Origin of the sequence: Amycolatopsis pithecellobii (genome assembly GCF_009707865.1) — a bacterium.
GTDB lineage: Bacteria > Actinomycetota > Actinomycetes > Mycobacteriales > Pseudonocardiaceae > Amycolatopsis_E > Amycolatopsis_E pithecellobii.
The window spans coordinates 1-111,308 of sequence record NZ_WMBA01000020.1 but is presented as its reverse complement, the minus strand read 5'-3'; the positions used below and the strand labels follow the sequence as shown (position 1 = coordinate 111,308).

At 68.4% G+C, this 111,308-nt stretch carries 108 protein-coding genes and 1 pseudogene; 71 read left to right on the top strand and 38 right to left on the bottom strand.

Annotated features, from left to right (window positions below; translation table 11 throughout):
• Window positions 1-75: 75 nt before the first annotated feature.
• The gene (lexA, locus tag GKO32_RS15645) at window positions 76-735 is read left to right on the top strand and encodes a transcriptional repressor LexA (protein ID WP_312867980.1); all 660 of its coding nucleotides are present in this window, start codon (window positions 76-78) and stop codon (window positions 733-735) included.
• Between the two features lie 165 nt (window positions 736-900).
• Here the strand turns inward: lexA and GKO32_RS15640 are convergent, their stop codons facing one another.
• The 7 genes from GKO32_RS15640 to GKO32_RS15610 form a co-directional block, all read right to left on the bottom strand.
• Window positions 901-2,247: a tetratricopeptide repeat protein gene (locus GKO32_RS15640; RefSeq protein WP_154757574.1), complete on the bottom strand. Its 1,347-nt coding sequence runs from the start codon at window positions 2,245-2,247 to the stop codon at window positions 901-903.
• Entirely contained in the window at window positions 2,244-3,185 is a 942-nt protein-coding gene (locus GKO32_RS15635; protein ID WP_154757573.1) for a helix-turn-helix domain-containing protein, read from the bottom strand. The genes GKO32_RS15640 and GKO32_RS15635 overlap by 4 nt, the downstream gene beginning before the upstream one ends.
• Window positions 3,186-3,361: 176 nt before the next feature.
• The gene (locus GKO32_RS15630) at window positions 3,362-5,329 is read right to left on the bottom strand and encodes a tetratricopeptide repeat protein (RefSeq protein ID WP_154757572.1); all 1,968 of its coding nucleotides are present in this window, start codon (window positions 5,327-5,329) and stop codon (window positions 3,362-3,364) included.
• A 244-nt stretch (window positions 5,330-5,573) separates the two neighbouring features.
• A complete protein-coding gene (locus tag GKO32_RS15625; RefSeq protein WP_154757571.1) occupies window positions 5,574-6,635 on the bottom strand; it encodes an IniB N-terminal domain-containing protein in 1,062 nt (353 codons plus the stop codon).
• A 178-nt stretch (window positions 6,636-6,813) separates the two neighbouring features.
• Window positions 6,814-7,443 (bottom strand): helix-turn-helix transcriptional regulator, encoded by a 630-nt coding sequence (locus tag GKO32_RS40175; protein WP_312867979.1) that lies wholly within the window; start codon window positions 7,441-7,443, stop codon window positions 6,814-6,816.
• Window positions 7,444-7,471: 28 nt separating this feature from the next.
• On the bottom strand, window positions 7,472-8,278 hold the full coding sequence (locus GKO32_RS15615; protein ID WP_154757570.1) for an SAM-dependent methyltransferase: 807 nt from the start codon (window positions 8,276-8,278) through the stop codon (window positions 7,472-7,474).
• A complete protein-coding gene (locus tag GKO32_RS15610; RefSeq protein ID WP_166459572.1) occupies window positions 8,278-9,408 on the bottom strand; it encodes a helix-turn-helix domain-containing protein in 1,131 nt (376 codons plus the stop codon). The genes GKO32_RS15615 and GKO32_RS15610 overlap by 1 nt, the downstream gene beginning before the upstream one ends.
• Between GKO32_RS15610 and GKO32_RS15605 the strand changes: the two genes are divergently transcribed.
• A complete protein-coding gene (locus GKO32_RS15605) occupies window positions 9,365-10,705 on the top strand; it encodes a sensor histidine kinase (RefSeq protein ID WP_166459571.1) in 1,341 nt (446 codons plus the stop codon). The genes GKO32_RS15610 and GKO32_RS15605 overlap by 44 nt on opposite strands.
• Window positions 10,706-10,722: 17 nt before the next feature.
• On the opposite strand, the gene GKO32_RS15600 is transcribed toward GKO32_RS15605, so the two are convergent.
• Together GKO32_RS15600 and GKO32_RS15595 are read right to left on the bottom strand one after the other, a co-directional pair.
• Entirely contained in the window at window positions 10,723-11,595 is an 873-nt protein-coding gene (locus GKO32_RS15600) for an SAM-dependent methyltransferase (RefSeq protein WP_376765963.1), read from the bottom strand.
• A 76-nt stretch (window positions 11,596-11,671) separates the two neighbouring features.
• Window positions 11,672-12,337 carry a helix-turn-helix transcriptional regulator gene (locus GKO32_RS15595; protein ID WP_246243809.1) on the bottom strand — a complete coding sequence of 222 codons (666 nt, stop codon included), beginning with the start codon at window positions 12,335-12,337 and terminating at the stop codon, window positions 11,672-11,674.
• A 90-nt stretch (window positions 12,338-12,427) separates the two neighbouring features.
• On the opposite strand from GKO32_RS15595, the gene GKO32_RS15590 reads away from it, so the two are divergent.
• Window positions 12,428-14,812, top strand: a complete 2,385-nt coding sequence (locus GKO32_RS15590; protein ID WP_312867978.1) for an ATP-binding protein — start codon at window positions 12,428-12,430, stop codon at window positions 14,810-14,812.
• 145 nt (window positions 14,813-14,957) lie between these two features.
• Here GKO32_RS15590 and GKO32_RS15585 read toward each other — a convergent pair whose 3' ends face one another.
• Window positions 14,958-15,830, bottom strand: coding sequence for a hypothetical protein (locus GKO32_RS15585; protein WP_246243807.1), 873 nt, complete (start codon window positions 15,828-15,830; stop codon window positions 14,958-14,960).
• A gap of 136 nt (window positions 15,831-15,966) precedes the next feature.
• Here GKO32_RS15585 and GKO32_RS15580 point away from each other — a divergent pair, with 136 nt between their 5' ends.
• The gene (locus GKO32_RS15580) at window positions 15,967-16,743 is read left to right on the top strand and encodes a crotonase/enoyl-CoA hydratase family protein (RefSeq protein WP_154757566.1); all 777 of its coding nucleotides are present in this window, start codon (window positions 15,967-15,969) and stop codon (window positions 16,741-16,743) included.
• Between the two features lie 263 nt (window positions 16,744-17,006).
• On the top strand, window positions 17,007-17,615 hold the full coding sequence (locus GKO32_RS15575; protein WP_446680216.1) for an Rv1733c family protein: 609 nt from the start codon (window positions 17,007-17,009) through the stop codon (window positions 17,613-17,615).
• Window positions 17,616-17,618: 3 nt separating this feature from the next.
• On the opposite strand, the gene GKO32_RS15570 is transcribed toward GKO32_RS15575, so the two are convergent.
• Both GKO32_RS15570 and GKO32_RS15565 read right to left on the bottom strand, forming a co-directional pair.
• On the bottom strand, window positions 17,619-18,245 hold the full coding sequence (locus GKO32_RS15570; protein WP_154757565.1) for an alpha-ketoglutarate-dependent dioxygenase AlkB: 627 nt from the start codon (window positions 18,243-18,245) through the stop codon (window positions 17,619-17,621).
• 95 nt (window positions 18,246-18,340) lie between these two features.
• The gene (locus GKO32_RS15565) at window positions 18,341-19,060 is read right to left on the bottom strand and encodes an IclR family transcriptional regulator (RefSeq protein ID WP_312867976.1); all 720 of its coding nucleotides are present in this window, start codon (window positions 19,058-19,060) and stop codon (window positions 18,341-18,343) included.
• A gap of 129 nt (window positions 19,061-19,189) precedes the next feature.
• On the opposite strand from GKO32_RS15565, the gene leuC reads away from it, so the two are divergent.
• The 3 genes from leuC to GKO32_RS15550 all read left to right on the top strand — a co-directional run bounded on the left by leuC (window position 19,190) and on the right by GKO32_RS15550 (window position 22,028).
• Entirely contained in the window at window positions 19,190-20,602 is a 1,413-nt protein-coding gene (gene leuC / locus GKO32_RS15560) for a 3-isopropylmalate dehydratase large subunit (RefSeq protein ID WP_154757564.1), read from the top strand.
• Between the two features lie 19 nt (window positions 20,603-20,621).
• Window positions 20,622-21,224 carry a 3-isopropylmalate dehydratase small subunit gene (leuD, locus tag GKO32_RS15555; RefSeq protein ID WP_154757563.1) on the top strand — a complete coding sequence of 201 codons (603 nt, stop codon included), beginning with the start codon at window positions 20,622-20,624 and terminating at the stop codon, window positions 21,222-21,224.
• 216 nt (window positions 21,225-21,440) lie between these two features.
• The gene (locus tag GKO32_RS15550; RefSeq protein ID WP_154757562.1) at window positions 21,441-22,028 is read left to right on the top strand and encodes an HU family DNA-binding protein; all 588 of its coding nucleotides are present in this window, start codon (window positions 21,441-21,443) and stop codon (window positions 22,026-22,028) included.
• Window positions 22,029-22,314: 286 nt separating this feature from the next.
• Here the strand turns inward: GKO32_RS15550 and GKO32_RS15545 are convergent, their stop codons facing one another.
• The 3 genes from GKO32_RS15545 to cofC form a co-directional block, all read right to left on the bottom strand.
• A complete protein-coding gene (locus tag GKO32_RS15545) occupies window positions 22,315-23,238 on the bottom strand; it encodes an NUDIX hydrolase (protein ID WP_312867983.1) in 924 nt (307 codons plus the stop codon).
• Window positions 23,239-23,240: 2 nt separating this feature from the next.
• On the bottom strand, window positions 23,241-25,409 hold the full coding sequence (locus GKO32_RS15540) for an RNA degradosome polyphosphate kinase (protein ID WP_312867982.1): 2,169 nt from the start codon (window positions 25,407-25,409) through the stop codon (window positions 23,241-23,243).
• A 233-nt stretch (window positions 25,410-25,642) separates the two neighbouring features.
• On the bottom strand, window positions 25,643-26,272 hold the full coding sequence (cofC, locus tag GKO32_RS15535) for a 2-phospho-L-lactate guanylyltransferase (RefSeq protein WP_154757597.1): 630 nt from the start codon (window positions 26,270-26,272) through the stop codon (window positions 25,643-25,645).
• Window positions 26,273-26,330: 58 nt separating this feature from the next.
• Here cofC and GKO32_RS15530 point away from each other — a divergent pair, with 58 nt between their 5' ends.
• The 3 genes from GKO32_RS15530 (at window position 26,331) to GKO32_RS15520 (ending at window position 28,768) form a co-directional block, all read left to right on the top strand.
• Complete coding sequence (locus GKO32_RS15530) at window positions 26,331-27,038, top strand: lysophospholipid acyltransferase family protein (RefSeq protein WP_154757561.1); 708 nt, start codon at window positions 26,331-26,333, stop codon at window positions 27,036-27,038.
• The gene (locus GKO32_RS15525; protein WP_154757560.1) at window positions 27,038-28,048 is read left to right on the top strand and encodes an NAD(P)H-dependent glycerol-3-phosphate dehydrogenase; all 1,011 of its coding nucleotides are present in this window, start codon (window positions 27,038-27,040) and stop codon (window positions 28,046-28,048) included. Before GKO32_RS15530 ends, GKO32_RS15525 begins: the two co-directional genes overlap by 1 nt.
• A 252-nt stretch (window positions 28,049-28,300) precedes the next feature.
• Window positions 28,301-28,768: a cysteine dioxygenase gene (locus GKO32_RS15520; protein ID WP_154757559.1), complete on the top strand. Its 468-nt coding sequence runs from the start codon at window positions 28,301-28,303 to the stop codon at window positions 28,766-28,768.
• Here the strand turns inward: GKO32_RS15520 and GKO32_RS15515 are convergent.
• Window positions 28,746-29,393, bottom strand: a complete 648-nt coding sequence (locus GKO32_RS15515) for a pyridoxamine 5'-phosphate oxidase family protein (protein WP_154757558.1) — start codon at window positions 29,391-29,393, stop codon at window positions 28,746-28,748. The two genes, GKO32_RS15520 and GKO32_RS15515, sit on opposite strands and share 23 nt — an antisense overlap.
• Window positions 29,394-29,465: 72 nt before the next feature.
• Between GKO32_RS15515 and pdxR the strand changes: the two genes are divergently transcribed.
• Together pdxR and GKO32_RS15505 are read left to right on the top strand one after the other, a co-directional pair.
• Window positions 29,466-30,836, top strand: coding sequence for a MocR-like pyridoxine biosynthesis transcription factor PdxR (gene pdxR / locus GKO32_RS15510; RefSeq protein WP_312867975.1), 1,371 nt, complete (start codon window positions 29,466-29,468; stop codon window positions 30,834-30,836).
• Window positions 30,837-30,872: 36 nt separating this feature from the next.
• Complete coding sequence (locus GKO32_RS15505; protein WP_154757556.1) at window positions 30,873-31,961, top strand: D-alanine--D-alanine ligase family protein; 1,089 nt, start codon at window positions 30,873-30,875, stop codon at window positions 31,959-31,961.
• A gap of 206 nt (window positions 31,962-32,167) precedes the next feature.
• On the opposite strand, the gene GKO32_RS15500 is transcribed toward GKO32_RS15505, so the two are convergent.
• Complete coding sequence (locus tag GKO32_RS15500) at window positions 32,168-32,704, bottom strand: DUF3515 domain-containing protein (RefSeq protein WP_312867974.1); 537 nt, start codon at window positions 32,702-32,704, stop codon at window positions 32,168-32,170.
• A 1-nt stretch (window position 32,705) separates the two neighbouring features.
• Window positions 32,706-32,939, bottom strand: a complete 234-nt coding sequence (locus GKO32_RS15495; RefSeq protein WP_312867981.1) for an Lrp/AsnC family transcriptional regulator — start codon at window positions 32,937-32,939, stop codon at window positions 32,706-32,708.
• A 116-nt stretch (window positions 32,940-33,055) separates the two neighbouring features.
• Between GKO32_RS15495 and GKO32_RS15490 the strand changes: the two genes are divergently transcribed.
• The 6 genes from GKO32_RS15490 (at window position 33,056) to GKO32_RS39815 (ending at window position 36,220) form a co-directional block, all read left to right on the top strand.
• Entirely contained in the window at window positions 33,056-34,024 is a 969-nt protein-coding gene (locus GKO32_RS15490; RefSeq protein ID WP_312867973.1) for a thiamine-phosphate kinase, read from the top strand.
• Window positions 34,025-34,041: 17 nt separating this feature from the next.
• A complete protein-coding gene (locus GKO32_RS15485) occupies window positions 34,042-34,566 on the top strand; it encodes a GNAT family N-acetyltransferase (protein WP_312867972.1) in 525 nt (174 codons plus the stop codon).
• Window positions 34,544-35,065 (top strand): gamma carbonic anhydrase family protein, encoded by a 522-nt coding sequence (locus GKO32_RS15480; RefSeq protein ID WP_312867971.1) that lies wholly within the window; start codon window positions 34,544-34,546, stop codon window positions 35,063-35,065. Before GKO32_RS15485 ends, GKO32_RS15480 begins: the two co-directional genes overlap by 23 nt.
• Before the next feature lie 20 nt (window positions 35,066-35,085).
• Complete coding sequence (locus tag GKO32_RS15475) at window positions 35,086-35,763, top strand: uracil-DNA glycosylase (RefSeq protein ID WP_312867970.1); 678 nt, start codon at window positions 35,086-35,088, stop codon at window positions 35,761-35,763.
• A gap of 81 nt (window positions 35,764-35,844) precedes the next feature.
• On the top strand, window positions 35,845-36,069 hold the full coding sequence (gene vapB / locus GKO32_RS15470; protein ID WP_312867969.1) for a type II toxin-antitoxin system VapB family antitoxin: 225 nt from the start codon (window positions 35,845-35,847) through the stop codon (window positions 36,067-36,069).
• A gap of 22 nt (window positions 36,070-36,091) precedes the next feature.
• On the top strand, window positions 36,092-36,220 hold the full coding sequence (locus GKO32_RS39815; RefSeq protein WP_281353856.1) for a PIN domain-containing protein: 129 nt from the start codon (window positions 36,092-36,094) through the stop codon (window positions 36,218-36,220).
• A gap of 84 nt (window positions 36,221-36,304) precedes the next feature.
• On the opposite strand, the gene rpmB is transcribed toward GKO32_RS39815, so the two are convergent.
• Window positions 36,305-36,496, bottom strand: coding sequence for a 50S ribosomal protein L28 (gene rpmB / locus GKO32_RS15460; protein WP_145938227.1), 192 nt, complete (start codon window positions 36,494-36,496; stop codon window positions 36,305-36,307).
• 240 nt (window positions 36,497-36,736) lie between these two features.
• Here rpmB and GKO32_RS15455 point away from each other — a divergent pair, with 240 nt between their 5' ends.
• The 5 genes from GKO32_RS15455 (at window position 36,737) to GKO32_RS15435 (ending at window position 46,314) form a co-directional block, all read left to right on the top strand.
• Window positions 36,737-38,311, top strand: a complete 1,575-nt coding sequence (locus GKO32_RS15455; protein ID WP_312867968.1) for a fatty acid kinase ATP-binding subunit FakA — start codon at window positions 36,737-36,739, stop codon at window positions 38,309-38,311.
• A gap of 2 nt (window positions 38,312-38,313) precedes the next feature.
• Window positions 38,314-40,482 (top strand): ATP-dependent DNA helicase RecG, encoded by a 2,169-nt coding sequence (recG, locus tag GKO32_RS15450; RefSeq protein ID WP_154757552.1) that lies wholly within the window; start codon window positions 38,314-38,316, stop codon window positions 40,480-40,482.
• A 58-nt stretch (window positions 40,483-40,540) separates the two neighbouring features.
• Window positions 40,541-41,467: a S8 family peptidase gene (locus GKO32_RS15445; protein WP_154757591.1), complete on the top strand. Its 927-nt coding sequence runs from the start codon at window positions 40,541-40,543 to the stop codon at window positions 41,465-41,467.
• Between the two features lie 96 nt (window positions 41,468-41,563).
• Window positions 41,564-44,938 carry a pyruvate carboxylase gene (locus tag GKO32_RS15440; RefSeq protein WP_154757551.1) on the top strand — a complete coding sequence of 1,125 codons (3,375 nt, stop codon included), beginning with the start codon at window positions 41,564-41,566 and terminating at the stop codon, window positions 44,936-44,938.
• Window positions 44,939-45,015: 77 nt separating this feature from the next.
• Window positions 45,016-46,314, top strand: a complete 1,299-nt coding sequence (locus GKO32_RS15435) for an SAM-dependent methyltransferase (RefSeq protein WP_154757550.1) — start codon at window positions 45,016-45,018, stop codon at window positions 46,312-46,314.
• A 61-nt stretch (window positions 46,315-46,375) separates the two neighbouring features.
• On the opposite strand, the gene GKO32_RS15430 is transcribed toward GKO32_RS15435, so the two are convergent.
• Together GKO32_RS15430 and GKO32_RS15425 are read right to left on the bottom strand one after the other, a co-directional pair.
• Window positions 46,376-47,350, bottom strand: coding sequence for an LLM class flavin-dependent oxidoreductase (locus GKO32_RS15430; RefSeq protein WP_154757549.1), 975 nt, complete (start codon window positions 47,348-47,350; stop codon window positions 46,376-46,378).
• A complete protein-coding gene (locus GKO32_RS15425; protein ID WP_312867967.1) occupies window positions 47,341-49,458 on the bottom strand; it encodes a HelD family protein in 2,118 nt (705 codons plus the stop codon). The genes GKO32_RS15430 and GKO32_RS15425 overlap by 10 nt, the downstream gene beginning before the upstream one ends.
• Before the next feature lie 120 nt (window positions 49,459-49,578).
• Between GKO32_RS15425 and rsmD the strand changes: the two genes are divergently transcribed.
• The 7 genes from rsmD (at window position 49,579) to rnc (ending at window position 53,680) form a co-directional block, all read left to right on the top strand.
• On the top strand, window positions 49,579-50,151 hold the full coding sequence (gene rsmD, locus GKO32_RS15420; RefSeq protein WP_312867965.1) for a 16S rRNA (guanine(966)-N(2))-methyltransferase RsmD: 573 nt from the start codon (window positions 49,579-49,581) through the stop codon (window positions 50,149-50,151).
• A 21-nt stretch (window positions 50,152-50,172) separates the two neighbouring features.
• Window positions 50,173-50,664: a pantetheine-phosphate adenylyltransferase gene (coaD, locus tag GKO32_RS15415; RefSeq protein WP_154757547.1), complete on the top strand. Its 492-nt coding sequence runs from the start codon at window positions 50,173-50,175 to the stop codon at window positions 50,662-50,664.
• 55 nt (window positions 50,665-50,719) lie between these two features.
• Entirely contained in the window at window positions 50,720-51,142 is a 423-nt protein-coding gene (locus tag GKO32_RS15410; RefSeq protein WP_154757546.1) for a guanyl-specific ribonuclease, read from the top strand.
• Window positions 51,143-51,312: 170 nt separating this feature from the next.
• Window positions 51,313-52,032 carry a F0F1 ATP synthase subunit B gene (locus GKO32_RS15405; RefSeq protein WP_312867964.1) on the top strand — a complete coding sequence of 240 codons (720 nt, stop codon included), beginning with the start codon at window positions 51,313-51,315 and terminating at the stop codon, window positions 52,030-52,032.
• A 55-nt stretch (window positions 52,033-52,087) separates the two neighbouring features.
• Window positions 52,088-52,675, top strand: coding sequence for a YceD family protein (locus GKO32_RS15400; RefSeq protein WP_154757544.1), 588 nt, complete (start codon window positions 52,088-52,090; stop codon window positions 52,673-52,675).
• 73 nt (window positions 52,676-52,748) lie between these two features.
• Window positions 52,749-52,931 (top strand): 50S ribosomal protein L32, encoded by a 183-nt coding sequence (gene rpmF / locus GKO32_RS15395; protein WP_312867963.1) that lies wholly within the window; start codon window positions 52,749-52,751, stop codon window positions 52,929-52,931.
• A gap of 11 nt (window positions 52,932-52,942) precedes the next feature.
• Window positions 52,943-53,680, top strand: coding sequence for a ribonuclease III (rnc, locus tag GKO32_RS15390; protein WP_154757543.1), 738 nt, complete (start codon window positions 52,943-52,945; stop codon window positions 53,678-53,680).
• Here rnc and GKO32_RS15385 read toward each other — a convergent pair.
• On the bottom strand, window positions 53,677-54,246 hold the full coding sequence (locus GKO32_RS15385; protein WP_166459570.1) for a Uma2 family endonuclease: 570 nt from the start codon (window positions 54,244-54,246) through the stop codon (window positions 53,677-53,679). The two genes, rnc and GKO32_RS15385, sit on opposite strands and share 4 nt — an antisense overlap.
• 51 nt (window positions 54,247-54,297) lie before the next feature.
• Here GKO32_RS15385 and mutM point away from each other — a divergent pair, with 51 nt between their 5' ends.
• On the top strand, window positions 54,298-55,152 hold the full coding sequence (mutM, locus tag GKO32_RS15380) for a bifunctional DNA-formamidopyrimidine glycosylase/DNA-(apurinic or apyrimidinic site) lyase (protein ID WP_312867962.1): 855 nt from the start codon (window positions 54,298-54,300) through the stop codon (window positions 55,150-55,152).
• Window positions 55,153-55,212: 60 nt separating this feature from the next.
• Here the strand turns inward: mutM and GKO32_RS15375 are convergent, their stop codons facing one another.
• Window positions 55,213-55,734 carry a YflT domain-containing protein gene (locus tag GKO32_RS15375; RefSeq protein WP_154757541.1) on the bottom strand — a complete coding sequence of 174 codons (522 nt, stop codon included), beginning with the start codon at window positions 55,732-55,734 and terminating at the stop codon, window positions 55,213-55,215.
• 90 nt (window positions 55,735-55,824) lie between these two features.
• Complete coding sequence (asnB, locus tag GKO32_RS15370; RefSeq protein WP_154757540.1) at window positions 55,825-57,663, bottom strand: asparagine synthase (glutamine-hydrolyzing); 1,839 nt, start codon at window positions 57,661-57,663, stop codon at window positions 55,825-55,827.
• A gap of 350 nt (window positions 57,664-58,013) precedes the next feature.
• Between asnB and kdpF the strand changes: the two genes are divergently transcribed.
• The 10 genes from kdpF to smc all read left to right on the top strand — a co-directional run bounded on the left by kdpF (window position 58,014) and on the right by smc (window position 70,764).
• Window positions 58,014-58,115, top strand: coding sequence for a K(+)-transporting ATPase subunit F (gene kdpF / locus GKO32_RS39065; RefSeq protein ID WP_312867961.1), 102 nt, complete (start codon window positions 58,014-58,016; stop codon window positions 58,113-58,115).
• Between the two features lies 1 nt (window position 58,116).
• Complete coding sequence (kdpA, locus tag GKO32_RS15360; protein ID WP_154757539.1) at window positions 58,117-59,763, top strand: potassium-transporting ATPase subunit KdpA; 1,647 nt, start codon at window positions 58,117-58,119, stop codon at window positions 59,761-59,763.
• Entirely contained in the window at window positions 59,760-61,814 is a 2,055-nt protein-coding gene (gene kdpB, locus GKO32_RS15355) for a potassium-transporting ATPase subunit KdpB (protein ID WP_154757538.1), read from the top strand. Before kdpA ends, kdpB begins: the two co-directional genes overlap by 4 nt.
• Window positions 61,815-61,820: 6 nt before the next feature.
• On the top strand, window positions 61,821-62,393 hold the full coding sequence (locus GKO32_RS15350; protein WP_154757537.1) for a potassium-transporting ATPase subunit C: 573 nt from the start codon (window positions 61,821-61,823) through the stop codon (window positions 62,391-62,393).
• 4 nt (window positions 62,394-62,397) lie between these two features.
• Window positions 62,398-64,962, top strand: a complete 2,565-nt coding sequence (locus GKO32_RS15345) for a sensor histidine kinase (RefSeq protein WP_376765962.1) — start codon at window positions 62,398-62,400, stop codon at window positions 64,960-64,962.
• Window positions 64,959-65,660 (top strand): response regulator, encoded by a 702-nt coding sequence (locus GKO32_RS15340; RefSeq protein ID WP_246243799.1) that lies wholly within the window; start codon window positions 64,959-64,961, stop codon window positions 65,658-65,660. Before GKO32_RS15345 ends, GKO32_RS15340 begins: the two co-directional genes overlap by 4 nt.
• Window positions 65,661-65,936: 276 nt before the next feature.
• Entirely contained in the window at window positions 65,937-66,167 is a 231-nt protein-coding gene (locus tag GKO32_RS15335) for a hypothetical protein (protein WP_312867960.1), read from the top strand.
• Entirely contained in the window at window positions 66,168-66,491 is a 324-nt protein-coding gene (locus tag GKO32_RS15330; protein WP_154757535.1) for a hypothetical protein, read from the top strand.
• A 237-nt stretch (window positions 66,492-66,728) separates the two neighbouring features.
• Window positions 66,729-67,025, top strand: coding sequence for an acylphosphatase (locus GKO32_RS15325; RefSeq protein ID WP_154757534.1), 297 nt, complete (start codon window positions 66,729-66,731; stop codon window positions 67,023-67,025).
• A 133-nt stretch (window positions 67,026-67,158) separates the two neighbouring features.
• Window positions 67,159-70,764: a chromosome segregation protein SMC gene (gene smc / locus GKO32_RS15320; protein WP_312867959.1), complete on the top strand. Its 3,606-nt coding sequence runs from the start codon at window positions 67,159-67,161 to the stop codon at window positions 70,762-70,764.
• 1 nt (window position 70,765) lies between these two features.
• Here smc and GKO32_RS15315 read toward each other — a convergent pair whose 3' ends face one another.
• Window positions 70,766-71,164 carry a DUF6292 family protein gene (locus tag GKO32_RS15315; protein ID WP_154757533.1) on the bottom strand — a complete coding sequence of 133 codons (399 nt, stop codon included), beginning with the start codon at window positions 71,162-71,164 and terminating at the stop codon, window positions 70,766-70,768.
• A gap of 271 nt (window positions 71,165-71,435) precedes the next feature.
• On the opposite strand from GKO32_RS15315, the gene GKO32_RS15310 reads away from it, so the two are divergent.
• Both GKO32_RS15310 and GKO32_RS15305 read left to right on the top strand, forming a co-directional pair.
• On the top strand, window positions 71,436-72,464 hold the full coding sequence (locus GKO32_RS15310; RefSeq protein WP_312867958.1) for a fatty acid desaturase family protein: 1,029 nt from the start codon (window positions 71,436-71,438) through the stop codon (window positions 72,462-72,464).
• A 9-nt stretch (window positions 72,465-72,473) separates the two neighbouring features.
• Window positions 72,474-72,614: a hypothetical protein gene (locus tag GKO32_RS15305; protein ID WP_154757531.1), complete on the top strand. Its 141-nt coding sequence runs from the start codon at window positions 72,474-72,476 to the stop codon at window positions 72,612-72,614.
• Here the strand turns inward: GKO32_RS15305 and GKO32_RS15300 are convergent.
• From GKO32_RS15300 to GKO32_RS15290, 3 genes are read right to left on the bottom strand one after another with little or no spacing between them, the layout of a single operon-like run.
• Window positions 72,607-73,206, bottom strand: coding sequence for a maleylpyruvate isomerase N-terminal domain-containing protein (locus GKO32_RS15300; protein WP_154757530.1), 600 nt, complete (start codon window positions 73,204-73,206; stop codon window positions 72,607-72,609). The two genes, GKO32_RS15305 and GKO32_RS15300, sit on opposite strands and share 8 nt — an antisense overlap.
• Window positions 73,207-74,748: a sodium:solute symporter gene (locus GKO32_RS15295; RefSeq protein ID WP_154757529.1), complete on the bottom strand. Its 1,542-nt coding sequence runs from the start codon at window positions 74,746-74,748 to the stop codon at window positions 73,207-73,209.
• 9 nt (window positions 74,749-74,757) lie between these two features.
• Window positions 74,758-75,915: an anhydro-N-acetylmuramic acid kinase gene (locus GKO32_RS15290; protein WP_154757528.1), complete on the bottom strand. Its 1,158-nt coding sequence runs from the start codon at window positions 75,913-75,915 to the stop codon at window positions 74,758-74,760.
• Between the two features lie 99 nt (window positions 75,916-76,014).
• Between GKO32_RS15290 and ftsY the strand changes: the two genes are divergently transcribed.
• Complete coding sequence (gene ftsY, locus GKO32_RS15285) at window positions 76,015-77,322, top strand: signal recognition particle-docking protein FtsY (protein WP_312867957.1); 1,308 nt, start codon at window positions 76,015-76,017, stop codon at window positions 77,320-77,322.
• A 17-nt stretch (window positions 77,323-77,339) separates the two neighbouring features.
• Here ftsY and GKO32_RS15280 read toward each other — a convergent pair whose 3' ends face one another.
• Window positions 77,340-78,116, bottom strand: coding sequence for an IclR family transcriptional regulator (locus GKO32_RS15280; protein WP_312867956.1), 777 nt, complete (start codon window positions 78,114-78,116; stop codon window positions 77,340-77,342).
• Between the two features lie 87 nt (window positions 78,117-78,203).
• On the opposite strand from GKO32_RS15280, the gene aceB reads away from it, so the two are divergent.
• Window positions 78,204-79,778: a malate synthase A gene (gene aceB, locus GKO32_RS15275; RefSeq protein WP_154757527.1), complete on the top strand. Its 1,575-nt coding sequence runs from the start codon at window positions 78,204-78,206 to the stop codon at window positions 79,776-79,778.
• A gap of 36 nt (window positions 79,779-79,814) precedes the next feature.
• On the opposite strand, the gene GKO32_RS15270 is transcribed toward aceB, so the two are convergent.
• Complete coding sequence (locus GKO32_RS15270; protein WP_154757526.1) at window positions 79,815-81,254, bottom strand: PucR family transcriptional regulator; 1,440 nt, start codon at window positions 81,252-81,254, stop codon at window positions 79,815-79,817.
• Window positions 81,255-81,323: 69 nt separating this feature from the next.
• Here GKO32_RS15270 and GKO32_RS15265 point away from each other — a divergent pair, with 69 nt between their 5' ends.
• The 3 genes from GKO32_RS15265 to GKO32_RS15255 all read left to right on the top strand — a co-directional run bounded on the left by GKO32_RS15265 (window position 81,324) and on the right by GKO32_RS15255 (window position 83,244).
• The gene (locus tag GKO32_RS15265) at window positions 81,324-81,659 is read left to right on the top strand and encodes an ArsR/SmtB family transcription factor (protein WP_312867955.1); all 336 of its coding nucleotides are present in this window, start codon (window positions 81,324-81,326) and stop codon (window positions 81,657-81,659) included.
• On the top strand, window positions 81,659-82,255 hold the full coding sequence (locus GKO32_RS15260; protein ID WP_154757525.1) for an SRPBCC family protein: 597 nt from the start codon (window positions 81,659-81,661) through the stop codon (window positions 82,253-82,255). The genes GKO32_RS15265 and GKO32_RS15260 overlap by 1 nt, the downstream gene beginning before the upstream one ends.
• Window positions 82,256-82,353: 98 nt before the next feature.
• Window positions 82,354-83,244, top strand: a complete 891-nt coding sequence (locus GKO32_RS15255) for an FAD binding domain-containing protein (RefSeq protein WP_312867954.1) — start codon at window positions 82,354-82,356, stop codon at window positions 83,242-83,244.
• Here GKO32_RS15255 and GKO32_RS15250 read toward each other — a convergent pair.
• Window positions 83,218-84,255, bottom strand: a pseudogene (locus tag GKO32_RS15250) (IS110 family RNA-guided transposase); the annotation flags it as partial. The gene GKO32_RS15255 and the pseudogene GKO32_RS15250 overlap by 27 nt on opposite strands.
• Before the next feature lie 197 nt (window positions 84,256-84,452).
• On the opposite strand from GKO32_RS15250, the gene GKO32_RS15245 reads away from it, so the two are divergent.
• The 3 genes from GKO32_RS15245 to GKO32_RS15235 are packed head-to-tail and all read left to right on the top strand — an operon-like array spanning window position 84,453 to window position 88,482.
• The gene (locus GKO32_RS15245) at window positions 84,453-84,911 is read left to right on the top strand and encodes a (2Fe-2S)-binding protein (protein ID WP_154757523.1); all 459 of its coding nucleotides are present in this window, start codon (window positions 84,453-84,455) and stop codon (window positions 84,909-84,911) included.
• Window positions 84,908-86,239 (top strand): 8-oxoguanine deaminase, encoded by a 1,332-nt coding sequence (locus GKO32_RS15240; protein WP_154757522.1) that lies wholly within the window; start codon window positions 84,908-84,910, stop codon window positions 86,237-86,239. The genes GKO32_RS15245 and GKO32_RS15240 overlap by 4 nt, the downstream gene beginning before the upstream one ends.
• Window positions 86,236-88,482 (top strand): xanthine dehydrogenase family protein molybdopterin-binding subunit, encoded by a 2,247-nt coding sequence (locus GKO32_RS15235; RefSeq protein WP_154757521.1) that lies wholly within the window; start codon window positions 86,236-86,238, stop codon window positions 88,480-88,482. Before GKO32_RS15240 ends, GKO32_RS15235 begins: the two co-directional genes overlap by 4 nt.
• A gap of 4 nt (window positions 88,483-88,486) precedes the next feature.
• On the opposite strand, the gene pucL is transcribed toward GKO32_RS15235, so the two are convergent.
• From pucL to GKO32_RS15220, 3 genes are read right to left on the bottom strand one after another with little or no spacing between them, the layout of a single operon-like run.
• Window positions 88,487-89,359, bottom strand: a complete 873-nt coding sequence (gene pucL / locus GKO32_RS15230; RefSeq protein WP_312867953.1) for a factor-independent urate hydroxylase — start codon at window positions 89,357-89,359, stop codon at window positions 88,487-88,489.
• A 6-nt stretch (window positions 89,360-89,365) separates the two neighbouring features.
• Complete coding sequence (uraH, locus tag GKO32_RS15225; RefSeq protein ID WP_154757520.1) at window positions 89,366-89,680, bottom strand: hydroxyisourate hydrolase; 315 nt, start codon at window positions 89,678-89,680, stop codon at window positions 89,366-89,368.
• Window positions 89,677-90,138: a 2-oxo-4-hydroxy-4-carboxy-5-ureidoimidazoline decarboxylase gene (locus GKO32_RS15220; protein ID WP_154757519.1), complete on the bottom strand. Its 462-nt coding sequence runs from the start codon at window positions 90,136-90,138 to the stop codon at window positions 89,677-89,679. The genes uraH and GKO32_RS15220 overlap by 4 nt, the downstream gene beginning before the upstream one ends.
• A gap of 52 nt (window positions 90,139-90,190) precedes the next feature.
• Between GKO32_RS15220 and GKO32_RS15215 the strand changes: the two genes are divergently transcribed.
• Genes GKO32_RS15215 through alc form a run of 4 tightly spaced genes read left to right on the top strand, consistent with a single transcriptional unit; the run spans window position 90,191 to window position 94,160 of the window.
• The gene (locus GKO32_RS15215; protein WP_312867952.1) at window positions 90,191-90,976 is read left to right on the top strand and encodes a hydroxypyruvate isomerase family protein; all 786 of its coding nucleotides are present in this window, start codon (window positions 90,191-90,193) and stop codon (window positions 90,974-90,976) included.
• On the top strand, window positions 90,973-91,836 hold the full coding sequence (locus tag GKO32_RS15210) for an NAD(P)-dependent oxidoreductase (RefSeq protein ID WP_154757517.1): 864 nt from the start codon (window positions 90,973-90,975) through the stop codon (window positions 91,834-91,836). The genes GKO32_RS15215 and GKO32_RS15210 overlap by 4 nt, the downstream gene beginning before the upstream one ends.
• 3 nt (window positions 91,837-91,839) lie before the next feature.
• Window positions 91,840-93,159, top strand: coding sequence for an allantoinase AllB (allB, locus tag GKO32_RS15205; RefSeq protein ID WP_154757516.1), 1,320 nt, complete (start codon window positions 91,840-91,842; stop codon window positions 93,157-93,159).
• On the top strand, window positions 93,156-94,160 hold the full coding sequence (gene alc / locus GKO32_RS15200) for an allantoicase (protein ID WP_312867951.1): 1,005 nt from the start codon (window positions 93,156-93,158) through the stop codon (window positions 94,158-94,160). Before allB ends, alc begins: the two co-directional genes overlap by 4 nt.
• Window positions 94,161-94,178: 18 nt before the next feature.
• On the opposite strand, the gene GKO32_RS15195 is transcribed toward alc, so the two are convergent.
• The 4 genes from GKO32_RS15195 to GKO32_RS15180 form a co-directional block, all read right to left on the bottom strand.
• On the bottom strand, window positions 94,179-94,961 hold the full coding sequence (locus tag GKO32_RS15195; protein ID WP_154757515.1) for an MBL fold metallo-hydrolase: 783 nt from the start codon (window positions 94,959-94,961) through the stop codon (window positions 94,179-94,181).
• A 40-nt stretch (window positions 94,962-95,001) separates the two neighbouring features.
• A complete protein-coding gene (locus GKO32_RS15190) occupies window positions 95,002-95,529 on the bottom strand; it encodes a CoA-binding protein (RefSeq protein ID WP_154757514.1) in 528 nt (175 codons plus the stop codon).
• A complete protein-coding gene (locus tag GKO32_RS15185; RefSeq protein WP_312867950.1) occupies window positions 95,526-96,815 on the bottom strand; it encodes an O-acetylhomoserine aminocarboxypropyltransferase/cysteine synthase family protein in 1,290 nt (429 codons plus the stop codon). The genes GKO32_RS15190 and GKO32_RS15185 overlap by 4 nt, the downstream gene beginning before the upstream one ends.
• 66 nt (window positions 96,816-96,881) lie before the next feature.
• A complete protein-coding gene (locus GKO32_RS15180) occupies window positions 96,882-97,715 on the bottom strand; it encodes a putative RNA methyltransferase (RefSeq protein WP_154757512.1) in 834 nt (277 codons plus the stop codon).
• A gap of 229 nt (window positions 97,716-97,944) precedes the next feature.
• Between GKO32_RS15180 and GKO32_RS15175 the strand changes: the two genes are divergently transcribed.
• The 15 genes from GKO32_RS15175 to GKO32_RS15105 all read left to right on the top strand — a co-directional run bounded on the left by GKO32_RS15175 (window position 97,945) and on the right by GKO32_RS15105 (window position 111,286).
• Window positions 97,945-99,339, top strand: a complete 1,395-nt coding sequence (locus tag GKO32_RS15175) for an ammonium transporter (RefSeq protein WP_312867949.1) — start codon at window positions 97,945-97,947, stop codon at window positions 99,337-99,339.
• Entirely contained in the window at window positions 99,336-99,674 is a 339-nt protein-coding gene (locus GKO32_RS15170) for a P-II family nitrogen regulator (protein WP_091513500.1), read from the top strand. The genes GKO32_RS15175 and GKO32_RS15170 overlap by 4 nt, the downstream gene beginning before the upstream one ends.
• A gap of 6 nt (window positions 99,675-99,680) precedes the next feature.
• Entirely contained in the window at window positions 99,681-101,996 is a 2,316-nt protein-coding gene (locus GKO32_RS15165) for a [protein-PII] uridylyltransferase (protein ID WP_154757511.1), read from the top strand.
• A gap of 375 nt (window positions 101,997-102,371) precedes the next feature.
• Window positions 102,372-103,898, top strand: a complete 1,527-nt coding sequence (gene ffh, locus GKO32_RS15160; protein ID WP_312867948.1) for a signal recognition particle protein — start codon at window positions 102,372-102,374, stop codon at window positions 103,896-103,898.
• Entirely contained in the window at window positions 103,898-104,962 is a 1,065-nt protein-coding gene (locus GKO32_RS15155) for an amidohydrolase family protein (RefSeq protein WP_154757510.1), read from the top strand. Before ffh ends, GKO32_RS15155 begins: the two co-directional genes overlap by 1 nt.
• A 217-nt stretch (window positions 104,963-105,179) precedes the next feature.
• Complete coding sequence (locus GKO32_RS15150) at window positions 105,180-105,956, top strand: CPBP family intramembrane glutamic endopeptidase (RefSeq protein ID WP_312867947.1); 777 nt, start codon at window positions 105,180-105,182, stop codon at window positions 105,954-105,956.
• 165 nt (window positions 105,957-106,121) lie between these two features.
• Window positions 106,122-106,556 carry a 30S ribosomal protein S16 gene (gene rpsP, locus GKO32_RS15145; protein ID WP_312867946.1) on the top strand — a complete coding sequence of 145 codons (435 nt, stop codon included), beginning with the start codon at window positions 106,122-106,124 and terminating at the stop codon, window positions 106,554-106,556.
• The gene (locus tag GKO32_RS15140; protein ID WP_020671256.1) at window positions 106,553-106,792 is read left to right on the top strand and encodes an RNA-binding protein; all 240 of its coding nucleotides are present in this window, start codon (window positions 106,553-106,555) and stop codon (window positions 106,790-106,792) included. Before rpsP ends, GKO32_RS15140 begins: the two co-directional genes overlap by 4 nt.
• A gap of 8 nt (window positions 106,793-106,800) precedes the next feature.
• Window positions 106,801-107,337 (top strand): ribosome maturation factor RimM, encoded by a 537-nt coding sequence (rimM, locus tag GKO32_RS15135; protein WP_312867945.1) that lies wholly within the window; start codon window positions 106,801-106,803, stop codon window positions 107,335-107,337.
• A gap of 91 nt (window positions 107,338-107,428) precedes the next feature.
• The gene (gene trmD, locus GKO32_RS15130) at window positions 107,429-108,184 is read left to right on the top strand and encodes a tRNA (guanosine(37)-N1)-methyltransferase TrmD (protein WP_154757508.1); all 756 of its coding nucleotides are present in this window, start codon (window positions 107,429-107,431) and stop codon (window positions 108,182-108,184) included.
• Window positions 108,185-108,327: 143 nt separating this feature from the next.
• Window positions 108,328-108,687, top strand: a complete 360-nt coding sequence (gene rplS, locus GKO32_RS15125; RefSeq protein WP_154757507.1) for a 50S ribosomal protein L19 — start codon at window positions 108,328-108,330, stop codon at window positions 108,685-108,687.
• A 24-nt stretch (window positions 108,688-108,711) separates the two neighbouring features.
• Window positions 108,712-109,635: a signal peptidase I gene (gene lepB / locus GKO32_RS15120; protein WP_312867944.1), complete on the top strand. Its 924-nt coding sequence runs from the start codon at window positions 108,712-108,714 to the stop codon at window positions 109,633-109,635.
• A gap of 78 nt (window positions 109,636-109,713) precedes the next feature.
• Window positions 109,714-110,466, top strand: coding sequence for a ribonuclease HII (locus GKO32_RS15115; RefSeq protein WP_154757575.1), 753 nt, complete (start codon window positions 109,714-109,716; stop codon window positions 110,464-110,466).
• Window positions 110,463-110,786, top strand: coding sequence for a DUF2469 domain-containing protein (locus tag GKO32_RS15110; protein ID WP_027946358.1), 324 nt, complete (start codon window positions 110,463-110,465; stop codon window positions 110,784-110,786). Before GKO32_RS15115 ends, GKO32_RS15110 begins: the two co-directional genes overlap by 4 nt.
• A 122-nt stretch (window positions 110,787-110,908) precedes the next feature.
• A complete protein-coding gene (locus GKO32_RS15105) occupies window positions 110,909-111,286 on the top strand; it encodes a YraN family protein (protein ID WP_154757506.1) in 378 nt (125 codons plus the stop codon).
• Window positions 111,287-111,308 lie beyond the last annotated feature (22 nt).

Below are 111,308 nucleotides of genomic sequence, written 5' to 3'. Positions count from 1 at the left end.
CTCGGAGACGTGTATAAGAGACAGCCCCCTTCACTCCATCTCGAACGCGGCGGGCGGGCCCTCTACCATTCCCCGGTGACCACCTACGACGATCTTGACGCGTTCGAGCACCTCGACACCTCGGCCTTGCCGCCCCGGCAGCAGCGGATCCTGGTGGCCATCCGCGACTGGGTGGTCCGTTACGGCTACCCGCCCAACACGCGCCAGCTCGGCGACGCGGTCGGTCTGCGGTCCTCCTCCTCGGTGTCGAAGCATCTCGCCGCGTTGGAGGAGAAGGGATTCCTGCGCCGCAGCGCGACGATGTCCCGGCCGATCGACGTCCGGATGTTCCTGTCACCCCCGGCCCGGGAGCAGGCCGGGGACTCGGTGGCCGTGCCCGTGGTCGGTGACATCGCCGCCGGCGCACCGATTTCGGCCGAGGAGCATGTGGACGATCTGCTGACTCTGCCGCGTGAGCTCACCGGCCGGGGCACGGTCTTCGGGCTGCGGGTGCGTGGGGACTCGATGATCGACGCCGCGATCTGTGACGGTGACATCGTTGTGGTGAAACAACAATCGGAAGCCCATTCCGGCCAGATCGTCGCGGCGATGCTCGACGGCGAGGCCACCGTCAAGGTGTTCCGCCGCCGCAACGGGCACGTGTATCTCGAACCACGCAACCCCGCCTACGACGTCATCGACGGCGACGAAGCCGTCGTGCTCGGCACGGTCGTGTCGGTACTGCGCAGCGTCTGAGGACCGTCGCAATGGGGTGGGTAGACGTTGACCACCACTACCTTCTCCGGAGGAGCGTCCTTTTCGGACGGAGTCGAGCCGGTCGCCGTGGCCAGGCACACCAGTGCCGTGGCCACGGCGGCTCGGATGCGAATGCGTGGACGTAACGAAGCTTTCTCACTCACATCAAGAGAATTGCACCCGCGTGATCAGCGGGAAAGACGTGTCACCAGTACTGTTCAGGAAACTTTCCACCGAGTCCGCAATGGACTCGACCTCCGCCACGGCCTCGTCGTCGTGAAGATCAGCGAAGATCGACCGTGCTGCCGCGAAAGCGTCGCGCGCTTCGGCTTCCAATCCCAGCGCCCTTAACGCGACGCCGCAATGCAACTGGCTTTCCGCCTCACCCCAACGTTCCACACTGCGGGCGCGAAGCTCCCGTGCTTCGTTGAAATGAATGAGCGCTCGCGCCGCCGCTTCCTTGCGCAGGTGCAGCAGACCGAGATCGCGGTGGATAAGGCTCTGCAGGGTGAAAACGTTGGTCCGGTAGGACTGGTTGAGCGCCTCCACGGCCACGTTGAGCGCATCGTCCGCACGCCCCATACGGTCCAAAGTGGCCGCTGTGCTGGCCAGCACGATGGCTGTCCCGAACGGCCAGCCGACCGCCTTGAAATGCCGCAGCGGTCCGGCCAACACGAGGAGGGCTTCGTCATGCTGCCCTTGGGCGCTCAGGCTTTCGCCCATGGCGTGGCCGGTCCAGGCCCGCCCCCAGCCATCGTGACCGATTTCCTGCTGCAGCCGCATCGCCTCGCGCAGGAGCACGAGCGCGTCGCGGTCGCGCCGGAGTTCGTGGAGTGTCCAACCGAGACCGTGCAAGCTCCTGGCGATCGCCAGCGGATCATCGGCCTTCCGGGCGATTTCCGTGCCCAGCTCGAACAACTCGAGGTAGGCGCGCCACTGTTTGTGGAGGTAGAAGTACGGCAGGCAGTGGACGGCCAGTTTCCAGCCGTCTTCGTCACCGTGCTGCGCGGCGCTTCTCGTCAACGCGAACACCGACGCGAGTTCGATGTCCACCCAGGACAGTGGATTCAGGACGGCGAAGCCCGGTAGATCACGTGTGTCGCGATCCGGTGCCAGCGCGGGACCAGCCCAACCCGGTGCGATCAGGTCACCGACGGCGGCGACCGTTTCGGCATACCACGCCAACAACTGCCGCCGTGCGGTGTCCAGTTCGCCGGGGTCGTCTTCGATCATCGCCCGGTCCGCCGCATAGGAGTGCAGCACGTTGTGCAGCTCGACCCGGCCGTCGGGCGTGGTCTCGATCAGATGGTACGCACGCAACGTTTCGAGTGTGGCCCGTGTCTGGACAAGATCAGCGCCCGTCAACGCCGCGATCGCTTCCGGGCCCAATGTCCGGCACGGCTGGATGCCCAGTAGCCGGAAGGTACGCGCGTCCTCTTTGGACAGTGCACCGTAGCTGAGCCGGAGCACGGCTCGCAGGTGCGGCGGCTGCTCGGTCACGATCACGGTCACTCGCCCTCCTGCTCCATTCTGCGGACCAGCTCGCGAATCGTCAGCCCCGGGTCGGCGGCCAGTCGTTTCCCGGCGAGCACAAGGAAAAGCGGGTTGTAGCCACATCGCTCGGCGAGCAGGTCGGCTCCCTTCGGATCGAGCATGACCCGCATTTCACCGGCCACATGGGCAAGCAGGGTTCTCGCCTCGGCCGGGGCCAATGGCCCGAGTTCGATCACCGTGACGTCGGACAGATCGGGAACCGGCTCGCTGGTACTGGCCACGAGCAAGCTGCGCGCGCCGGGATTCAAGGCCGTGATCCATTCGACCGGCGCACCGTTGAGTACACACAGGACTGCTTTTTCCGTGATGATGCGGTTCACCAGCCGGAGCAGCTTTTCCGCGGAGGGGAGCCCGTTCTCCTGTGCCAGGTCGGCCAGGGCCCGCTCCGGGATGCCCAGATCCTTCAACCCGCCGACGAGCACCAGTTCCCGCGGCAGGAGATTCTCCGGGTCGTCCAGATCGAGGTACACCGACCCGCCGGGAAAGTGGCCTCTCTGCAGGTGGTGCACTTCGGTGACGAACGCCGTCTTCCCGATACCACGGTCACCCGTAACGAAAATCTTCCTTCGCTGCGCATCCGCCATGTCCAGCAGGTTCAACTCGGGGCCACGGCCGACAAGGCAGCTGCCATTCTTCGGCTGGGCCGGCGGGGCGACCGCATACTGGGCCAGGTTTCGGTCTTCTTGCACGACCTGCCAGAGCGTGCCGCCGGTTTTCAGGAACCGGTCGAAATTCTTGGCAACGTCATCCGACGGCAATTGCTGACCGTTGATCAGCTTCGATACATACGCGGTGGAATAGCCTGTTTCCTTGGCCAAGCGGACCTGGGTCAGCTTGTATCTCTTCAAGAGCCTGCGAAGTTCCGCGCAGAACCGGCTCTCGGACTGGTCGGTCATTCAGCCTCATCGGATGGTCGGCGGGACATGACGGGCAGCGCTACGCCCCCTTACGCAGCGTGCAAGTTGCTGATAGCCGCCACCTGTTAGGCGCTTTACTTCACCTGTAGGGACTAGTGTTTCATTATTCTAGCCCACCCAAGGTAAGACTCGTCCAATCGCGCCCCACCGCGCCCCTAGGACTCCCGGCCGTCGGCGGGCTTTCGGCTCACGTCCAGGTTCGTCAGTGCCGCGTCGACGACGAGGGTCTGTGGGTCGTGCAGCTCGGTGAAGATCCGTCGCGACTGCTGGAGGGCGTCCCGCGCCTCGGCGTGTTTCCCGGTTCCGGCGAGGACCTCGGCGAGGCTCAGCAGGCTGTCCGCTTCACCCCAGTGTTCGCCCGTCGCGCGGCGCAGTTCGATGGCCTTCGTGAAGTGCACGGCCGCCGCGTGTGGTTCGTTGTTTCGTTGGTGCAGCAAGGCAAGCTGATGGTGCGACCGGCCTTCCAGCGGCCAGATCCGGAGTTCACCGGAAATCGCCAGCGCCTCCCGCGCCGCCTCGAAAGCGAGGGCGGGCCAGCCCTCCTTCTCCAGCGTCGCGGCCTTGCTGGCGAGGGCGATGGCGGTGCCGAACCGCCAGCCGGACTGGCGGAAATGCCCGAGCGCGTCGTCGAGCCGTTCGCGGGCGTCCGGGTAAAACCCTAGTGCGGTAAGGACTTCGCCGTGCATGTGTGCGGTGAGCGCGCTACCGCGGGCGTCATCGATGCCCTCGTGCAGTTTCCTCGCTTCCCGCAAGTGCGGCAACGCTTCCTCGTCCCGGTTCAGCTCGTGCAGCACCCAGCTGAACGCGTGCAAGCTCCGTGCGCGTGCCACGGCACTTCCGGAGGCGTCGGCGATTTTCACCGCGGTGCCGGCAAAATCAAGGCAAGACTGCCACCGTTTGGTCAAATACAGGTACGGCAGGTACAGCACGGGCAGTTGCCACGCCTGGGAAATCTCCGTTTTCGTGGCGTGTAGCAGCGCCACCGCGGCCGGGAATTCGTTGTCCAGCCAGGAAAGCGGCGCGCGGTAGTCGGTCCCGGAGAACTCCGGCAACGTCAGCCCGGTCGTGTCGATCTTCATCGCCGCCCCGGCCCAGTCCGGCGCGAGCGCGTCACTCGCGACGTAGGTCATCGCGGCGTACCACCGCAGCAACCGGCGCCGCGCGGCGGCGAGTTCGGGCTCGCTCGGGTATTCGCCGACCGGGCCGGCCGTCCGGTACCGCTTGCCCGTACGCTCCACGAGCCCGCACCGCACGAGCTCGTCGACGGCGTCCTTTGTGGAGGGAACGCCGAGATCGGTCAACGCGGTGATGGCGAACAGGTGCAGCGCGCCGCACGGCTGGCTGCCGAGTAACCGGAAGGTCTTCGCGGCTTCCGGGGACAGCGTGCGATAGCCGGCGTCCATGGCAACCGAAACCCCCGCGTCGATCGGCCTGCGTACCCGCGTGGTCGCACCACCGGCGTCGAGCTCCTCCGCGAGCCGGGCCATGGTCAGGTTTTCGCGCGCGGCCAGTTGATCACCGGCCAGGCGCAGCGGGAGAGGCAGCCGGGCGCACAGGTGGATGACCCGCTGGGTCGCTTCGGGATCGCCGGCGACCCGGTCCGCGCCGGCGACTGTGCTCAGCAGCCGCTGGCACTCCTCGATACTCAGCGGGCCGAGCGCGAGCGTGGTACCCGCGAAGCCGGGGAGCGCGTCGCGGCTGGTGACGACGATGCCGTTGCCCGGCCCGGGTCGCAGGGCGTGGACCTGCGCGGCCGAGACGGCGTTGTCGAGGACGACCAGGATGCGCCTGTTCTCCGTGACGAGCCGGAACAGACCGGGGAGTTCGGCGGGCGCGGTCGACGTGTGCGAAACGCCGAGCCGCCGCAGGAAACCCGCCAGTATTGCTTCGGTGTGGCCGGCTGTGCCGTTCAGATCGGCGTAGAGGCAGCCGCCGGGGAAGCGGTGTTCGGCCCGTGTTGCCCACCAGCTGATCAGCGCGGTCTTCCCGGCACCGCGAGGTCCGGTGACAGCGACGGTTTCGGTGCCGGCGAGCTCATCAAGGAGCCGGGCTTCGCGAGTGCGCCCGACGAGAAGCCGGACGGGGTCAGGCAGCATGGCCGGCCACTGCCGCTCGAGTTCCATCGCGCGCCACCCGGGGGTTCCTGTGCGGCGACGGAGCTCAGTGTGGTCACAGGCTGTATCGGACCACCACCTGTTGGCCGCGCCGTGTCAGCGGATCAGGTAAGTGTGTTTCGACCCATGAAACCACATGTCGCGCTAGGACGCGGCCGATTGCGGTAATGGACGGCGGCAGGCTCCTGAAAGTGTTTTCGTGACCTCCCCCCGGGGGCCGGGTCCCCGCCGGCGGCGAGGACCCGGCCGGGACTCAGTGACCGAGCGGGAGATCGGTGTGCAGCAGGTTGCCGCTGAGGTCGCCGGTGTCCGGCAGCGCGGCGTGCGCCGTGTCGAGCAGCCCGCCGTGGGTGACCGAGCCGGTCACCGAGGTCGCGTGCGAAACGGTGTCCTCGACGGTGTCCGGCACGTTCGGCACGGCGGCGGCCGCGGGCAGGTGCGGCAGTTCGGCGGCCAGGTGCACCGGCAGGTCGGCAGGCAGGTGGACCGGCGCCGTCACGTGCGGCAGGACCGAGGTCGCCTGGGCCGCGACGGCGGGCACCGAGGTCAGGTGGCCGGCGACGTCGGCGCCCGTCGCGGCGACGGTCTCACCGAGACCCGCGCCGGCGCCGGCGATGTGGTCACCGGCGAACGCCGTCACACCCGTGACGCCCGAGCCCGCGAGGTCCACGCCCTGGTCGACGTAGCCGGTGGCGGTGCTGCTCACCGGGGAGGCGTCGGAGAACACGTCGGAGTCCAGCGTGCTGCCCAGGTCTCCGACCGAGTCGAAGCTCGGCGCGGACAGCGGCAGGCTGCCGACGCCGACACCGTAGGCGCCCGCCGACGAGCTGAGGCCGACACCGAGCGTGCCCGCGCTGGCGGCCACGGCACCGGTCACATCACCCACCGGAGTGGCGGCCGCCAGGCTCGTGGCGAGTCCGTCGGCGGTGGCGCCGAAGCTGCTCGACACGGCGGTCGCCTCGGTGACGCCGGAGACGGACCCGAGCGCGAAGTCGCTCGTCGAGGCGGCGGTGGCGGGCACCTCCTGCGCGACGGTGGCGACGACCTCGAGGTGCGCGAGCGCGCTGTTGAGGTCGTTCACGCCGAGGGCATCGGTGGGCAGCGAAGCGAGCCCGTTCTCGACCGCGTCCGCGACGGGGGCCGGCACATGCTCGGCGACCAGCGAGGTCACCTCGGAGACGTCGGCGCCGGTGATGTCGGTGAGGCCGGCCTCGGACAGCACCGCGGTCGGGTTCGCGAGGAACGCCGAGCCGAACGCGTGGTCGGTGACCAGGTTGAGCACCAGGCTGTGCAGGGTGTGGATCGGATGGGACAACGGATACTCCGCAATCTAGGGGGAGGGGACTCGCGCGCGGCGGACAATCCGCCACACGACGCGGTCGAACCTAGAGATCAACTTGCGGGGGCACATCGGGGATGGGTCCCGATCTCTACGCAGAGTTGCCCGCGTCCTCTTTAGGGGATTAGGGGCCTCACCCTATCGAGCGATCCCGTCAGCGGCGACATTCGGCGAGGTCGGTGTACAGCGAAGCGCGCGAGATGCCCAGCCGTGCCGCGACCCGGGGAGCCGCGCCCCGGACGGCGAACACGCCGCGCTCGTCCAGGGTTTTCAGCAAGCGCAAGCGTTCCCGGCGGCTCAGGCTGTCCACAGGTTTGGCCAGCGCCAGCTCCTCCGCGCGGACGACCGCGTCGACGACCTCGTCGAAGTTGTCGGCGAAGGTCGTCGGCGGGATGTTCGCCGGAGCGAGCCCCGCCAGGTCCGACAGCAGATCGCCGGCCTGCCGCAACGCCGTCACGTCGAGGTTCACGCACAGCGCGCCGAACACGTTTCCGTCGGCGTCGCGCAACGGCAGCGTCGAGGACTTCACCGTCCGCCCCGCCTCGGTGCGCGTGACGTAGTTGAGCTCCGGGCTCGCGTCCTCGCCGCGCGCGAGCATGCGCAGTCCGATCTCGCTCATCGCACCACCGACATGCCGCCCGGTCACCTCGCCCGCGACCGCGACCACCGACCGGGTGCCGAGCCGGTAATCGTGCAGCACCACTTCGCAGGAGCGGCCGAAGGTCGCCGCCAGGCCGGGAATGAGGTCCTTTACCGCGTCGAGGATCGCGTCCGCCGTGTCCACCCGGTCAGTCTAGATGTCAGACAATTTGTCAACCGGGAAGGCGGCCCACGGCGCAGAGCCCGACCTGACGCGGCGCGTCCTCCTCGTCCGGCACATAGTCCGGATCCTCGGGACGCCAGTCCGGCAACGGCACGAGCCCCGGTTCGATGAGCTCCAGCCCGGCGAAGAACTCGCCGATCTGCGCGCGATCGCGGATCGCGAGCTTTTCCGCGACCGTCTCGTTGTAGACCCGGCGCGTCTCCTGCTGCAACGCGCCCGTCCGCCCTTCGGCCGGCGCGAGATGACTCAACGCCAGGTAGCTGCCGGGCGCGAGCGGCTCGAGATAGCGGCGCACGACGCGCACCGCCTCCGCGTCGTCGGGAACGAAGTGCAGCACCGAGATCATCAGCACCGCCACCGGCTGCGAGAAGTCCAGTAGTTCACGCACTTCCGGCGCGCGGAGCACGGAGTCCGGGTCACGCAGGTCCGCCCGCAACGCCGTCGCGAACTCGTTGCCGGCCAGCAATTCCCGGCCGAGCTCGACCGCCTCGGCGTCGTAGTCCACGTACACGACCCGCGCGGCGGGGACCTCGGCCTGCGCGATCTGGTGCACGTTTCCCACGGTCGGGATGCCCGAACCCAGATCCAGGAACTGCCGCACTCCGGCGCCGATCAGGTACTGCACCATGCGGCGCAGCAACTCCCGGTTGTAGCGGGCGCCGACCGCGGCCATCGGGAACGCGCGCAACATCTGCGCGGCCACTTCACGATCGACCACGTAGTTGTGCGTGCCACCCAGCAGGTAGTCGTACACCCGCGCCGCTGCGGCGACACCGGGCTCGGCAGTTTCGGGCATCAGTCGTCTCCTGTGTCGTTTCCGGACCCCTCGTCAAGGGGCCACCGTTCGCGGAAACCGCGCCGGACCTCCCGCAGGAAGCGCCGGGTCGAATCGGGACTCAGCGCACCGACGGTCGCGTTGAGCCAGAGTTCCTCATATGACTGGATATTGTCGTCGGGATAAAGGCGTCCGCCCACCACGGTGAACGCGAAATCGAGGTGACGGCGGAATTCGCCGATGACGCCCGGCGCGGTCAGCCGCAGCAACGCGAACCGCTCCGGCGTGGTGTTCGTCGGCAGGCCGGGCGGTGGGTCGAATGGCGCCAGTTGCAGGGTGACGTTGGGCAGTTCCGACAGCCGCAGCAGGCGGTCGATCTGCTCGACCATCACCAGTGCATTCCCGCGGATCCGGCGCACGCATGATTCACTGAGTACCACATAGACTTCCGCCGGTTCTTCCCGGAACAGCACGCGTTGCCGGTCGCGAATGGCGGCCAGATTTTGTTCGGCCGGTGACCGCACGCGCAGATACGATTCACACTGCAATAGATCGGGAATCTCTTCGACGGCGACGAGGCGAATGAGCCGGGCGTCCTCCTCAAGATCGACGTACTGGCGGAACGACTCCGGATGCGTGGCGCGCGGCCCGCGCCAGCGGCCACGCTGGGAAGTGCCGCTGTTGAGCCGCAGCGCCAGTTCGAGCGCCACGCCATTCGTTGTGCCGTAAACCTTCAACAGTGCATGCAGATCGTCCTTGGTGATTCCGCCGTCGCCGTTTTCCAGGCGGGTGATCTTGTTCTGTACGCTTCGCGGCGAGGTGCCTGGCCAAATGATCCCGCCGACCTCTTCCTGGGTAAGGCCCCGTTGCTCGCGTAGATGCCGTAGCAACGCGGCGAGTTGAAACCTGCGACCGGTCGGGGTTCGTGCCACCGGAGGGACTGTCACGCGGAAAACTTTCGAGCTGATGAAGTAGCGGGACCGAATTGTAGACAGCGGTACCTGGCGAAATCCAGCGTCCATTGGAGTAGCCAGGGCCGTCGACGCGATTTCGGCGGTACCATCAACCGTGCTCTCCCGAGCGTGGCCCCGGACTCTGCGCTGGCGAGTGTACGCGATTGTCGGCGGTTTGCTCGTGCTGCTCGCGGTCACGGCCGTGGCGACCACGGTGTCCCGGCTCTACGCCACCTCCGTCGGCAATCATGTCCGGGATTCGTTACGGCCGGCGCAACAGTCCGCCGCCGCGCTCAGCAAGGACTATGTCGACATGGAGACCGGGGTCCGGGGTTTCATCCTGACCCACGACGACCGGTTCCTCGGCCCGTACGAGTCCGGCCGGAGCGACGTCGTCAGCCGGGACCGGGGCCTGCGTGAACTGCTGTCGTTCGACGGGCCTTCGCTGCGGTTGCTGGGCGGCGTCGACGCAGCCGCGCAGGCCTGGGAGCAGCAGTCGATCATGCCGGGCATCGCGGGCGTCCGCGACGGCACCCTCGACGTCGCGGCGAACGCGGAAACGGGCCGGGAAGCGTTCGACGTGGTGCGGGCCCGGGTGGCGGACTTGCAGTCGCGTATCGACGAGCTGACCGCGACCGGGCTGGGGGAATCAACCGCCGCGACCAACACGGCCAACACCATCACGATCACGTGCGCCGTGCTCGCGCTCATCCTCGGCGCGATCATTGTGCTGCTGTTGCGAAATTCGCTGGACGCGCCGCTGCGGCGCCTGGTCGGGCAGGTCCGGCAAGTCTCCGACGGCGAGCTCGACCGCGGCGTCGACGCCGGCGGCCCCGCGGAGATCGCGGAACTCGGGCGGGCGGTGGAGGTCATGCGGGTGCGCATCCTCAGCGAGATCGACCGCGCCACAGAGGTTTCCCAACAGCTCGTGCGGCTCGAGGAGACCGACCGCATCGCCCGCGAACTCGGCGACACAGTGCTCAAACGGCTGTTCGCGATCGGCCTGGACCTGCAGTCCGCGGCCGGACGGTTCCCGGCCGCGCGCGGCGTTTTCACCAGCGCGGTCGGCGACCTCGATCAGGCCATCAACCAGCTGCGCTCGTCGCTGTACGGACACACCTCGGACCTGGGCGGGCAAGCATTGGGGCTGTCTGTGCAGACCCTGGTCAGCGATCTGGAAACAGAGCTCGGGGTGGTGCCCGAGCTGGTGCTGACCGGTGACCTCGACGGCCGGCTTCCCGACGAAGTCGTGGCCGAAGTGCTGGGTGTGCTGACCGATGCGATGGGGGTCTTGCTGACCCCGGGCGTGCGCGAGCTCGTGGAGATCGGGCTGGCCAGGGACGACGGGATGATCCGGCTACGGGTCACCGGGCCCGAGCCGGAATCCGTCGAGCCGCTGGAGGCGCTCGGGGAGCGGGCGCGGTTGCACCACGGCGACGCCCGGACAAGGGCCACGGACGGCCGTGTCGTGCTGGAGTGGTGGGTGCCGGTGTGACGGTTTCCTGTGCGGGATCAGGGTTTGCGCGCGACGATGCCCGCGATGCACCGGGCGGCTTTGCTCAGCGGCGTCAGCCGCGGACCGTCGGGCCACCATTCGTCGCACACCACGAGGTCCGGCCCCGTGGTCGCGTTCGGTTTGATGATCTCCAGTCCCGGCAGCATCGCGAGAATCTCTTCCTTGGTGCGGAAGCGGCCCGCGCCCATCGGGCCGTGCACCAGGATGTTCTCGATGCGCTTGGCGAGCTCGGTCAGCTCGGGTACCTGAGGGTCGTAGAAATGTGAGAACACCACGTAGGAACCGGGCGCGAGAGCGTCGATGTACTGCCGCATGACCTCGGGCCCGCCGTCACCTTCGAAGTGGTGCAAGGTGCCCACGTGCAGCAGCACCACGGGTTCGGTGAAGTCGATGTGCTTGCGGACGATCTCGTGTGCCAGCACGGCGGGCGGGGCGAAGATGTCCGCCTCGGCCATGTGGACGTTCTCGTTCTCCTCCAGCAGCGCGCGCCCGTGCGTGAGCACCACCGGGTCGTTGTCCACGTAGATGACGCGCGTGTCCGGATTGCCGCGCTGGACGATTTGGTGGGTGTTCTCCGCGGTGGGCAGGCCCGAACCGCAGTCGAGGTACTGCTCGATCTGGCTCTGCGCCGCGAGAAAACGGCAGGCGCGGTTGAGGAAACCGCGGTTGCCCCTGGCGATGTCCACGGCTTCGGGGACCGCCTCGTTGATCTTCCGCATCACGGCACGGTCCACGTCGTAATGGTCCTTGCCGCCGAGGAATCCGTCATAGATCCTCGCGATGCTGGGCCTGGTCGGGTCCACTCCGACGGGGACCTGGCTGGGTGACTGAGTGGCCGGTGCACCGGACATCGCTGCCTCGCAGAACATTGGTCGGATTGACCCACTGAGAGTAGTGCGCCATGTCGCGACCGTAAACGCCGACGTCTGCTGTGGTGCGCTCCGGTCAGATCAGGCCGTGTCGCAGTGCGTAGGACACCGCGTGTGTTCGGTTGCGCAGCCCCAGCCTGCTGGTGAGCTTGTGCAGGATGTTCTTCACGGTGCGTTCGGAATAGGCCATCTCCGCGGCGATCTCCGCTGTGTCCTGCCCATCGGCGAGCAGGCGCAACACCGTCGCTTCCCGGCTGGACAACCCCGTCGGGGTGAGGTCGTTCGGGACCAGCACGTCGCGGTGCAGCCGCACGAGCCCTTGCAGCATCTGCCCCAGTTGTTCCGGCGGCAGGTGCCCTCGCCCGTGATGCGCGTCGCTGATCGCGGTGCACAGCCGTTCGGTGGTGGCTTCCTTGCGCGGCACGAAAACCACGAGCCCGCTCTCGATCGCGGCCCACAGTTCGCCCGGCTGCGGCGGGTCCGAGATCAGCACCAGGCGTGCCTGCCCGGCCGAGTCGCCGATCAGGTACGGCAGCGCGCGGATGTTGTCGGTGATGGCGACCAGCACGCTGGCCTGGCTGTTGTCGACGAGCCGGATGCCAGGCTGGCCACGCAGCGCACTGACCAGGCCGGTACGCAGCAGGGGCTCGGCCGCCAGCACGCCGACGGAGATGGGGGAAGTGGCTGCGCCCAGCGGTTGTTTGATACCCGCTTCCTCCATACGGGCGATACTGATTGACATGGCGCCAGGAAACCGCGAAAGCTCTCTTCCTGCCAGGAAGAAGGACCAGCAGTTTTTCCGGAGCGTTAGTTCTGCCGGTTTAATATCTGTGTGAGCGAGACGACCCCCGACGAGCCCGCCTTCGGCGAACTGCTGTTGCGCCTGCGCCGCAACGCCGGTCTGACGCAGGCTGAGCTGGCCGAATTCTCGGGTTTGAGCGTGCGTGCGCTGAGCGATCTCGAGCGCGGCCGGGCTCGCGCCGCCCAGCGACGATCCACCGAGGCGCTCGCCGACGCACTCGGCCTGACCGGCGAGGTTCGTACCTTGTTCTTCGGCCTCTCCCAGCACGGCAGGCTCCGCGGCGCGCGTCCCACGCCCGTGGCGACCGCAGCGACGGTACTGCCCACAGCCGTGCCGGGTCTCGTCGGGCGTGCCGCGGAACTGGACCGGCTGCGGGCCGCGGCGATCGCCGCCACGGATATTCCGGGTGGCGTGGTCGTTTCCATCGTCGGGCATCCCGGCGTCGGCAAGACCGCGCTCGCCGCCACCGCCGCGCACGAGCTTCGCGACCTGTTCCCCGACGGCTGCTTCTCCATCGACCTGCGTGGTATGGATGACCAACCGGTCACCGCGCAGGCCGCGCTCGACATCCTGTTGCGGGCGCTGGGAGTACCGGTCCAGCAGATCCCGGTCACCGTCGCCGAGCAGACCAGCCTGTTCCGGAGGTTGCTCGCCGACCGCCGCACGATGATCCTGCTCGACAACGCTGCCGACGAGACGCAGTTGCGCCCGCTGCTGGCCAGAACCACCGGCTGCCTCACCGTGATCACCTGCCGGCGCGCGCTCGCGGGACTCGAGTCGGGACGCTGGATCTGGCTCACCGAGCTCAGCCGCACCGACGCCGCGTCCCTGATCGGCACGATCATCGGCGCCGACCGGATCCGCGCGGAGCCGGAGGCCGCGGCGGAACTGGCGGAGCTGTGCGGAAATCTGCCACTCGCGGTGCGGATCGCCGGTAACCGGCTGGCCAGCAGGCCGAACTGGTCGATCAGCCACCTGGTGTCCCTGCTACGCGACGAGGGCACGCGCCTGGCCGCGCTGTCCGCCGGGGATCTGCGAGTGCGTTCGGCCTTCGAGATGTCACACCGGCGCCTGAGCGACGACGCGCGGGTCGTGTTCCGGCGGGTAGCCCTGCTGCCCGGTCCCGATTTCGGCGCCGAAATGGCCGCTGTGGCAACGAATCTGCCCGACGCTCAGGTGCGGCAGTACATCGACGAACTGGTCGACGCGAACCTCTTGCAGACTTCGGCGGACGACGGCCGGTATTCCTACCACGATCTCATCCGGTTGTTCGCGGCCGAACGGCTCGCGGTGGAGGAGAGTCCTACCGAGCAGTCGCGGCTGCGGTGCCGGGTAGTGGGTCATCTGGTGGACAACGCCGTTGTCGCCGCCGGCTGGGCCCATCCCGAGGCGATGGTCGTGCCCGGCGCGTTCAGCTCCCGCGAGCAGGCATTCGACTGGCTGGAACGGGAGGCGTGGGGATGGCTTGCCGCGCAACGGCTTGCGGCACGGCACGGCGATCATCACCGCGTGATCCGGCTTGCCGAGGCGATGGAATGGTTCTCGCAACTGCGCCGGCAACACCCGTGGGACGAGGTTTTCGGGCTGGGCCTGACCGCCGCGCGTGACTTGGGGGACCGGCACGCCGAGGCGAAGCTGCTCAACTTCACCGGCTGGGCGCAGCGCGCCTGCCGGCAGGACGCGGAAGCCGCGCTGGTGTCGCATGAGAAAGCGCTTTCTCTCGCTCGCGCGATCGGCGACGAGCAGCAGGAAACGTTGGCACTGGGCCACCTCGGTGCGGTGCTCAGGTCACTCGGCCGCCCCGGCGAGGCGCTCGGGTATGCCCGAATGGCCGCGTCGTCGGCGAAGCTGAGATTCTGGGCCTGGCAAGGCTTCGTGCGCAACGAGTTCGGGCAGGCGCTCAGCGCGGCCGGGCGGATCGAGGAAGCACTCGCCGTGCACCGTGAGGTCCTCGCCGACACGGAATTGTGCCGTGCGGAAGCCAATCCGAACACCTACCTGTACTTTCGCGCGCTGACCTTCGGCTTCATCGGGACCGATCTCGGGCTGACCGGGGACTGGCCGGGCGCGGCCGCGGCGTATCACACCGCACGCACGCTGCTCGGCGAAACCGGTGACGCGCTCGCTGCCGCGGAAGCTGCGTACAGCGAAGGAAAGGCGTGGCGCGCTGCGGGGGATTACCAGCGGGCGATCGAGAGTCTGCAGACCGCGTTGGGCGCCTTCACCGGGCCGGTCACCCGCTGGGAGCGTGCGCGAACGCTCGCCGAACTGGCCGCGGTACTGGAACTGGACGGTGACGGGGCGGCCGCCCGTGATCACCGCTATGACGCGCTTGTCCTTTGTGGACAGCTGGACTCGGAGGCTGCCGAGCGGCTGTCCGCCGAACTCGCCGTCGTCACGACCCCGGCTTATTGAGAACCAAGGCGGTACGCATACTGGCCCGGTTATGTGCCCGACGCGTTGCGTGCCGGTGTGCTCGATCTTCACCGCGAGAAACCCGGGTAGCTCGCGGCCGGTGAGCTCAGCGACGCGATGGTCTGTCTGGACCGTAGGGCGCGAGCTACTCGGCTTCGGTCGCGCGCTTTTCCGCTGCCTTGGCGCTGCGCCTCGCCGCGGTGACGGTCTTGCGGGCTTCGGTGACCTCGGCACGCGCTTCCCGTTCAGCCGCAATGGCATCGTTCAGCCTGGCCCGTAACCCGGCGACGGTGGCGGAAGCGTCCTCGGCCCGCAGCTCCGCCTCGGACAACGCGTGTTCGGCTTCCTCCTGTGCCTTCGCCGCGGACTTCGCTTCCTGCTCGGCCCGCGCACGCGCCGCCTTCCGGCGCTGTTGTTCGCGTGCCTCCTGTTCATGCGTTGCCGTCCGTCGTGACCCCGCCGTCTCCGCCTCACGTCGGGGAGCCTCACGCCGTTGCGGCGCCGATTCCTTCCGTGGCAACGGTTTCGCCGGCAGGATCGCCGCGGTGAGCCATTGTTCCGGCGAGCCCGGCGCCAGGCTTGCGCTCAATCGCGCCGCCCGCAACGCTTCCAGCGCCTGTTCGTCGGCGACCGCGGCCTCGAACGTGTCCGTGATCTGCCGCCCGGTGAGGTCACTGAACGCGTATCCCGCCTTGCGCGCCAGCCACTGCGCCCGCTTGTTCAGCTTTTCGATCAGCTCATGACGCCGCCGCGACAGCGCCCGCAAGTCCTCGCCCGCCAGTCGCTGGTGCGCCAGCCGCAACGCCTCACCGAGTTCGGCGAGCTGGTCGATTTCCTCCGGATTGTTCCGGCTGACCTGATTCACCAGCCATGCCGCGACAGTCGGCTTGCGCAGCCCGGCGATCCGGTCCACCAGCACGCGGTCCGGCCGCGCCTGCTTGGCCCGTTCATCGCGGAGCGCGGTGAAATCCTCGCGTTTCGCCGCGTACAGCTCGTCCGACACCACCTCGAAGTCCATCGCGCCCAGTGTGAACGACGATCGCCCGGACCGCCTGGCCACTCACCCAGGTGACCTCGGCCGCCGAGCCGAAATCGGTGCCGGATATCAATGAACGGTAACGAAAGAATTGCGAAAAGGAGTTAGTCTCAAGGGTATGAGCGAAGCGGTACGCATCGAACGGCGAGGTCCGGTGTGCACGGTGATTCTGCACCGGCCCGAGGCCCGCAATGCAGTCGACGGCCCGACGGCGGCGGCACTGGTGCGTGCCTTCGGGGAATTCGACGCCGATCCCGATGCGGCGGTCGCGGTGTTGTGGGGCGAGGGCGGCACGTTCTGCGCCGGCGCCGACCTCAAAGCCGTCGGCACCGACCGCATGAACCGGCTGGCGCCCGACGGGCCCGGCCCGATGGGGCCCACCCGGATGCGCCTCGGCAAACCGGTGATCGCGGCCGTTGCCGGACACGCGGTCGCCGGTGGTCTCGAACTGGCCTTGTGGTGTGACCTGCGGGTCGTCGCCGAGGACGCGATCTTCGGCGTGTTCTGCCGGCGCTGGGGCGTCCCGCTGATCGACGGCGGCACCGTCCGGCTGCCCCGGCTCATCGGCACGAGCCAGGCCATGGACCTGATCCTCACCGGGCGCCCGGTGGAGGCGGCCGAGGCGTTGCGGATGGGGCTGGCGAACCGTGTCGTGCCTCCGGGGCAGGAGCGCGCCGCGGCCGAGGAGCTGGCCGCCGAGATCGCCCGGTTCCCGCAGACCTGCCTGCGCCAGGACAGGCTGTCGGCGCTCGAACAGCAGGGGCGCACCGAAACGGAGGCAATGGCTGGGGAATGGCGCCACGGAATGATTTCCTTCGAAGCAGATGCGGCCGCGGGCGCGAGTCGTTTCGCGGGCGGCGCCGGTCGTGGTGGTTCCTTTTCCGATATTGAATAGACTGTACGTTCGAATTGTTCGCCCGACGAATGTCACTTTCCGTCACCGCTGAGCGGCATACTTTCGGACGATGTCGCCGCGACCGGTACCCGTGCCAGCATGAGGGCCGAGGATTGATCTTCCCGCGCGGGCACGGGTGAACCGGATTGTGACGGGCCGCTCAAAGCGGTGTCGGTCTCGTTTGCGAGCCATTCACCGCGCGCGCGAGCATACTGGGTAGAGCAAAGAGCTCGCTATGAAACTGGGAAAGGGGGACTTCGACCGTGAACGGACCATTCGGGCAGCTGGCTCGATTCTGGCGCCGTATCCACCTTGGTCGTAATCCGCTGGCAAGACGCTCCGACCGAGTCGAAGCTGCGATGCTGATGGTGGTTGCCGTGGGATTGTTGGCAGCCATTCCACTTGCGGTAATACTCGGTTCCGGCACCTATCACAGCCAGGCCGCCATTTCGGCCCAGCAGCAGTCCTCACGCCACCTCGTCACCGCCACCCTCGTCGAGAACGCGCCGTCACCGGTGACCGGGATCGACAGTGCTTACCTCAATGCCGATGGCAGCACGACCGGTGTGCACGCCCGCTGGGCCGTGCCCGGGGGCGGGCAGCAGATCGGCCTCGTCAGTGCCAACCCCGGTGCCACCGCCGGCACGCAGGTTCCGGTGTGGCTCGGCGAAGCAGGCGCCCCCGTCCCGCCGCCGTTGACGCCGACCGACGCCGTGACGACGAGCGTGCTCACCGCCGTGTTCTCGTGGCTGCTGGCCGCGTTGGTACTCGTCGGCGTGTACCTGGCCACCCGGCTGATCCTGGACCGTCGTCGCGCCGTTCATTGGGACCGCGAGTGGTTGTACGCCGGGGATCGCTGGGCCCGCTTCTGAGTTTCAGCGGACTCCGTGCGGGCGGAACTGGATGCTGATGCGCGGCCCGACCGGTTTGCCGGTCTTGGGTATCGCGTGTTCCCAGGTGCGCTGGCACGAGCCGCCCATCACGATCAGATCGCCGGGACCGAGCGCCTGGCGGATCGCCGGACCGCCGCCGCGGGGCCGCAGCAGCAGGCTCCGCGGCGCGCCGACGGACAGGATCGCGACCATCGTGTCCTCCCGTGAGCCGCGGCCGATCGTGTCGCCATGCCAGGCCACACTGTCCCGGCCGTCGCGATACAGGCACAGGCCGGCCGTGCGGAACGGCTCGCCGAGTTCGCCCGCGTAATACCGGCTGAGCGCCTCGCGTGCTTCGGCGAGCACCGGGTCGGGCAGCTCGTCGTCCTCGTCATAGAAACAGAGCAGCCGCGGCACGTCGACCATGCGGTCGTACATCCGGCGCCGTTCGGCATGCCACGGCACGTGATCCCGCAGGCGCTCGAACACCGTGTCCGCACCGGCGAGCCAGCCGGGCAGGACATCGATCCAGGCGCCGTCGCTCAGCGGTGTCCGCCGGATCCCGCGCAGCGGCCGGAGGAATGCGTTCTCGGTCGCCCCGAACAGCGAGCCCTGCAGTCCCATGGTCATGCCGCGAGTCTATACACTGTTCGAACATTTGTTTGAAGATCAAATTCGTCGCGAAGAGTGGGCAACGTCCGCGGTGAACTCGGGCTCCATTGTGGTCACAGGCGTTCCTGGAGCGCCTCCGCCGCGGCCAGCAGGTCGGCGGCCCAGCGGGCACCCGGTTTCCGGCCGATCCGTTCGACCGGGCCGGAAACCGACACCGCCGCGACGACCTGCCCGGCGGAATCCCTTACCGGCGCGGAAACACTGGCCACGCCAGGCTCGCGCTCGGCGACGCTTTGTGCCCAGCCGCGGCGGCGCACCTCGAGCAGGGTCCGTTCGCCGAACACCGCGTCCGCCAGGATTGCGCGCTGCGTATGCGAATCCGCCCATGCGGCGAGGACCTTCGCCCCGGAACCCGCCGTCATCGGCAGACGCGAGCCGATCGGCACGGTGTCCCGCAGCCCGCTGGTGGGCTCGGAAGTCGCGACACAGATCCGCTGCACCCCGTCCCGCCGGTACAGCTGAACGCTTTCCCCGGTGATGTCGCGCAGCTTCGGCAGGATCGCCCCCGCCGCGTCGAGCAGCGGATCCGTGGTGCCACCGGCGAGTTCGGCGAGTGCGGTGCCCGGCCGCCAGCGCCCGTCAGGGCCGCGGCGCAGCAACCGGTGGACTTCGAGGCCGACGGCGAGCCGGTGCGCGGTCGCGCGCGGCAATCCGGTGCGGCTGCACAGTTCCGCGAGTCCGCACGGATCTTCGGCGACGGCTTGCAGTACGGCGACTGCCTTGTCGAGAACACCGATACCGCTGTGCTGGCTGGAAGGGCTATGCTGTCCCACGAAGCGATACTAGCTTCCCGCAGTATGGGAAGTCCACAATCTGGGAAACATCGAAGCCGGCCGTGGCTCGAAGTACCGGCCGCCGACCGACTTTCTTTGCTCCCAACGACCTCATTGGGAGGAGCGCAGATGACCGAGACACGGCCCCGCACGCTGGCCGAGAAGGTCTGGGATGCGCACGTGGTGCGCAAGGGTGAAGGCGCGGAGCCCGACCTGCTCTACATCGATCTGCATCTGGTGCACGAAGTCACCAGCCCGCAGGCATTCGACGGTCTGCGGCTGGCCGGCCGCAAGGTCCGCAGGCCGGATCTGACCATCGCCACCGAGGACCACAACGTCCCCACCGTCGACATCGAGCTGCCCATCGCCGACCCGGTGTCCAAGACCCAGGTCGACACGCTTCGCCGTAACTGCAAGGAGTTCGGCATCCGGCTGCACCCGATGGGCGACGCCGAGCAGGGCATCGTGCACGTCATCGGCCCGCAGCTCGGCCTGACCCAGCCGGGAATGACCGTGGTGTGCGGGGACAGTCACACCTCTACGCACGGTGCGTTCGGCGCGATGGCCTTCGGTATCGGCACTTCCGAAGTCGAGCACGTGCTGGCCACACAGACCCTGCCGCTGCGTCCATTCAAGACGATGGCGATCAATGTCAACGGGTCGCTGCGGCCCGGTGTCACAGCGAAGGACATCATCCTCGCGGTCATCGCGAAGATCGGCACCGGCGGCGGCCAGGGTTACGTCCTGGAATACCGAGGTGACGCGCTGGCTGCCTTGTCCATGGAAGCCAGGATGACCATCTGCAACATGTCCATCGAGGCGGGCGCGCGGGCGGGCATGATCGCTCCGGACGAGACGACCTACGCCTATCTCAAGGATCGCGCGCACGCGCCGAAGGGTGCCGACTGGGACGCGGCCGTCGCGAACTGGAGCGAGCTGCGCACCGATGAGGGCGCCCAGTTCGATGCCGAAGTGCATCTCGACGCGGACAGCCTGACTCCGTTCGTCACCTGGGGAACCAACCCCGGTCAAGGACTTCCGCTGGGTGAGAGGGTGCCGGACCCGGAGGCGATCGCGGACGAGAACGAGCGCACCGCCGCGGAGAAGGCGCTGTCCTATATGGACCTCAAGCCGGGCACCCCGCTGCGGGAGATCAACGTGGACACCGTGTTCCTCGGCTCGTGCACCAACGGCCGGATCGAGGACCTGCGCGCGGCCGCGAGCGTGCTGGCCGGGCGCAAGGTGGCCGACAGCGTGCGGATGCTCGTGGTTCCCGGATCGATGCGGGTACGTCAGGCGGCCGAAGCCGAGGGACTGCACAAGGTCTTCCTCGACGCGGGCGCGGAGTGGCGGCAGGCGGGTTGTTCGATGTGCCTTGGCATGAACCCGGACCAGCTGTCCCCCGGCGAGCGCAGCGCATCGACGTCCAACCGTAACTTCGAGGGGCGCCAGGGCAAGGGCGGGCGCACGCACCTCGTCTCGCCGCTCGTCGCGGCCGCCACGGCGGTGCGCGGCACGTTGTCCAGCCCCGAAGACCTCTGACGCGAAGGAGCCCACCACCATGGAGCCGTTCAAGACTCACACCGGCGTCGGGGTCCCGCTGCGCCGGTCCAACGTGGACACTGACCAGATCATCCCCGCTGTGTACTTGAAGCGGGTCAGCCGTACCGGATTCGAGGACGGACTGTTCGCGGCTTGGCGCGGTGACGAGACTTTCATCCTGAATCAGGAGCCCTTCCGGGCAGGCAGCGTGCTGGTCGCGGGTCCGGACTTCGGCACCGGTTCCTCGCGCGAACACGCTGTCTGGGCATTGCAGGACTACGGGTTCCGGGTCGTGATCTCCGCGCGGTTCGGCGACATCTTCCGTGGCAACGCGGGCAAGGGCGGGTTGCTGGCCGCCCAGTGCGAGCAGTCGGATGTCGAGCAACTGTGGAAGATCCTGGAGAACGAGGCAGGCACGGAGGTCACGGTCGACCTCGAGGAGAAGACCGTGCGCGCCAAGGACTTCGTGGCCCCCTTCGAGATCGACGACTACACCCGCTGGCGGTTGCTCGAGGGTCTGGATGACATCGCTCTCACCTTGCGCCACGCCGAAGAGATCGACACCTTCGAGTCGCAGCGTCCCAACTGGAAGCCGGTGACCATCGGCCAGACCACCGCGTAGACACAGATTCCCTGCTCAGCAAGGGAATAGAGAACTCGCCACACGGCGCCGGACGGCGCGCGGAAGGCCCCCAAGGGGTCGCTCGGAGGGCGGAAAGCAGGCCCCGAGCCAAGAAAATTCCGCGCGCCGTTTGGAATTTCCGGGTGATTGGTAATACCGTGTGCGCAAGTCGGCCGATGTGGCCGTGTGACAAGAGTTCTTTCATGGAGGACTGGAATGGCCAACAAGGCCCAGCTGATCGAGGCGCTCTCCGAGCGTTTGGGCGACAAGAAGGTTGCGTCCGAAGCGGTCGACGGTCTCGTCGACATCATCATCCGGACGGTCAACAAGGGTGAGAAGGTCAACATCACCGGCTTCGGTGTGTTCGAGAAGCGCGCCCGTGCCGCGCGCACCGCACGCAACCCGCGCACCGGTGAGACCGTCCGCGTCAAGAAGACGAACGTGCCCGCCTTCCGTGCCGGTACCACGTTCAAGGACGTCATCAGCGGTGCGAAGAAGCTGCCGAAGGCCACGGCGGTCAAGCGCAGCACCAGCACCGGCACCGGCACCACCAGCCGCGGCACCACGGCGACGCGTAGCACCGCCACGCGGACCACCGCCTCGCGTAGCACCGCGACCCGGCCCGCCGCCACGCGCAGCACCGCCACGCGCACGACGCGCGCCGCCGCCGCGACCAAGGCCGCGCCGAAGACCACGGCCAAGAAGGCGACCGCTGCCAAGGCTGCGCCGAAGACCGCGGCGAAGGCGGCTCCGAAGGCCGCCGCGAAGAAGACCACCACGGCTTCGCGCGCCAAGAAGAAGTAGCAGAAGCCCGTTCACTCGAACGGTTCCCGGCAGGGCCCCCGCGAGCACCATCGCGGGGGCCCTGCCGTGTTTTGCCTGTGTGGTGGAGTTTGCGGGCCTTGCCGCCCCAAACTCCATTGCGGCCCGGCAATAGCGGCAGTCCGGATCTTTTTACCAATCGGACCAGAAGTAAGGCCGACCCTGAGCTGTGCGTAACCGTTGCCACGCAAGCGCCAATGTGGGCATCGCGCATCGCCGGCCCGAAAGTCGGGAAAGCTTTTCCCCGCGGGTCATGAATCGAAGTTCCTCAGGAGTGTGTCGGCGCGGGATCCGGCAATGCGGTGGGGTAGTAGTCCGCCGCCGCGAGATGGGGGCCGCCATTCGATTCGCCGACGTGGAATGACAGCACCCACACCGACCCTTTCTTGCTCGGCGCCATACCGCCCTTGCCCGCCGGTAATGCCAGCCCCGCCTGACCGGCCAGCGTCGAGACCACATCCGGGATCACGCCGCCCTGGCTGCACACCACCGGACTCCCGCCCGCGGCCACGATCGCGAGCAGCCGCGCCAGCCCACGGTCGGGGTCCTCCCAGTAGCCTTCCTCCGCCAGCAACGGTTCCTGGCCGACCCCGGCCCGGAGGTCGTCGCCGATGCCCTGCACCGTCTGCACGCACCGCACCAGCGGCGCGGCGAACACACGGTCCACTCCGAACAGTGGCGCGAACTCCCGCACCGCCTGTGCCTGCCGCATCCCGGCGGGCGAAAGCGGCCGCAGCAAGTCCTCTCCCGTCCACTCGTCGCGCTTGCCCGCCTTCGCATGCCGAACCAGCAGAACGGTGCTCAGCAGCGACGGTAGCGCCGTGAACGCCCGCAGCACGTCGACATCCGTGTCGTAGCTGAGCGCGGAAGCGGCGTCCTCGACCGGCAACCAGCGCAGCGAGTCGACCTCGTGGTTGGGCGTGAACGAACCGTCGATCGCCGCTGCGCTGTAGTACTCCACGACCTTGTCCCCGGCGGCCACGTGGTACCGCACGGTGCGCAGCCGGCGGCCGAGGATCGCGCGATATCCCGTCTCCTCGTGGATTTCCCGCACCGCGGTGGCGGGCAGTGTCTCACCGGGATCGAGCTTTCCCTTGGGCAGCGACCAGTCGTCGTAGCGCGGCCGGTGCGCGAGGCAGATTTCGACCCCGTGCACACCCCTGCGCCACAACACGGCGCCCGCGGCGGCGATCGTCACCCGTTGGCTCCGTGCTTTTTCAACAGCTCGACCTGATGGTCGCGGACATTCGAACCCTCGGCGGGAAACGGTGACCACTCGCCGGTGGACGTCAGCACCCAGCACCGGGTCGCCGGGTCGAGCGCGGAGTCGAGCACCTGATCCAGTTGCGCGGTCAGCTTCGGATCCTTCACCGAAACCAGCGCCTCGATCCGGCGGTCGAGGTTGCGGTGCATCATGTCCGCGCTGCCGATCCAGTGCGAACCACCGGCCCGGAAGTGAAAGATCCGCGAGTGCTCCAGGAACCGGCCCAGGATCGAGCGCACGGTGATGTTGTCGCTCAGCCCGGGAACACCGGGCTTGAGCCCGCAGATCCCGCGCACCACAACCTGTACCGGTACGCCTTGCTGGGATGCGCGGTACAACGCGTCGATGACCTGCTCGTCCACCAGCGAGTTGCACTTGATCCGGATGCCGGCCGGCTTGCCCGCGTGCGCGTGCTCGATCTCCTCACCGATGAGCCGCAGGATGCCGCGGCGGATTCCGTTGGGAGACGTGAGAATGTTGCGGTAGGTCTCCTGGCGCGAGTAGCCGGTGAGCACGTTGAACAGATCCGTCAGGTCCGCGCCGATCGCCGGATCCGCTGTCAAGAGCCCGAGATCCTCGTACAGCCGCGCGGTTTTCGGGTTGTAGTTGCCGGTGCCGATGTGGCAGTAGCGGCGCAGCATCGATCCTTCCTGCCGCACCACCAGTGACACCTTGCAGTGCGTTTTCAGCCCGACGAGCCCGTACACGACGTGCACGCCGGCACGTTCCAGCGTGCGGGCCCAGGTGATGTTGGCTTCCTCGTCGAAGCGCGCCTTGATCTCCACGAGTGCCACCACCTGCTTCCCGGCTTCGGCCGCGTCGATGAGCGCGTTGACGATCGGGGAGTCACCGGAAGTGCGGTACAGCGTCTGCTTGATCGCCAGCACGCGGTCGTCCGCGGCGGCCTGCTCGATGAACCGTTGCACGCTCGTGGAGAACGAGTCGTACGGGTGGTGCACCAGGACATCGCCTTCGCGCAACGTGGCGAACACGCTTTTCGGCGTCTCACGTTCCGCGAACGCCGGGTGGGTGGCCGGGACGAAAGGGCGGTCCTTGAGTTCCTTCCGGTCCAAACTGGACAGCTGGTGCAGGCACGTCAGATCCAGCAGCCCCGGCACCTCGACCACGTCGTTGGGGTCCACTTCCAGTTCCCGCAGCAGCAGGTCCAGCATGTGCTCGCTCATGTCGGGGGTGACCTCGAGGCGCACCGGCGGTCCGAACCGCCGCTGGGCCAGCTCACGTTCGAGTGCCTGCAACAGGTCCTCGTCGCGATCCTCCTCGACCTCGAAATCGGCGTTGCGGGTCACCCGGAACACGTGGTGCTCGGTGACTTCCATACCGGTGAACAGTTCGCTCAGATGCGCGGCGATGAGTTCTTCCAGCGGCAGGAAGGTCGCGACGCGGTCGTCCCGGCTGGGGGCGACCCGGATCAGCCGCGGCACGTTGTTCGGCACCTTCACCCGCGCGAACCGCTCCGTGCCCTCTTCCGGGTCCCGCACCGTGACCGCGAGGTTCAGCGACAGCCCCGAGATGTACGGGAACGGGTGCGCGGGATCCACGGCGAGCGGGGTGAGCACCGGGAAGATCTGTTCGCTGAAATAGTTCGACAGCCGCAGCTGGTCGGCCGCCTCGAGCTCGGTCCAGCCGACGATGTGGATCTCCTGCTCGGCCAGTTCGGGCCGGATGTGTTCCTCGAAGGCCAGTGTGTGCCGCTCGACGAGATCCTGGTTGCGCTTGGCGATGTAGGCCAGCTGCTCGCGCGGGGTGAGCCCGTCGGCGCTGCGCACCGGAAGACCGGTCTCGTCGCGACGTTTCAGCCCGGCCACCCGGACCATGTAGAACTCGTCCAAATTGGACGCGAAGATGGCGAGGAACTTCGCGCGCTCCAGCAACGGCTGCGATTCGTCCTCGGCGAGCGCGAGCACCCGCGCGTTGAAGTCCTGCCAGGAGAGCTCGCGGTTGAAGTAGCGATCGTCGGGAAGGGACTCGACGGAAGCGGTGGGCAGGGGCGCCGTCACTGCGGGCGGCGCCGAGGGCACGGCACGGAACTGCACGTGCCTGCTCTGGTCCGTGGCGGGTGCGGTCGTTTCCGTGGTGATCTCGTCGCTGCTCACACGTGCATTGTTCCTCACTTCGGGCGAATTTGCCCCTGCGCCGATGGCCGCATTCAGCAGGTCACCGGTGACACGGACAGTACGGTGCCGTTTGTTACCAATCCGACGGCAGCCACGGCGGACATGGGTGTCTACGAGTAGGCCGACCGCGGACCGTCTCCGCCTACTTTCGGTCGGATTGGTAATCCTCAGCAGTTGACCCAATGGACCCGGGAAGTTCACCCGGTGCTCCCTTCGTAGAGCAGCGCGCCGGTGCGCTTGCCGAGCCCGAGCGCCTCGGCGTGCGCCAGGTCCGCGGCGGTGTCCACATCGCGGCGCAGGCCCGGCGCGGCAAGTCCGAGCGCGACCGCCCCGGTGCCGGCGTGCGCGACGGCTGACCCCGGCCCGAACCGGGGGAGCAGGGGCCCGCCTGGTGCGGACAGCAGCAGTGTCGTCCCGGTGCCTTCCCAGTCCGCGGCGAACGCGCGGCGCCCCGCGGCTTCGGTGATCGCGCCGGCCAGGTCCTCGGGGCGCAATGCGGGAAGGTCGGCCTGCAGCGCGCCGAGTACGGCGTCCGGGTCGTCGGCGCGCAGCAGCGCTTCGCCGCGGCGCAATGCCGCGTTGAGATCCGCGGCTCCGTCCTCACTGACGATTTCCGCGCCGACGTCCGCCAGCGCCGCCACGGCACCGGGATCGGTGGCGACGACGAGCACACGGCGGGCGAGGGCGGCCGCGGCGGCGACGGTGTCCGAGGCCAGTGCCAGCACCAGCGCGGGATGCAGGGCGTCGTCGACCGCACCGCGCAGCCTGGACTTTCCCAGCCGCGGCGGTTTCATCGGCACGATCAGGTCCACCGGCACAGTCTCCATCTTCACTCAACCCGCACCCTAGGATCAGCGGGTACCAGCCGATACCACAGGAGGAGCCTTGGCCGAGCGTGAGAAGGGTGGGTTCTGGGTCGGATTCGCCGCGGCCTTTTTGTACCCCGTGACGTATTTGGCCCGGCGGGTCTATCTCGGCGGCGAGCGCATTCCTCGCGAAGGTGGCGCGCTGCTGGTGATGAACCATGTGTCGCACATGGACCCGGCGGTGGACGCGGTGTTCGTGCACCGGCAGGGCCGGGTGCCGCGGTTCCTCGGCAAGTCCAGCCTCGCTTCGACGCCGATCTTCGGCAAGATCTTCGTCGGCGCGGGCAGCATTCCGGTTTACCGAGGGTCGAGCAGTGCCGGGGACAGCTTGCGTGCCGCGCGCCAGGCGCTGCAGGACGGGAAGGTCGTCGTGATCTATCCCGAGGGCACGATCACGAAGGATCCGCAGGGCTGGCCGAAACGCTCGTTCACCGGCGTCGCGCGGCTCGCGCTCGACACCGACGTCCCGGTCATCCCGGCCGCGCGCTGGGGCACGAGCCAGATCCTGGACTTCTACAACAAGAAGCTACGGCCGTTCCCGCGTAAGACGGTCACGCATTCCGTCGGTGAGCCGGTGGACCTGACGGCGTACCGGGAGAAGGAGCGGACCACCGCGGTGTTGCGGGAGGTGACCGAGTTGCTGATGGGTGAGGTGACCGAGTTGCTCGCCGATATCCGCGGCGAACGGCCACCGGTGGGGAAGCCGGAGCCGGCGGACGGCCAGTGATGGACGTCCAGCGCGTCACGGTGCTCGGCTCGGGGTCGTGGGGGACGGCGTTCGCGAAGGTCCTCGCCGACGCCGGCCGGGACGTCACGATGTGGGCCCGGCGGCGGGAGATCGCCGCGGAGATCCGGGATTCCCGCGGGAACACCGGTTATCTCCCCGGTGTGCGGTTGCCGGAGAATCTGACCGCGACCGAGGACGCGGCGGAGGCGCTCGACGGCGCGGACGCCGTGGTGCTGGCCGTGCCGAGCCAGAGCCTGCGGGAAAACCTGACCAGGTGGCGCGAACTGCTGCCCGCCGGCGCGATTCTGGTCAGCCTCGCGAAAGGGGTCGAACTCGGCACGCTCAAGCGGATGAGCGAGGTGATCGCGGAGATCTCCGGTGCGCCGGAGCACCAGATCGTCGTGGTCTCCGGGCCGAACCTCGCCCGGGAGATCGCGCGGGAGCAGCCTGGCGCGGCGGTGCTCGCCTGCTCGGATCACGAGCGTGCGATGGCGATCCAGCGGGCCACGTCGAACGCCTACTTCCGGCCTTACACCAACACGGATGTGGTCGGCTGCGAGCTCGCCGGGGCATGCAAGAACGTCATCGCGCTCAGCTGCGGGATGGCCGCGGGAATGGGATTCGGGGCCAACACGATGGCCACGCTGATCACCCGCGGGCTGGCGGAAATGGCGCGGCTGGGCGCGAAACTGGGCGCCGATGCACAGACTTTCGCGGGGTTGGCCGGTGTCGGCGATCTCGTCGCGACCTGTTCGTCCCCGTTGTCACGCAACCGGACTTTCGGGGAGCGGCTGGGGCGTGGCGAGACCGTCGAACAGGCGCAGCAGGCCGCGGGAGGACAGGTGGCCGAGGGCGTGATGTCGTGCTCGTCGATCCGGGAATTGGCCCAGACCACCGGGGTGGACATGCCCATCACCGACGCGATGCACCGCGTGTGCCACGAGTCCCTCGACCCCCGTGCCGCCGGCGCCGAACTCCTAGGCCGCCAAAACAAACACGAATGGTCCTAACCCCGCGAGTTGAGCGTTCCGTGCGCGCGAGTCGAGCGTTCGCGTCGCGCGAGTTGAACGTTCCGTGCGCGCGAGTCGAGCGTTCCGCGTGCATGAGTTGACCGCTCACGCCATGGTGGTTCCACGAAGTGGGATGTACTTGCCGGAGCCGGCTCCTCCTGGTTGGCTGTGTGCCATGTTCGCGCTGTGTCCTTGTCGCTGATCCACCCCAGCGACCCCTTTTTTCCTCTCCCCTCAAGGACCACAGCACTCATGTTCGCAGCTCCGGACAACACCATCAGCCTTGCCGAAAACCGCACCGCCCTGCGGCATCCCGTGCGCGTCGCACTCGAGTACGCGGCCGCCAGGGACCGCTGGCGGGACCTGCTTCGCTACGACCCTGACCAGCGGTTCTCCGCGCGGATCGCGGGTGACGCGGACGAGGAGGTGTGGCTGATGGGATGGCTCCCCGGCCAGCAGGCGGACTTGCACGACCACGCCTCGTCCACCGGTGCGTTCACGGTCGTCAGCGGCCGGCTCACCGAAACCGTTGCCCGGCGCGCGGTTACCGAGCTGCATGTGCTGAACGCCGGGCAGTCACGGGTGTTCGGCCCCGGTTACGTGCACCAGGTCCGCAACGACGGACCGGACCCGGCGATCAGCATCCACGTCTACCGCGCCGGTGGCCGCGCGATGCGCCCGTACCACCTCGACCCGCTCAGCGGTCCCGTCCGCGACTGATGTGTGCCGGCACCGGCACCCGCGCGTAGTCCGCGGAGACCGGTTCGCCGAAAGTGGTCTGGACCGGTACCACGCCGGCCCAGATGTCGTGTGCGGACACGTCTTCCGGCTCCTCGCCGGGCCCGCCGTCCCGGACCTTCACCGATGCCTCGGCGAGGTCGAGCGAAAGCACCAGCACCGAAGCGAACTCCTTCGCGTTCACCCCGCGCGCGTACTGCCACGAACCGGGAGTGAGGTGGTCGGTGACGACTTCGAGCCCGTGCATCTTCTCGTCGGGATCCTCGACGAGCCTGGCCCGCCCGTGCACCACCGCGCTCCGGTAGTTCATCGAATGATTGTTCAGTGAGCGCGCGTAGACGATCCCGTCCAGCAGGGTCACCGTCACGCACACGTCGATGCCCTTCGCCGCCGCGCGCAGGCTGCCCGCGCCCGTCGAGCCGTGCAGGTACAGGGTTTCGCCGTGGCGTCCGTATCCGAGGGGCAGTACGACGGGCGAACCATTCAGAACCAGCCCCACATGGCAGATGATGGCTTCGTCGAGTACGTCGTACAGCACCTGCCTGTCGGTGGCGGCCCGCTCCTTCTTGCGGGTCAGGGTGCTGCGGGAGGTGGGCGAAAGCGTCATGCGCTCAGGATGCCGCGCCACAGTGGCATCGTAGAATAGCCACTATCGGAACATTTGAAAGGTCCACTTGTCGTGACGCATTCCGGGACGGCCCTGCCCGTGACGCTCGATCGCGAGTCACCGGTACCGCTTGCCGTGCAGCTCGCGGACGCGTTGCGACAGTCGGCGGCGACCGGACATCTGCGCGGCGGTGACCGGTTGCCGTCCACCCGGGCGCTGGCCGAACGGCTCGGCGTCAGCCGGACCGTGACGTCCGCCGCGTACGAGCAGTTGCATGCCGAAGGCTGGATCGCGGGAAGGCACGGCTCGGGCACCTATGTGACCACGTCGCCGCCGAGCGACCGGCCCGTTCATCGCACGGTACCGGGGGATCAGGCCGAACCCGACGGGATTCTCGACCTGACCCCGGGCACGCCGTGGGCGGCGGGGCTGGACAGGGCGGCTTGGCGGCGGGCATGGCGCGCGGCCGCGGATGCGCCTCCGCTGTCGCGGGCGCACCGCGCGGGGTTGCCGGACTACCGTGCGACCGTCACCGAGCATCTGTTGCGGCACCGCGGTCTTGCGGTCGGCACGGGCTTTGTACTCGCGACCGGTGGCACGACCGCCGCGGTCGTCGAGCTGGCCGGTGCGGTGTTCTCGGCTGGGGAGCTGGTCGCCGTCGAGGAACCCGGTTACCAGCGGGCGGTCGAGGCGCTGCGGTCGGCGGGCGTGCGGGTCGCCGGCGTGCCGGTGGATGACGAAGGCCTGCAACCGGAGGCGATCCCGGCCGGTGCGCGTGCCGTGTACTGCTCGCCGGCGCACCAGTACCCGATGGGCAGCCGGATGAGCGCCGCCCGGCGGGTCGATCTCGTCGAGCGGGCGCGGCGGGACAACATGCTGGTGATCGAAGACGACTACGACGGTGAACTGCGGTTCGACGTGGCGCCGTTGCCGTTGCTCGCGGCGCTCGCCCCCGATGTGGTGGTACATCTGGGCACCACGAGCAAGATCCTCACCCCGACGCTCGGCGCGGGCTGGATGGTCGCACCGCCGGCGGTCACCTCGGCCGTACTGTCGTACCGGGATCGCACGGGTACGCGACCTTCACCGGCCGGGCAGCGAGTGGTGATCGAGCTGGCGCGGCACGGGGATCTGGGGCGTCACCTGCGAAAACTGCGCCGGGAGCTGGCGGAACGGCGGATGCTGCTGGTGGCCGCGCTGCTGGCGGCGGACGTGCCGGTGCTGGGTGACGAGGCGGGCGCGCATCTGGTGGTGCCGTTCGAATCCGCGGAAGTGGAGGCCGGGCGATTGCGCGCAGCGGAATTGCGGGGTATCCGGCTGGATGGCCTTGCACGGCATTTCGCGGGCACGCCGACGGCGTTCGGTGCGGCGATCGGTTATGCGGGGTGTTCACGGGACGCGTTGCGCGGCGCGCTCGGTTCGCTCGTCGATTTACTGCGCTGAGCCAAGTGTGGCAAGAGCCCGGTAGGGTGACCGTCCATGAGCGCACGCAAGACGCGGGTTGCCGTGGTGTTCGGCGGCCGCAGCACCGAACACACGATCTCCTGTGTCTCCGCCGGGAGCGTACTGTCGCACCTCGATCCGGACCGGTTCGAGGTCGTGCCGATCGGGATCACGCAGCAGGGCGGCTGGGTCCTGGGTACGTCGGATCCGCGGACGCTGGAAATCCACGGGAGTGAGCTGCCGACGGTCGACGGAACGGGCCAGGCCCTGGTGCTGGCCGGCGACCCGACGCGGCGCGAGCTCGTCTCCCTCGATTCCGGTGCGGCGGCGCTCGGTGAGGTCGACGTGGTTTTCCCCGTGCTGCACGGTGCTTTCGGTGAGGACGGCACCATCCAGGGTTTGCTGGAACTGGCCGGCATCCCGTACGTCGGTGCCGGTGTACTCTCCAGCGCGGTGTCGATGGACAAGGGGTACGCGAAGAAACTCCTTGCCGCGGAAGGACTTCCGGTCGGTACCTATGTCATCCTGCGCCGTGATCAGTCCACTTTGGATACAGCTGACCGGGAGCGGCTGGGATTGCCGGTTTTCGTCAAACCGGCCCGCGCCGGGTCGTCGATCGGCATCACGAAGGTGACAAACTGGTCGCAACTGGACGACGCGATAACCTTGGCGCGGCAGACAGATCCGAAGGTTTTGATCGAAGCTGCGGTCGTCGGCCGTGAAATCGAATGTGGCGTACTGGAATTCCCGGACGGCCGGGTCGAAGCCTCATTGCCCGCCGAAATCCGGGTACTGTCCGAAGATTCTTGGTACGATTTCGAAACCAAGTACCTTGGGGAAGATGCCGAACTGGATATCCCTGCCAAACTGGACGATGTGGTGACAGACCGCCTGCGCGCCATGGCGGTGCGGGCCTTCCAGGCGCTGGACTGCCAAGGCTTGGCACGCGTGGACTTTTTCGTTGGTGCGAACGGCGAACTGACGGTCAACGAGGTCAACACCATGCCCGGCTTCACCCTGACCTCGGCCTACCCGAAAATGTGGGCAGTGACGGGAATGGATTTCCGGACCCTGCTGACCACCCTGGTGGAAACCGCAATAACAAGAGGAACCGGCCTACGGTAAAAAAGCGAAGCCCGACCCCCCACTCAAGGTGACGTCCCGTTGGGCCAGTCATCCCGGAGCCAGCCCGCCGGCGGGGCATTCTTTTTGGGTCGCGCTTCGCGCGATGCCCTTCGGGCTCTCTGGCGGGTGACCGGGCGCGGGGCGCCCTGGTTCCAGCGGGGTATGGGCGTTGCGGCCCTTCTCGCTTCGCCGCCACCGCCCAACACTCAAAACCGCAGCGGGGCCGGCCTCAGTGTCGAGGCGACGGTGTCCGAAATGGACTGTAGTGGGCCGGTTCCCGCGGAGTCCGGGACCGTCAGTCCGACGTAGACCTCCCGGTCCACGACGTACCACGTCGACGCGCCATCGCCTTCCACCGGTAGCCACTGCACGCCCGATACCACCCGCAGTTGCGCTGTGCGTGTCAGTTCGGGCGGACGGTCCAAGCCGCAGCGCAGGACGATCGGGTCCGGGGCGCCCCAGGCGACTGTCGCGGGTGGGGCGGGCTCAGCCAGGACGCGGCGGTTCAGGGTGGCGCCGTTCGAAATCAATTCCGCCGGGAGCGCCGGCACGAGCGCCGCGCATTGCGGGGAGTCCGCTTGTGAAGCCGGCACAGGCACGAGTGCGAGCTGCTCATCGCCCGGATTGTTCGATGAGCGATTCATCACACCGAGTATGGCGACAACCGCCGCGAGCGCCACTGCCAGCGCCGCCGCGAGGATGATCAGGCGCCGGGAAGGGCCGCCGGTTTGGAGATCGGGCACATCAAAGGTGTACCACCGGACAGGTCAACGTCCGCGTGATGCCCTCGACTCCCTGGACCTTCGCCACGACCAACTGCCCCAGCTGGTCCACGGTTTCCGCTTCGGCGCGGACGATCACGTCATAGGGACCCGTCACATCTTCCGACGTGGTGACCCCCGGGATGCCCGAGATCTCCGCGGCAACCGCAGCTGCTTTACCGACCTCGGTCTGGATGAGGATGTATGCGTGGACCACGGCGCGCCCCTTCGTCTTCTCCGGCGAACTCAAGGTAGGAACGTGAACAAGAACCTACCTCAACGGGGAGACGATAGGTCATCCGATGTTCCGACGTGCGAGGGATGGAGTGCCAAGTGTCGTCACAGGACGCGCCGGAGAGTGGCACGGTCGCCGAGCTGGGTGAGTTCGGCCTCATCCGTGCGGTGACGGAAAACCGGAGACAGCCCGAGACAACTCTGCTCGGACCGGGGGACGACGGCGCGATCGTCGCCACGGCCGACGGCCGCGTCGTGGTGAGTACCGATGTGCTCGTGGAGGGCGTGCACTTCCGGCTCGATTGGTCTACACCAGAGCAGGTCGGGCGCAAGGCCGTCGCCGTGAACCTCGCCGATATCGCGGCGATGGGTGCGGTGCCCACGTCCGTCCTTGTCGGCCTGGCTTGCCCCCGCGACACCCCCGCCGACCTGGCGAAGGGTATCGCCGACGGGATGTGGGCCGAGGCTTCGGCCGCCGGCGCGGGGCTCGTCGGCGGTGACGTGGTGCAAGCCGACCAGCTGGTGTTGAGCATCACAGCCTTGGGTGATCTGCGTGGACGTCCGCCGGTGACGCGGTCCGGCGCGCGCCCCGGTGACATCGTCGCCGTGTCCGGCCGGCTGGGCTGGGCGGCGGCCGGGCTTGCCGTGCTGCACCGTGGTTTCCGGTCCCCCGTCACCGTCGCCAACGCCCAGCGTTACCCGGAACCGGACTACCCGGCCGGTCCCGCGGCGGCCGAGGCGGGGGCGACGGCGATGATCGACGTGTCCGACGGCCTGCTCGCCGACCTCGGGCACATCGCGGAGCAGTCGAACGTCGGCATCGACATCCGCGTGGATCAGCTCGACGTCAACCGGCGGCTCGTCGAGGTCGGCCAGGCACTCGGCGCGGACCCGCTGCACTGGGTGCTGACCGGCGGCGAGGACCACGCGCTGGCCGCCACCTTCCCCTCGTTCGCGGACCTGCCCGAGGGCTGGCGCCGCATCGGGTCGGTCACCATGCCGGACTCCGGGGTGACCGTCGACGGCAAGCCTTACGAGCAGGAAACCGGGTGGGAGCACTGGCGCTGACCGCATAGGGTGCGGTCGTGGACCTACGCCCGACCCCTTTCGACCATCCGGATTCGACCAAGCTCATCGACGCCGTCCAGCAGGAGTACGTGGTGCGTTACGGCGGCCCGGACGCCACCGCGCTCGAGTCGGCGGAATTCGCGCCGCCGCAAGGACTTTTCCTCGTCGGGTACGAGGACGGGACACCGGTCGCCTGCGGCGGCTGGCGGGCCCGTGAGACGCCGCGCCCCGGTGACGTGGAGATCAAACGCATGTATGTCGCGGAATCCGCGCGGGGCAAGGGTTTCGCGCGTGCCATGCTCGCCGAGCTGGAACGGACGGCGCGTGCGGCGGGGCACCGGCGGGTCGTGCTGGAGACCGGGATGAAGCAGCCGGAGGCGCTGGCGCTGTACCGCTCGTCCGGATACCGGGAGATCCCCGGCTTCGGCCACTACGCCGGGGAAGAACTGAGCCGGTACTTCGGCAAGGAGCTCGTGATCCAATCATCGGGCAGTCGAATTCACGATGATGGGAGCCTTCGTGGCGATTTACGCGCTCGGTGATCGAGAGCCACAGATCCATCCGCAGGCCTACGTGCACCCCGACGCGACGGTGATCGGTGACGTGCGGATCGCCGCGCAGGCGTCGGTGTGGCCGCAGACGGTGTTGCGCGGCGACCACGGGTACATCGAGGTGGGGGAGCGCTCGAACATCCAGGACGGCTGCGTCGTGCACTGCACCAAGGCGGATCCGACGATCCTGGGGCCGTCGTCCGCGATCGGGCATTCGGTGCACGTCGAGGGCGCGACGATCGGCACGGGGTGCCTCATCGCGTCGGGTGCGGTGGTGTTGAACGGTTCCGTCATCGAGGACGGCGCGATGGTCGGTGCCGGTGCGGTGCTCTCCTACCGGTCTCATGTGCCGTCGGGGCAGATAGCGCTCGGTGTCCCGGCGAAGACACGGCCGAACACGTCCTTCGGCCCGGATGCGATTCAGCGCATCGTCGACGGTTATGTGAAGCGTGCCGAGTACTTCCGTACCGAACTCCGGCGCCTGTCCTGAGGCCGCTACTCTCGGCGACCGTGAGCGTGAAACCGTTGTCCGAAGTGATGGAATCCGGCTGGGCACAGGCACTGGAACCGGTCGCCCCGCGCATCGCGGCGATGGGTGACTTCCTCCGTGCCGAAATCGCGGCGGGCCGGCGTTACCTGCCGTCGGGCGAAAATGTGCTGCGTGCGTTCAAGCAGCCGTTCGCGGACGTGCGGGTGCTCATCGTCGGACAGGATCCGTACCCGACACCGGGCCATCCCATCGGCTTGTGTTTCGCCGTCGCGCCAGACGTGCGCCCGCTGCCGAAGAGCCTGATCAACATCTTCCAGGAACTCCGCGACGATCTCGGCCTGCCGGAACCGTCCAATGGGGACCTGACGCCATGGACGGACCAGGGTGTCCTGCTGCTGAACAGGGCGCTGACCGTCCGGCCCGGTGCGCCGAACTCGCACAAGGGCAAGGGCTGGGAGGAGATCACCGAGCAGGCCATCAAGGCACTCGCCGACCGCGGCGGGCCACTGGTCGCGATCCTGTGGGGCTCGAACGCGCGGAGCCTCAAGCCCCTGCTCAAGGGTGTGCCGTGCGTGGAAAGCGTGCACCCGAGCCCGATGTCGGCACACAACGGTTTCTTCGGTTCACGCCCCTTCAGCCGGGCGAACGCCTTGCTGGTCGAGCAGGGCGCGGAGCCCATCGACTGGAAGCTGCCCTAAGCGGAACCGGACAACGGAGCGCAGCCGCCACGCTTGCTGGCCTAGGGGAAGGCTGGATGTCGTCCGATATCGGGAGGCGCCGTGTCTGATGTCCTGATTCGAGACGTCCCTGACGACGTGCTCGCCGCCATCGATACGCAGGCAGCGCGGCTTGGCCTGTCCCGTAATGAGTACGTCCGTCGCGAGCTACGCAGCGTGGCGCAGCGGTCGGCGTCCGGCGTGACCGCCGCTGATCTTCAGCGATTCGCCCAGACGTTCACTGACCTCAGCGACCCCGATGTGATGGACCAGGCCTGGGCTGCATAATCCGCCGCTATCGCATATGCCTGTGGAGTACTTGACGCCTGCCATCGAGGACCGGGCCGTCGAAGTGCTTACTCTTCTGGCCGACAAGGACTTCGACCTCATCGGAGAAATCAGCGGCCAGCCGCTCGAACGCTTGACGCTCACGGCCTAGCCCTTTCCAGGCCACGACAACCGCCCGGAGACGCAAAAATGGCGAGTGCTCGCCGGGAGCACTCGCCATCGCGAAACTCGTGTCTTATCCCCGAACGACCTTGCCGGCCTTGAGGCACGAGGTGCACACGTTGAGGCGCTTGCGCTGGGAGACACCGACCTTGGCATGCACGGTCTGGATGTTCGGGTTCCAGCGGCGGTTGGTACGCCGGTGGGAGTGCGAGACCGACTTACCGAAGCCCGGCCCCTTGCCACAGACGTCGCACACGGCAGCCACGTCGAACTCCTTTGACAATCAGGGATGACAAACCACACCCAGCTGTGGCCGGGCAACTCGTCCATACTAGCAAGCCGGCCGAAACGTAGGCCGACCGGACCAGCTGGCGGCCGGCCTACGTTTGGCGGATCGCCGTGACTGTCGGTCGGCTTGCTGGCGATCGGCACTGCGCTACTGTCTGCGCGGCGCCCGCGTCCGGGTCGATACGCTGCCAGAAACCCGGGATGAGGAGGTCGCCGAGTGCGGGCGTTGGACGAGGCTGCGATCGTGGCCTGGGCGTCGGCGTGCGTGCACAGTCTCGAAGTGCTGCGGCCCGCGATCAACGGCATCAACGTGTACCCGGTCGCCGACTCCGACACCGGCTCCAACCTCCTCCACACCATGACCGGCGCCCGTGACGCGCTCGCAGGAGCCGAGCTCACCGGCGCCGGCCAGGCCCTTTCCCTGCTCGCTCGCGGCGCCGTCCGCAGTGCGCGCGGCAACTCCGGCGTCATCCTTTCCCAGGTGCTCCGTGGCCTGGCCGAGTCCGCCGCGAATGCCCCCGAGCTCACCGGGAACGACCTGGCCACGGCGCTCGCGCATGCCGACAGGACCGCCACGGAGGCGGTCGCGCGGCCGGTCGCCGGCACGATGCTCACGGTCCTGCACGCCGCCGCCACGGCCGCGGCCGGCGAGTCGCTCCATGACGTGGTCACCTCAGCCGCGAAAGCCGCGTCGGCCGCCCTCGAGCAGACCCCGCAACAGTTGCCCGTCCTCGCCAGCGCCGGGGTTGTCGACGCGGGTGCGCGCGGGCTTGTCGCCGTGCTCGACGCGCTCGCCGGGGTGGTCACCGGCACGGCGACCGAGCCGGTGCATTCCTGCGAAGCCGACTCCCGGACGGGCCGAGCCGAACGAGCGCCGTATGCCTGGGAGGTCATGTACCTGCTGGAAGGCGTCACCGAACCCGATCTGCCCGCGTTCCGCAGGGCGCTGAGCGCGCTCGGCGACAGCGTCACGGTGGCGGGCGACGGCTCCGGCGCATACGCGGTCCACGTGCACTGCGCCGATATCGGCGCCGCGATCGAGGCGGGGCTCGATGTCGGCAGGCCCAGCGGGGTCCGGGTGGAACCGCTGATCACGCCGGCGCCGTTGGAGCCGCCCGCGGGCCGTGATCGCACGGTGGTCGCCCTCGTCCGCGGCGACGACTTCGCCGAGCTGCTGCGCGCGGAAGGCGTTGCCGTCCTCGCCGCGCCCGTGGGCACGAAACCCAGCGTCGAAGAAATGCTGGGGCTCGTCACCGATCGCGCGGTGGGCCACATCGTCATCCTCGCCGGGGACCCGCAACTCACCGAGGCGGCGGACGAGACGGCCGGGCACGCGATGATCGGTGACCGCGAGGTGGTCGTCATCCCGTGCGCGTCACCGGTCCAGGTGCTCGCCGCGCTGGCCGTGCACGACCCGGCACGACGCGTGAACGACGACGTCGTCGCGATGGCCGAGGCCGCCGCCGCGACCCGGCGTGGCGAGCTCGTCGTCGCCGAGGAGGAGTCGATAACCTGGGTGGGGCTGGCCCATGCCGGTGATCTCATCGGGTTCGTCGACGGCGAAGTCGTGCTGGTGGAGCCGGATGAGAACCTGCTGAGCGCCGCGATGACCGTGCTGCAGCGCATGCTGGCGGTCGGTGGTGAACTCGTCACCGTGCTGGCGGGCGCCGCGGCGCCGGACGGGTTCGGGCGTGAGCTGGCCGACCGGCTGCATGAGCAGCGGCCGGAGGTCGAGTTCGTGAGCTATCCCGGAGGCCAGACCGAGGCCGTGTTGCTGATCGGCGTGGAGTAGGAATGACAGTCCTGAGTGACAAGCTGACCTCGGTACTGGGCCGCAAGACGGCCGCGGCACTGGCCGAGGCGCTGGACATCCACACCGTCGCCGACCTGTTGCGGCACTACCCGCGCCGGTACGCCGAGCGCGGCGAACTCACCGACATCGCGGGGCTGGAGATCGGCGAACACGCGACGGTCATGGCGCGCATCGAGAAGGTCGCCAAGCGACGGATGCGCAACAAACCGGGCTGGATCCTGGAAATGACCATCACCGACGGGCATCGCCGGCTCGAGTGCGCCTTCTTCGGCAACGCCCACCAGCGCGAGCGGGAACTACAGCTGGGCAAGACGGGCCTGTTCGCGGGCAAGGTGAAGGCGTTCCGCAACAAGCTACAGCTGGCCAACCCCGAGTACCAGATGCTCGATGCCGACGATGAATCCACAGATGGTTCCGCGCTGGACGATTTCCTCGGCGCCATCATCCCCGTCTATCCGGCCGCATCGGGAATGCCGTCGTGGTCGATCGGCCGCTGTGTGCGTCAGGTGCTCGACACGCTGGAACGCGAAGAAGACCCGATGCCGCGGGAACTGGTGAAGCGCTACGAACTGATCGACCTTTTCGATGCGCTGCACGGAATCCACCGCCCCAAGGACCACGCCGCTCGCGAGGCCGCGGAGAAACGGCTCAAGTGGGACGAGGCGATGGCGATCCAGCTGATCTTCGCGCAGCGCCGCCAATCGGCGGTCTCGCGCCCCGCGCCCGCGTGCCCGCCCAAGCCCGGCGGAATCCTCGAGTCCTTCGACAAGCGGCTGCCGTTCGAGCTCACCAGCGGTCAGCGCGAAGTCGGTGAGCACATCGCGGACGACCTCTCGGGCCGGCATCCGATGAACCGCCTTCTCCAGGGCGAGGTCGGCAGCGGCAAGACCGTCGTGGCGCTGCGGGCGATGCTGCAGGTGGTCGATGCCGGACGGCAGGCCGCGATGCTCGCGCCGACCGAGGTGCTCGCCGCCCAGCACGCGCGGTCGCTGCGCGAGATGCTGGGCGAGCTGGGGCAGGCGGGCGAGCTGGGCGCGGCCGAGGAAGCGACGAAGGTGACGTTGCTGACCGGTTCCCTGCCGGCGAAAGAACGCAAGCAGGCGCTGCTGGACGCGGCCAGTGGCGCGGCAGGCATCGTCGTCGGCACGCACGCGCTGATCCAGGACACGGTGTCGTTCGCCGACCTCGGATTCGTGGTGGTGGACGAGCAGCACCGGTTCGGCGTCGAGCAACGGGACGCGCTGCGCACCCGCGGCGCGAACGGGACGAGCCCGCATGTGCTGGTGATGACGGCGACACCGATCCCGCGCACGGTCGCGATGACGGTGTACGGCGACCTGGAAACCTCGGCGCTGCGCGTGATGCCGGTCGGCCGGTCGCCGATTTCGACCACCGTCGTGCCGGTCGCGGAGAAGCCCGCGTGGCTGGACCGCGTGTGGCAGCGCGTGCGGGAAGAGGTGGGCAAGGGGCACCAGGCCTACGTCGTGTGCCCGCGTATCGGGGACGAGCCGCCGTCGGACAAGAACGGGGACAAGCGCCCGCCGCTGGCCGTGCTCGATGTCGCGGCCGAGCTGGAAGCCGGGCCACTGGACGGGTTGCGCGTCGGTGTCCTGCACGGCCGGCTCCCCGCGGACGAGAAGGACGCTGTGATGCGGGCTTTCGCCGAGGCGAAGCTCGACGTGCTGGTCGCGACCACGGTGATCGAAGTCGGAGTGAACGTGCCGAACGCCACCGCCATGGTGATCATGGACGCGGACCGGTTCGGCGTGAGCCAGCTCCACCAGTTGCGCGGGCGCGTCGGCCGTGGCGACGTGCCCGGGCTGTGCCTGCTGGTCACCGAAACCATCGACGGCACGTCCACCAGGGACCGGCTCGCCGCGGTGGAGTCCACAACGGACGGTTTCGAACTGTCGCGTTTGGACCTCGAACTGCGCCGCGAGGGCGACATCCTCGGCGCGGCGCAGTCCGGTACGCGGTCCAGCCTGAAACTGCTGTCCCTGCTTCGAGATGAGGACACGATCGCCGAGGCTCGCTTGCGGGCACAGGAAATCGTGAGCGGTGATCCCGAACTGGCGGCACATCCGGGGCTGGCGCACCTCGTCGCGTCCGTGATCGACGACGACCGCGCCGAGTATCTCGACAAGTCCTGACTCGATAGTGGGACAGCGTTTGTCCTGACCCGAGGGCAGGACCACCCTGCCTGACGTGATGAAGCTTTCCGCGATTTCCTTACTGCTGACCGTAGCCGCGCTCGCGACCGCACCGGCGGCCGTGGCCGATCCCGCCGTGCAGGAGAACCCGCCGAGCTGGGGTCTCGACCGGATCGACCAGCACGACGGCGCGCTCGACCAGCGCTACCACTACGACACGACGGCGGACGAGGTGACCGTGTACGTGATCGACACCGGTGTGGACGCGGCGTTGCCGGAGTTCGAGGGCCGGGTCCAACCGGGCCGCAACTTCGTCAACGGCACCACGGAAACCACCGATGGCAACGGCGACGGCACCCGGCTGGCGAGCATCGTCGGCGGCAAGGACTTCGGTGTGGCCAAGAAAGTACGCATCGTGCCGGTCAAGGTGCTCGACGACAGTGGCAACGGGACTCTGCCCGGCATCATCTCCGGCATCCAGTGGGTCGCGCAGAACGCCACGCAGCCCGCGGTCGCCGTGCTCGGGATCGGCGGGCCGGGCAATGTGCCGCTCGACAACGCGGTGAAGGCGCTCACGGCGGTGATGCCGGTGGCGGTCCCGGCCGGCTGGTCGGCGACGGACGTCAGCACGTCCTCGCCTGGCCGCGTCCCCGAGGTGCTCACCGTGGGTGCGACGGACGACCACGACGCGATCGCCGCCAAGTCCAACTTCGGCGCCGGTGTCGACCTGTTCGCGCCCGGTACCGCCATCCCCACTGCGGCGCCCGGCGACCCGGCGTCCGGCACATCGATGGCGGCCGCGTTCGTCGCGGGCGCCGCCGCGCTTTACCGCGCGGGGCATCCGGCCGCAACCGCGGCGGAGGTTTCCCGGGCACTGGTCGACGCTGCGACTCCCGGTGTGCTCACCGGTCTGCCCGCCGGCACCCCGAACCGCCTGCTCTGCACCGTTCCCGTAACCGTTCCAGTGCCCGCTCCGGCCCCCTAATGATGTCCATCACCCGGGATTGAACTCCCGCCCCGCGGGATCGGCAGGGTAACGTCAGGCATCTGCCGATTCGCACCCCAAAGGGAAGGACCGGGCATGTTCCGGAAGGTACTCGTCGCCAATCGCGGGGAGATCGCCATTCGTGCGTTTCGCGCCGGCTATGAGCTGGGCGCGGGCACAGTCGCGGTGTTCCCGTATGAGGATCGAAACTCGCTGCATCGGTTGAAGGCCGATGAGGCCTACGAAATCGGTGTGCAGGGCCATCCCGTGCGCGCGTACCTCTCCGTCGAGGAGATCGTCGGCGCGGCACGCAAGGCCGGTGCGGACGCGATCTATCCCGGTTACGGGTTCCTGTCGGAGAACCCGGATCTGGCGCTGGCCTGTGAGCAGGCCGGGATCACGTTCATCGGCCCGAGCGCCGAGATCCTGGAACTGACCGGCAACAAGGCACGCGCGGTCGCCGCCGCGCGCGAAGCCGGGGTGCCGGTGCTGGGTTCGTCGCAGCCGTCGACCGACGTGGACGAGCTGGTCGCGGCGGCCGACGAGATCGGTTTTCCCGTGTTCGTCAAGGCCGTCGCCGGTGGTGGTGGGCGCGGGATGCGCCGCGTCGACGACCCGGCGCACCTGCGCGAGTCCATCGAGGCGGCCGCGCGCGAGGCCGAGTCGGCGTTCGGCGACCCGACCGTGTTCCTCGAGAAGGCCGTGGTGGACCCGCGGCATATCGAGGTGCAGATCCTTGCCGACGGCCAGGGCAACGTCATCCATCTGTACGAGCGCGACTGTTCCGTGCAACGGCGGCACCAGAAGGTCATCGAGCTGGCGCCGGCCCCGAACCTCGATCCCGAACTGCGGGCCCGCATCTGCGAAGACGCCGTCCGGTTCGCCCGCACGATCGGCTACCGCAATGCGGGCACGGTCGAGTTCCTGCTGGACAAGCAGGGCAACCATGTCTTCATCGAGATGAACCCGCGCATCCAGGTCGAGCACACGGTGACCGAGGAGGTCACCGACGTCGATCTCGTGCAGTCGCAGATCCGTATCGCCTCGGGGGAGACCCTCGAAGATCTGGGGCTGTCACAGGAAAAGGTGTACCTGCGCGGCGCCGCGATGCAGTGCCGTATCACCACCGAGGATCCCGCCAACGGCTTCCGGCCGGACACCGGGATGATCAGCGCGTACCGCTCGCCCGGCGGGTCCGGGATCCGGCTCGACGGCGGAACCGCCTTCGCCGGCACGGAAATCAGCGCCCATTTCGACTCGATGCTGGTGAAACTGACCTGCCGCGGCCGTGACTTCCGCACGGCGGCCGGGCGTGCCCGGCGGGCGCTGGCGGAGTTCCGGATCCGTGGTGTGGCCACGAACATCCCGTTCCTGCAGGCGGTTCTGGACGACGAGGACTTCCGTGACGGCCGCGTCACCACGTCGTTCATCGAGGAGCGCCCGCATCTGCTCACCGCGCGGCACTCGGCCGACCGCGGTACCCGGCTGCTGACCTACCTCGCCGACGTCACGGTGAACAAGCCGAACGGCGAACGGCCGCGGCTGATCGACCCGACGGCGAAGCTGCCGGAGATTCCCGGCGGCGAGCCGCCTGCCGGGTCGAAGCAGAAGCTGACCGAACTGGGCCCGGAGGGTTTCGCCCGCTGGATCCGGGAATCGGCGACCGTGGGCGTTACCGACACGACGTTCCGCGACGCCCACCAGTCGCTGCTGGCCACCCGCGTGCGCACGAAGGACCTGCTGGCGATCGCGCCCGCCGTCGCGCACACGGTCCCGCAGTTGCTGTCGCTGGAATGCTGGGGCGGCGCGACCTACGACGTCGCGTTGCGGTTCCTGGCCGAGGATCCGTGGGAGCGACTCGCGCGGCTGCGCGCGGCGGTGCCCAACATCTGCCTGCAGATGTTGTTGCGTGGCCGCAACACCGTCGGCTACACGCCCTATCCGACCGAGGTGACGAACGCGTTCGTCGAAGAGGCCACGAAGACCGGGATCGACATCTTCCGGATCTTCGACGCGCTCAACGACGTCGAGCAGATGCGCCCGGCGATCGAGGCGGTGCGCGAGACCGGGACGGCGGTCGCGGAGGTGGCGCTGTGCTACACCTCGGACCTGTCGGACCCGGGTGAGAAACTGTACACATTGGACTACTACCTGAAACTGGCCGAGCAGATCGTCGGTGCGGGCGCGCACGTGCTGGCGATCAAGGACATGGCCGGGCTGCTGCGCGCGCCGGCCGCGGCGAAGCTGGTTTCCGCGCTGCGCAAGGAATTCGACCTGCCGGTGCACATCCACACGCACGACACCGCGGGTGGCCAGTTGGGCACCTACCTGGCCGCGATCAACGCGGGCGCGGATGCGGTGGACGGTGCGGTCGCGTCGATGGCGGGCACCACGTCACAACCTTCGCTGTCGGCGATCGTGGCCGCGACCGACCATTCCGAGCGGCCGACCGGGCTGAGCCTGCGAGCGATCGGGAACCTCGAGCCGTACTGGGAAATCGTGCGCAAGATCTACGCGCCGTTCGAGGCGGGCCTGGCTTCGCCGACGGGGCGCGTGTACGACCACGAGATTCCCGGCGGCCAGCTGTCCAATCTGCGCACGCAGGCGCGGGCGCTGGGGCTGGGTGACCGGTTCGAGGACATCGAGGCGATGTACGCGGCGGCGGACAAGATCCTCGGTCACCTGGTGAAGGTCACGCCTTCGTCCAAAGTGGTCGGTGACCTCGCACTGCATCTCGTCGGCGCCGGTGTCTCACCGGAGAAGTTCGAGGCGGAGCCGAACAAGTTCGACATTCCCGACTCGGTGATCGGCTTCCTGCGCGGTGAGCTGGGTGACCCGCCCGGTGGCTGGCCGGAACCGTTCCGCACCAAGGCTCTCGAAGGCCGTGCCGCCCCGAAACCGGTCGCGGAACTGTCCACTGAGGACCGTGAAGCCTTGGCGAAGGACCGGCGCCGTACGCTGAACCGCCTGCTGTTCCCGGCGCCGACGAAGGAGTTCGAGGCGCACCGCGAGGCCTACGGTGACACGAGTGTGTTGCCCAGCAAGGACTTCTTCTACGGGCTGCGGCCGGGGGAGGAGTACCAAGTGGACCTCGAACCCGGTGTGCGGCTGCTCATCGAACTCGAAGCGATCGGCGAGGCCGACGAGCGTGGTCTGCGCACCGTGATGTCGACGCTGAACGGGCAGCTGCGGCCGATCCAGGTCCGCGACCGTTCGGTGGCCTCCGATCTGCCCGCCGCGGAAAAGGCCGACAAGGGCAATCCGAAGCATGTCGCCGCCCCGTTCGCCGGGGTCGTCACGCTGTCGGTGTCCGAAGGCGACCGGGTCGAGGCGGGCGCGACGGTCGCCACGATCGAGGCGATGAAGATGGAGGCCGCGATCACCACTTCGGCCGGCGGGAAGGTCGCGCGGCTCGCGATCAACTCGGTCCAGCAGGTCGAAGGCGGCGATCTGCTGCTGGTACTCGAATAGCGCACACGTGGCGCGATTCGGATGTTTCCGGCGAAGCCGTATACACGGTTGCACGTGAAGTAGGCATAAGTGCTTGAATGAGGCACGTGGCTACCTCGCACAATGCGGCGAGCGCCGTGCACACCCTGGTGCGCGTCGCGCTCGGCAGTGAACTCCCCCTTTTCATTCGTTGTTGGGACGGCAGCGAAGCGGGCCCGCCGGACGCGCCGGTCCGGTTGGTCCTGCGCCGCCGTCGCGCGTTGCGGCGGTTGCTGTGGGCGCCGAACGAACTCGGTATCGCGCGATGCTTCGTATCCGGTGATCTCGACGTCGAATCGGATTTCTTCGAAAGCCTTTCGCAGCTCGAGCGCGTCATCGGAAACCAGTCCGGGCCGCTGGACGTGGAGCGCGGCGTCAAACTGGACATGATCAAGTCCGGCCTGCGGCTGGGTGCGATCGGGCTGCCGCCGAAGCCGCCTGCCGAGGAGATCCGGCTGGGCGGCAGGCTGCACTCGAAACGGCGGGACGCGCAGGCGATCAGCCACCACTACGATGTCGGCAACGATTTCTACGCACTGGTTCTCGGCCCGTCGATGACGTACTCGTGCGCGGTGTGGGGCGAGGGCGTCACGTCACTGGAGGACGCGCAGATCGCCAAGGTCGATCTCGTGGCGCGCAAACTCGGGCTGGACGAGGGCAAACGTGTGCTCGACGTCGGCTGCGGCTGGGGCACCTTCGTGATCCACGCGGCGAAGCGGTACGGCGCGCATGCCGTCGGTGTGACGCTTTCCCAGGCGCAGGCGGAATTCGCGCGCAAACGGGTCGCCGAGGAAGGGCTTTCGGAGCTGGTCGAGATCCGCGTGCAGGACTACCGGGACGTGCACGACGGCCCGTTCGACGCGATCTCGAGCATCGGCATGGCGGAGCATGTCGGCCAGGCGATGCTGCCGACCTACACGAAGGCGCTGTACGACCTGCTCAAGCCCGAGGGGCGGCTGCTCAACCACGCGATCTCGCGGAAGGTGGGCGTGCACGGCCACACGGGGGAGCGGACGTCGTTCATCAACCGGTACGTCTTCCCGGACGGCGAGCTGGAGCCGCTGGGCGTCATGGTCGACGCGATCGAAGAGGCGGGGTTCGAGGTGCGGGACGTCGAGGCGCTGCGCGAGCACTACGCGCTGACGCTGCGGGCGTGGGTCGCGAACCTGGAGTCCCACTGGGCCGACGCGGTCCGCCTCAGCAGCGAGGGCCGGGCCCGCGTGTGGCGCCTGTACATGGCCGCTTCGGCATTGACCTTCGAACGCGGCTCGATCGGCGTGAACCAGGTACTGGCGGTGAAGACAGGCGATCTAGGCCAGTCCGGCTTCCCGAGAACCCGCACGGCGCTGTTGTCCTGAGCCCGTCCGGTGGCCATCTATGGAACGACTGGAACGGCGCGAAACTCCTGCCGCGTGAAACTCAGCCGGCCAGGAGCTCGTACGAGCGCACCCGGTCCGCGTGACCGTGCACCATGGTTGTGACCATCACCTCGGCCGCGCCGGTGTCCGTGACGAGCGTGTCCAGGCGCTTGCGCACGGTCTCCGGTGAGCCGATGGCGGCACTGCCGAACCGGCCGTCGATCAACCGCCGGTCTTCCTCCGTGTACGCGTAGGCCGCCGCGGCTTCCGGGCTCGGCAGGCGGATCGGGTTGCCGTGGCGGCGGCTCAGATAGCGCAACTTGACCGGCCCCGCCAGCCAGTCCGCCTGCTCCTCCGTCTCCGCGCAGATCGCCGCCACGCTCAGCATCAGCAGGGGTTCCCCGAGCGCCTCCGATGGCTCGAACGACTCCCGATAGGTCTGCACCGCCGGCAAGGTGTTGCGCGCGCTCAGGTGATGCGCGAACACGAACGGCAGCCCCAGCCGTCCAGCCAGCCGCGCGCTGAACCCGCTCGAACCCAGCAGCCACACCTGCGGTTTCCGGCCGATCGCGGGCACGGCGTTGACCGCGCGCGTCTCGTCAGGCTCGAAGTACCCCAGAAGTTCGCTCAGCTGCGCCGGAAAGTCCTCAGCAGTCCGTGCGCCCCGCACCGCGAGCGCCGTCCGCTGGTCCGTGCCGGGCGCGCGGCCGACGCCGAGGTCGATCCGCTCGGGGTGCAACGCATCCAGCGTGCCGAACTGCTCCGCGACGATGAGCGGCGCGTGGTTGGGCAGCATGATCCCACCGGAACCGACCCGGATCCGCGCCGTCGCCGACGCCACCTGCCCGACCAGCACCGCTGTCGCCGCGCTCGCCACGCCCGGGATGTTGTGATGCTCGGCGATCCAGTACCGGCGACAGCCGAGACGCTCGGCGTGCCGCGCGAGGTCAAGGGTGTTGTGCAGAGCGGTCACGGCGTCCCCGTCACTGGCGATGGGAACGAGATCGAGCACCGACAGCGGGACGATCACAACCATTCCCGGTCGGAGGCCACCACCGTCAGCTGCTGGGTGGCGCGGGTCAGCGCCACGTAGAGCACTCGGCGCCCCGTCGTGGATTCGGTGATCAGCTCGGTCGGCTCCACCAGCACGACGGCGTCGTATTCGAGGCCCTTGGCGTCCAGGCTGCCGACGACCTTGAGCCGCTCGTCCGCCCGGCCCTGCAACCAGCCCTGCACCTCGGTCACCCGGTCCATCGCGCAGATCACGCCGACCGTGCCCTCGACCGCGTCCATCAGTTCCTTCGCCGCCGCCTGAGTGCCGACCTCGACGCCGGTCCGCTCGACGATCCGCACGTCGGGCTCGATTCCCGTGGTGCGCACGGCTTTCGGCAGCTCGTCGGCACCCGCGTAACCGGCGACCACGCCGGCCGCCAGGTCGAAGATCTCCGCCGAGTTCCGGTAGTTCGTGCGCAGCGTGTAGCGCCGCCGCTGGGACCGGAGCCCGAACGCCTGATCGCGTGCCTGCGCCGCCTCCGCGGGGTCCGGCCAGGAACTCTGCACCGGGTCACCGACCACCGTCCAGCTCGCGTACTTGCCGCGCCGGCCGATCATCCGCCACTGCATCGGCGACAGGTCCTGCGACTCGTCGACGACGATATGCGAGTACTCGTCGTAGTGTTCCGGGCGATGCGGGCCCTGCTCGGTGCGCGCAGCGGGAGCGGCGTCCAGTTCGACCTGCTGCGCCCGGCGGCGCCGCTTCGGTGGCGGCCCGGTCAGCACCCGCAGCTCGTCCAGCAACGCGACGTCCGCGACCGTCCAGTCGGCTTCCCGATCCGCGAACGAGGCGGCCAGCAGATCCACCTCGTCGCGCTTGAGCACGCCCTTGCCCGCGCGCGCGAGTCGCGCCGGGTCGCCGAGCCAGCGCAGGATTTCGCCCGGATACAGCACCGGCCACCACACGACGAGGAACCGGTGGAAGTCGATCCGCTCACCCAGTTCCATGATCAACTCGGTGCGGTCCACCGACCCGCCGTCGGCGCGCGCGTTCTCTTCCGCCTTGTCCGCCAAGGCTTCCAGTAACGTCTCGGCCGCACGCACCCGCGACCGGTTCGGCGGCCCGCCGTGGCCGTGCACCTTGCGGCGGACCTTCTCCAGTTCCTTGCCCTGCAGCCGGAGCACCTCGCCGCGGTAGACGATGCGCAACTCGGCGGGCACGTCCGGCGGGGTGTCACGCATGGCGCGCGTCAGCACCTTCCGCATACGCAGCGAACCCTTGATCGCCGCGAGCGGCCCCGGATCCTGCCGCGTCGCGACGACGCCGTCCAGTACTTCACCGAGCGCGCGCAACTCGACGTTCGTTTCCCCCATCGACGGCAGCACGCGCGAGATGTAGCTGGTGAACACGCCGGACGGCCCGAGCACGAACACCCCGGCCCCGCCGAGCTGCCGCCGGTACCGGTAAAGCAGGTAGGCGGCGCGGTGCAGCGCGACGGCGGTCTTGCCGGTGCCGGGGCCGCCGGTGATTTCCGTGACACCCCGCCACGGCGCGCGGATGACCTCGTCCTGCTCGCGCTGGATGGTCGCGACGATGTCGCGCATCTTCTCCCCGCGGGACCGGCCGAGTGCGGCCATCAGCGCACCCTCACCGACCACCTGCATGTCGTCCGGAACGGCGTCGGGGATCAGCACGTCATCGTCGACGTCGAGCACGTTCTGCCCGGAACAGCGGATGACGCGGCGGCGCACCACGTCCATCGGCTCTTCGGCGGTGGCCTGGTAGAACGCCGCCGCGGCGGGCGCGCGCCAGTCGGTGACGAGGTTGTCGAACTCGGCGTCACGGATGCCGAGGCGGCCGACGTAGATCTTCTCGCCGATGGTCTGGTCGAGCCGGCCGAACACCAGGCCCTCGTACTCGGCGTCGAGCGTCTGCAGGGTCTGGTTCGCGTGGAACACCATCATGTCGCGCTCGAACAACATCGACGCCTGTTCGAAGACGGCCTCGCGCTGCGCGCCGTGCCCGATCTCGTATCCCTTGGTACGCATGGCTTCGGCTTGTGCGCGTAGCTCGGCAAGCCGGCGGTAGACGCGGTCGACGTGCTCTTGCTCGATGGCGATCTCGGCCCGTCTGACCCGGGGTTCCGACACGCACGCTCTCCTACAGCTCACTCGCCGGCAACAGGAAGAACGACTCTACGCGTGCCGTCCGAACGGTTCACCAAGTCCCGGCCAAAACGGCGGTGGTGAAGATGGCCGAAAATGCCAGCTGTGACCAGGATCGTCGCGGGGCGCGCGGGCGGGAGGCGGCTCAAGGTACCGCCGCAAGGGACACGGCCCACCTCGGAGCGGGTGCGTGAGTCCCTGTTCAACGCGCTGGAATCGGCCGGTGAGCTGGACGGCGCCCGGGTGCTGGACCTTTACGCCGGCTCGGGTGCGCTGGGTCTCGAGGCGCTGTCCCGTGGTGCCCGGGACGCGCTGTTCGTCGAGTCCGATCGCCGCGCCCTGCAGGTCCTGCGCGGCAATGTGGCGGAACTCGCCCTCGGCGGGCAGGTGCGGGCCGGCCAGGTGGAGAGCGTGCTGGCCCAGCCCGCCGACCAGCCGTTCGACCTGGTACTGGCCGACCCTCCGTACGCGGTGGACGCCGTCCGGCTCGGCGCGATGCTGGCCGCACTCGCCGCCGGGGGCTGGATCGCCGACGACGGGCTGGTGATCGTCGAGCGGGCCAAACGGGACGGCGAACCCGGCTGGCCGGCGGGTTTCGCCCCGGTGCGGACGATGCGCCACGGGGACACGGCGTTGCACTGGGCGGAGTTCGTCACTTCCCCGCGCAGCGGCGGGTGAGCACCGGGTAACGTCCGCGCCATGGTGCGAGCGGTCTGCCCCGGTTCCTACGATCCCGTGACGAACGGCCATCTGGACATCATCGAGCGCTCCTCGAAGTTGTTCGATGAGGTCGTGGTCGCCGTGTTGATCAACAAAAGCAAGAAGGGCCTGTTCACGATCGACGAGCGGCTCGAAATGCTCACCGAGATCACCCGCGGGCTGCCCAACGTGCGCGTCGACTCGTGGCACGGCCTGCTCGTCGACTACTGCCGGAACCATGGGATCGGCGCGATCGCCAAGGGGCTGCGCTCGGTCAGCGATTTCGACTACGAGCTGCAGATGGCACAGATGAACCGCGAGCTGTCCGGGGTCGAGACGCTGCTGATGTCGAACAACCCGCAGTACGGGTTCGTGTCGAGCTCGCTGGTCAAGGAGATCGCGAACTACGGCGGGGACGTGAAGAACCTCGTGCCGGGCGTGGTGTTCGAGCGCCTCACGGCGAAAGTGGCCGAACGTAACCTGAACGGCTGAGTTCGTTCGTCGGGAGTTTTCCAGCGGGGCCACCTCATCCGGCTACGGTCCGAAAATGACCAACAAACGGTTGCTCACCGGCCTTCTCGCGCTGGCGATCACGCTGTTCACCGGACTGGGGCTCGCCGTGCCGGCGCAGGCGTCGGTCGCCGTCCCGGCCGTCGTCGCGCAGGCCGAGTGCGGGGACACCTCCGGCTTCACCGTCGTCGCGCTCAGCTCGCTGCCGCCCGAGGCGACGGACACCTACGACGAGATCCAGCAGGGCGGGCCGTACCCGTACCCGCAGGACGGCACGGTCTTCCAGAACCGCGAAGGCCTGCTGCCCGGCTGTGCGAGCGGCTACTACCACGAGTACACGGTGGAGACACCCGGCAGTGACGACCGCGGCGCCCGCCGCATCATCACCGGCGAGGGCGGCGAGTACTTCTACACCTCCGACCACTACGCGAGTTTCGACCTGGTCGACGTTTCCTCTTGATCCTCTTGATCCTCTTGATCCTCTTGACACCCCCACCCGTCAGCCCGACCACCACCCCTCACGGAGACGCTCCGCGTCGCTGACACGCCGGAGGCCGCTTCCGGGCGTCTTCCCCGCTGACCCGGCAGACTGGAGCGAGCCAGCGGGGAAGGGCTAGTCAAGGAGTTGCCGTGTACCGGGTGTTCGAGGCTCTCGACGAGCTCGTCACGATCGTGGAAGAGGCACGTGGAGTGCCGATGACGTCGAGCTGCGTGGTGCCACGCGGTGACGTCCTCGAACTTCTCGACGATGTCCGGGACGCGCTGCCCCGCGAGGTGGACGACGCCCAGGACGTGCTGGACAAGCGCGACGAGCTGATCGACAAGGCCCGTGCGGAATCCGATGCGATGGTCAACGGCGCCCGCGCCGAGGCGGACACCACCGTAAGCGAGGCGACCGAGGAGGCCCAGCGGTTGCTCGAAGACGCACGGGCACGGGCGGAGCAGATCATGGCCGATGCGCACGCCGAGGCCGAGCGAATGGTCGCCGGCGGGCAGGCCGAGTACCAGAATCTGGTGGAACGTTCGCGGGCCGAGTCGGAACGCATGATCGAAGCCGGTCGCGCCGCGTACGAGCGGGCGATCGAGGACGGGCGGCACGAGCAGGCCCGGCTGGTTTCGCAGACCGAGGTCGTGCAGGCCGCGCACGCGGAATCGGCCCGCATCGTCGACGAGGCGCATGTCGAGGCCGATCGCCAGCGCAGTGAGTGCGACGCCTATGTGGACGGCAAACTCGCCGAGTTCTCGGAACTGTTGTCGACCACGCTGCGCACGGTCGATTCCGGCCGCAACCACCTGCGCACCCCGCCCGGTGCCGGGCAGCGAAGCCCGCTCTACGACTTCCAGCCGTAAGGGCCGGTAGGCTGGTGAGGCTGTCCGCCTCATCGACGATCCGAGTGCACCCAAAATGTCTGACGAACACAGTTCCCTCGACACCCGCAATCCCTGGGTGGTCGACACCCGTGAGCTGGGGCGTCGCGCCGGCCTGAGCCGCGATGTGCGCCGAGATGTCCCGGTCGGAGCCTCGCTCGGCTTTCCCGGCGTGATCGTCGTGCCCGAGGGGTCCGAGATCGAGCTCGACCTGCTGCTGGAGTCCGTTGTGGAGGGTGTGCTGGTCACCGGTACCGCCACCGCGCACACCACCGGCGAATGCTCGCGCTGCCTCGACCCCATCGAGGGTGACACCGAGATCCACCTGACCGAACTGTTCGCCTACCCGGACTCGACCACCGAGGCCACCACCGAAGAAGACGAGGTCAGCCGCCTGATCGACGACCGGATCGACCTGGAGCCGGTGGTCCGTGACGCGCTGGTGCTCGCGCTGCCGCAGGTGCCGTTGTGCCGCGAGGACTGCCCCGGGTTGTGCCCGGACTGTGGTGCGAAGTGGGCCGATCTCGAGCCCGGACACGGGCATGAGACCATAGATCCTCGGTGGGCCGCGCTGGTCGAGCGTTTCGGTGATGCTCCGGCTGCGGGTCCCGACCAGGAAGCCTGACGAGCACCAGCTCGCCCAGCCAGTAAGCAGGCTCGCACCAGCGGGCTGAGAACCTTGACGAGGAGATGTAGTCGTGGCCGTCCCGAAGCGGAAGATGTCGCGAGCCAACACGCGCACCCGCCGGTCGTCGTGGAAAGCGGCCCCGGTGCAGCTGGTGGCCTGCTCGAACCGTGCCTGCCGGCAGCTGAAGCCGCAGCACGTGGCCTGCCCGACCTGCGGCCAGTACGACGGTCGGCAGGTTGTCGAGCCCGCCTGAGGCTGACCGAGATGGGGGGTAAGCCGAAGCCGGGAAGGCCGGTGACCGACCCTGCGCCCTTGCTCGAAGCGCTCGGCGTCGATCTGGACGCCGAGCTGCTTTATCTTGCGTTGACGCACCGTTCGTACGCCTACGAGAACGGTGGGTTGCCGCCGAACGAGCGGCTTGAGTTCCTCGGCGATGCCGTGCTGGGGCTCGTGGTCACTGATCACCTGTACAACGCGCATCCCGATCTCCCCGAGGGGCAGCTCGCGAAACTGCGGGCCAGCGTGGTGAACATGCACGCGCTGGCCGGTGTCGCCCGCGGCCTCGGCGAAGGCGGGCTCGGTGCACATCTGCTGCTGGGCAAGGGCGAGGAGCTCACCGGCGGGCGGGACAAGGCGAGCATTCTGGCCGACGGCCTCGAAGCCATGATCGGCGCGGTGTACCTGGCACAGGGCATCGAGGCGGGGCGCGCGCTGGTGCACCGGCTGTTCGACCCGTTACTGGCGGAGGCGCCGCTGCGCGGGGCCGGGCTGGACTGGAAGACGAGCCTGCAGGAGCTGACCGCGTCGGCGGGTCTGGGGGTGCCCGAGTACAAGGTCGAAGACACCGGTCCGGACCACCGCAAGGAGTTCAGCGCGACGGTGCTCATCGCCGGCCGGGACCTGGGCCACGGTGACGGCACCACGAAGAAGGAAGCTGAGCAGAAGGCCGCGGAAACCGCCTGGCGCTCGCTGAACGAAGAACTCAAACAGGACGAGAACTAGCCGAAGCGGCTGGTATCCAGTTCGAGCCCGATCGGCTCGGGAATCTCGACCTTCTCGCCGAACGGCGTGATCGTGGTTTTGCGGTACTCACCCTTTGCAGGTTCGGCGTAGACGATGCAGCGTGCGCCCTCCGGTGCGTGATCGTCGATCAGCAGGTACACCGGAACTCGCCCGTACGCGTAGGCCGCGAGCTTGTTGCGACGGTCGTAGTCCGCGTTGCCCGGTGAGGTGATCTCGACGACCAGCAAGGTGTGTTCGGCCAGAACCGTCCCGTGCTGCTCGCGAGGCGTGTCCCGCGGCATCACCAGGAGATCCGGCACGTACAAGCTGGCGAGTTCCGGAATGCGCAAACCGCGACGCTGGTAGATACCCCGTTCTTCGCCCAACCCCATGATCAACATCCTGCTGACAAGATCGGCGATGTTGTGGTGCGCGTCCGCGGGAGGTGGGGTGAGGCGCAAGGCCTCGTCGGCGATCTCGGCTTTCCAGCCGTCCGGCGCATCAAGCGTCTGCCAGGCCTGAAACAGTGCTGACCAGCCGGTAGCAGGCTCGAGGGCGATGCTCACGGGGCCACCTCCTCTTCTGGTCAAGGGTATCGCGAACAGTAACCTGGAGCTGTGCCGGAACTTCCCGAGGTCGAGGTGGTCCGCGCCGGGTTGCAGGCGCATGTGGCCGGGCGCGTCATTGCGCGGGTGGACGTGCTGCATCCGCGGGCGATCCGGCGGCACGAGCTCGGGCCGGAGGACTTCACCGGCCGCCTCGCCGGGGCTCGCGTCGAAGCCGCGCGGCGGCGGGGTAAGTATCTGTGGCTCGAATTGTCCGACAAGGAAGCCATTCTCGCGCATCTCGGCATGAGCGGGCAGATGCTCGTCCAGCCCGAAGGCACACCCGACGAGAAGCACCTCCGCGTGCGGGTCCGCTTCGACGATGGCGGGCCCGAACTCCGGTTCGTCGACCAGCGCACGTTCGGCGGGCTGGCCTTGGCCGATCTCGCCGGCCCCGAACTCCTCCCGGCGCCGATCGCGCACATCGGCCGTGACCCGATGGACCCCGCGTTCGACCCGCGGCAGGCCGTGCGCGCGCTGCGGTCACGCCGCACCGAGGTGAAGCGTGCGCTGCTGGACCAGACCCTGGTATCCGGCGTCGGCAACATCTACGCCGACGAAGCCCTTTGGCGCGCCCGCCTCCACTGGTCCCGGCCGACCGAAAAACTGACCAACGCGCAAGGCTCGAAGCTGCTCGAAGCCGCGACCGAGGTCATGGCCGAGGCACTCAACGCGGGCGGCACGTCCTTCGATGCCTTGTATGTCAACGTAAACGGCCAGTCCGGCTACTTCGAACGCTCGCTCAACGTCTACGGCAAGGCTGACCAGCCCTGCCCCCGCTGTGGCACCCCGATCCGCCGCGAGCCGTTCATGAACCGGTCCTCCTACTTCTGCCCGCGCTGCCAGGTCCGTCCGCGGCGCAACTGACCACTGTGGACACATGAGGAAAGGGCCCCGCGCGAACGCGAGGCCCTTTCCCAGGCAAGATCAGCTGTTCAAACCCGTGCGTGCCGCCAGGTTGGCCAGTAGCTCCCGGCCGCGCTCGGCGTTATGCGGCTGGCTCAGCACGTCGTACCGGCGCGCCACCAGCTGGCTGTGCGAAACGAAGTCCCGGCGGCCACGGCTCGCGCCGTACCCGGCTGCGGCGAACACCATGCTGAACGCGACACCCGCGACCAGCCCGATGAGGATCGGCAGCAGCCCGGCACCGGTGCTGAACATGCTCAGCAGCAGCCCGACGAACAAACCGAACCAGGCACCGGACATCGCGGCGTTGCGAAGCACCCGGCCCCAGCTGAGCTTCCCCGCGACACGCTCCACGAGCATCGGCTCAATACCGACGATCGTCACGTCGGCCACCGGGAAGTCGGCATCGGCAAGGTGGTCCACCGCCCGCTGGGCCTGCTCGTACGAGTCGTAGGACCCGATCGGCCACCCGGTGGGCAGCGTCGGCAGCTGCGGGTTCGCGGGGGCGTTGCTGAACGCGGTCTGCGTGAACGCTGTCGTCATGTCTCTCACCTCTCTACCCTCCTCAACGCATACCCCGCGCCGCTTGTGCCTTATGCCGGAATTTCACAGCGAATTTTCAGGTGTGCCGCGTCAGGCTAGCTCGATCTCGGGGCGGTAGATGTCGAACCAGTGGTGCAGGTCGAGCGTCCGGTCCAGCCCCTGCCGGACCAACGGCGTGATCGAGCCGTGCTCCATCTCGACAGCACCGGCCAGCCAGGTGCGATCGATCAACGTGAACACCGGGCTGTCGCGCTCGGCGAGCACCTCCTTCGCCTGCCGCTGCAACTCCTTCGCGTAGTTGGGGTCCTGTGTGGACGGATAGGGGCTTTTCACCCGCTCCGCAACGGACTGTGGCAGCACGTGTTTCGTGGCATGCCGCAGCAGGCTCTTTTCCCTGCCGTCAAAGGATTTCAGCGACCACGGCGTGTTGTAGACGTACTCGACGAGCCGGTGGTCGCAGAACGGCACGCGTACTTCGAGCCCGACGGCCATCGACGCGCGGTCCTTGCGGTCCAGCAACATCCGCACGAACCGGGTCAGGTGCAGGTTGCAGACGGTCCGCATCCGCCGCTCGAACTCGCTCGCGCCCTCGACGTGCTCGACCCCGGCCACGGCGGTCTGGTACTGGTCGGCGACGTAACGGTCCAGGTCGAGCAGGTTCGTGACATCCTTCCGCAACAGGTTGCTGCGATCGGTCAAGGGGTTCTGGAACGCCAGCCACGGGAACGTGTCGGCGTTGCGTGCGGTCTCGTCGTGGAACCAGCGGTAGCCGCCGAACACCTCGTCGGCCGACTCACCGGACAGCGCGACCGTCGACTCGCCGCGGATCGCCTTGAACAGCAGGTACAACGACGTGTCCATGTCGCCGAAGCCGGCCGGGATGTCGCGAGCCGTGACGACCGCGCGGCGCACCGCCGGATCGCTCAGCGCGACCGGGTCGAGCATGACGTCCTGGTGGGACGAGCCGACCAGCTTCGCGACGTCGCGGATGTACGGCGAGTCCGGGGTGTCACGCATCTCGTCGGGCTGGAAGTTCTCCTCTTGCCCGAAGAAATCCACGGAGAACGTACGCAACTGCTCGCCCTGTTCGGCCAGGCGCGCGGCGGCGAGACCGGTGACAGCACTGGAGTCGAGCCCGCCGGACAGCAGCACGCAGCGCGGCACGTCCGCGACGAGCTGCCGGTGCACGATGTCGGTCATCAGCTCACGCACGCGGGCGACGGTGGTTTCCTGGTCGTCGGTGTGCGGGACCGCGTCGAGCTTCCAGTACGTGCGGTGGTGCGTGCCCGAGGCGTCGACGCGGATGATCGTGCCCGGCTCGACCTCGTACATCCCCTTCCACAGCGACCAGCCGGGCGTCTTGGTGAACGCGAACAGCTCGCGCAGCCCGTCGGCGTCGACCACCTTGCGCGCCAACGGGTTCGCGAGGATCGCCTTGGGTTCCGAGCCGAACAGCACCCCGTCGCGGGTGGGGTAGTAGTAGAACGGCTTGATGCCCATCCGGTCGCGGATCATGACGAGCTTCTCGTCGCGGGCGTCCCAGATCGCGAACGCGTACATGCCGTTGAGGTGGTCTGCGACGGCTTCGCCCCATTCGAGATAGCCGTGCAGCACGACTTCCGTGTCGCTGTCGGTCTCGAACGAGTGGCCCAGACCAGTCAGCTGTTCGCGCAGTTCGGTGAAGTTGTAGGCCTCCCCGCTGTAGACCATGACCACCTCGCCTGCCGGGGTGCGCACCGACATCGGCTGGTGGCCACCCGGCAGGTCGATGATCGCGAGGCGGCGGTGCCCGAGAGCCGCGTGCGGCGCGAGCCACGTGCCCTCGTCATCGGGGCCACGGCAGGCCATCGTCGCCGTCATCGCGTCGAGAACTTGGCGTTCCTGGGTGAGATCCGCGTCGAACGAAACCCAGCCCGTGATACCGCACATGTGCCACTGCCTCCCAGTTTGCTTAGTGACTGCAACTATGCGTAACGCAGTAGTAACACAGAAGCGCCCTCGGTGTCTGCGCGAATTGTCGGATCTGTGCGGTTGTGTTAACGGTGGGTGTGGGAGGTCTCACGAGGCGTCAAGAAGGCGTAAATGCGCAGGAAACGCGCGTCAAGACACCGTCAGCGCAGCTCACCGGGCGCAGCCCGGGGTCGCACAGTGTTGCCCGGGGCGGTCGCCATCCGGGTGACCCGCTGAAAGAGGTGCGAAGTGGCGGACTTGCTGTACGCCGTGTTGCTGATCGCCGTGTTCGCGGCGCTCGCATTGACCCTGCGCGGACTGGAGAAACTGTGACGGGGACCGGCGTGGTGGCCAACGTCGTGGGTGGCGTGCTGGCACTGGGATTGATCGGCTATCTCTTCATCGCGTTGATCAGGCCGGAGAAGTTTTGAGATGAGCGACCTCGCTGCCGGCTTCATCCAGGTCGGCATCCTCCTCGTCGCCCTCGCGGTGGTCTACAAACCGCTCGGCGACTACCTGGCCAGGGTGTTCACGTCCGAGAAGCACCTGGCGATCGAACGGGGCATGTACAAGCTGTTCCGGGTCAAACCGGATGTCGAACAGCGCTGGCCGACCTATGCCATGGGTGTACTCGGTTTCTCGTTCGTGTCGGTCGTGCTGCTGTATCTGTTGCAGCGCCTGCAATCCGTGCTGCCGCTGAGCTTCGGCCGCGGTGCGGTGAGCCCCGGCATGGCGTTCAACACGGCGGTCAGCTTCGTCACCAACACGAACTGGCAGTCCTATGTGCCGGAGTCGGTGCTGGGTGACACCGTGCAGATGGCCGGGCTGACCGTGCAGAACTTCTTGTCCGCGGCGGTCGGGCTCGCGGTGGCGATCGCGCTCGTGCGCGGGTTCGTCCGCCGCCAGACCGACCGGCTCGGGAACTTCTGGGTCGATCTCACCCGTGGCACGATCCGGGTCCTGCTGCCGATGTCGGCCTTGTTCGCGCTTGTGCTGATCGCACTCGGCGTGACGCAGAGCCTCAAGTCCGGTGTGGACGTCCCCAGTGGACAGATAGCGCTCGCGCCGACGGCGAGCCAGGAAGCCATCAAGGAACTCGGGACCAACGGTGGCGGCATCTTCAACGCCAACTCCGCGCACCCGTTCGAGAACCCGAACATCTGGACCAATCTCATCGAGATCTTCCTGCTGCTGGTGATCCCGGTGTGCCTGACCCGCACATTCGGCACGATGGTCGGCAATCGCAAGCAGGGCTACGTGCTGGTGTCGGTCATGGGTGGCATCTGGGCTGCGGTGCTGGCGTGGGTGTGGCTCGCCGAGACGCACCCGAACGGTCCCGCCGCGCTGCTCGCGGGCGCGAACCTGGAAGGCAAGGAACAGCGGTTCGGCCTTTCCGCGTCCTCGCTGTTCGCCACGAGCACCACCGGGACCTCGACCGGCGCGGTGAACTCGATGCACGACAGCTTCACCGGTCTCGGTGGCGGCGGACCGTTGCTGAACATCCTGCTCGGCGAGGTGACTCCGGGCGGGGTCGGCACCGGCCTGTACGGAATTCTCGTGGTGGCGATCATCGCGATGTTCCTCGCCGGCCTGATGGTCGGGCGCACGCCCGAATACCTGGGCAAGAAGCTGGGCAGGCGCGAGGTGACCGCGGCGGCGATCTCGATCCTCGCGATGCCGACCGTGGTCCTGTTGGGCACCGGCGCGGCATTGCTGATGCCCGACACGTCCTCGGCGCTCAACAACAATGGCGCGCACGGACTTTCGGAACTGCTCTACGCCTATGCCTCGGCCGGTAACAACAACGGCAGCGCGTTCGCCGGGATCACCGTGACCAGCAACTGGTTCCAGTCGACGCTCGGCGTCGCGATGCTGCTCGGCCGGTTCGTGCCGATCGTGGCCACGCTGTGCCTCGCCGGTGCGCTCGCGCAGCAGAAGAGGGTTCCGGAAAACGAAGGCACCCTGCCCACCACCGGGCCGCTGTTCGGCTCGCTGCTGGCCGGCACCATCGTTCTCGTCGCGGCGCTGACGTTCATCCCGGCGCTCGCGCTCGGCCCCTTTGCGGAGGCTCTGGCATGACCGTCACCGAAGAAAAACCCAGGATCGAAACCCCGGTGGAGGACCACCGGGTCGGGGCGGGCGCGTTCCGGCCGCGCCAGCTGCTGACGTCGGTCCCGGACGCATTGCGCAAGCTCAACCCCCGGCACCAGTTGCGCAATCCCGTGATGTTCGTGGTCTGGGTCGGTTCGGTGCTGACCACGGTGTACGCGATCGGCGAGCCGAGTGTGTTCTCGATCGGTATCGCGTTGTGGCTGTGGTTCACCGTGGTGTTCGCGAACCTGGCGGAGGCGGTCGCCGAGGGGCGTGGCAAGGCGCAGGCGGAATCCTTGCGCCGCACCAAAAAGGAGACCGTCGCCCGCCGGGTGACCGCTTCCGGTGGTGAGGAGCCGGTGCCCGGAGTCGAGCTCAAGGTCGGTGACCTCGTGATCGTCGAGGCGGGCGAGCTGATCCCGGGTGACGGCGATGTCGTCGAGGGCATCGCGACCGTCGACGAATCCGCCATCACGGGTGAGTCGGCCCCGGTGATCCGGGAGTCCGGCGGGGACCGCTCGGCCGTCACCGGTGGCACCACGGTGCTGTCCGACCGGATCATCGTGAAGATCACCACCAAGCCCGGTGAGTCCTTTGTGGACCGCATGATCGCGTTGGTGGAAGGTGCTTCCCGGCAGAAGACCCCGAACGAGATCGCGCTCACCATCCTGCTGTCCACGCTGACGATCATCTTCCTGCTCGCCGTCGTGGCGCTGCAACCGATGGCACGCTACTCCGGCAGCGAGCAGTCGGTGATCGTGCTGACCGCACTGCTGGTGTGTCTCATCCCCACGACGATCGGCGCGTTGCTGTCGGCGATCGGCATCGCGGGCATGGACCGGCTGGTGCAGCGCAACGTGCTCGCCACGAGTGGTCGCGCGGTCGAGGCGGCGGGCGACGTGTCGACGCTGCTGCTGGACAAGACCGGCACCATCACCTTCGGCAATCGCAAGGCGACCGAGCTGATCCCGGTTGGACAGTCCACTATGGACGAGATGGTCGAGGCCGCACGGTTGTCCAGCCTCGCGGACGGCACCCCGGAAGGACGCAGCATCATCGAGCTGACCGGCCCGGCGAGCGCCGAGCCCGGTGGCGAGTTCGTCCCGTTCACCGCGCAGACCCGGATGAGCGGGATCAACATCGGTGACCGCGAGATCCGCAAGGGCGCGACCGGTGCGGTGCGGGACTGGGTGCGCGAACACGGCGGGGATTTCCCGGACCAGACCGAGCGGGCGGCCGACGAAATCGGCCAGCAGGGCGGAACTCCGCTCGTGGTGGCCGAACTCGTCCGCGGGCGCGCGTTCGTGCGTGGCGTGATCCGGCTGTCCGATGTGGTCAAACCGGGCATGCGCGAGCGGTTTGCCGAGTTGCGCAAGATGGGCATCCGCACGGTGATGATCACCGGGGACAACCCGCTCACCGCGAAGGCCATCGCGGCGGACGCCGGTGTCGACGACTACCTCGCCGAGGCCAAGCCCGAGGACAAGATGGCCTTGATCCACAAGGAGCAGGAGGGCGGCAGGCTCGTCGCGATGACCGGCGACGGCACGAACGACGCGCCCGCGCTGGCCGCGTCGGACGTCGGGGTCGCGATGAACACCGGCACCTCGGCGGCCAAGGAAGCCGGGAACATGGTCGATCTCGACTCGAACCCGACGAAGCTGATCGAGATCGTGGAGATCGGCAAGCAGTTGCTGATCACCCGCGGCGCGCTGACCACGTTCAGCGTGGCCAACGATCTCGCGAAGTACTTCGCGATCCTGCCGGCCATGTTCGTCGCGATCTACCCGCAGCTGAGCGTGCTCAACATCATGCAGCTGCACTCGCCGCGGTCGGCGATCCTGTCGGCGGTGATCTTCAACGCCCTGGTCATCGTGGCCCTGATTCCGCTGGCGCTGCGCGGTGTGCGGTACAAGCCGTCGAGCGCTTCGGCGCTGCTGCGGCGAAATCTGCTGATCTACGGTGTCGGTGGGATTGTCGCGCCGTTCCTCGGCATCTGGCTGGTGGACCTGCTGGTCCGCCTCATTCCGGGAATGTGAACTGTGATGCTCAAGCAAACAATGGCCGGGCTCAGGGTGCTGCTCGTGTTCACCGTGCTGCTCGGGGTGCTCTATCCGCTCGGAATCTGGGTGGTGTCCCGGGTCCCGGGCCTGCAAGCGAAGGCCGAGGGCTCGGTCGTCACGGTGCACGGGCAGGCCGTGGGTTCGTCACTGATCGGGATCGACCCGGTGCCCGCCGACCCCGCCCGTGACCCGTACTTCCACACCCGGCCGTCGGCGGCGAGCCTGCCCGCCTCCGGCGCGTCGAACCTCGGCGGGTTCAGCGACAAGCTGGTGGGGCAGATCCAGGAGCGCAAGGATGCCATCGCGCAGCGGGAAGGCGTCGCGCCGGGCGCGGTGCCCGCGGACGCGGTGACGGCTTCGGCGTCGGGCCTCGACCCGACGATCAGCGTCGCGTACGCCGACCTCCAGATCGCGCGGGTCGCGCGGAACACGGGGTTGCCCGAGGCGTTCGTGAGCCAGCTGGTCGAGGAGAACACGACCGGCTACGGGATCGGTATCCCGGGTGTGAACGTCCTCGAACTGAATGTGGCCGTGGCCGCCGCGAGAGCACACTGAGAAGGTGGACGGACAGCAGGACAAGCCGCGCCGGGGAGAGTTGCGCATCTACCTCGGTGCGGCTCCTGGCGTGGGAAAGACCTACGCCGTGCTCGGTGAGGCCTGGCGCCGCAAGGAACGTGGTACCGATGTGGTCGTCGGCATCGTGGAGACGCACGGTCGCAAGAAGACCGCGGAGCTGGTGGAGGGGCTGGAGATCGTGCCCCGCCGACGCGGTGAGTACCGCGGTCATGAGTTCACCGAGATGGACGTGGACGCCGTGCTCGCGCGGCGGCCGGAGGTCGCGGTCGTCGACGAGCTCGCGCACACCAACATTCCCGGTTCTCGCAACGAAAAGCGCTGGCAGGATGTGCTGGAGCTGCTCGACGCCGGGATCGACGTGCTGTCCACTGTGAACGTCCAGCATCTGCAGAGTCTCAACGACGTGGTGGAGAAGATCACCGGCGTGCCGCAACAGGAAACCGTGCCCGACGAGGTCGTGCGCAAGGCCGAGCAGGTGGAGCTGGTGGACATCACGCCCGAGGCGCTGCGGCGCAGGCTTGCGCACGGCAACGTCTATCCCGCCGAACGGATCGACGCCGCACTCGGCAACTACTTCCGGCCCGGCAACCTCACCGCGTTGCGCGAGCTGGCGCTGCTGTGGGTGGCCGATCAGGTGGACGTCGCGTTGCAGCGGTACCGGCAGCAGCAGCACATCACCGACACCTGGGAGACCCGCGAGCGGGTCGTCGTGTCGATCACCGGCGGGCCGGAAAGCGAGACACTGATCCGACGAGCGAGCCGCATCGCCGCGCGCGCCGGGGCGGAACTGCTGGTGCTGCACGTGTTGCGCGGTGACGGGTTGTCCGGGCTCGGGCCCGCCGAAATGGGGCGCTACCGCAAGCTCGCCGAGCAGCTCGGCGCCACCTTCCACACCGTCGTCGGCGACGACGTGCCGACGGCGCTGCTGGAGTTCGCGCGCGGGGTCAACGCGACTCAGCTGGTGGTCGGCACCTCGCGCCGGTCACGCCTGGCGCGGCTGTTCGACGAGGGGATCGGGGCGACCGTGGTGCAGCGCTCCGGTGCGATCGACGTGCACATGGTCACGCACGAGGAAGCCGGTGGCCGGTTGCGGAGGTTGCTACCGCGACGGAGCCCGCTGAAGCCGTCGCGCCGCGCCCTCGGCTGGGCGCTGTCGGCGCTGGTGCCCGGCCTCGCCACGGTCATCGGGGTGCTGCTGCGTGGTCAGCTCGACTTGTCCACGGACATCGTCGACTACTTCCTGGCCACCGTCGTGGTCGCGCTGGTCGGCGGGCTCGGACCGGCGCTCGTGGCCGCGCTGCTTTCGGCCGGGCTGCTCAACTTCTTCTTCACCGAGCCGCTCTACACGCTGACCGTGCATGCCCAGAGCAATGTCATCACGCTGGTCGCGATGGTCGTGGTGGGCGTGCTCGTCGCGCTGGTGGTGGACACGGCGGCGCGGCTCGCGAAACAGGCGGCGGAGGCCAGGACCGAGGCATCGTTGCTGGCTTCGTACGCGCGTACGGTGCTCACGAACACCGCGCCGTTGCCGAGGCTGCTGGAGAAGGTACGTGAGAACTTCGGACTGGAATCGGTGAGCCTGCTGGAAAAACAGGACGGTGAATGGCGCAGGGTCGAAGAATGCGGGCCCAATCCGTGTGGTGAACCCGACGAGGCCGATATCGACGTCCCGGTGACTCCCGACGTGCATCTGACGTTGCGCGGCCGGGCCCTTCCCGCCGAAGACCGGCGAGTGCTGGAGGCGGCGGCCGGGCAGGCGCTGCTTGCGTTGCGGCAGCAGCGAATGGCGGCGGCGACCGCACGTGCCGAGCGCAAGGCCGAGGCAACCGAGCTGCGGACGGCGTTGCTGTCCGCGCTGGGGCACGATCTGCGCACTCCGCTCACGTCGATCAAGGCCTCGATCGGCAGCCTGCGCGCGCACGACATCGAACTGTCGCCTGAGGACACCGAGGAACTCCTTGCCACCGCGGAGGAATCGACCGACCGGCTCGCCGCGCTCGTGGACAACCTGCTCGACTCGTCGCGGCTGGCGACCGGCGCGGTGCGCCCGCAACCGCGGCCCGTCGGGTACGACGAGGTGGTCGCACACGCACTGTCCACTGTGGATAATTCGGACTCGGTGGTGGTCGATGTGGACGAACGGCTGCCCGCGGTACTCGCCGATCCGGGGCTGCTCGAACGCGTCGTGGCGAACGTGATCGACAACGCGCTGCGCCACGGCAAGAACGGCCGGGTAGCCGAGCCCGTGTCGGTCCGGGGCAGCACCTACGCGGAGTACGTGGAGCTGCGCATCGTCGATCACGGGCGCGGGTTGCGCAAAGGTGCGGCAGAATCGGCGTTCGCGCCGTTCCAGCGGCTCGGAGACCGGGACAACACGCCCGGCATCGGGCTCGGTTTGTCCGTGGCGAAGGGGTTCACGGAGGCGATGGACGGCACGATCAGGGCGGAGGACACGCCCGGCGGCGGACTCACCGTGGTGATCTCGCTGCGGGCCTACGCGGCGCCACAGGTGGTGCCGCTGGTGGATATCGAGGAGCGGGTGAGATGACAGCGCCGATGACACCGGCGACGGTCCTCGTGGTGGATGACGAGCCGCAGATCGTGCGAGCGTTGCGGATCAACCTCACCGCGCGCGGTTACAAGGTGATCACCGCGCATGACGGCGCGGCGGCGCTGCGTGCGGTGGCGGACACGAAACCCGACGTGGTGGTGCTGGATCTCGGGTTGCCCGACATGGACGGCAACGAGGTCATCGCGGGCCTGCGTGGCTGGACGACGGTGCCGATCATCGTGCTTTCCGCGCGCAGCGACTCGCCGGACAAGGTGCAGGCGCTCGACGCCGGCGCGGACGACTACGTGACGAAACCGTTCGGGATGGACGAATTGCTGGCCCGGCTGCGCGCCGCCGTGCGCCGGTCCTCGGTGTCCACTATGGATGGTGCGGATGCGGTGGTGCGGACCGGAGCGTTCACTGTGGACCTCGCGGCGAAGAAAGCCGAACGCGACGGCCAGGAAGTGCACCTGACGAAAACCGAGTGGGGCGTGCTGGAACTGCTGATCCGCAACCGGGGGCGGCTGGTTTCGCAGAAGCAGCTGCTGCGTGAGGTCTGGGGCCCGGCGTATGAGAACGAAAGCCACTATCTGCGCGTGTACCTGGCCCAGCTGCGCCGAAAACTGGAACAGGAACCGTCGCGGCCCCGGCACCTGCTCACCGAACCCGGCATGGGCTACCGCTTCGAACTCTGACCCCGCGAGTTGAGCGTTCCCGATGCGCGAGTTGAGCGTTCCCGGCGCTCGCAACGCTCAACTCGCACGCAACGCTCAACTCGCGCGCATGCAACGCTCAACTCGCGCGCATGCAACGCTCAACTCGCGCGCATGCAACGCTCAACTCGCGCGCATGCAACGCTCAACTCGCGCGCATGCAACGCTCAACTCGCGCGCACACAACGCTCAACTCGCACGCTCGCAACGCTCAACTCGCGCGGGGCTGGCTCGCGGAATCAGTTTCCGCTGGGGCTTGTGCTGCCACTGCCGGTCGACGTGGAGCTGTCCGGGGGAGTGCTGCTCTGCGTCGACGAGGTGGACGGCGGGGTGGCCGAGCTCGAGCTGGTCGGGGGCGTCGAGCTGGGCGGCGTCGATGACGGCGGCTTCGGCGTGGTCGACGAGTGCGGCGGCGGCGAGGACGGCGGGTCCTCGCGCGGGGGACTGGTCGGGTTCGTCGGCGGAATCGTCGTGCCGGGCGGGATGTAGGTGCCGGGCGGGATCGGCGTGCCCGGGGGCAGCACGATCGGCTGCGCGTTCGAGCCGGGCGCGGGCAAGATCGTCACCACGGGCGTGCCGTCGGGGCCGACCGACACCACGGCGGTCGGCGATTTCGTCGGGTCCGGTTTGGCCGGGCCGCTCACCGTCATGGTGCCCGGCACCGCACTGCCCTCGATCACCTGCGGACCGGACGAAGAGTTCGCGTTGCCGCCCTTGAGATCGGAGGCGACGTTCGTGGACGGGGTCGCCAGCTGCGCGATACCGGCGAATGCCGTGGCGAGCACGACGCCGCTGGCGGCGAGCAGCACGTAACCGGTGCGCTTCGCGCGCGACGAGGGATCGCGGGGTGGGGCGACCGCGATGCGCTGACCCGAACGTGACCCTGACTGGGTCATGGTGGCTCCTTGATGAGGGAATTCAGCCTTTGTTGCCTGGGCGGAACAGCCCGGGCGGGTGGACCCGACCGGGAGGTTAGCACCGCCCGTTCACGGTGTGCATGCGGTCTAGCGCGCAGTGTTGACTGTCCGCAGTCATCCGGGGTGCGGCACCATGGGAGCCGTGAATCCCGAACAGAATGCGGTGCGGCTCACCGCGTGGGTGAGCGGCAGGGTGCAGGGCGTCGGTTTCCGCTGGTGGTGCCGCTGCCGTGCGCTTGAGCTCGGGCTGGTCGGCAGCGCGGAGAATCTGCGGGACGGCAGAGTCGAGATCATCGCAGAGGGGCCGAAAGATCACTGTGAGCAGCTGTTGTCCCTACTAAGGTCCGATTCATCACCCGGAAGTGTGGATCAGGTCGTGGAGCATTGGTCATCGGCTCAGGGTGGCCTCTACGGATTCGACGAAAAATGAGGCTGCTGAGTTCGTTGTGACGCCTGAGGTGCGGCACGCCGGACCGAGCTGTGCGTCCCGCGATCGCCCACGGCGCCTCGGTAGACTCGCCCAGATCTGGCAGTGCTCGCAGCACCGGAGGGGTCCCCGCCACGTGCATCTGAAAAGCTTGACGTTGAAGGGCTTCAAGTCCTTCGCCTCGGCCACCACGCTGCGGTTCGAGCCCGGCATCACCTGCGTGGTGGGGCCGAATGGTTCGGGCAAGTCGAACGTGCTCGACGCGTTGCGCTGGGTGATGGGCACGCAGGGCGCCAAGGATCTTCGCGGCGGCAAGATGGAGGACGTCATCTTCGCCGGCACCTCCGGCCGCGCCCCGCTCGGCCGCGCCGAGGTCACGCTCACCATTGACAACGCCGACGGCGCGCTGCCCATCGAGTACTCCGAAGTCTCCATCACCCGGCGCATGTTCCGCGACGGCGCGAGCGAGTACGAGATCAACGGGAGCTCGTGCCGCCTGCTCGACATCCAGGAACTGCTGTCGGACTCCGGGATCGGCCGCGAGATGCACGTCATCGTCGGGCAGGGCCAGCTGAGCCAGATCCTGGAGTCCAAGCCCGAGGAGCGCCGCGCCTTCATCGAAGAGGCTGCGGGGGTGCTGAAACACCGCAAGCGCAAGGAAAAGGCGCTGCGCAAGCTCACCGCGATGCAGGGCAACCTCGACCGCCTCGGTGACCTGACCGCGGAGCTGCGCCGCCAGCTCAAACCGCTGGGCAAGCAGGCCGAGATCGCCCGCAAGGCGCAGACCGTCCAGGCCGAGCTGCGGGATGCGCGGTTGCGCCTGCTCGCCGACGACCTCGTCACCCAGCGCGGCGCGATCGCCAAAGAAGAGGCGGACGAGGCCACGGCCAGGGCGCGTCGCGCCGAGGTCGAGCAGGCGCTGGAAATGGTCAGCGCCGAGGAGAACCAGCTCGAAGCACTGCTGGCCGAGGACGCGCCGCGGCTGGCCGCGACGCAGGACACCTGGTACAAGCTTTCGGCCCTCGGCGAGCGCTTGCGTGGCACGGTGCGGCTCGCCGTCGAGCGGCAGCGACACCTGTCCGCCGACGTCGAAACCCAGCAGACCGGACGGGATCCCGAGGAGCTGCTCGCCGAGGCCGAACAGGTCGCCGAGCGCGAAGAGGAGCTCAACGAGGCCGTCACGCAGGCTCGCGCGATGCTGTCGGAGGCGGTGCAGCGGCGCGAGCAGCTCGAACACGCGGTGCAGGCCGCGGAAAAGGCGCATATGGCCGCCGTCCGCGCGATCGCCGACCGCCGTGAGGGCATCGCGAAGCTGACCGGCCAGGTGGAAGCCTTACGCAGCAAGAACGGCGCCACCTCCGACGAGATCGACCGGCTCACCACGTCGATCGACGAGGCCGCCGCGCGCGCCGAGATTGCGGTCGAGGAACTCGAAGAAGCCAAGGCCGAGGGCGGCATCGAGGAGTCCGACGACCTGGAGCTGAAAGCCCGGCATGACCGCGCGATCGAGGCGGCGGCTGCCGCGAAGGCGCGCGTCGACGAGCTGGTCAAGGCCGAGCGCGCCACGGAACGGGAGATCGCCTCGGAGAAGGCGCGGGTGGACGCGCTGTCGATGGGCTTGCGGCGCAAGGACGGCGCGGGCGCACTGCTGTCCGCTTCGGACCAGCTGCCGGGCCTGCTCGGTTCCGTCGCCGCGTTGCTGACCGTGGAGCCGGGTTTCGAAGTCGCGCTCGCCGCCGCGCTGGGGCCGGTCGCCGACGCGGTCGCGGTGCACGGCGGCGAAGGCGCGATCGCCGCGCTGAAGTACTTGAAGGACAACGACTCCGGCCGGGCGGGCGTGTTGCTCGGCGGACAACAGTACACAGTGGACACTTCGGGTTGGCCCTCGCTGCCTGAAGGTGCCCGATGGGCGCGTGAAGTCGTTGCCGCGCCGGAGGTGTTGCGGCCGGCGGTGGAACGCGCGCTGGACCGCGTCGCCGTGGTATCCGATTTGGACGGTGCGCGCCGGCTGGTCGCCGTGCATCCCGAGGTCAGCACGGTGACCACCGAGGGCGACGTTTTCGGTGCGCACTGGGCGGTCGGCGGTTCCGCGCGCAGTGAAAGCGTGATCGAGGTCCAGGCCGCGGTCGACGAGGCGCAGGACCGGTTGCTGGCCGCGGAACGCGGTCTCGAACGCACCGCCGCCGAGCTGGACGGCGCTCGCGCCGAGCAGCAGGCGCGTGCCGATGACGTGACCGAGGCCCGGGAAGCGCTCAACGAAGCCAAAGTCCGCAAGGCGCGGTCCTCGGAGCGGCTGAACCGCCTGCAGCAGGCGGCCCGTTCGGCGGAGGCCGAGGTCAGCCGGTTGCACCAGCAGCGCGCGAAGGTCGAGGCCAGTCGCGAAGAGGCCGTGGGAAAGCTCGCCGAACTGGAGGAACGGCTGTCGCTGGTCGCCGAGGAGTCGGTCGACGAGGATCCGGACACCAGCGAACGGGACGAGATGGCCGAGCAGCTCGCGGTCGTCCGGCAGGAAGAGGTCGAGGCGCGGCTGTCACTGCGCACCGCGGAGGAGCGGGCCCGCAGCATCGCGGGTCGCGCGGAGTCGCTGCGCCGGGCCGCGTACGCCGAGCAGCAGGCGCGCGAGCGCGCGGAGAAAACCCGTGCGGCACGGGCGAAAGGTGCCGCCATCGCCGCCGCGGTCGTCGACGCCGGTGAGTTCGCGCTGGACCGCATCGAGCAGTCGGTGCAGCGCGCGGCAGCCGAGCGCGACGAGGTGCAGGCCGCGCGCCAGGGCCGGGAGACGGCACTCGCGCAGGTCCGCAGCCGGGTCCGTGAGCTGGCCGGTGAGCTGGAGAAACTGACCGACGCCGTGCACCGGGACGAGGTGCTGCGCGCCGAGCAGCGGCTGCGGCTGGAACAGCTGGAAACCAAGATCTCCGACGACTTCGGCATCGGCCTGGAGGACCTGGTTTCCGAGTACGGGCCGGACGTTCCGGTGCCGCCCGGCGCCGGGGAGATGGCCGAGTACGAAGAGGCGCGCGAGCGCGGCGAGTCGGTGACCGCGCCGCCGCCGATCCCGTACGACCGCGCCACGCAGGAGCGCCGCGCCAAGCGCGCGGAGAAGGACCTGTCGATGCTCGGCAAGGTCAACCCGCTGGCGCTGGAGGAGTTCGCCGCGCTGGAGGAACGCTACAAGTTCCTGTCCACGCAGCTGGAGGATCTCAAGGCGACGCGCAAGGACCTGCTGACGGTGATCAAGGAGGTGGACGACAAGATCCTCGAGGTCTTCACGTCCGCCTACCACGACGTCGCGCGCGAGTTCGAAACCGTGTTCTCCGTGCTGTTCCCCGGTGGCGAAGGTCGCATGGTGCTGACCGAGCCGGGCGACATGCTCGCGACCGGCGTCGATGTCGAGGCCCGCCCGCCCGGCAAGAAGGTCAAGCGGCTGTCGCTGTTGTCCGGTGGCGAGAAGTCACTGGTCGCGGTGGGCATGCTGGTGGCCATCTTCCGCGCCCGGCCGTCGCCGTTCTATGTCATGGACGAGGTCGAGGCCGCGCTGGACGACACCAATATGCGGCGGCTGATCGGCCTGCTGGAGCAGCTGCGCGACTCGTCGCAGCTGATCATCATCACGCACCAGAAGCCGACCATGGAGATCGCCGACGCGCTCTACGGCGTCAGCATGCAGGGCGACGGGATCACCAAGGTGATCTCCCAGCGGCTGCGCGAGGACAAGGTCGAAGTAGTGTCCACAGTGGACTGAGCTAGGACACGTAGGGCAGTAGCCGTTCGGCCAGACCGGGCCGGTTGCCGTCGGTGCTGAACGCCGGCCGGTGCCCTTCCCGCCGGCGCCCCGCGAGCACGTCCCGCACGAAACGGGCCACCAACGGCGGTTCCGGCACCGGGTCTTCGCCGAAGTATGCGATCACCGCGGACGGGGCGGTTTCCACGGCGAGCGCCCAGCCGTCGCGCTCGCTCCACACCAGCATCAGGTCCTCGCCCGGGTGCCGGGCCTCCCTGCGGAGTGCCAGGTAGGCGGTGGCGGTGTCACTGATCTCGAAGCTGGTGCCCTCCGCGGGAAGGTCGAGGGCGTCGGCCACAGCACGCACGTATCCCTCGAGGCCGCGACTGAGATCGAACGTGCGGTCAGCTGCCCGGTCCATGATTCGATTTTACCGATCCGACCGAAAGTAGGCGGATACGGTCCGCAGCCGATCTGCTTGTGGACACCCGTTTCCGCCGTGGCTGCTGTCGGATCGGTAACGAATGACCCAGTACTGGCAGGAGGCCGGGGTCGTCGCGGCCAGCGGAACCTTTCCGGTTGCCCGGGCGTTTCCACGTAAAGTCGCCTGTTTTGCGTGTCGTGTCGCCAGCGCGCTTCGCGGAGCCTTCGGCTATCCGGACCCCGACGAAAGTTCTTGGTGACCAGCTTTGGTGATCGACACGTCCAGCGCGCCCGCACGGCCGGGCAGCGACTTCACGCGGTTGTCCCGCCTGATCAACCAGCGGGGGCTGCTGAAGCGGCGCCCCGGCGACTATGCCGTGAAGTTCGCCCTCAACGGCCTGCTGCTCACCGTCGGCGGCGTCGCGTTCGTCCTCATCGGAGCATCGTGGTGGAACCTGCTGACGGCGGCGTTCTTCGCGGTCGTCTTCGCGCAACTCGCCTTCATCGGCCACGACGCCGGGCACAAGCAGATCTTCCGCGGCAAGCGGGCCAACGACTTCGTCGGGCACCTGCACGGCGCGCTGGTCGGGATGAGCTACGGCAACTGGGTCGGCCAGCACAACCGGCACCACGCCAACCCCAACCACGAGGACGACGATCCGGACCTCGACATCCCGGCACTGGCCTTCACCACCGAGCAGGCCATGGGCAAGCGCGGCATGCTGCGCTGGATCGCGAAGTACCAGGCGTATCTGTTCTTTCCGCTGCTTCTCCTGGAAGGTTTCAGCCTGCACCACTCGGGTATTCGTGCCGTCGTGCGCCGCGAGGTCAAGGCCCACAAGCTCGAATCCGTGCTGATCTTCGGGCACATCGCCGCCTACCTGGCCGCGGTGTTCCTGGTGCTCTCGCCGCTGCAGGCGCTCGTGTTCATCGTGGTGCACCAAGGGCTGTGGGGCGTCTACATGGGTTGCTCGTTCGCGCCCAATCACAAGGGCATGCCGACGTTGACCGCGGCGCGGAAGTTCGACCACCTGCACAAGCAGGTGCTGACATCCCGTAACGTTCGCGGTGGACGGGTCGTCGACTACGTCCTGGGCGGGCTGAACTACCAGATCGAGCACCACCTGTTCCCGAGCATGCCGCGGTCGAACCTGCGGCACGCTCAGCCACTGGTTCGCGAGTTCTGCGCCCGGCTCGGCCTGCCGTACCACCAGACCACCGCAGTCGGCTCGTATGCACAGGTACTGAGCCACCTGCACGCCGTCGGTGCGCCACTGCGCGCGCCGGCCGTCTCCTAGAGGAGTTCCATGAGTGCACCGACCCCGGCCGACCAGCCGCTGTTCAGCCACCAGACCGACGACGAGCCGGTCGAGTACCCGCACCCGGCCGGTGGCCACGAGGCCGGCGACCTCAACGCGCCGTTCTCGGCGCCGGACGCCGCTAGCTGATCGGGACGCTGCCGTCCCATTCGGACAGTGGGGCGCAGTGCCACTGCCACTTCGTGAGTCGTGGCAGGTCGTCGAGCGGGGCGCGGCCGTTGGCCCACAACAGGGTCGGCCAGGGATCGGTGTCCGTGGGCGCCCACGGGAACAGCCGGTACAGCACGGCGGCCGCGAGCCGCGGCGGCGCCTCGAATCCGGTGCCGAGGCCGAGCGCGGCGTCGTAGGTGTGGACCAGCAGCTCGTCACCGGCCATCGCCGCGAACCCCGACACGTCGGCGAGACCGGCCGGGTGGAAACCGCGTGCCTCGGGTGCCGTCGTGTGCAGGACCGCGGCCAGCACCTTCGCCGTGGTGCCCAGTGTGACGAGCAGCTCCGCGGGCGCCGACTCCGGGCGCGTCTTGATGTCCATTGTGGACAGCTCCGTGGGGCCGGCGGCGAGATCGTAGGCGTACCAGTGCATGCAGTCCCCGGTGTGCGCGACGACCTCGGCGACCGTCATGTCCAGGTCGGGTACCTTCGCGGCCCAGTCGCGGTCGAGGTGGCCGGAGAGGAACCCGGCGCACACCTCGGCCGTACTGAGCAGGATCTTCGCGTCCATCTACACCGGCTCCGGTTCCCTTGCCTCCTGATCGACTCGCGGGTCACGAGTGCGATGACGCAGCGACAGCGCTCCGCCGACGACCAGCGTAATGAGCACCCCGAGCAGGGTGTACCAGGGGAAGGCCAGCACGACCGGCTTCGCGCCGGGCGCGGGCGGGATCTTCACCCACAGCACCACGACGGCCATCGCGGCGACCGTCACCACGAACGCGATGATCGCGTCCAGCTGCCGGGCCCGGGTGATCCACATGCCGAGGAAGAATGCGCCCAGCATCGCGCCGTAGGTGTAGCCGGTGATCGACAGGCCCTGTTCGATCACCGGATTGTTGCGGCTGGAGAACAATGAGCCGAACACCGCGAACACCACGGCCCATATGAGTGTCCACATGCGACCGTGCCGCAACACCTTGGAGTCCTCGGGTTTGCGCCGGGTGAACCGCTGGTACAGATCGGCGACGGTCGAGTTCGAGAGTGCGTTGAGCGCGGAGGCCAGTGCACCCATCGTCGAGGCGAGGATCGCCGCGATCAGCAGCCCGGCCACGCCGACGGGCAGCTCGCTGGTGATGAAATTGGTGAAGACGTCGTCACTGCTCTTCACGCCCAGCGCCTTGAGGTTGCGGAACCCGTTGTGGGCCCACAACATCGCGCCGACGAGCAGGAACAGTCCGAATTGGATGGTCACCGCGATCCCGCTGCCGATCAACGCCTTGCGCCCATCCGAAATGCTGCGGCAGGCCAGGAACCGTTGCACGATCAGCTGATCGGAGCCGTGCGAGGCCATCGTGAAGATCGCGCCACCGACGACAGCGGTCAGGAACGCGTACTGGCTTGTCAGCAGGTGCAGCCCGGCGAAGTTGAAGTCGAACACCTTGAAGACGCCCGCATCCGAGGCACGCGAAGTCCAGCCGGACGGCAGTTTCGTGGCGAGCACGATCGCCGCGACGATGGCGGCGCCGACGTAGACGGTCAGCTGGATGACATCCACCCACACGACCGCCTTGATCCCGCCGACGAGCGCGTAGACGACGGTCAGCGCGGTCAGGACCACCACGATCTGCCAGTACTGGACGTGCAGGCCGTAGTGGGAAAGGATCACCTGGATCGGGATCGCGCCTGCGAAGAGCCGCACGCCCTCGGCGAGCAGCCGGGTGACGATGAACGCGACACTCGACACGCCCTGCATCGTCGGGCCGAAGCGTTCCCCGAGGTAGGCGTAGGCCGTGGACTGCTGGCCCTGGAAATACCGCGGCAGCAACACGAACGACACGAGCGTCCGGCCGATGATGTAGCCGAATGGCAGCTGTAGATAGGTGAAACCGTTGTAGTTGCCCGACGCCGCCCAGATCAGCCCTGGGGTACTGATGACGGTCAGGGTGGACGTCTCGGTGGCGACGATGGAGAAACACACGGCCCACCAAGGCAGGCTGCGCTCGCCGATGAAGTAGTCCGCCGCTGATCGTTGTCTGCGCCCGACCAGCACGCCGATGGCCGGCATGGCGGCGAGGTAGACGACGATGATGACCAGGTCCACCGGATGCATTCGTCTCTCCTACTCTTCCGGAGTCACGGCCGCCACCCGTAGCCGGGTAACGATTTCCGTAGATGGTGGCGGCAGCGTCAGTGGGTCACGGCCGGGCGTGATGCTGCCCAGCAGGCGCGGTCCGCCGCCGGTGACGCCGTCCGCCGGCAGGCCGTGCCAGGTGAGCCAGCCGAGCAGCGCGGCCAGGTAAGCCTCCTTCGCCGCGCGTGGCAGGCCGAGTTCATCGCTGGTGACAAGGCGGGTGCCGGGAAGGTTCCTCACGAGGGCGCGCATGAGCGCCGGGTTTTCCACGCCACCACCGGACGCGACCACCGTCCTGGCGTTTCCGCAGGCGGCGGCGACGGTCCGGGCGGTCAGTTCGGTGAGCGTCGCCAGCAGGTCCGTCAGTTCCAGGTCTATACCGTCGAGGTAGCCGCTGTGGAACAGTTCCTTGCCGGTGGATTTCGGTGGTGCGGCGCCGTAATACGGTTCGGCGAGCAACCTCCTCAGCAGCTCGTGGTCAACTTTCCCTTGTGCGGCAAGAGTTCCGTCGACGTCGCAGCGCAGCCCGGCCCGCCGCGCCGCCAGATCGAGCAGCGCGTTGCCGGGCCCGGTGTCATAGGCGATCGCAGCACCGTCCGGCTGGACCACCGTGACGTTCGCGATGCCGCCGATGTTCAGCGCGACGGCGGGGTGCCCGGAGGATTCGGCGAGACCGCGCAACCACAACCGGTCGAGGATGCCGGCCAGCGGGGCGCCGTGCCCGCCGGCCGCGATGTCACGGGCGCGCAGATCCGACACCACGGGCAGGCCCGTCCGTTCCGCGATCCACGCCGGCTGGCCGAGTTGCAGAGTGCCGCGAGCCCGGCCGTCCTCGACCCAATGGAACAAGGTCTGGCCAAGCGACGCGATGAGATCGGCCGGGCCGAAGCGTTCGATTGCCTGCCAGGCGGCCTCGGCGAACGCCTGACCGACGCCGGTGTCGAGGCGGGTGAGCTCTCCGGCGCTGGTGTTCGCGGGCGGCAACGCGTCCAGCAGCCGGATTGGTAACTGGGCGGGGTAAGGAACTTCGAGCGCGCCGAGCGGGCGCAGCACGATTTCGCCGCCGTCCAGCCGCAGGTCGGCGACCGCTACGTCGATACCGTCGATGGAGGTGCCGGAGATGAGCCCGGCGACGCGTTCACCCATGCGGCAGCGGTGTAGTCGGCCGGTGACCGGACCGCAACTCCAGGTCGCTACCGCACGGGGTGTTCTCGCCGGTCACCCGGTAGATGCGAGGATTGAGGCGTGTCGAGCAACCTCTGGTTCTGGATCATCCTGGTAGTCGTCATCCTGCTGGCGATCACGTTGGTCACCGGTCTGACGGTGGCGCGGCGCCGGCGGATCACCCTGCGCGCGCCCGAACGGCCGGAGGGTGAGCCCAAACCGAGAGGCGGCGGCTACCGGGCGGACGGCGGAATCGCGCTGGCGCCTGGTGGTCAGGAGGCTCCACCGCATCCGGCTGGTGAGCGCACGGAGGTCGACGGCCAGCCCGGCGTCGGCGACGACGCGTCGGTGCCGAGGGATGCGCCGCGGCGGGGGATCGTCGACGTCAAACTGCCGACCGAGGAGCCCGCGCCCGCTGCCGAACCGGAGCCGGTGGCGGTCGCCGTCGAGGAACCCGAGCCGGCCGCCGGACGGCTGGAACGGTTGCGCGGGCGGCTGTCGAAGTCCCGGTCGGTGTTCGGGCAGAGCCTGCTGGGGCTGCTGGGCGCCGGTGACCTCGACGAAGACTCGTGGCAGGACATCGAGGACACGCTTCTGGTCGCGGACCTCGGCGCGGCCACCACAACGGAGATCGTGGAACGGCTGCGGACGGAGATCACCACGCGCACCGTGCGGTCGCCGGAGGAGGCGCGGCAGGTGTTGCGTGACGTGCTGACCGGTGCGCTGGAAACCGACGCGCCGCGTGCCGTGCGGGCGTTGCCGCACACGGTCGACGGGCAGAAGCAGCCTGCGGTCGTACTGGTCGCCGGGGTGAACGGCACCGGAAAGACCACCACCACGGGCAAACTGGCGCGGGTGCTGGTCGCGCAGGACAGCCGCGTGGTGCTGGGCGCGGCGGACACCTTCCGCGCGGCGGCGGCCGATCAGCTGCAAACCTGGGCGGAGCGGGTCGGTGCCGAGGTCGTGCGCGGTAAGGAAGGCGCGGACCCGGCGTCGGTCGCGTTCGACGCGGTGAAGCGCGGGGTCGAGGCCGGGGTCGACGCGGTGCTGATCGACACCGCGGGGCGGTTGCACACCAAGACCGGCCTGATGGACGAGCTGGGCAAGGTCAAGCGGGTCGTGGAGAAGCAGGCGAAGGTCGACGAGGTGTTGTTGGTGCTGGACGCCACCACCGGGCAGAACGGGCTCGCGCAGGCGCGGGTGTTCCGCGAGGTCATCGACGTGACCGGGATCGCGCTGACGAAACTGGACGGCACCGCCAAGGGCGGGATCGTGTTCCAGGTCCAGCGGGAGCTCGGGGTCCCGGTGAAACTCGTCGGCCTCGGCGAGGGGCCGGACGACCTGGCCCCCTTCGAACCGGGCGCCTTCGTGGACGCGCTGCTGGGCTGACGGGTTGTCGCGGGCAGCTAGGCGCTCAGCTCCTCGCTCGCCAGGTGCTCGGACAATGTCGCCGCCACGCGCTGGACTACCGGGGCGATGCGCGAAACCGCGTCCTTCGTCAGCCGTCCTTCCGGGCCGGATACCGAGACCGCGGCGGGCGCGGGGGTGCCGGTCAGTGGGACGGCCACGCAGCGGACCCCCAGCTCCTGCTCGCTCTCGTCCACCGCGTATCCCTGCGCGGCGATCGTCGTCAGGTGGTGAAGCAGCTCGTCGGCGGACGTGATCGTGTGCTCGGTGTAGGCAGGCATCCCGGTCCGGCCCAGTAGCGCGCGCGCCTCCTCGGCCGGCAGTTGCGACAAGATCGCCTTGCCCACGCCCGTGCCGTGCGGCAGCACCCGCCGCCCGACTTCGGTGAACATCCGCATCGAGTGCTTCGACGGCACCTGCGCCACGTACACCACCTCGTCACGCTCCAGCACCGCGAGGTTCGCCGTCTCGCCGACCTCGTCGACCAGTTCGGCCAGCAGCGGCCGTGCCCACGTGCCGAACTGCATGCTCGCGCTCTCACCCAGCCGGATGAGCCGAGCCCCCAGCGCGTAGCGGCGGTTCGTGTTCTGCCGCACGTACCCCAGTGCCACGAGGGTCCGGATCAGCCGGTGGATCGTGGGCATCGGCAGACCCGAGGTCGTCGCCAGCTCCGACAGGCTGGCCTCGCCCCCCGTATCGGCAAGGTGTTCCAGCAGCTCGAAGGCGCGACGCAGCGACTGGACGCTGCCGTCGCGACCCGTTTTTTCCTCGGGCACCGGCCCTCCTCACGTTGAGCTTCCGCTATGCAGAAACTATAGTCCGAGATGTAAAAACGAACGGATGTCTTTTGGGAGTGTTGCCGCATGTCTGAAGCCCAGGTGCTCGGCGGGTCGGTCGAGCGAGGCGACGAGATCCTGACGCGTGAGGCGCTGGAGTTCCTCGCCGGCTTGCATGACAATTTCGCCGCCCGCCGCGACGAGTTGCTCCGAGCTCGTGGCAAGCGCCGCGAGGAGGCCAAGCGCACCGGCCGGCTGGACTTCCTGCCCGACACGAAGGAGATCCGCGAGGGCGATTGGCGGGTCGCGGTCGCGCCCCCGGCGCTGCAGGACCGTCGTGTCGAGATCACCGGGCCCACCGATCGCAAGATGACGATCAACGCGCTGAACTCGGGCGCCAAGGTGTGGCTGGCCGACTTCGAGGACGCGAACACCCCGCACTGGCGCAACGTTGTCGGTGGCCAGGTCAACCTGCGGGACGCGATCCGGGGCGACATCACGCTCGACAGTAACGGCAAGCATTACGAGCTGCGGAAGGACGCGCCACTCGCGACGATCGTGGTCCGCCCGCGCGGCTGGCATCTCGACGAGCGGAACCTGACTTTCGGCGGCCGCAGGGGCGTCGGCGCGCTGGTGGACTTCGGCCTGTACTTCTTCCACAACGTGCGCGCGCTGCTGGCGAACGACGCCGGCCCGTACTTCTACTTGCCGAAGATGGAAAGTCACCTCGAAGCGCGGCTGTGGAACGACGTGTTCAGCTACGCGGAGAAGGAGCTGGGCATCGAGCACGGCACCATCCGCGCGACCGTTCTCATCGAGACGATCCCCGCCGCGTTCGAGATGGAGGAGATCCTCTACGAGCTGCGTGAGCACGCCTCGGGTCTCAACGCGGGCCGCTGGGACTACCTGTTCAGCATCATCAAGTTCTTCCGTGACGCGGGCGAGAAGTTCGTGCTGCCCGACCGCAACAGCGTCACGATGACGGCGCCGTTCATGCGTGCCTACACCGAGTTGCTGGTGCGCACATGCCACAAGCGCGGCGCGTTCGCGATCGGCGGGATGGCCGCGTTCATCCCGAGCAAGGACCCGGCGGTCAACGAAAACGCCTCCAAGAAGGTCCACGCCGACAAGGCACGCGAGGCGGGCGACGGGTTCGACGGTTCCTGGGTCGCGCACCCGGGCATGGTCGACCTGTGCCGCGAGGAGTTCGACAAGGTGCTGGGGGACAAGCCGAACCAGCTCGACCGGCTGCGTGAGGAGGTGTCCGTCACCGCGGACGACCTGCTCAACGTGGCGGCCACCGAGGGCTCGGCCACCGCGGCGGGTCTGCGTGGTGCGGTCGATGTCGGCGTCCGGTACATCGCGTCCTGGCTGGGCGGCAACGGTGCGGCCGGCATCCACGACCTGATGGAGGATGCCGCGACCGCGGAGATATCGCGATCGCAGATCTGGCAGTGGGTGCAGAACGGCACGACGCTCGACAACGGCGAGACGGTCACACGAGACCTGGTCAAGTCGGTGCTCGACGACGTGCGCAAGGAGCTCGACGGCGAGATCCCGGGTGACCTGCTGGCCTCGGCGGTCGAGCTGTTCGAAGAGGTCGCGCTGGCCGAGCACTACGTCGATTTCCTGACGCTGTCGGCCTACGAGCGGATTTCCTGAGCGTGGCGGGCCCGCACCATGAACCCCGACGGCGGCTTATGCCTGGAGCGCGAGGTAGACGTCCACCTGTGTGGCGAAATCGCTGAGGTCCAAGCCCAGCAGTTCCGACGCGCGGGTGATGCGGTAGCGCAAGGTGTTCACGTGGACATGTAGCGCCTTCGCGGCCGCGGTGGGAGAACTGGCGCATTCGAGGAACACCCGCACGGTCCGCACCAGGTCCGTGCCCTGTGCGGCGTCGTAGGCCAGCAGCGGACCGAGCACCCGTTCCCGCACCGATCGCCGGAGGTCGTCGGGTGCGCCCGCGATCAGCAGGCGATGCACCGCCACATCCTCACCTGAGACGACGGCCACCGGTTCACCGCGGCGAGCCGCCAGTTCCAGGGCGTGCAACGCCTCCTGAGCGGCGCCACGCAGACCGTCCACTGTGGCCGGACCGCTCACCCCGGCGAACACGCGGGGAGCATCGGTGAACCGGGCCACAGTGGACAGACGATGCCGGGCGCTCGACGTCCAGTTCGGGGGCCACTGCGGGTCGACCTCCGCGATCGCGCAGGCGTCTTCGCCGAGTGCCCCGAACGACACGGGCACTTCGGCGAGCACTTCGGTCAGCAGCTCTCGCGCGAGGTCGCTGCCGGGTGTCCGCACCAGCACCACTCGTGCCGGGGCCACGCGGCCCGAGGCAGCGAACGCAGCCGCCAGATCACCTGGGCCGCCCGTCAACGTGGCGAACAGTGGCTCGGCCGCCCGGTCGGCCATCCGGCGGATCTCCTCGGCACGAGCGCGGGCGAGGCTGACCAGGCCGGCGAGCTCGTCGGTCAGGTCGTCCGCCTCGGGTGAACGCACCGCGAGAATCCACGGGATCCTGAACCGCCCGTCGATGGGCAGCAACGTATACTCGTCGTGGACCGTGCGTTCGCTGCCCGGGGTGAACCACTCGACCGGCGGCGCTTCCGGCGAGGTCCCGCCGACGACACGCCCGGTACCGGACAGCACCCAGCACGCCGCGCCGAGTTCTTCCGCGCCCTGCCGCAACAGTACGGGCAGTGGAGCGTCCGCTGTGGACAGTAGGCGTTTGCGTGCCCCGCTCGGCTCGCGTCCCCGGCCGGCCGCCAGCGCGAGCACGACGCGTTCGGTGATCACCGCGAACGACAGGTCGGCCGGCACCTCCAGCAGGGGGATCCGGTGCCGCGCGCAGGCCTGGATGACGTCTTCGGGAATCCCGGAAGTGTCTGCACCGGACGCGGCCAGCGCGGCGACCCCGGCTTCAGCCAGCGCGGCGACCCAGGGACCGGCGTCGCCGGGCTCGCGCCACCAGAGCAGACCGGTCAACACGAGCTCGCCCGTGGAGACGTACCGGCCGGGATCGGGTAGCTCGGTCCCGTAGATGCGGGTGATCTCGCGGCCGAGGAGGGCCGACCCGGTGCGCAGCCGCAGGCGCAGCTCCGGGATCTCGAGCAAGGTCCGCACGGAAGTCATGGCCTTCTCGATCCTACCCGACCGATTTAAGCCTTGACTTATATAAGCAAGCACTGAGACTATCGGCCGGTGCACGCGTTCGATGTTCTCGGCGATCCCGTGCGCCGCCGCATTCTCGAGTTGCTGGCGGCGGGAGAGCAGACGTCGGGGGCGATCGGCGCGGCCATCCGGGACGAGTTCGGCATTTCCCAGCCCGCGGTGTCCCAGCATCTGCGGGTGTTGCGGGAGAACGGGTTCACCACGGTGCGTGCCGAGGGGGCGCGTCGGCTGTACACAGTGGACAGTGCTCCGCTGGTGGAGGTCGACGCGTGGCTGGAAAGGTTCCGCGGGTTCTGGAACCAGCGCCTCGACGCGCTGGGCACCGAGCTGGCACGAGGCAAACGAGAACGACGGAAGGGGACGTGATGGACATCGCCGGGGAGATCAACGCCATCCGCCGGGAGGTGCGTGGCCGGGTCGTGGTGCTCCAGCGCGAATACCCGGCGGAGATCGAAGACGTGTGGGGCGCCTGCACCGATCCCGAGCGCATCGGCCGCTGGTTCCTGCCGGTCAGCGGTGACTTGCGGCTTGGCGGCCGCTATCAGCTCGAAGGCAATGCCGGCGGGGAGATCCTCAAGTGCGAGCGGCCCCGGCTGTTGCGGGTGAGCTGGATCTTCGGTGATGCGGCGGCGACTTTCGTCGAGGTGCGGCTGAGTTCCATCGACAGCGGCACGAAGTTCGTGCTCGAGCATTCCGGCGATGTGGACGAGAAGTTCTGGGAGCAGTTCGGGCCGGGTGCGGTGGGCGTCGGCTGGGATCTCACCGTTTTCGGACTCGCGCTGCATCTGGCCGGAGTGGACAGACCGCATGAGGGCTGGGAATCCTCGCCCGAGGCGGGGGAGCTCATGACCGCCAGCGCCGCCGCCTGGCGCGCGGCACACGAAGCGTCCGGTGAGGACCCGGCGCAGGCGAAGGCAGCCGCGGAACGCACGACGGCGTTCTACGTGCCGAAGGCGCAGTAGCGTTCGTGGGAAAGCACCAACTACAGGCCTGACCGGGCGCTTCGGTTCATACTTTGGTGCCGTTGCCGTCGCGCGGGTGGCGGCGTTCTACTGACCAGGTGGATTTCCTGCGGCCCCGGACCCTCGCCGAGGCGCTGGCCCTGAAGGCCGAGCGCCCGGACGCGGTACCCATCGCGGGCGGTACCGACGTGATGGTCGAATTGAACTTCGACCACCGCCGCCCGGCTGCCCTGCTCGATCTCACCGGTATCGGCGAGCTCGCCGGATGGTCCACTTCGGACGCACAGGTCCGGCTCGGCGCCTGTGTGCCCTACACAAGGGTCATCGCCGAGCTGGGCGAGTGGTTGCCGGGTCTGGCGATGGCATCCAGGACGGTCGGCTCACCGCAGATCCGCAACCGGGGCACGGTCGGTGGCAATCTCGGCGCGGCCTCGCCAGCCGGGGACACGCATCCCGTGCTGCTCGTGTCCGGTGCGCGGATCGAAGCCTCGTCGACACGTGGTACCAGGCTCATCCCGGCCGAGGATTTTTATGTGGGTGTCAAACGAAATGCGCTGGCCGACGATGAGTTGATCACGGCGGTGCACCTGCCGGTCCGTGCGGGAGCGCAGCAGTTCTCGAAGGTCGGCACCCGCAATGCGATGGTCATCGCGGTGTGCTCGTTCGCGATCGCCATCGAAGACCACCGCGTGCGGGCGGCCATCGGGTCCGCGGCGCCTACGCCGCGCCGGGTCCGGGAAGCGGAGGAGTTCCTCAGCGCCGAGCTGCCGTGGGGCTCGCCGCTGCCGGACTCGGTCGGGCGCAGGTTCGGTGAGCTCGTCGCCGCGGCGGCGGAGCCGATCGACGATGTCCGCGGCACCGCCGCCTATCGCAGGCACGCACTGTCCGTCCTTGCCCGGCGCACGCTCGGCTGGGCCTGGCAGGAGCTTCTCGGAAAGGACTTCCCAATGGGGATTGTCAAGTCACGCAGCCACCGGGATCGGGGGTGAAGCGTGGTAGTCAGCGTCGTCGCGGAGCATGGCCCATATGACGTTGAGGCGTCGGCGGGCGAGGCAGAGCAGGGCTTGTTCGTGTCGTTTGCCTTCGGCGTGTTTGCGCTGGTAGTAGGCCTTGGAGATCGGGCAGCTGGGCAAGCTGGCCGAGGCGGCGAGCTAGCAGGCCCGCAGCAGACCGCGGTGGTAGCGGCGAGGTCGTCGCAGGTTGCCGCGGATTCGGCCGGAATCACGGGGAACCGGGGCGAGCCCGGCGTAGCCGGCGAGACGGTCGACCGAGCCGAACGCGGTCATCTCGCCGCCGGTGGCGGCGAGAAATTCCGCAGCGAGAGTCGGGCCGAAACCGGGCAGGGTGAGGATCACCTCGGCGTGGCGGTGCTGGCGAAACCGTTCCTCGATCATCGCGTCGATTTCGGCGATTTCGGCGATTTCGGCGTTGAGGGCTATCGTCCGCTTGGCCAGCCGTTCGACCATCGCGGCGGCGAGTTTCTGACCGGGCAGCGTGGTGTGCTGCGTGGCGGCGGCTTCGATGGCCGCGTGTGCGACCGATTCGGCTTTGCGGACCTTGCGGTGCTGCAGCCAGTGGGTCAGGTGTTGCTCGCCAAGTCGCCGGATTCGGTCCGGGGTCTGGTGTTCTGTCAGCAGTACCAGGTGTCCTTTGCGGGAGGGGTCGAGGCTGCGTTCCAGTGCGGGGAAGTACTCCAGCAGTTGGTGGCCGATCCGGTTGATCGCCCGGGTGCGGTCGCAGACCAGGTCGGTGCGCCGGTTGGTCAGGGTCCGCAAGTCCACCGCGATCTCGTCCCCGGCCCGCAACGGGCCGAGGTCGCGGCGGAGGCGGGCCTGGTCGGCGATGACGAACGCGTCTTTCGCGTCGGTTTTCCCTTCGCCCCGGTAGGTTCCGGCAGCGCGGTGGACCTTCAACCCGGTGATATAGACCAATTCCTGGGCGTGGTTGACCAGCAGGCCGATCAGCAGCGCGGCACCGCCGCTGTTCAGGTCGATCGCCCACAGACGACCACGCCGACGATGTCCTGCACAGCGATCCACGCGTATCCCAATGAGCGGTCGAGTCGTCGCGGGGGCCCGGGCGGCCAAGTCCTTTCAGCCTTCACTGCGGCGGAACCATGCGAGCCATACCGGAGCCCCAGGGTCCACCGATCCTACGAATGACCAGTTCAGACCCAACAAAGAAGGTAGGACAACGCATGCGCCTGAACGTGACCGTCAACGGCGAGGCCAGGCAGGCCGACGACGTCTGGGAAGGCGAGAGCCTGCTGTACGTGCTGCGTGAGCGGCTTGGCCTGCCGGGGTCGAAAAACGCTTGTGAGCAAGGGGAATGTGGCTCGTGCACGGTGTATCTGGACGACGTGCCGGTGTGCTCGTGCCTGGTCGCGGCCGGGCAGGCGGAAGGCCGGGTGGTGCGCACGGTCGAAGGTCTGGCCGAAGGTGACGGGTTCGACCGGGTGCAACAGTCCTTTCTGGACTCCGGTGCCGTCCAGTGTGGATTCTGCACGCCGGGTCTCATCGTCGCGGCACACGACCTGCTGAACCGGGTGCCGGACCCGAGCGACGAGGAGATCCGCGAGGCGCTGGCCGGAAACCTGTGCCGCTGCACGGGTTACGAGAAGATCCTGGACGCGGTCAGGATGGCGGCGGTCCGATGAGGACGGTGCTGACCGGTGCGGCGATCGCGACCGTCGACGCCGAGGACACGGAATATCGCGACGGCCACGTGGTGATCGAGGACGAGCGGATCGTCGCGGTCGGTCCTGGCACCGTCGAGGGCGACGTGCGGATCGACGTATCCGGTTGCCTGATCACGCCGGGCTTGGTGAACACCCACCACCACCTGTACCAGTGGGCGACCCGCGGGCTCGCCGCCGACTCGACGTTGTTCCAGTGGCTCGTCGAGCTGTACCCGATCTGGGGGCGGCTTGACGCGGGCGTCACGCAGGCCGCCGCGAGCGCCGGGCTGGCCCGCCTAGCGCTGACCGGATGCACGACCGTCGCCGATCACCACTATGTGTTCCCGCGCGAGGGCGGCGACCAGATCGCGGCGTTGGTCGAGGCAACCCGGCGCCTCGGCGTTCGCGTGCATCTCGTCCGCGGTTCGATGGACCGCGGCGAGTCGGACGGGGGACTGCCGCCGGACCATCTCGTCGAGGACACCGAGGCCACGTTGCTCGGCACCGAGCAGGCCATCGACACCTACCACGACGCCGCACCGAACGCGCGCATTCGCATCGCAGCCGGGCCGTGCTCGCCGTTCACGGTGACCGGGAACCTGATGACCGGCGCGGCGGAACTGGCGCGGCGCAAGGGAGTCCGGCTGCACACGCATCTCGCCGAGACCCTCGACGAGGAACGGCAGTGCCAGGACGAGTTCGGGTGCACCCCGGCCGAATACGCCGACAAGCTGGGCTGGCTCGGCGAGGACGTCTGGCTGGCACACTCGGTGCACCTCGCGCCGGCCGCGGTCCGCCGCTTCGGTGCGACCGGTACCGGCGCCGCGCACTGCCCGACGTCGAATGGACGGCTGGGCACGGGAATCGCGCCGGTGCGGGATCTGCTGGACGCGGGCGCGCCGGTCGGTCTCGGCGTCGACGGCGCCGCGTCGAACGAGTGCGGCGGCCTTGGCGAGGAGCTGCATCAGGCGTTGCTGCAGGCGCGGCAACGCGGCGGCCCGACGGCGCTGACGGTCCGCGAAGCGTTGCGCATGGGCACGATCGGTGGTGCCCGATGCCTTGGCAGGGAAGAAGAACTGGGTTCACTGGAGCCCGGGAAGCTCGCCGACCTCGCGGTGTGGGACCTCACCGGCCTGCGCTACGCGGGCATCGAGGACCCGGTCGCGGCACTGGTGCTGGCCGCGACGCCGCCGCTGAAACTGCTCATGGTCGGCGGCGAAACCGTGGTGGCGGAAGGAGAACTGCGTACCGCGGATGAAAGCACGCTTGCCGCTGAACTAGCCAGTGCCGCCCGGAGCCTGCGATGACCACTGTCGAGCGCGTCACCGAGAACGGGATCGGGACGAGCCCGAGCCGTCCCGACGGCACGGTCAAGGTGCGCGGCGAGTTCGCCTATTCCTCGGATTTGTGGCATGAGGACATGATCTGGGGCGCGACGCTGCGCAGTCCCCATCCGTACGCGAGGATCAAGGCAATCGACGTCACCGAAGCCGTTGCTGTACAAGGGGTTTACGCCGTGCTGACGCATGAGGACGTGCCCGGCGTGAACCGGTACGGTCTCGAGCATCCCGATCAGCCGGTGCTCGCCGTGGACGTCGTGCGGTATCAGGGTGAGCCGGTGGCGCTCGTCGCCGCCGATCATCCGGAGACAGCACGCCGTGCGATGAAACGGATCCGGGTGGACTACGAGGTGCTCGGACCCGTGACGGACGCCGAGAAAGCGGTTTCCGGGGAGGCGCCCCATCTGCATCCCGGCGGGAATGTCGTGCGGCAGGTGCCGATCCGCCGTGGTGCTCTGTTCGATGCCTCTGGCGCCGGCGGGCGCGGGGACGCGAAGGCCGAGGTCGTCGTCACCGGCTCGTATCAGGTCGGCATGCAGGATCAGGCGTTTCTCGGCCCGGAGTCGGGGCTCGCGGTCCCGGCGGAGGACGGCGGCGTCGACCTGTTCGTCGCGACCCAGTGGTTGCATGTGGACCGGCGGCAGATCGTGGCCGCGCTGGGGCTGCCGGAGGAGAAGGTGCGGCTGACCCTCGGCGGGGTCGGTGGCGCGTTCGGCGGCCGCGAGGATCTGTCCATCCAGGTGCATGCCTGCCTGCTCGCGTTGCGCACCGGCAAGCCCGTGAAGATGGTGTACAACCGCGAGGAATCCTTCTACGGCCACGTGCACCGGCATCCGGCGACGCTGCACTACGAGCACGGCGCCGACCGCGACGGGAAACTGGTGTACGTCAAGGCGCGTATCTATCTCGACGGCGGCGCGTACGCCTCGTCAACCGCTGCTGTGGTGGCGAATGCGGCGACGCTCGGGGTCGGCCCGTACGACGTGCCGAACGTGTCGATCGACTGCTGGGGTGCGTACACCAACAACCCACCGTGTGGCGCGATGCGGGGATTCGGTGCGGTGCAAGCGGCTTTCGCCTACGAGTCGCAAATGGACAGACTCGCCGACGCGTGCGGACTGGACCCGGTCGAGATCCGCGTCCGCAACGCGATGAGCGAAGGTTCGGTCATGCCGACCGGCCAGGTGGTGGACTCGGCCGCGCCGGTCGCGGAGCTGCTGCGACGGGTGGCAGCCAAGCCGTTGCCGCCCTCGCCACCGTCCGAACCGGACTTGCGCACGCTGCCCGGCGGGGTGTCCAACACGACGCACGGCGAAGGCGTGGTGCGCGGGATCGGTTATGCGGTCGGGATCAAGAACATCTGCTTTTCCGAAGGCTTCGACGACTATGCCACCGCGCGCGTGCGGCTGGAAGTCGTCGGCGGCGAGCCGGCGGCCACGGTGCAGACGGCGGCATGCGAGGTCGGGCAGGGCCTGGTCACCGTGGTGCAGCAGATCGTGCGGACCGAACTCGGTGTGGAGCGGGTGACGATCCTGCCGATGGACACCACAATCGGCAATGCGGGGTCCACTTCGGCCTCCCGGCAGACCTACGTGACCGGGGGCGCGGTGCGGGCCGCGAGTCTCGCCGTGCGCTCAGCACTGTCGGCCCGGCTGGCGGCCGCGCCGGGCGTGGATGTGGTGGAAGTACTGGGTGACACCGCGATCGATGAGACGATCGAATGGCACCACCGTCCTACTGAGACACTCGATCCCGAGACCGGCGCCGGGAACGCCCATGTGCAGTACGGTTTCGCCGCGCACCGGGCTGTGGTCGATGTCGACGTGGAGCTGGGGCTGGTCAAGGTCGTCGCGCTCGACTGCGCGCAGGACGTCGGCAAGGCGCTCAACCCGCAGGCCGTGGTCGGTCAGATCCAGGGCGGGTCCGCGCAGGGACTCGGGCTCGCCGTGATGGAGGAAATCCAGATACAGCAAGGGAAAATCCGTAATCCCTCGTTCACCGACTATCTCATCCCGACCGTACTGGACATGCCGCCGATGTCGATCGACGTGCTGGAGCTGGCCGACCCCCATGCGCCGTACGGGGTGCGTGGTGTCGGCGAGCCGCCGACGATCTCGTCCACCCCGGCGATCGTCTCGGCGATCCGCGCGGCCACTGGCAAGGCACTGACCCGCGTCCCGGTCCGTCCGGAACACCTGACCGGGACCTAGGTGTTCACCAAGCCAGACCGGCATCCTCGGCGTCGTCACGCAGCACGGTGCCTTCGATGAGACCGTACGGGCGGTCGGCGGCGTAGAAGACCTCGTTGTCGTTCTCCAACCCGAACGGGCTGAGATCGACAAGGAAATGGTGCTTGTTGGGCAGTGACAACCGGATCTCGGCCACCTCGGCGCGTTCGGCCAGCACCGCCTCGCCCATCGCGTACAACGTCTGCTGCAGCGAATAGCTGTGCAGCGTCGCGAACTTCTCCAGCATGATCCGCCGGATCTCGGCGAAGCTCGTGCCCCAGTCGGGAACCGGACCCTGATATCGCCAGCGCGCGGTGACGGCCGTGGCGAGCACTCGATCATCGGTCTCGGGCAGAGTGGTGTATTTGTCACGCGGGAAGCCGTGGAATTCCGAGCCGGTGGATTTCAGCACCACCAGATCCCGCAGCCCCGAAACGACCCACGTGCGGTCGCCGTCCACGGTCACCGCGGTGGTCCGTTTTTCCTTGCCGGCACGGGAAAACGAGTGATCGTGTGGTTTGCCGTCGACCGTGATGCGCTCCCAACCGTGCTCGTCGATGAGAATTCGAGCGCCGGTAATGGTGTCGTATTCGCGCACGAAATGCCGGCCCAGCCGCAGCGCGAAGTCCTCGATCTCACCGACCGGACTTTCTTTCGCGAAGGCGTACACGATGTTCTTCTGGGTGTCCGTGGCCACGACACCACTGTTGTCACCGGCCAAATGCGTCGCCGCGAGGTCACCACGCAGGGAGGTGGACACCGTGAGGTCCTTGATCGAATGCACCGGCCCGTTGCGGTTTACCGTGACCAAGCGGACTTCGGCCTTGCCGTACTGGTTGGGGCCCAAGGTGATGGCCACGGCCGGTCAGCTCCCTCGGTAGGTGGAGTAGGCGAACGGGCTGAGCAGGATCGGCACGTGGTGATGCGCGGCGCCGTCGGTGATCCGGAAGCTCACGATGATTTCCGGGAAGAACCCTTCGGGGCCAAGGTAATTTCCGGTGTCGAAGACCAGCCGGTAGACGCCGGGTACGAGCTGGTCCGGGCCGAGGTCACGGATCCGGCCGTCCACGTCGGTGAGCCCGTGCGCGATGATTTGCCCGCCGGTTTCCAGCTGCACCGGGATGCCGGGCGCCGGCCGGCCGGCCGCCGCGTCGAGGACATGCGTCGTCACCAGGCTCATGCCAGTTTTTCCAGGCGCAGCAAGGCGATCTTCACCAGTTCGCGTCCGGCGACGGCGAGTTCCGTGTCCGGGTCGTTGGCCATCCGGCTGTGCAGGTCGTCCAGCAGTTCCTCCCCGCTGCGACCGATCGCGCAGACCAGGTACACGTGCCCGAATCGCGCTTCGTACTCGACGTTGGCGATACGGAACTTCTCCGCGCCGGCACTGTCCACACCGGATTGTTCCATCGCCGGAACACCGCCGGTCTTCTCGCCGATCCGGGGATGCGCGGCCATCGCGCGACGGATTTCGCCGGGCTCCAGCGTGAGGTTCGCCCGCGCCTTCAATGCGGCCAGATCGGCGTACGGCCGGCCGGTCAGCACGGTTTCCACCCACCGCGGCACATCCAGGCACGCCACGAGATCCGGCCGGAGCTCGGCCGGCGGCGTGTTGTTGAATCCGCCAAGGTCGGCTGTCATCACCGCACCGTATCCCGTTGACGCCCACGATGCGACCGGCGAAGCTGGAACCGTGCGATACGATGCCAACCTTTCGATCCTGTTCACCGAGCTTCCGCTGCGCCGGCGCGCCGAAGCCGCCCGCGCGGCGGGTTTCACCGCCGTCGAGTACTGGTGGCCGTTCGACACGGCGGCGCCCGGTGACCGCGAGGTCGACGAGTTCGTCCGGTCGGTCGCCGACGCCGGCGTCACTCTGGCGGGCCTGAACTTCTTCGCCGATGACCTGGCGGCGGGTCATCGTGGCATCGTGTCGTGGATCGGCCGTGAGAAGGAGCTGGCGGACAGTGTGGACATCGCCGTCGGTATCGCCGGTCAACTGGGCTGCCGCACCTTCAATGCCTTGTACGGCAACCGCATCGACGGGCAGGAACCCGCCGCGCAGGACGAGCACGCACTGTCCACACTGGACTCCGCAGCCGCCGCGGCCGCCGGGATCGGTGCGCGGCTGGCCATCGAACCGCTCTCGGGTGCCGACCGCTATCCACTCCGGACCGCGGCCGACGCGCTCGCCGTGCTCGACAAGCTGGGCCGGGACAACGTCACACTGCTGTTCGACCTGTACCACCTCGGCACCAACGGTGACGATCTGGACGCCGTGATCGAGCGGCACACCCCGCGGATCGGTCACGTCCAGGTGGCGGACGTTCCCGGCAGGCAGGAGCCTGGCACCGGCACCCTGGACATCACCGGCTACCTGGCGAAACTCGCGTCGGCAGGTTATGACGGATACGTCGGCCTCGAGTACCGGCCGAGCGGGCGCACCGAGGACTCGTTCGGCTGGCTGGAAGGACAGCGATGACGAAGATCGGCTTCATCGGCCTCGGCATCATGGGCGGCCCGATGGCCGCAAACCTGGTCCAGGCCGGGTTCGAGGTCACCGGCTACAACCGCAGCGCGGCCAAAGTGGACAAGCTCGTCGAGGCCGGCGGGCGTGGTGCCGGCAGTGTCGCCGAAGCCGTCGCGGACGCGGACGTCGTGATCACCATGCTGCCCGATTCACCCGACGTCGAAGCGGTCGTCCTCGGCGAGGACGGCGTACTGGCCCATGCCGGGGACGGCACGCTGCTGATCGACTGCAGCACCATCCGGCCCGACGTCTCGCGCGAGATCGCGGGGCGCATCCGGGCGCTCGACGCGCCCGTATCCGGCGGTGAGCAGGGCGCGATCGAAGGCACCTTGTCGATCATGGTCGGCGGCGCGGCCGCGGACTTCGCCGCCGCCCGCGCGGTCCTCGACGCGGTCGGCAGCACTGTCGTGCACGTCGGCGCCGCCGGTGCCGGGCAGACCGTCAAGGCGGCGAACCAGCTCATCGTGGCGGGCACGATCGAACTGGTCGCCGAGTCCCTGGTGTTCCTCGAAGCGCACGACGTGGACACCGAAGCGGCGATCAAGGTGCTCGCCGGCGGCCTGGCCGGGAACCGCATCCTCGACCGCAAGGCGGCCGCGATGATCAGGCGGGAGTTCACCCCGGGCTTCCGGGTCGAGCTGCACGACAAGGACCTCGGCATCGTGCAGGCCGCCGCCAGGGAAGCCGGGGTCGTGATCCCGCTCGGCGCGGTGGTCTCGCAGCTGATGGCTTCGCTGAAAGCCCAGGGACACGGCCGCCTCGACCACGGGGCGTTGATCGAGCTGGTCGCCCGGCTCTCCGGCCGGGAGTAGGTCATGGAGCTCGTCCTCCGGGCACGGCATGCGGTGACCGCCGCCGGTGAGGGGGCCTTCGACGTCGGTGTCGAGGGCGGCCGGGTCGTGGCCGTGGACGAGCACGGCACGCTGAGTGGCCCGCGAGTCGTCGAGCTGCGAGCGGACGAGGTACTGCTGCCCGGTCTCGTCGACACTCACGTGCACGTCAACGAGCCGGGCCGCGTCGAATGGGAGGGCTTCGAGACCGCGACTCGCGCCGCCGCGGCGGGCGGGATCACGACAATTGTCGATATGCCGCTCAACAGCGTGCCCGCGACGGTCGATGTCCCGTCGCTGGAGGCGAAGCGGCAGGCCGCGGCCGGGCGCGTGTACGTCGATGTCGGCTTCTGGGGTGGCGCGATTCCCGGCAACAGCAAGGAATTGCGCGGCCTGCACGAAGCCGGCGTGTCCGGGTTCAAATGTTTCCTGCTGCATTCGGGTGTCGACGAGTTTCCGCCGCTGGGAGCCGTCGAACTGGCGGCGGATCTGCGGCTGCTGCGGGAGCTGGGTGCAGTGATGATCGTGCACGCCGAGGACGCCGCGACGATCGAACAGGCATCGCAACCCGTTGGCGCGCAATACAAAAACTTCCTGAACTCGCGGCCGCGTGAGGCGGAGAACGTCGCGATCGCGCGCGTCATCGAGCTGGCGCAGCGCACCGGGGCACGGGCGCACATCCTGCATCTGTCCTCTTCGGACGCTCTCGCGATGATCGGCCAGGCGCGGCGGGACGGGGTGGCGCTGACCGTGGAAACGTGCCCGCATTACCTGACCTTCCGCGCCGAGGAGATCCCCGACGGCGCCACGGAGTTCAAGTGCTGCCCGCCGATTCGCGAGTCACGTAACCGGGAACTGCTGTGGCAGGGCTTGGCCGACGGCACGATCGACTGCGTGGTCAGCGATCATTCGCCGTGCCCACCGGAGTTGAAGCACACCAATGACTTCGGCTTGGCGTGGGGCGGGATCTCGAGCTTGCAGGTCGCGTTTCCCGCGGTGTGGACGGGTGCGCGGGATCGCGGTTTCACGCTCGCCGAGGTGATCCGGTGGATGGCGGAACGGCCGGCCGCGCAGGCCGGGCTGACGCGCAAGGGCCGCATCGACGTCGGCGCCGACGCGGATTTCTGTGTGTTCGCGCCGGAAGAGGAGTTCGTGGTCGATGTCGCGAAGCTGTGGCACCGCAACCCGGTCAGCGCTTACGACGGCCGCACATTGACCGGGTTGGTGCGCTCGACATGGCTGCGGGGCCAGGAGATCGGCGACCAGCCGCGGGGTGAATTGCTGGTGCGGGAAGGGGTTTCGTGACAGACCGTCCAGAGTGGACAAACGAGCCGGAGCTCGCGTCGCGGCGGGTCGGTGGCAGCGTGGTGTGGGCCAGCGACGAGCTGTTCGCCGAGCGGGAAAACCTGATCAAGCCCGCGAAACCGGAGTTCCGGCCGTGGAGCTTCGGGCACAAGGGCCAGCTGTATGACGGCTGGGAGACGCGCCGCCGTCGCGAGCCGGGCTCCGACGAGGCGATCGTGCGGCTCGGTCTGCCCGGCGTGGTCTCGGGTGTCATCGTCGACACGGCATTCTTCACCGGCAATTACCCGCCGTATGCGTCGATCGAAGCCGTCGCGGTGGAGGACTACCCGAGCCCGGCAGAACTGTCCGCATTGAAGTGGACGACGCTCGTGCCGAAGTCCCCGTTGCAAGGCGACACGGAGAACTTCCTGGCGGTGTGGTCCCCGTATCGCTGGACCCATGTGCGCCTGACGATCCACCCGGACGGCGGCGTGGCGCGGTTGCGGGTGCACGGTTCTCCGGTGGCGGACCCGGGTTTGCTCGACCTCGGCGCGCTGGACCTCGCCGCACTGGAAAACGGTGCGCGCGTGTGCGAGGCGAGCAACCTGTACTTCGCGGCGCCGGAAAACCTCATCGCACCCGGATTCGCGTCGGTGATGGGGGAGGGCTGGGAAACCGCGCGGCGGCGCGACGACGGCAACGACTGGGTGGTGATCGCGCTGGCCGCGACGGGCGTGCCGCGACTGGCCGAGCTGGATACCAGTCACTTCAAGGGAAACGCGCCGGGCTGGGCCGCCTTGTCGGGGTCCGCCGACGGGGAGGAGTGGTTCGAGATCCTGCCGCGGACTCGCCTGCAACCCGACACCCGCCACCGCTTCCCGCTCGACGAGACGCGGGAGCTGCGGTACTTGCGCCTCGACATCTACCCGGACGGCGGCATGGCCCGCCTGCGCCTGCACGGTGCGCTCACGGAGGCGGGCCGCCGGGAATTCACGGCCCGCTTCGACACCACGCGGCCTTGATACCGGCTTTGGACGGCGTCAGGACGTGGCGCGCCTGCTGACCAGCGTGATCGACTCGCCGGGGTCGAGCACCCGCAGCCGCTCGCTCAGGCCCGCGTTCGCGAAGGCCTTGCGGATCGAGTCCGGGCCCTCCGTGAAATGCGCCCAGCCACGCGTGTGCACCGGGATCACGATCTTCGCGTTCAGGATCCGAGCCGCCTCCGCGGCGGCCTCGCTCGTGAGCGTCAGCGCCGCGCCGTCGAACAGCGAAGTTCGTGCCGCGCCCGCGAACAGCAGCGCCACATCGACCGGGCCGACGCGGCGTGCGATCGCCCGCACCTGCTCCAGCGACGCGTTGTCACCCGAGATGTACACCGACGGTAGATCGCGGCCCCGCAACACGAATCCCGTCACCTCGCCGACCACACCCTCGGCCCCGCTCGGACCGTGCTGAGCCGGTACGGCGATCACCTCCAGCTGCCCCAGCGCGAGCGCCGACCACTGGGGCAGGCCCTGCGCCGTCCCGCCGAGGCGGCGCGCGCCGCTCACCGTGGTCAGGGTCAGCAGGATCCGCTCGACGAGCGCACGGCCCGCCGGGTCGAGGTTGTCGACGTGCTGGTCGTGCGAGAGCAGTACGGCGTCGAGGGGTTCCACCGAGTCGAGGCTGACGGCCGGGTCCTCGGTCTTCGTCAACGTCCGGCCCGGTGCGGTCTCGTAGTCACCGGCTGGGCTGAACGTCGGGTCGGTGAGCAACCGCTTGCCGCCGATCTCCAGCAGCGCGGTCGGTCCACCTATGAAGGTAACCCGCAGTTCTCCAGTCATATCAAGGACAACCGTTCGGACCGCACGATTCTTCCTTTTCTCACGGCGCCGACTGCCGGCGTGAACTCACTACCCCAGTATTGAAACCCGCGAGATGTAAGCCGCCCGCGAAGCGCGCGTGCTCGATCTTCACGCACCGGTTCATCACCGTGTCGAGCCCCGCTTCGGCCGCCCGCTGCGCGACCGGTTCGTGCCACAACCCCAGCTGCAGCCACAGCGTGCGCGCCCCGGCCTTGATGACCTCCTCGGCCACGTCCGGCAGGTCGGCGTGCTTGCGGAACACGCTCACCAGATCCACCTCCGGCACGTCGGCGAGCGACGCGTACACCGGCTGCCCGAGCAGGGTCTTCAGCCGCGGGTTGACGAAGTGCACCCGGTACCGGCTCGACGACAACAGGTATGTCGCCACGAAAAAGCTCGGCCTGGCCGGGTTGTCGGACGCCCCGATGATCGTCACCGACCTGGTGCGCGCCAGGATCGCCTGCCGTTCCCGCGCGGTCGGCGGGGTCCAGGTGAGCGGCGACTCGGTGCGCACCGCACCGGCCGGTACGGAAGTATCGAGAATCATTCCTTCACCGCCGCCGCGAGTGCCTGATCGATGTCCCAGCAGATGTCCTCGACGTCCTCCAGCCCGACCGACAGCCGGATCAGGTCGGGCCCGACCCCACCGGCCGCCAGCTGCTCGTCGTTCAGCTGCTGGTGCGTCGTCGAAGCCGGATGGATGACCAGGGAGCGCGCGTCCCCGACGTTCGCCAGGTGCGACAGCAGCTCGACCGACTCGACGAACTTCTCACCCGCGGCCCGTCCGCCCTTGACACCGAAGGAGAACACCGCGCCCGGCCCCTGCGGCAGGTACTTCTTCGCGCGCTCGTGATGCTCATGATCGGGCAACCCCGCGTAGCCGACCCACGCCACCCGCTCGTCTGCCGCCAGGAACTCCGCGACCGTCTTCGCGTTGCGCACGTGCGCCTCCATCCGCTGCGGCAACGTCTCCACGCCCTGCAACAGCAGGAACGCCGAATGCGGCGACAGCACCGCGCCGATGTCGCGCAGCTGCTCGGCCCGCAGCCGGGTGCAGAACGCGTACTCGCCGAAGTTCTCCCAGTACTTCAACCCGCCGTAGGACGGCACGACCTCGGTCATCCGCGGGAACTTCCCGTTGCCCCAGTTGAACGTGCCGGCTTCGACGACGATGCCGCCGAGCGTCGTCCCGTGCCCGCCAAGGAACTTCGTCGCCGAGTGCAGCACGATGTCCGCGCCGTGCTCGATCGGGCGGCACAGATACGGCGTCGCGAGCGTCGCGTCCACCACCAGCGGGATGTCGTGTGAGTGCGCCAGCTCGGCGAGACCGGCGATATCCGCGATGCCACCGCTGGGATTGCCGATCACCTCGGTGAAGATGAGCCGCGTCTTCTCTGTGATCGCCGCCGCGTAGGCGTCGAGATCGTCCCCGGCGACGAACGTGGTCTCCACGCCGAACCGGCGCAGCGTGCCGGCCAGCTGGGTCACGGTGCCGCCGTAGAGACCGCTCGCGGACACGATGTGCTCGCCCGCCTCGGCGAGCGCGGAGAACGTCAGGAACTCCGCGGCCTGCCCGCTGCTCGTGGCCACCCCGCCGATCCCGCCTTCGAGGCTGGCAAGGCGCTCCTCGAACGCGGCCACGGTCGGGTTGCCGATCCGGCTGTAGATGTTGCCGTATTTCTGCAGGGCGAACAGGTTCGCCGCGTCGGCGGCGTCCTCGAACACGAAACTCGTGGTCTGGTAAATCGGTACCGCCCTCGCCCCGGTCGCCGGGTCGGGCGTACCGCCGGCGTGCAGGGCACGGGTGCGGAAACCCCAGCTGCGCTCAGTCACGTGAGGGACGTTACCCAGGATGACGCAGGCAGGCCAAGATTCTCATGCCCTGGAAGGGCGGGGCCATCACGGTGTCCGCCGGTATTCCGACAGCAGGAAGGACGCGGTGACCTCCAGCGGTTCGCGGACGTCGCCGAGCCGGGTGAGCCGCTCCGGGTGGTGCGCGTTGGGTCCCATCAGGACCGCGCGCCGGACATCCGCCGGGGACAGCGTCATGCGTTGCGTGTGCTCTTCCCGGGAAACCAGCTCGAATCCCCCGGCGAGTGCGGTGCCGAGCCGTTCATCCTTGCGCCCGTCCACGTCGAGCAGATCCACCACGGCGGCCAGCTCGCGAAGATGAGCGGGCCGTGGTGACACCACGAGCAGCCTCCCGCCGGGCCGCAGCACGCGGTGGAACTCGTTGGCGTTACGTGGCGCGAACACGTTGAGCAGCAACGAAACCGACCCGCTCGCCACCGGCCACGGTGACCACAGGTTCCACACGGCGGCGCCGAGCCGGTCGTGGGCGCGGGCTGCGCGCCGCAGCGCGAGCGCGGAAACGTCGAGCGCCAGCCCGGTCGCGCCGCTCGCTTCGTCCAGTACGCGCGCGAGGTAATAGCCGGTGCCGGCGCCCGCGTCCACCACCAGCCCCGAGGGGAGCAACGCCGCCGCGCGGTCGGCGAGCCGTTCGGCCAGCCCGGCGTAATGGCCGGCGCCCAGGAACTCCGCCCTCGCCGCGACCATCTCCGCGGTATCCGCCGTGCCCGCCGGGACCTTCGCGTGCAAGAGGTTCACATAGCCCTGCTTCGCCAGGTCGAACGTGTGCCGCCGGGGGCAGCGCAGCATGCGCTCCAGCGACTCGACCCGTTCACCGCAGATCGAGCACCGCAGCGCATCGACGACGGCGGAAGGCAGGGCCATACCGTCATCACACCAGAGCCGTTACTCCACCGGAGCAGCGGCGCCGCTCCGGCTCACCGTCCGTATCTGACGGCGACGTTTCGTGAAAGGACCCGGCAGGCGGGTGCACCGGAAACGTGCTCGTAACAAGGCCGGAACGACAGTTCACCTCCACGAAACGTGACATGCCGTCCGGTGAAACACCCGAAATCGAAACTCCCCGGCAATATCTCGAACCGGGAGGAACATTGTGCTGAACGCAGGAGACACCGCATGGGTGTTGGCCAGCGCCGCGCTGGTCATGCTCATGACACCAGGGCTGGCGTTCTTCTATGGCGGCATGGTTCGCGTGAAGAGCGTCCTCAACATGCTCATGATGAACTTCATCTGCTTGGCGATCGTGTCTGTGCTGTGGGTGCTCTACGGCTTTGGTGAGTCGTTCAGCAACGACGCTTTCAGCGGGCTGATCGGTAACTTCCAGCACGCCGGTTTCGCCGACACGTGGGGCAAGCTCGCCGGTTTCGCCACGGCGGCGACCGACACCACGCCGGCCGTGCCGTGGCCGGGCTCCGACGGACTGCCGGTGCTCGCGTTCGCGATGTTCCAGCTGATGTTCGCGATCATCACGCCCGCGCTGATCTCCGGTGCCATCGCCGACCGGGCGAAGTTCTGGGGCTGGGCGCTGTTCGTGGTCGTCTGGGTGACCATCGTGTACTTCCCGGTCGCGCACTGGGTGTTCTCGTTCGACGGCTTCATCGGGCCGGACGCGCTCGGCGGCTGGATCGCCAACAAGCTCAAGGCACTCGACTTCGCCGGTGGTACCGCGGTCCACATCAACGCCGGCGCCGCGGGTCTTGCGCTCGCGATCGTGCTCGGCAAGCGCAAGGGCTGGCCGAAGGACACCGGGCGCCCGCACAACGTGCCGTTCGTCCTGCTGGGCGCCGCGTTGCTGTGGTTCGGCTGGTACGGCTTCAACGCCGGTTCCGCGTTGTCGGCCGGTGATCTCGCCGGGGTCGCCTTCACCAACACCACCGTCGCCACCGCCGCCGCCGCCCTCGGCTGGCTGCTGGTCGAGCAGCTCAAGTTCGGCAAGCCCACCACGCTGGGCGCCGCCTCCGGCGCGGTCGCTGGTCTGGTCGCGATCACCCCGGCCTGTGGTTTCGTCACGCCACTGGGTTCCATCGCGATCGGGATCATCGCCGGTGCGGTGTGCGCGCTGGCCGTGTCGCTCAAGTACAAGCTGGGCTTCGACGACTCGCTCGACGTCGTCGGCGTGCACCTGGTCGGCGGTCTCGTCGGCACCCTGTTGATCGGTTTCTTCGCCACCACCAAGGTGAACTCGCTCGGCGCGAACGGCCTGTTCTACGGCGGTGGCCTCGGCCAGCTGGGCAAGCAGGCCGCGGCCGCGTTCGCCGTGATGGGCTACTCCTTCATCCTGACGCTGATCATCGGTTTCGTCATCAAGGCGGCCGGTGGTTTCCGGGTCAAGGAGGAGGACGAGGTCAGCGGTATCGACGAAGCGCAGCACGCGGAAAGCGCGTATGACTTCGGTCAGTCCGTCCTCGGTGGGCACGGCGGCACCGGTCCCGGTCCGCTCGCGACGGCGCCGAAGGACCGCGCGGCACTGGAAGGAAGCAAGGCATGAAGCTGATCACGGCGATCGTCAAGCCGTTCACCCTCGACGACATCCGCGCGGCACTCGAGCAGCTCGGCGCGCTCGGCATGACCGTCAGCGAAGTCCAGGGCTACGGCAGGCAGAAGGGCCACACCGAGGTCTACCGCGGTGCTGAGTACGCGGTCGATTTCGTGGCCAAGCTCCGGGTCGAGGTCGTCACCGACGACGCGAACGTGGAGAAGGTCATCGAGGCGATCGTCAACGCCGCGCACACCGGCAAGATCGGTGACGGCAAGGTGTGGGTCACGCCGGTGGAGACCGTCGTCCGGGTTCGCACCGGCGAGCGCGGCACGGACGCACTGTAGGCGCGGATGGTTCTCGGGGGGGAACTCGCCAAGGCGGCGAACCGGTTGCTGGAAGGCCGTCACGGCCGGCTGGGCGCCGCCGCACTACGGGCCGCGCTGGTGGACCTGTACGAGTTCTGGCTCAGCAAGGCCGCGGCGGCGGCCGGCGTCGACATCGCTGATCCCGGTGTCGCGCTGGTCGCCGTCGGCGGCCTCGGACGGCGCGAACTGCTGCCGTTCTCCGATCTCGACCTCGTTCTGGTGCACCACCAGAACCCCGGGGTCGCCGAAATCGCCGACGCGTTGTGGTACCCGTTGTGGGACGCGCGCATCGGTCTCGACCATTCCGTCCGCACTCCCGCGGAGGCCCTGCAGGTCGCCTCGGAAGATCTGCGGACCGCCATGGGTTTGCTCGACGCCCGGCATATCGCCGGTGACGCCGAGCTGTCCGGGCGGCTGGCCACCGCGGCGCGCGATCAGTGGCGCCGCACAGCGCGCAAACGCTTGCCCGAGCTGGCGTCGGCGACCCACAAACGTTGGCAGCGCAGCGGGGAGATCGCCCAGTCCGCCGAGCCGGATCTCAAGTACGGCAAGGGCGGACTGCGGGATCTCGGCGTGCTGGACGCGCTCGCGGTGGCCCAGCTGACCGATCGTCCGAGCGAGGAACTGCGCGAAGCCAAGGAGTTGCTGCTGGACGTCCGCACGGAACTGCGGCGTGAGTTGCGGCGGGACCGGGACGTGCTGAGCGCGCCCGACGCGGAGCTGGTGGCCGCGGAACTGGGCTTCGGCGACCGGTTCACGCTCGCGCGCAAGCTTGCCGGCGCCGGGCGCACGGTCAGCTACGCGGTCGAAGTCGCGCTCCGGTCCACTGTGGACCAGCCGAAGGGCCGGTTCGGGCGGCGGCCGAGCCGGACCCCGCTCGACGAAGGCGTTGTGCTGCACGGAAACGAGGTCTCCCTCGCGCGGGACGCGGTCCCGGCGAAGGACCCCGCGTTGCTGCTGCGGGTGGCTGCCGCGTCCGCGCGCACCGGTGTCCCGATCGCCCACGGCACGCTGAAAACGCTCGCCGACTCCGCGCCGGAGCTGCGAACCCCGTGGCCCGCCGACGCGCGCGATGCGCTGACCGAGTTGCTGGGTGCGGGCGAAGGGCTGATCGACGCGGTCGAGGCGCTCGACCGGACAGGGCTGTGGGCACGGCTTTTCCCCGAGTGGGGCGCGGTGCGTGACCTGCCGCCGCGCTCACCGGTACATGCCTGGACCGTCGACCGGCATCTGGTCCAGACCTGTGTGGAGGCCTCGAAGCTGACCACCACCGTGTCACGACCGGACCTGCTGTTGCTCGCCGCGTTGCTGCACGACATCGGCAAGGGGCGCGAGGCCGACCATTCGGAACTGGGTGCGGCGATCTCCGCGCAGGTGGCCCGACGCATCGGTTTGTCCGACGCCGACGCCACCACGGTTTCCGGGGTGGTGCGCCATCACCTGCTGCTGCCGCACACCGCGACCCGCCGCGACATCGAAGAGCCGACGACCGTGCACCGCGTCGCGAAGACGGTCGACAACGACGTCGTGCTCCTCGAACTGCTGCACGCGCTGACCGAGGCCGACTCGCTCGCCACCGGACCCGGGATGTGGAACGACTGGAAGGCCGGCCTCGTCGAGAACCTCGTGACGCGCTGCCGGCAACTCATGCAGGGCAAGGGTTTCAGCCCACCGGAGCCGCTCGATGCCCCGCAGCGTGAGCTCGTGGTGACCGCTGTGCGCACCGGCCGCGCGGAGGTGTCGATCAGCCACGACGGCAACATGGCGACGGTCGTGCTCGCGGTGCCGGCGCGCACGGAACTGCTCGCTCCGGCCGCCGGTGTGCTGGCCCTGCACTCGCTCGAGGTGCACACCGCGACGCTGCGCGGTCATGGCAACGGGCGGGCGGGTATTTTCGTCGCCTCGCCCAAGTTCGGCTCACTGCCCGACACGGCGCTGCTGCGGGAACAGTTCTCGCGCGCGGTCGCCGGCGGGCTGGCGCTGGAGCAGAAGCTCGCCGCGAAGGAACGGGACTACTCCTCGCCGGTGCGCGTCGTGGCCAGGCCCAAGGTGTTGTGGTTCGACGACGAAACCTCCGGGCCGAACAACGTCGTGCTGGAACTTCGCGCGGCCGACCGGATCGGCCTGCTGTACCGGGTCGCGGGTGCCCTGCAATCGTGTGACGCCGAGGTTCGCTGGGCGAAGGTCACCACCCTGGGCGGTGCCGTCGTGGACTCCTTCGCCGTCGCGCCCCGCGGCGTGCGGCTGGATCAGTCGTGGCGGCACCGGGTCGAGCAAGCCGTACTGGCCGCCGCATCCTGACGTCTTGAAAAAATCTCGGAAATTCCGCGTCATGGCTTCCGCCGTGACGTGTCCCACCGCTGCGACCGGCAGTGCCGCGCACCTGAGTAGTTCTACCTACCGCTACTTGGGTGTTGTCACGCTGCCGGGTGACTCCCGTACCGGGCAGGCTTGCGGACATCGCGACGAGATGTCCACGGCCGGCTCTCGCCCGGTACTGGGGGTCCGGGCGAGCGCGGCGGGGCGTGCGGTGTCTGGCGTGACCATGCGGGTGGCTCGACGAGGGGGCGAGCCACCCGCATGAGCGCCCCACCCGGCCAGCACCCGCGGGTCGGGCTCAGCGGGCGGCTACCCTGGTCTGCGGAGCAACCACGACCAGCTGGAGCGTGTACACCCGTGTTCGACACCCTCTCCGACCGGCTCACCGCCGCGCTGCAGACACTGCGCGGCAAGGGGAAGCTGACCGACGCCGACATCGACGCGACGGCGCGCGAGATCCGGATCGCGCTGCTGGAAGCTGACGTGGCGCTGCCCGTCGTGCGGGAGTTCATCGCACAGATCAAGCAGCGCGCGAAGGGTGCCGAGGTTTCCGGCGCCCTCAACCCGGCGCAGCAGGTCATCAAGATTGTCAACGAGGAGCTCGTCGCGATCCTCGGTGGCGAGACCAGGCGGCTCAACCTGGCCAAGAACCCGCCGACGGTGCTCATGCTCGCCGGTCTGCAGGGTTCCGGTAAGACGACGCTCGCGGGCAAGCTCGCGATGTGGTTGAAGAAGCAGGGCCACGCGCCGCTGCTCGTCGCGTGTGACCTCCAGCGCCCCAATGCCGTCACCCAGCTCCAGGTGGTCGGCGAGCGGGCCGGCGTCCCGACGTTCGCGCCCGAGCCCGGTAACGGTGTCGGTGACCCGGTGGACGTCGCGCGCCGCGGGATCGAAGAGGCCAAGCACGCCCAGCATGACGTCGTCATCGTCGACACCGCGGGCCGCCTCGGTGTCGACGAAGAGCTGATGAAGCAGGCCGCCGACATCCGTGACGCGGTGCGGCCGGACGAGACGTTGTTCGTCGTCGACGCGATGATCGGTCAGGACGCGGTGACCACCGCGGAGGCCTTCCGTGACGGTGTCGGCTTCTCCGGTGTGGTGCTCACCAAGCTCGACGGCGACGCCCGCGGTGGTGCCGCGCTGTCGGTCCGCCACGTCACCGGCCAGCCGATCCTGTTCGCGTCCAACGGCGAGAAGCTCGAGGACTTCGACACCTTCCACCCGGACCGGATGGCGAGCCGGATCCTCGGCATGGGTGACCTGCTCACCCTTATCGAGCAGGCCGAGCAGGCGTTCGATCAGGAGCAGGCGGAGAAGGCCGCGGCCAAGCTCGGCACCGGGCAGCTGACGCTGGAGGACTTCCTCGAGCAGATGCTGGCGGTCCGCAAGATGGGCCCGATCGGCAACCTGCTGGGCATGCTGCCGGGTGCCGGGCAGATGAAAGATCAGCTGGCCCAGGTCGACGACAAGCAGCTCGACCGGTTGCAGGCCATCATCCGCGGCATGACCCCCGCCGAGCGGGAGAACCCGAAGATGATCAACGGGTCGCGCCGGCAGCGCATCGCGCTGGGTTCCGGCGTGACCGTGCGTGAGGTCAACGACCTGGTGAACCGGTTCTTCGAGGCTCGCAAGATGATGCAGCAGATGGCGGGCCGCTTCGGCTTCGGCGGTGGCAGCGCCACCAAGAGCCGCAAGGGCAAGAAGGGGAAGAAGGGCAAGGGCCGCGGCCCGACGCAGCCGAAGGTGCGCGGCGGGTTCCCCGGCGGGATGCCGATGCTCCCGCCCAGTGGTGGCGGCATGCCGGACCTTTCCCAGCTGGGCGGCGGGATGAACGACGTGCCCGGTTTCGACCCGTCGAAGTTCAAGCTGCCGAAGAACAAGTGATGCACCTGCGGGGTGCCGTGCTGCCGGATGGCGGGCAGCGCGATCTGTGGGTGGTCGACGGCCGGCTCACCTTCGAACCGGTGGACGGCGCGGAAACCCTTGTCACCGAAGGCTTTCTGGTGCCCGGCCTGGTCGACGCGCACTGCCATCCCGGCATCGGTGCGGCCGGTCCGTCCACAGTGGACGAGGCGATCGCGCACGCCGTGGTGGACCGTGACGCGGGCACTCTGCTGATCCGCGACTGCGGCCAGCCCATCGACACCCGCCCGTTGCAGCAGCGTCCGGACCTGCCGCGGATGATCCGGTGCGGCCGGCATCTCGCCCTGCCGAAGCGCTACATCCCGGGTTTGGGCCTCGATCTGGACTCGCCGGATCAGCTGCCTGAGGCGGTCGCCGAGCAGGCCGCGGACGGCGACGGCTGGGTCAAGCTGGTCGGCGACTGGATCGACAGGGCCAAAGGGGACCTGGCTCCACTGTGGCCGGACGATGTGCTCGCCGAGGCGGTCAAGATCGCGCACGCAGCCGGTGTCCGCGTGACGGCCCACGTGTTCGGTGAGGACGCGCTGCCCGGCCTGATCAACGCGGGAATCGACTGCCTCGAACACGGGACCGGCCTGTCCCCGGATCTGCTCACCGAAATGGCCCACCGCGGCACGGCGCTCGTGCCGACATTGATCAACATCGAGAATTTCCCTGGTATCGCTGAGAAAGCGGGAAAGTACCCGGCGTACGCGGCGCACATGCGCGCACTGCACGCCGGGGTGACGGACATGATCGCGTCGGCGCTATCGGCCGGCGTCGCGATCTACGCCGGCAGCGACGCGGGCGGGATGGTGGCGCACGGCCGCCTTGTCGACGAGATCGAGGCGCTGTGGCGCGCGGGCATGTCCCGCACGGAGGCGCTGGCTGCCGCGTCGTGGTCGGCCCGCGAATGGCTGGGCCATCCGTCGCTGACCGAGGGCGCGCCGGCGGATTTGCTCGTCTACGACACCGATCCCCGTGAGGATCTGGCGGTTTTGCGCACCCCGCGGCACGTCGTGCTCAACGGGGTTGTCATTCGCTGATCACCACGGCCCGAATTCGCCCGATCGCACGCCGCCACCTAGCCTGGACAGCGTGAAGGGGGGCACGCGGGCGTTTGGTCGCGCCGCGCTCGATTCAATTTTCCCTGCGCGTGCGGTGGAAAACGCGCCCCTCGCCTTGCTGTCGTTCACGTGAACGGCGACCGGCATGGCGACTAGGCTCGGAAAGTGGTTCGGTCGGATGGGATGGAGGCAGCGGGTGACCACGACGCAGCCCGGCGAGCCACTGGACTCGATCGAACTGCCGGACCCGCCCGCCACGCCGGTACACAGATGGGGCTTCGGGGCTTTCCTTGTCGTCGAAGCAGTCCTGCTGGCTTCGGCCGCGTTCGTCAGCGTGCTGGCGGGGCCGGTGCCGGCCGGTGCGCAGATCCCCGTCCGCGACGTGCTGATCGGCACGATCACCCCGACCGTGCTGGCCGCACTCGTGGCCGTGCTCATCACCGCGTGGCGCGGCAATGGTCCACGCATCGACCTGCGTCTCGAATGGCACTGGGCCGACATCCGGCTCGGCCTCAAACTCGGCGTGCTCGGTCTCGTCCTCACCACGGTCAGTGCGTTCATCTGGACCCAGGCCGTCGGCGAGCACAATGCGACGTCGGCGATCGGCGCGCTGGTCGAGGACCAGCCGATGTCGCTGACCGCGGCCGTCATCATGTTCGTCTACCTGTGGCTGCTCGGCCCGATCTGCGAGGAGATCATCTACCGCGGCCTGCTGTGGGGTGCGGTGGAACGGCTCCCGTGGGGGAGTGAACGGTGGACGAGGCTCGCCGCCTTCCTGCTGTCCACGGCGGTGTTCGCGGTCAGCCACCTCGAACCGCTGCGGACCACGCTGCTGCTGGTGATCGCCGTCCCGATCGGCCTCGCGCGGCTGTTCACCGGGCGACTGCCCGCCGCGATCGTGGCGCATCAGATGAACAACTTCCTGCCGGCGCTCACGCTGCTGCTCACGACGCTGGGCGTGCTGACCCTCTAGCGCACGGGCCGACGGCGTCTGGCACAATTGTTGCTTGCCCGCTGCGGCCGGTCCCTCTCACCGCGCCGTGGCAGCCCAAAGCTTCGGGTACTCGTGTCCGTCTCCCCACTCGGATCGTGACCCGGCACCAGCGAGCACCGAGAAAACCAAGGAGTACCCACACCCGTGGCCGTCAAGATCAAGCTGCAGCGCCTGGGCAAGATTCGTGCGCCGTACTACCGGATCATCGTCGCCGACGCGCGCACCCGCCGCGATGGCAAGGCCATCGAGACGATCGGCAAGTACCACCCGAAGGAAGAGCCGAGCTTCATCGAGGTCGACTCCGCACGTGCCCAGTACTGGCTGGGTGTCGGCGCCCAGCCGACCGAGCCGGTGCAGCGCATCCTCGAGATCACCGGTGACTGGCAGAAGTACAAGGGCCTGCCCGGTGCCGAGGGCACCCTCAAGGTGCGCGAGCCGAAGCCGTCGAAGCAGGACCTGTTCAATGCCGCGCTGGCCGCCGCCGGTGAGGAGCCTGCGACCGAGGCCACCACGCCGAAGAAGAAGGCCCCGAAGAAGGCCGAGGCCGAGTCCGACGAGGCGGGTAAGGCGCAGGCGTGAGCTTCCTCGCCGATTCCCTCGAACACCTGGTGCGCGGGATCGTCGACAACCCGGACGATGTCCGGGTCGAGCTGATCACGACCCGGCGCGGCCGCACGCTCGAGGTGCACGTCCACCCCGACGACCTGGGCAAGGTCATCGGCCGGGGTGGACGCACCGCGACCGCGCTGCGCACGGTGATGGGCGGTATCGGTGGCCGCGGCGTCCGGGTGGACGTCGTCGACACCGACCGCTGACCCGCATCGTGGAGGTAGTGGTCGGGCGGATCGCGAAGGCGCACGGAATCCGCGGCGAGCTCGCGGTGGACGTGCGCACGGATTCACCCGAAGCGCGATTCGCCGAAGGTTCCGTGCTCACCGCACGTCACCGTGACGGCCGCACTCGTTCCCTCACCATCGCGGCCGCCCGCGCACACAGCGGGCGGCTGCTGGTGAGTTTCGAGCAGGTCCAGTCCCGTGAGGACGCCGAAGCGGTGCGCGGGATGCTGCTGCTGGCCGACACTGCGGACCTGCCGCCGACCGACGATCCCGACGAGTTCTACGACCATGAGCTCGAAGGGCTGCGCGCCGAACTGGCTGACGGCACCGTCGTCGGCACGGTGCAGGAGATCGTGCACTCGCCCGGCGGCGAGCTGCTCACACTGGATCGTGAGGGCCGGACGGTGCTGGTGCCGTTCGTGCGGGCCATCGTGCCCGTCGTCGACGTGGCGGCCGGGCGGGTCGTGCTCGACCCGCCCGAAGGCCTGCTCGACGAAACCGAGTACCAATCTGACCAAAAGTAGGCCAACCGCGGTCAACCGGAAGCCGACCTACGCCAGGCGGATCGCGGTGACTGTGGTCGGATTGGTATCAATCGACACAGTGGGGACCGCCATGCGGATCGACGTCATCACGATCTTCCCCGAATACCTGGACCCGCTACGAGCCGCACTGCTGGGTCGCGCCATCGAGCGCGGTCTCATCGACATCGGTGTGCACGACCTGCGGGACTGGACGCACGACGTCCACCGTGCCGTGGACGACGCGCCCTACGGCGGCGGGCCCGGCATGGTGATGAAACCCCAGGTGTGGGGTGACGCGCTGGACGCGGTGTGCGGCGAGGCGACTCGTCTGGTCGTGCCCACCCCCGCCGGTCGCTCGTTCACCCAGGAGACCGCGCGGGCGTACGCGCGAGAGGAACACCTGGTGTTCGCCTGCGGCCGGTATGAAGGCATCGACCAGCGCGTCATCGACGACGCGGCCCGCCGCATGCCGGTCGATGAGGTGTCCATAGGTGACTATGTCCTGGTCGGCGGCGAGGCCGCGGTTCTGGTCATGGTCGAAGCGACGGTGCGGCTGCTGCCCGGTGTGCTGGGCAATCCCGTGTCCGCCGAACAGGACTCGTTCTCCGACGGCCTGCTCGAAGGGCCGAGTTACACGCGACCCGAGGTGTGGCGCGAGCTCGCGGTGCCCGAGGTGCTCCGCGGCGGTAACCACGCGCTCATCGAGCGCTGGCGGCGGGACCAGGCGCTGGAACGCACCTTGCGCCGGCGGCCCGAGCTTCTGGACAGGCTGCCGGAAGGTAGTCTTGATCAGCGCGATCTCGCCGTGCTCGACCGCGTCCGAGGCGAGCAGCGGCAGGCCGGGTGAGCCCGCCACGATCGCGTCTGCCATACTTGACACTTGGTGCGCCGCTGTATGTGCGCGCTCTATGAGCCCCCGGGTCGATCGCTGCGCCAGCTGGTCCGTGCCCGGAAGTACGTAGTCAGACGAAGGACGAGGACGGAATCCCGATGAACACCCTGGACAGCTTGGACGCTCAGTCGCTGCGTTCCGACATTCCGAACTTCCGCCCGGGTGACACGCTGAAGGTGCACGTTCGCGTTATCGAAGGAAACCGCGAGCGCAACCAGGTGTTCCAGGGCGTCGTCATCCGCCGTCAGGGCGGTGGCGTTCGCGAGACATTCACCGTGCGCAAGATTTCCTTCGGCGTCGGCGTCGAGCGCACTTTCCCGGTGCACTCGCCCAATATCGCCCAGATCGAGGTCTTCAAGCGCGGTGATGTGCGCCGCGCCAAGCTGTACTACCTGCGCGAGCTGCGCGGCAAGGCGGCGAAGATCAAGGAGCGGCGCGAAGCCCCCACGGCTTCCTGACCCGCGCCCTAGTAGCCTGGCGACGTGGTTGAGCCTGTGCCCTCGAGCGCTGCCGAGGACGAACCGGAACGCGCTGAAAACGGCGAAAACGACGCAAATGGAAAGCGTCGGCGTCGTAAGCCGAAGAAACAGCGCTCGTTCTGGGTGGAACTGCCGATCTTGATTGTGGTCGCGCTGGTTCTGGCATTTGTTTTCCAGCAATTCTTCGCCAGGGTCTATACGATTCCGTCGGCGTCGATGGAGAGCACACTGCACGGCTGTACGGGCTGCTACGGCGACAAGGTCCTGGTCGACAAGATCACCTACGATTTCGCGGACCCCGGTCCCGGCGATGTCGTGGTGTTCAAGGGACCGGAGCCCTGGCTCGAGAACGAAGCTCCGGCCCAGCGGTCCGGCAACCCGATCGTCCGGTTTTTCCAGAACGTCGGTTCGGTGTTCGGGCTCGCGCCGCCGGACGAGCGGGATTTCGTCAAGCGAATCGTCGCCGTCGGCGGCCAGACCGTGCAGTGCTGCGACGCGCAGAACAGGGTCGTGGTCGACGGCAAGGCACTGAACGAGCCGTACATCCACTGGGCCGACCCGAGTGACCCGCGGCAGGACCCGTTCGACCCGGTGACGGTGCCCCAAGGCGACGTCTGGGTCATGGGGGACAACCGCAACGACTCGTGCGATTCGCGCTGCCAAGGTGGCGGCGGGCTGCGCGGGGTCGTCCCGGTCGACAACATCATCGGCAAGGCCCGCGTCATTGTGCTGCCGCCCGGCCGGTGGGGCGGCGTGAGCGATACCAACCCGCAGCAGAACGCCCAGCCGGTCGCGCTCGGCATGAGCGCGCCGGACTGGCAGCAGGGCGTGCCGCTCGGGATCGGCGCCGCCGCGGCGTGGCCTGCGGTGTTTGTCAGCCGCAAGCTGGGTTCCGGTGCGCGCAAGGCGGTCAAGCGAAAGCGGTAGGCAGTGGGTAGCTCTTCGGCGCTCGCGGCCCCGATCAGGCCACCCCGGGCGGTTGTCCGTGGGGAGCTTTTCTGGGGCATGTTGTCCGTGCTCGACCGTCGCGGTCTCGGGCCCGTCGCCGGGGTGGACGAGGCGGGTCGTGGCGCCTGCGCGGGCCCGCTCGTGGTCGCAGCCTGTGTGCTCAAACCCGGTGACGCCGCACGCCTGACCGAGTTGACCGACTCGAAGCTGCTGACCGCGCGTGCCCGGGATCGTGTCTACGACCGGGTGATAGCACGGGCCCTCGACTACTCCATTGTGGTGATTCCGGCGGCCGAGGTCGATCTGCTCGGAATTCACGTCATGAACATCGAGGGCATGCGGCGTGCGGTCGCGGGCCTGCGGACCCGGCCTGGTTATGTGCTCACCGACGGTTTCAAGGTGCCGGGGCTGCCGGCACCGAGCCTGGCCGTGGTGAAGGGGGACCGGTCGGTCGCGTGCGTGGCGGCCGCATCGGTGCTGGCGAAGGTGACCAGGGACCGCATCATGTTCGACCTGCATGGGGAGCATCCGATGTATGGGTTCGACGTGCACAAGGGGTACACCACGACCGAGCACGGCGCGGCACTCACGGAGTACGGGCCCAGTGCGGTACATCGGTGGTCGTACACGAATGTCGCGACGGCCGCGGCCGCGCATGGGCGGCGGGCGCCGCACAAGGTGATGCTGACCGTGGCGGCATTGGGGCAGCTCGAGGCGTCAGTGCGTGCTCTGGACGAGGTCGTGAGTCAGAATGAAGGTTCCGCCGCCGGAAGTCGGTTGAGCTCGCGAGGAGGGGCGCGGATTCCATGAGCGCAGAGGATCTCGAGAAGTACGAGACCGAGATGGAGTTGTCGCTGTACCGGGAGTACCGGGACATCGTCAGCCAGTTCTCGTACGTGGTGGAGACCGAGCGCCGGTTCTACCTGGCCAACGCCGTGGACGTGCAGGTCCGCGACGGTGGTGGCGAGGTGTACTTCGAGGTGCGGATGTCGGATGCGTGGGTGTGGGACATGTACCGCCCGGCGCGTTTCGTGAAGAACGTCCGGGTCATCACCTTCAAGGACGTCAACGTCGAAGAGCTGGAGAAACCCGACCTGCGGTTACCCGAGGACGGCCCGTTCTCGGGCTGATCCGCCCTGGTTGTCCACAAGGGTCGGGTTATCCACAGGTGACCTGATTCCTTCTGGCGCTCCCCGTGCCGAACCTGGCACCGTCATCTCAGACGGTAAGGATTCGAGCACTGGGGGTAAGCATGACGGAAACTGTGGCGGAACCGGCCGCCCACCTACACCTGGGCCGGCGAGGTGAAGAGCTGGCCGCCCGGCACCTGGAATCACTCGGTCTGGTGGTACTGGACCGAAACTGGCGCTGCCGCGAGGGCGAGCTGGACATCGTGGCCACCGACTATCAGACCGTGGTCGTGTGTGAAGTCAAAACCCGCACGGGCCGCAACTTCGGTGACCCAGCCGAAGCCGTGACGGGCGAAAAGAGCGCCCGCATCCGCCGAATAACAGGCCAATGGCTACGCGAACGAGGCGTCCGCTGGTGCCCTCTGCGCTTCGACGTGATCTCGATACTGGCCACCCCTGATGAGGCGCCCCAGCTGAAGCACATCGCGGGAGCATTCTGATGCTGCCCTGTCTCTTATTCAC

Bases quoted from the DNA above. Each gene is read 5' to 3' on its own strand.
- GKO32_RS15635 (WP_154757573.1), bottom strand. From the start codon at position 3,185: ATGACCGACCAGTCCGAGAGCCGGTTCTGCGCGGAACTTCGCAGGCTC.
- GKO32_RS15630 (WP_154757572.1), bottom strand. From the start codon at position 5,329: ATGGAACTCGAGCGGCAGTGGCCGGCCATGCTGCCTGACCCCGTCCGG.
- GKO32_RS15615 (WP_154757570.1), bottom strand. From the start codon at position 8,278: ATGCCCGAAACTGCCGAGCCCGGTGTCGCCGCAGCGGCGCGGGTGTAC.
- GKO32_RS15600 (WP_376765963.1), bottom strand. From the start codon at position 11,595: ATGTTCTGCGAGGCAGCGATGTCCGGTGCACCGGCCACTCAGTCACCC.
- GKO32_RS15595 (WP_246243809.1), bottom strand. From the start codon at position 12,337: ATGTCAATCAGTATCGCCCGTATGGAGGAAGCGGGTATCAAACAACCG.
- GKO32_RS15585 (WP_246243807.1), bottom strand. From the start codon at position 15,830: ATGGACTTCGAGGTGGTGTCGGACGAGCTGTACGCGGCGAAACGCGAG.
- GKO32_RS15580 (WP_154757566.1), top strand. From the start codon at position 15,967: ATGAGCGAAGCGGTACGCATCGAACGGCGAGGTCCGGTGTGCACGGTG.
- GKO32_RS15570 (WP_154757565.1), bottom strand. From the start codon at position 18,245: ATGACCATGGGACTGCAGGGCTCGCTGTTCGGGGCGACCGAGAACGCA.
- leuC (WP_154757564.1), top strand. From the start codon at position 19,190: ATGACCGAGACACGGCCCCGCACGCTGGCCGAGAAGGTCTGGGATGCG.
- leuD (WP_154757563.1), top strand. From the start codon at position 20,622: ATGGAGCCGTTCAAGACTCACACCGGCGTCGGGGTCCCGCTGCGCCGG.
- GKO32_RS15550 (WP_154757562.1), top strand. From the start codon at position 21,441: ATGGCCAACAAGGCCCAGCTGATCGAGGCGCTCTCCGAGCGTTTGGGC.
- cofC (WP_154757597.1), bottom strand. From the start codon at position 26,272: ATGGAGACTGTGCCGGTGGACCTGATCGTGCCGATGAAACCGCCGCGG.
- GKO32_RS15525 (WP_154757560.1), top strand. From the start codon at position 27,038: ATGGACGTCCAGCGCGTCACGGTGCTCGGCTCGGGGTCGTGGGGGACG.
- GKO32_RS15520 (WP_154757559.1), top strand. From the start codon at position 28,301: ATGTTCGCAGCTCCGGACAACACCATCAGCCTTGCCGAAAACCGCACC.
- GKO32_RS15515 (WP_154757558.1), bottom strand. From the start codon at position 29,393: ATGACGCTTTCGCCCACCTCCCGCAGCACCCTGACCCGCAAGAAGGAG.
- GKO32_RS15505 (WP_154757556.1), top strand. From the start codon at position 30,873: ATGAGCGCACGCAAGACGCGGGTTGCCGTGGTGTTCGGCGGCCGCAGC.
- recG (WP_154757552.1), top strand. From the start codon at position 38,314: ATGACAGTCCTGAGTGACAAGCTGACCTCGGTACTGGGCCGCAAGACG.
- GKO32_RS15445 (WP_154757591.1), top strand. From the start codon at position 40,541: ATGAAGCTTTCCGCGATTTCCTTACTGCTGACCGTAGCCGCGCTCGCG.
- GKO32_RS15440 (WP_154757551.1), top strand. From the start codon at position 41,564: ATGTTCCGGAAGGTACTCGTCGCCAATCGCGGGGAGATCGCCATTCGT.
- GKO32_RS15435 (WP_154757550.1), top strand. From the start codon at position 45,016: ATGAGGCACGTGGCTACCTCGCACAATGCGGCGAGCGCCGTGCACACC.
- GKO32_RS15430 (WP_154757549.1), bottom strand. From the start codon at position 47,350: ATGGTTGTGATCGTCCCGCTGTCGGTGCTCGATCTCGTTCCCATCGCC.
- coaD (WP_154757547.1), top strand. From the start codon at position 50,173: ATGGTGCGAGCGGTCTGCCCCGGTTCCTACGATCCCGTGACGAACGGC.
- GKO32_RS15410 (WP_154757546.1), top strand. From the start codon at position 50,720: ATGACCAACAAACGGTTGCTCACCGGCCTTCTCGCGCTGGCGATCACG.
- GKO32_RS15400 (WP_154757544.1), top strand. From the start codon at position 52,088: ATGTCTGACGAACACAGTTCCCTCGACACCCGCAATCCCTGGGTGGTC.
- rnc (WP_154757543.1), top strand. From the start codon at position 52,943: ATGGGGGGTAAGCCGAAGCCGGGAAGGCCGGTGACCGACCCTGCGCCC.
- GKO32_RS15375 (WP_154757541.1), bottom strand. From the start codon at position 55,734: ATGACGACAGCGTTCACGCAGACCGCGTTCAGCAACGCCCCCGCGAAC.
- asnB (WP_154757540.1), bottom strand. From the start codon at position 57,663: ATGTGCGGTATCACGGGCTGGGTTTCGTTCGACGCGGATCTCACCCAG.
- kdpA (WP_154757539.1), top strand. From the start codon at position 58,117: ATGAGCGACCTCGCTGCCGGCTTCATCCAGGTCGGCATCCTCCTCGTC.
- kdpB (WP_154757538.1), top strand. From the start codon at position 59,760: ATGACCGTCACCGAAGAAAAACCCAGGATCGAAACCCCGGTGGAGGAC.
- GKO32_RS15350 (WP_154757537.1), top strand. From the start codon at position 61,821: ATGCTCAAGCAAACAATGGCCGGGCTCAGGGTGCTGCTCGTGTTCACC.
- GKO32_RS15340 (WP_246243799.1), top strand. From the start codon at position 64,959: ATGACAGCGCCGATGACACCGGCGACGGTCCTCGTGGTGGATGACGAG.
- GKO32_RS15325 (WP_154757534.1), top strand. From the start codon at position 66,729: ATGGGAGCCGTGAATCCCGAACAGAATGCGGTGCGGCTCACCGCGTGG.
- GKO32_RS15315 (WP_154757533.1), bottom strand. From the start codon at position 71,164: ATGGACCGGGCAGCTGACCGCACGTTCGATCTCAGTCGCGGCCTCGAG.
- GKO32_RS15305 (WP_154757531.1), top strand. From the start codon at position 72,474: ATGAGTGCACCGACCCCGGCCGACCAGCCGCTGTTCAGCCACCAGACC.
- GKO32_RS15300 (WP_154757530.1), bottom strand. From the start codon at position 73,206: ATGGACGCGAAGATCCTGCTCAGTACGGCCGAGGTGTGCGCCGGGTTC.
- GKO32_RS15295 (WP_154757529.1), bottom strand. From the start codon at position 74,748: ATGCATCCGGTGGACCTGGTCATCATCGTCGTCTACCTCGCCGCCATG.
- GKO32_RS15290 (WP_154757528.1), bottom strand. From the start codon at position 75,915: ATGGGTGAACGCGTCGCCGGGCTCATCTCCGGCACCTCCATCGACGGT.
- aceB (WP_154757527.1), top strand. From the start codon at position 78,204: ATGTCTGAAGCCCAGGTGCTCGGCGGGTCGGTCGAGCGAGGCGACGAG.
- GKO32_RS15270 (WP_154757526.1), bottom strand. From the start codon at position 81,254: ATGACTTCCGTGCGGACCTTGCTCGAGATCCCGGAGCTGCGCCTGCGG.
- GKO32_RS15260 (WP_154757525.1), top strand. From the start codon at position 81,659: ATGGACATCGCCGGGGAGATCAACGCCATCCGCCGGGAGGTGCGTGGC.
- GKO32_RS15245 (WP_154757523.1), top strand. From the start codon at position 84,453: ATGCGCCTGAACGTGACCGTCAACGGCGAGGCCAGGCAGGCCGACGAC.
- GKO32_RS15240 (WP_154757522.1), top strand. From the start codon at position 84,908: ATGAGGACGGTGCTGACCGGTGCGGCGATCGCGACCGTCGACGCCGAG.
- GKO32_RS15235 (WP_154757521.1), top strand. From the start codon at position 86,236: ATGACCACTGTCGAGCGCGTCACCGAGAACGGGATCGGGACGAGCCCG.
- uraH (WP_154757520.1), bottom strand. From the start codon at position 89,680: ATGAGCCTGGTGACGACGCATGTCCTCGACGCGGCGGCCGGCCGGCCG.
- GKO32_RS15220 (WP_154757519.1), bottom strand. From the start codon at position 90,138: ATGACAGCCGACCTTGGCGGATTCAACAACACGCCGCCGGCCGAGCTC.
- GKO32_RS15210 (WP_154757517.1), top strand. From the start codon at position 90,973: ATGACGAAGATCGGCTTCATCGGCCTCGGCATCATGGGCGGCCCGATG.
- allB (WP_154757516.1), top strand. From the start codon at position 91,840: ATGGAGCTCGTCCTCCGGGCACGGCATGCGGTGACCGCCGCCGGTGAG.
- GKO32_RS15195 (WP_154757515.1), bottom strand. From the start codon at position 94,961: ATGACTGGAGAACTGCGGGTTACCTTCATAGGTGGACCGACCGCGCTG.
- GKO32_RS15190 (WP_154757514.1), bottom strand. From the start codon at position 95,529: ATGATTCTCGATACTTCCGTACCGGCCGGTGCGGTGCGCACCGAGTCG.
- GKO32_RS15180 (WP_154757512.1), bottom strand. From the start codon at position 97,715: ATGGCCCTGCCTTCCGCCGTCGTCGATGCGCTGCGGTGCTCGATCTGC.
- GKO32_RS15170 (WP_091513500.1), top strand. From the start codon at position 99,336: ATGAAGCTGATCACGGCGATCGTCAAGCCGTTCACCCTCGACGACATC.
- GKO32_RS15165 (WP_154757511.1), top strand. From the start codon at position 99,681: ATGGTTCTCGGGGGGGAACTCGCCAAGGCGGCGAACCGGTTGCTGGAA.
- GKO32_RS15155 (WP_154757510.1), top strand. From the start codon at position 103,898: ATGCACCTGCGGGGTGCCGTGCTGCCGGATGGCGGGCAGCGCGATCTG.
- trmD (WP_154757508.1), top strand. From the start codon at position 107,429: ATGCGGATCGACGTCATCACGATCTTCCCCGAATACCTGGACCCGCTA.
- rplS (WP_154757507.1), top strand. From the start codon at position 108,328: ATGAACACCCTGGACAGCTTGGACGCTCAGTCGCTGCGTTCCGACATT.
- GKO32_RS15115 (WP_154757575.1), top strand. From the start codon at position 109,714: ATGTTGTCCGTGCTCGACCGTCGCGGTCTCGGGCCCGTCGCCGGGGTG.
- GKO32_RS15110 (WP_027946358.1), top strand. From the start codon at position 110,463: ATGAGCGCAGAGGATCTCGAGAAGTACGAGACCGAGATGGAGTTGTCG.
- GKO32_RS15105 (WP_154757506.1), top strand. From the start codon at position 110,909: ATGACGGAAACTGTGGCGGAACCGGCCGCCCACCTACACCTGGGCCGG.